The organism is Streptomyces sp. NPDC006435 (assembly GCF_040612315.1).
Taxonomy (GTDB): Bacteria; Actinomycetota; Actinomycetes; order Streptomycetales; family Streptomycetaceae; genus Streptomyces.
Window position 1 is genome coordinate 275795 of record NZ_JBEXPY010000002.1, and the last position, 113049, is coordinate 388843.

Annotated in this window: 105 protein-coding genes and 1 riboswitch (2 of these 106 only partly in view); of the genes, 60 read left to right on the top strand and 45 right to left on the bottom strand. The window is 72.3% G+C overall.

Features of this window, described 5'->3' with window-relative positions:
* A protein-coding gene (locus ABZZ04_RS03500) for a molecular chaperone Hsp90 (RefSeq protein WP_356930657.1) crosses the window boundary here: on the bottom strand, nt 1–2832 show its 5' portion. It extends 414 nt beyond the left edge of the window; only the first 2832 of its 3246 coding nucleotides appear in the window; it begins with the start codon at nt 2830–2832; its stop codon lies beyond the left edge, outside the window.
* A 370-nt stretch (nt 2833–3202) separates the two neighbouring features.
* Nucleotides 3203–4138 (bottom strand): DUF3027 domain-containing protein, encoded by a 936-nt coding sequence (locus tag ABZZ04_RS03505; protein WP_356930513.1) that lies wholly within the window; start codon nt 4136–4138, stop codon nt 3203–3205.
* Between the two features lie 550 nt (nt 4139–4688).
* On the opposite strand from ABZZ04_RS03505, the gene ABZZ04_RS03510 reads away from it, so the two are divergent.
* The 4 genes from ABZZ04_RS03510 to ABZZ04_RS03525 all read left to right on the top strand — a co-directional run bounded on the left by ABZZ04_RS03510 (nt 4689) and on the right by ABZZ04_RS03525 (nt 8281).
* Nucleotides 4689–6143 carry an MFS transporter gene (locus tag ABZZ04_RS03510; RefSeq protein ID WP_356930514.1) on the top strand — a complete coding sequence of 485 codons (1455 nt, stop codon included), beginning with the start codon at nt 4689–4691 and terminating at the stop codon, nt 6141–6143.
* A gap of 27 nt (nt 6144–6170) precedes the next feature.
* Nucleotides 6171–6650 carry a DUF2771 domain-containing protein gene (locus ABZZ04_RS03515; RefSeq protein ID WP_356930515.1) on the top strand — a complete coding sequence of 160 codons (480 nt, stop codon included), beginning with the start codon at nt 6171–6173 and terminating at the stop codon, nt 6648–6650.
* An 85-nt stretch (nt 6651–6735) separates the two neighbouring features.
* Entirely contained in the window at nt 6736–7440 is a 705-nt protein-coding gene (locus ABZZ04_RS03520; RefSeq protein WP_356930516.1) for a futalosine hydrolase, read from the top strand.
* On the top strand, nt 7421–8281 hold the full coding sequence (locus ABZZ04_RS03525) for a 1,4-dihydroxy-6-naphthoate synthase (protein ID WP_356930517.1): 861 nt from the start codon (nt 7421–7423) through the stop codon (nt 8279–8281). Before ABZZ04_RS03520 ends, ABZZ04_RS03525 begins: the two co-directional genes overlap by 20 nt.
* A 97-nt stretch (nt 8282–8378) precedes the next feature.
* Here ABZZ04_RS03525 and ABZZ04_RS03530 read toward each other — a convergent pair whose 3' ends face one another.
* Nucleotides 8379–8762: a cold-shock protein gene (locus tag ABZZ04_RS03530; protein ID WP_093540351.1), complete on the bottom strand. Its 384-nt coding sequence runs from the start codon at nt 8760–8762 to the stop codon at nt 8379–8381.
* 209 nt (nt 8763–8971) lie between these two features.
* On the opposite strand from ABZZ04_RS03530, the gene ABZZ04_RS03535 reads away from it, so the two are divergent.
* The 8 genes from ABZZ04_RS03535 (at nt 8972) to ABZZ04_RS03570 (ending at nt 16406) form a co-directional block, all read left to right on the top strand.
* Nucleotides 8972–9196, top strand: a complete 225-nt coding sequence (locus ABZZ04_RS03535) for a hypothetical protein (protein ID WP_148837230.1) — start codon at nt 8972–8974, stop codon at nt 9194–9196.
* Between the two features lie 238 nt (nt 9197–9434).
* Nucleotides 9435–9833, top strand: a complete 399-nt coding sequence (locus tag ABZZ04_RS03540; RefSeq protein WP_356930518.1) for a DUF6507 family protein — start codon at nt 9435–9437, stop codon at nt 9831–9833.
* A gap of 5 nt (nt 9834–9838) precedes the next feature.
* Nucleotides 9839–12160, top strand: a complete 2322-nt coding sequence (locus ABZZ04_RS03545) for a hypothetical protein (RefSeq protein WP_356930519.1) — start codon at nt 9839–9841, stop codon at nt 12158–12160.
* 9 nt (nt 12161–12169) lie between these two features.
* Nucleotides 12170–12814, top strand: a complete 645-nt coding sequence (locus tag ABZZ04_RS03550) for a hypothetical protein (protein ID WP_356930520.1) — start codon at nt 12170–12172, stop codon at nt 12812–12814.
* A 46-nt stretch (nt 12815–12860) separates the two neighbouring features.
* Nucleotides 12861–14264, top strand: a complete 1404-nt coding sequence (locus ABZZ04_RS03555) for a DUF6177 family protein (protein WP_356930521.1) — start codon at nt 12861–12863, stop codon at nt 14262–14264.
* Between the two features lie 183 nt (nt 14265–14447).
* Nucleotides 14448–15305 carry a helix-turn-helix transcriptional regulator gene (locus ABZZ04_RS03560; RefSeq protein WP_356930522.1) on the top strand — a complete coding sequence of 286 codons (858 nt, stop codon included), beginning with the start codon at nt 14448–14450 and terminating at the stop codon, nt 15303–15305.
* A complete protein-coding gene (locus tag ABZZ04_RS03565) occupies nt 15302–15487 on the top strand; it encodes a DUF397 domain-containing protein (protein ID WP_356930523.1) in 186 nt (61 codons plus the stop codon). Before ABZZ04_RS03560 ends, ABZZ04_RS03565 begins: the two co-directional genes overlap by 4 nt.
* Before the next feature lie 31 nt (nt 15488–15518).
* Entirely contained in the window at nt 15519–16406 is an 888-nt protein-coding gene (locus ABZZ04_RS03570; protein WP_356930524.1) for an alpha/beta hydrolase, read from the top strand.
* Nucleotides 16407–16472: 66 nt separating this feature from the next.
* Here the strand turns inward: ABZZ04_RS03570 and ABZZ04_RS03575 are convergent, their stop codons facing one another.
* Nucleotides 16473–17102, bottom strand: a complete 630-nt coding sequence (locus ABZZ04_RS03575) for an HAD family hydrolase (RefSeq protein WP_356930525.1) — start codon at nt 17100–17102, stop codon at nt 16473–16475.
* 165 nt (nt 17103–17267) lie between these two features.
* Between ABZZ04_RS03575 and ABZZ04_RS03580 the strand changes: the two genes are divergently transcribed.
* Genes ABZZ04_RS03580 through ABZZ04_RS03595 form a run of 4 tightly spaced genes read left to right on the top strand, consistent with a single transcriptional unit; the run spans nt 17268 to nt 21323 of the window.
* Nucleotides 17268–18278, top strand: a complete 1011-nt coding sequence (locus ABZZ04_RS03580; RefSeq protein ID WP_356930526.1) for an iron ABC transporter permease — start codon at nt 17268–17270, stop codon at nt 18276–18278.
* On the top strand, nt 18275–19399 hold the full coding sequence (locus tag ABZZ04_RS03585) for an iron ABC transporter permease (RefSeq protein ID WP_356930527.1): 1125 nt from the start codon (nt 18275–18277) through the stop codon (nt 19397–19399). The genes ABZZ04_RS03580 and ABZZ04_RS03585 overlap by 4 nt, the downstream gene beginning before the upstream one ends.
* On the top strand, nt 19396–20295 hold the full coding sequence (locus tag ABZZ04_RS03590; protein WP_356930528.1) for an ABC transporter ATP-binding protein: 900 nt from the start codon (nt 19396–19398) through the stop codon (nt 20293–20295). Before ABZZ04_RS03585 ends, ABZZ04_RS03590 begins: the two co-directional genes overlap by 4 nt.
* 50 nt (nt 20296–20345) lie before the next feature.
* On the top strand, nt 20346–21323 hold the full coding sequence (locus ABZZ04_RS03595; protein WP_356930529.1) for an iron-siderophore ABC transporter substrate-binding protein: 978 nt from the start codon (nt 20346–20348) through the stop codon (nt 21321–21323).
* A 107-nt stretch (nt 21324–21430) separates the two neighbouring features.
* Here the strand turns inward: ABZZ04_RS03595 and ABZZ04_RS03600 are convergent, their stop codons facing one another.
* The gene (locus tag ABZZ04_RS03600) at nt 21431–22705 is read right to left on the bottom strand and encodes a hypothetical protein (protein ID WP_356930530.1); all 1275 of its coding nucleotides are present in this window, start codon (nt 22703–22705) and stop codon (nt 21431–21433) included.
* Nucleotides 22706–22899: 194 nt separating this feature from the next.
* On the opposite strand from ABZZ04_RS03600, the gene ABZZ04_RS03605 reads away from it, so the two are divergent.
* Nucleotides 22900–25419, top strand: coding sequence for a helicase C-terminal domain-containing protein (locus ABZZ04_RS03605; RefSeq protein ID WP_356930531.1), 2520 nt, complete (start codon nt 22900–22902; stop codon nt 25417–25419).
* Between the two features lie 206 nt (nt 25420–25625).
* Complete coding sequence (locus tag ABZZ04_RS03610; RefSeq protein WP_356930532.1) at nt 25626–27269, top strand: DNA repair helicase XPB; 1644 nt, start codon at nt 25626–25628, stop codon at nt 27267–27269.
* 116 nt (nt 27270–27385) lie between these two features.
* On the opposite strand, the gene ABZZ04_RS03615 is transcribed toward ABZZ04_RS03610, so the two are convergent.
* The 4 genes from ABZZ04_RS03615 to ABZZ04_RS03630 all read right to left on the bottom strand — a co-directional run bounded on the left by ABZZ04_RS03615 (nt 27386) and on the right by ABZZ04_RS03630 (nt 30834).
* Nucleotides 27386–27865 carry a hypothetical protein gene (locus ABZZ04_RS03615; RefSeq protein ID WP_356930533.1) on the bottom strand — a complete coding sequence of 160 codons (480 nt, stop codon included), beginning with the start codon at nt 27863–27865 and terminating at the stop codon, nt 27386–27388.
* A gap of 169 nt (nt 27866–28034) precedes the next feature.
* Nucleotides 28035–28226 (bottom strand): hypothetical protein, encoded by a 192-nt coding sequence (locus tag ABZZ04_RS03620; protein WP_148837226.1) that lies wholly within the window; start codon nt 28224–28226, stop codon nt 28035–28037.
* Between the two features lie 322 nt (nt 28227–28548).
* A complete protein-coding gene (locus ABZZ04_RS03625; RefSeq protein ID WP_356930658.1) occupies nt 28549–29508 on the bottom strand; it encodes a pyridoxal-phosphate dependent enzyme in 960 nt (319 codons plus the stop codon).
* A 126-nt stretch (nt 29509–29634) separates the two neighbouring features.
* Nucleotides 29635–30834, bottom strand: coding sequence for a serine hydrolase domain-containing protein (locus ABZZ04_RS03630; protein WP_356930534.1), 1200 nt, complete (start codon nt 30832–30834; stop codon nt 29635–29637).
* A 557-nt stretch (nt 30835–31391) separates the two neighbouring features.
* Between ABZZ04_RS03630 and ABZZ04_RS03635 the strand changes: the two genes are divergently transcribed.
* Entirely contained in the window at nt 31392–33542 is a 2151-nt protein-coding gene (locus ABZZ04_RS03635; protein WP_356930535.1) for a UvrD-helicase domain-containing protein, read from the top strand.
* Between the two features lie 133 nt (nt 33543–33675).
* Here the strand turns inward: ABZZ04_RS03635 and ABZZ04_RS03640 are convergent, their stop codons facing one another.
* Nucleotides 33676–34365 carry a copper homeostasis protein CutC gene (locus ABZZ04_RS03640; protein ID WP_356930536.1) on the bottom strand — a complete coding sequence of 230 codons (690 nt, stop codon included), beginning with the start codon at nt 34363–34365 and terminating at the stop codon, nt 33676–33678.
* A 338-nt stretch (nt 34366–34703) separates the two neighbouring features.
* Between ABZZ04_RS03640 and ABZZ04_RS03645 the strand changes: the two genes are divergently transcribed.
* Entirely contained in the window at nt 34704–36917 is a 2214-nt protein-coding gene (locus ABZZ04_RS03645; protein ID WP_356930659.1) for a heavy metal translocating P-type ATPase, read from the top strand.
* A gap of 115 nt (nt 36918–37032) precedes the next feature.
* Complete coding sequence (locus ABZZ04_RS03650; RefSeq protein WP_356930537.1) at nt 37033–38130, top strand: hypothetical protein; 1098 nt, start codon at nt 37033–37035, stop codon at nt 38128–38130.
* Nucleotides 38131–38196: 66 nt separating this feature from the next.
* Here ABZZ04_RS03650 and ABZZ04_RS03655 read toward each other — a convergent pair whose 3' ends face one another.
* From ABZZ04_RS03655 to ABZZ04_RS03665, 3 genes are all read right to left on the bottom strand, one after another.
* On the bottom strand, nt 38197–39042 hold the full coding sequence (locus ABZZ04_RS03655; RefSeq protein WP_356930660.1) for a biotin-dependent carboxyltransferase family protein: 846 nt from the start codon (nt 39040–39042) through the stop codon (nt 38197–38199).
* A gap of 95 nt (nt 39043–39137) precedes the next feature.
* The gene (locus ABZZ04_RS03660) at nt 39138–39806 is read right to left on the bottom strand and encodes a carboxyltransferase domain-containing protein (protein WP_356930661.1); all 669 of its coding nucleotides are present in this window, start codon (nt 39804–39806) and stop codon (nt 39138–39140) included.
* 86 nt (nt 39807–39892) lie between these two features.
* On the bottom strand, nt 39893–40642 hold the full coding sequence (locus tag ABZZ04_RS03665; protein ID WP_356930662.1) for a 5-oxoprolinase subunit PxpA: 750 nt from the start codon (nt 40640–40642) through the stop codon (nt 39893–39895).
* Between the two features lie 218 nt (nt 40643–40860).
* Here ABZZ04_RS03665 and ABZZ04_RS03670 point away from each other — a divergent pair, with 218 nt between their 5' ends.
* Together ABZZ04_RS03670 and ABZZ04_RS03675 are read left to right on the top strand one after the other, a co-directional pair.
* Complete coding sequence (locus ABZZ04_RS03670) at nt 40861–41544, top strand: hypothetical protein (protein WP_356930538.1); 684 nt, start codon at nt 40861–40863, stop codon at nt 41542–41544.
* Between the two features lie 131 nt (nt 41545–41675).
* Entirely contained in the window at nt 41676–42911 is a 1236-nt protein-coding gene (locus ABZZ04_RS03675; protein WP_356930663.1) for a Cmx/CmrA family chloramphenicol efflux MFS transporter, read from the top strand.
* 34 nt (nt 42912–42945) lie between these two features.
* Here ABZZ04_RS03675 and ABZZ04_RS03680 read toward each other — a convergent pair whose 3' ends face one another.
* Together ABZZ04_RS03680 and ABZZ04_RS03685 are read right to left on the bottom strand one after the other, a co-directional pair.
* Nucleotides 42946–43221: a DUF4031 domain-containing protein gene (locus tag ABZZ04_RS03680; RefSeq protein ID WP_356930539.1), complete on the bottom strand. Its 276-nt coding sequence runs from the start codon at nt 43219–43221 to the stop codon at nt 42946–42948.
* Nucleotides 43218–43586 (bottom strand): hypothetical protein, encoded by a 369-nt coding sequence (locus ABZZ04_RS03685; protein WP_356930540.1) that lies wholly within the window; start codon nt 43584–43586, stop codon nt 43218–43220. Before ABZZ04_RS03685 ends, ABZZ04_RS03680 begins: the two co-directional genes overlap by 4 nt.
* A gap of 219 nt (nt 43587–43805) precedes the next feature.
* Between ABZZ04_RS03685 and ABZZ04_RS03690 the strand changes: the two genes are divergently transcribed.
* The 3 genes from ABZZ04_RS03690 (at nt 43806) to ABZZ04_RS03700 (ending at nt 47459) form a co-directional block, all read left to right on the top strand.
* Nucleotides 43806–44723: a MurR/RpiR family transcriptional regulator gene (locus ABZZ04_RS03690; protein ID WP_356930541.1), complete on the top strand. Its 918-nt coding sequence runs from the start codon at nt 43806–43808 to the stop codon at nt 44721–44723.
* A gap of 167 nt (nt 44724–44890) precedes the next feature.
* Nucleotides 44891–45856 carry an N-acetylmuramic acid 6-phosphate etherase gene (murQ, locus tag ABZZ04_RS03695; protein ID WP_356930542.1) on the top strand — a complete coding sequence of 322 codons (966 nt, stop codon included), beginning with the start codon at nt 44891–44893 and terminating at the stop codon, nt 45854–45856.
* Between the two features lie 49 nt (nt 45857–45905).
* Entirely contained in the window at nt 45906–47459 is a 1554-nt protein-coding gene (locus ABZZ04_RS03700) for a PTS transporter subunit EIIC (protein WP_356930543.1), read from the top strand.
* Between the two features lie 88 nt (nt 47460–47547).
* Here ABZZ04_RS03700 and ABZZ04_RS03705 read toward each other — a convergent pair whose 3' ends face one another.
* Genes ABZZ04_RS03705 through ABZZ04_RS03715 form a run of 3 tightly spaced genes read right to left on the bottom strand, consistent with a single transcriptional unit; the run spans nt 47548 to nt 48144 of the window.
* Nucleotides 47548–47676, bottom strand: a complete 129-nt coding sequence (locus ABZZ04_RS03705) for a hypothetical protein (protein ID WP_356930544.1) — start codon at nt 47674–47676, stop codon at nt 47548–47550.
* Nucleotides 47673–47906 carry a hypothetical protein gene (locus tag ABZZ04_RS03710; RefSeq protein WP_356930545.1) on the bottom strand — a complete coding sequence of 78 codons (234 nt, stop codon included), beginning with the start codon at nt 47904–47906 and terminating at the stop codon, nt 47673–47675. The genes ABZZ04_RS03705 and ABZZ04_RS03710 overlap by 4 nt, the downstream gene beginning before the upstream one ends.
* Nucleotides 47896–48144 (bottom strand): hypothetical protein, encoded by a 249-nt coding sequence (locus ABZZ04_RS03715; RefSeq protein WP_356930546.1) that lies wholly within the window; start codon nt 48142–48144, stop codon nt 47896–47898. Before ABZZ04_RS03715 ends, ABZZ04_RS03710 begins: the two co-directional genes overlap by 11 nt.
* Nucleotides 48145–48489: 345 nt before the next feature.
* Here ABZZ04_RS03715 and ABZZ04_RS03720 point away from each other — a divergent pair, with 345 nt between their 5' ends.
* A complete protein-coding gene (locus ABZZ04_RS03720; RefSeq protein ID WP_356930547.1) occupies nt 48490–50100 on the top strand; it encodes an adenosine deaminase in 1611 nt (536 codons plus the stop codon).
* Nucleotides 50101–50194: 94 nt separating this feature from the next.
* Here the strand turns inward: ABZZ04_RS03720 and ABZZ04_RS03725 are convergent, their stop codons facing one another.
* Complete coding sequence (locus ABZZ04_RS03725; protein ID WP_356930548.1) at nt 50195–50803, bottom strand: TetR family transcriptional regulator; 609 nt, start codon at nt 50801–50803, stop codon at nt 50195–50197.
* Between the two features lie 173 nt (nt 50804–50976).
* Between ABZZ04_RS03725 and ABZZ04_RS03730 the strand changes: the two genes are divergently transcribed.
* From ABZZ04_RS03730 to ABZZ04_RS03750, 5 genes are all read left to right on the top strand, one after another.
* On the top strand, nt 50977–52167 hold the full coding sequence (locus ABZZ04_RS03730; RefSeq protein WP_356930549.1) for a cytochrome P450: 1191 nt from the start codon (nt 50977–50979) through the stop codon (nt 52165–52167).
* A 5-nt stretch (nt 52168–52172) separates the two neighbouring features.
* A complete protein-coding gene (locus ABZZ04_RS03735; RefSeq protein WP_356930550.1) occupies nt 52173–52391 on the top strand; it encodes a ferredoxin in 219 nt (72 codons plus the stop codon).
* Between the two features lie 198 nt (nt 52392–52589).
* Nucleotides 52590–52919, top strand: a complete 330-nt coding sequence (locus ABZZ04_RS03740) for a hypothetical protein (protein ID WP_356930551.1) — start codon at nt 52590–52592, stop codon at nt 52917–52919.
* 147 nt (nt 52920–53066) lie between these two features.
* A complete protein-coding gene (locus ABZZ04_RS03745) occupies nt 53067–54308 on the top strand; it encodes a hypothetical protein (protein WP_356930552.1) in 1242 nt (413 codons plus the stop codon).
* A gap of 80 nt (nt 54309–54388) precedes the next feature.
* Nucleotides 54389–54766 carry a nuclear transport factor 2 family protein gene (locus tag ABZZ04_RS03750; RefSeq protein WP_356930553.1) on the top strand — a complete coding sequence of 126 codons (378 nt, stop codon included), beginning with the start codon at nt 54389–54391 and terminating at the stop codon, nt 54764–54766.
* A 234-nt stretch (nt 54767–55000) separates the two neighbouring features.
* Here the strand turns inward: ABZZ04_RS03750 and groL are convergent, their stop codons facing one another.
* The 4 genes from groL to thrC form a co-directional block, all read right to left on the bottom strand.
* Complete coding sequence (groL, locus tag ABZZ04_RS03755; RefSeq protein WP_072487928.1) at nt 55001–56623, bottom strand: chaperonin GroEL; 1623 nt, start codon at nt 56621–56623, stop codon at nt 55001–55003.
* A gap of 381 nt (nt 56624–57004) precedes the next feature.
* Entirely contained in the window at nt 57005–57211 is a 207-nt protein-coding gene (locus ABZZ04_RS03760) for a cold-shock protein (protein ID WP_003967346.1), read from the bottom strand.
* Nucleotides 57212–57656: 445 nt separating this feature from the next.
* Nucleotides 57657–57935, bottom strand: coding sequence for a ubiquitin-like small modifier protein 1 (locus ABZZ04_RS03765; protein ID WP_356930554.1), 279 nt, complete (start codon nt 57933–57935; stop codon nt 57657–57659).
* A gap of 31 nt (nt 57936–57966) precedes the next feature.
* A complete protein-coding gene (gene thrC, locus ABZZ04_RS03770) occupies nt 57967–59259 on the bottom strand; it encodes a threonine synthase (RefSeq protein WP_356930555.1) in 1293 nt (430 codons plus the stop codon).
* 18 nt (nt 59260–59277) lie between these two features.
* Nucleotides 59278–59405: riboswitch (SAM riboswitch) on the bottom strand.
* Between the two features lie 154 nt (nt 59406–59559).
* On the opposite strand from thrC, the gene ABZZ04_RS03775 reads away from it, so the two are divergent.
* Both ABZZ04_RS03775 and ABZZ04_RS03780 read left to right on the top strand, forming a co-directional pair.
* A complete protein-coding gene (locus tag ABZZ04_RS03775) occupies nt 59560–60522 on the top strand; it encodes a glucosyl-3-phosphoglycerate synthase (RefSeq protein ID WP_356930556.1) in 963 nt (320 codons plus the stop codon).
* Nucleotides 60523–60576: 54 nt separating this feature from the next.
* Nucleotides 60577–61992: a trehalose-6-phosphate synthase gene (locus ABZZ04_RS03780; protein WP_356930557.1), complete on the top strand. Its 1416-nt coding sequence runs from the start codon at nt 60577–60579 to the stop codon at nt 61990–61992.
* 225 nt (nt 61993–62217) lie between these two features.
* On the opposite strand, the gene ABZZ04_RS03785 is transcribed toward ABZZ04_RS03780, so the two are convergent.
* The 4 genes from ABZZ04_RS03785 to ABZZ04_RS03800 form a co-directional block, all read right to left on the bottom strand.
* Nucleotides 62218–64959 (bottom strand): AAA family ATPase, encoded by a 2742-nt coding sequence (locus ABZZ04_RS03785; protein ID WP_356930558.1) that lies wholly within the window; start codon nt 64957–64959, stop codon nt 62218–62220.
* 476 nt (nt 64960–65435) lie between these two features.
* Nucleotides 65436–66326, bottom strand: coding sequence for a trehalose-phosphatase (gene otsB / locus ABZZ04_RS03790; RefSeq protein WP_356930559.1), 891 nt, complete (start codon nt 66324–66326; stop codon nt 65436–65438).
* A gap of 276 nt (nt 66327–66602) precedes the next feature.
* Nucleotides 66603–66860 carry a DUF3263 domain-containing protein gene (locus ABZZ04_RS03795; protein ID WP_356930560.1) on the bottom strand — a complete coding sequence of 86 codons (258 nt, stop codon included), beginning with the start codon at nt 66858–66860 and terminating at the stop codon, nt 66603–66605.
* Nucleotides 66861–66940: 80 nt separating this feature from the next.
* Nucleotides 66941–68236, bottom strand: a complete 1296-nt coding sequence (locus ABZZ04_RS03800; RefSeq protein ID WP_356930561.1) for an extracellular solute-binding protein — start codon at nt 68234–68236, stop codon at nt 66941–66943.
* A 268-nt stretch (nt 68237–68504) separates the two neighbouring features.
* On the opposite strand from ABZZ04_RS03800, the gene ABZZ04_RS03805 reads away from it, so the two are divergent.
* From ABZZ04_RS03805 to ABZZ04_RS03825, 5 genes are all read left to right on the top strand, one after another.
* A complete protein-coding gene (locus ABZZ04_RS03805; RefSeq protein WP_356930562.1) occupies nt 68505–69413 on the top strand; it encodes a sugar isomerase in 909 nt (302 codons plus the stop codon).
* 218 nt (nt 69414–69631) lie between these two features.
* Nucleotides 69632–70564, top strand: coding sequence for an ROK family protein (locus ABZZ04_RS03810; RefSeq protein ID WP_356930563.1), 933 nt, complete (start codon nt 69632–69634; stop codon nt 70562–70564).
* Complete coding sequence (gene nagA, locus ABZZ04_RS03815; RefSeq protein WP_356930564.1) at nt 70564–71718, top strand: N-acetylglucosamine-6-phosphate deacetylase; 1155 nt, start codon at nt 70564–70566, stop codon at nt 71716–71718. Before ABZZ04_RS03810 ends, nagA begins: the two co-directional genes overlap by 1 nt.
* A 230-nt stretch (nt 71719–71948) precedes the next feature.
* Nucleotides 71949–72941, top strand: a complete 993-nt coding sequence (locus ABZZ04_RS03820) for a 1-phosphofructokinase family hexose kinase (RefSeq protein ID WP_356930565.1) — start codon at nt 71949–71951, stop codon at nt 72939–72941.
* A 65-nt stretch (nt 72942–73006) separates the two neighbouring features.
* A complete protein-coding gene (locus tag ABZZ04_RS03825) occupies nt 73007–73858 on the top strand; it encodes a class II fructose-bisphosphate aldolase (protein WP_356930566.1) in 852 nt (283 codons plus the stop codon).
* Nucleotides 73859–73929: 71 nt separating this feature from the next.
* Here ABZZ04_RS03825 and ABZZ04_RS03830 read toward each other — a convergent pair whose 3' ends face one another.
* Nucleotides 73930–74898 (bottom strand): carbohydrate-binding protein, encoded by a 969-nt coding sequence (locus ABZZ04_RS03830; RefSeq protein WP_356930567.1) that lies wholly within the window; start codon nt 74896–74898, stop codon nt 73930–73932.
* Nucleotides 74899–75050: 152 nt separating this feature from the next.
* Nucleotides 75051–76694: a diguanylate cyclase CdgB gene (gene cdgB / locus ABZZ04_RS03835; protein ID WP_356930568.1), complete on the bottom strand. Its 1644-nt coding sequence runs from the start codon at nt 76692–76694 to the stop codon at nt 75051–75053.
* A gap of 414 nt (nt 76695–77108) precedes the next feature.
* Here cdgB and ABZZ04_RS03840 point away from each other — a divergent pair, with 414 nt between their 5' ends.
* Nucleotides 77109–77615 (top strand): flavin reductase family protein, encoded by a 507-nt coding sequence (locus ABZZ04_RS03840; protein WP_356930569.1) that lies wholly within the window; start codon nt 77109–77111, stop codon nt 77613–77615.
* Nucleotides 77616–77722: 107 nt separating this feature from the next.
* Here ABZZ04_RS03840 and arfB read toward each other — a convergent pair whose 3' ends face one another.
* Nucleotides 77723–78157: an alternative ribosome rescue aminoacyl-tRNA hydrolase ArfB gene (gene arfB, locus ABZZ04_RS03845; protein ID WP_148837206.1), complete on the bottom strand. Its 435-nt coding sequence runs from the start codon at nt 78155–78157 to the stop codon at nt 77723–77725.
* Nucleotides 78158–78475: 318 nt separating this feature from the next.
* Here arfB and ABZZ04_RS03850 point away from each other — a divergent pair, with 318 nt between their 5' ends.
* On the top strand, nt 78476–79051 hold the full coding sequence (locus ABZZ04_RS03850; RefSeq protein ID WP_356930570.1) for a TerD family protein: 576 nt from the start codon (nt 78476–78478) through the stop codon (nt 79049–79051).
* Nucleotides 79052–79615: 564 nt separating this feature from the next.
* Entirely contained in the window at nt 79616–81196 is a 1581-nt protein-coding gene (locus ABZZ04_RS03855; RefSeq protein ID WP_356930571.1) for a M4 family metallopeptidase, read from the top strand.
* A 52-nt stretch (nt 81197–81248) separates the two neighbouring features.
* Here the strand turns inward: ABZZ04_RS03855 and ABZZ04_RS03860 are convergent, their stop codons facing one another.
* The 4 genes from ABZZ04_RS03860 to ABZZ04_RS03875 all read right to left on the bottom strand — a co-directional run bounded on the left by ABZZ04_RS03860 (nt 81249) and on the right by ABZZ04_RS03875 (nt 85292).
* Nucleotides 81249–82616, bottom strand: a complete 1368-nt coding sequence (locus ABZZ04_RS03860) for a M1 family metallopeptidase (protein ID WP_356930664.1) — start codon at nt 82614–82616, stop codon at nt 81249–81251.
* 122 nt (nt 82617–82738) lie between these two features.
* Nucleotides 82739–83908, bottom strand: a complete 1170-nt coding sequence (locus ABZZ04_RS03865) for a YncE family protein (RefSeq protein ID WP_356930665.1) — start codon at nt 83906–83908, stop codon at nt 82739–82741.
* A gap of 119 nt (nt 83909–84027) precedes the next feature.
* The gene (locus ABZZ04_RS03870; protein WP_356930572.1) at nt 84028–84624 is read right to left on the bottom strand and encodes an ankyrin repeat domain-containing protein; all 597 of its coding nucleotides are present in this window, start codon (nt 84622–84624) and stop codon (nt 84028–84030) included.
* 113 nt (nt 84625–84737) lie between these two features.
* Entirely contained in the window at nt 84738–85292 is a 555-nt protein-coding gene (locus ABZZ04_RS03875; protein ID WP_356930573.1) for a heme-binding protein, read from the bottom strand.
* A gap of 177 nt (nt 85293–85469) precedes the next feature.
* On the opposite strand from ABZZ04_RS03875, the gene ABZZ04_RS03880 reads away from it, so the two are divergent.
* The 3 genes from ABZZ04_RS03880 to ABZZ04_RS03890 all read left to right on the top strand — a co-directional run bounded on the left by ABZZ04_RS03880 (nt 85470) and on the right by ABZZ04_RS03890 (nt 88132).
* On the top strand, nt 85470–86906 hold the full coding sequence (locus ABZZ04_RS03880; RefSeq protein ID WP_356930574.1) for a sensor histidine kinase: 1437 nt from the start codon (nt 85470–85472) through the stop codon (nt 86904–86906).
* Nucleotides 86903–87532: a response regulator transcription factor gene (locus tag ABZZ04_RS03885; protein WP_356930575.1), complete on the top strand. Its 630-nt coding sequence runs from the start codon at nt 86903–86905 to the stop codon at nt 87530–87532. The genes ABZZ04_RS03880 and ABZZ04_RS03885 overlap by 4 nt, the downstream gene beginning before the upstream one ends.
* Nucleotides 87533–87634: 102 nt before the next feature.
* On the top strand, nt 87635–88132 hold the full coding sequence (locus ABZZ04_RS03890) for a hypothetical protein (protein ID WP_356930576.1): 498 nt from the start codon (nt 87635–87637) through the stop codon (nt 88130–88132).
* A gap of 59 nt (nt 88133–88191) precedes the next feature.
* Here ABZZ04_RS03890 and ABZZ04_RS03895 read toward each other — a convergent pair whose 3' ends face one another.
* The gene (locus ABZZ04_RS03895; RefSeq protein ID WP_356930577.1) at nt 88192–88869 is read right to left on the bottom strand and encodes a pentapeptide repeat-containing protein; all 678 of its coding nucleotides are present in this window, start codon (nt 88867–88869) and stop codon (nt 88192–88194) included.
* A gap of 115 nt (nt 88870–88984) precedes the next feature.
* Here ABZZ04_RS03895 and ABZZ04_RS03900 point away from each other — a divergent pair, with 115 nt between their 5' ends.
* Nucleotides 88985–90199 carry an NAD(P)-binding protein gene (locus ABZZ04_RS03900; RefSeq protein ID WP_356930578.1) on the top strand — a complete coding sequence of 405 codons (1215 nt, stop codon included), beginning with the start codon at nt 88985–88987 and terminating at the stop codon, nt 90197–90199.
* 45 nt (nt 90200–90244) lie between these two features.
* Here the strand turns inward: ABZZ04_RS03900 and ABZZ04_RS03905 are convergent, their stop codons facing one another.
* Nucleotides 90245–90718, bottom strand: a complete 474-nt coding sequence (locus tag ABZZ04_RS03905; RefSeq protein ID WP_356930579.1) for a GNAT family N-acetyltransferase — start codon at nt 90716–90718, stop codon at nt 90245–90247.
* A 206-nt stretch (nt 90719–90924) separates the two neighbouring features.
* Between ABZZ04_RS03905 and ABZZ04_RS03910 the strand changes: the two genes are divergently transcribed.
* Nucleotides 90925–91620, top strand: coding sequence for a rhomboid-like protein (locus ABZZ04_RS03910; RefSeq protein ID WP_356930580.1), 696 nt, complete (start codon nt 90925–90927; stop codon nt 91618–91620).
* Nucleotides 91621–91699: 79 nt separating this feature from the next.
* Complete coding sequence (locus tag ABZZ04_RS03915) at nt 91700–93100, top strand: FAD-dependent oxidoreductase (RefSeq protein ID WP_356930581.1); 1401 nt, start codon at nt 91700–91702, stop codon at nt 93098–93100.
* A 79-nt stretch (nt 93101–93179) separates the two neighbouring features.
* On the opposite strand, the gene ABZZ04_RS03920 is transcribed toward ABZZ04_RS03915, so the two are convergent.
* Nucleotides 93180–95840, bottom strand: coding sequence for a hypothetical protein (locus tag ABZZ04_RS03920; RefSeq protein WP_356930582.1), 2661 nt, complete (start codon nt 95838–95840; stop codon nt 93180–93182).
* Between the two features lie 346 nt (nt 95841–96186).
* On the opposite strand from ABZZ04_RS03920, the gene ABZZ04_RS03925 reads away from it, so the two are divergent.
* A complete protein-coding gene (locus ABZZ04_RS03925; RefSeq protein ID WP_356930583.1) occupies nt 96187–97875 on the top strand; it encodes a 5-guanidino-2-oxopentanoate decarboxylase in 1689 nt (562 codons plus the stop codon).
* Nucleotides 97872–99113, top strand: a complete 1242-nt coding sequence (locus tag ABZZ04_RS03930) for a Glu/Leu/Phe/Val dehydrogenase dimerization domain-containing protein (RefSeq protein ID WP_356930584.1) — start codon at nt 97872–97874, stop codon at nt 99111–99113. The genes ABZZ04_RS03925 and ABZZ04_RS03930 overlap by 4 nt, the downstream gene beginning before the upstream one ends.
* A 271-nt stretch (nt 99114–99384) precedes the next feature.
* Here ABZZ04_RS03930 and ABZZ04_RS03935 read toward each other — a convergent pair whose 3' ends face one another.
* On the bottom strand, nt 99385–99765 hold the full coding sequence (locus tag ABZZ04_RS03935; protein WP_356930585.1) for a hypothetical protein: 381 nt from the start codon (nt 99763–99765) through the stop codon (nt 99385–99387).
* A gap of 167 nt (nt 99766–99932) precedes the next feature.
* Between ABZZ04_RS03935 and ABZZ04_RS03940 the strand changes: the two genes are divergently transcribed.
* A complete protein-coding gene (locus ABZZ04_RS03940) occupies nt 99933–100937 on the top strand; it encodes a winged helix-turn-helix domain-containing protein (RefSeq protein ID WP_356930586.1) in 1005 nt (334 codons plus the stop codon).
* Between the two features lie 59 nt (nt 100938–100996).
* Here ABZZ04_RS03940 and ABZZ04_RS03945 read toward each other — a convergent pair whose 3' ends face one another.
* The 5 genes from ABZZ04_RS03945 to trpD all read right to left on the bottom strand — a co-directional run bounded on the left by ABZZ04_RS03945 (nt 100997) and on the right by trpD (nt 105729).
* Nucleotides 100997–101782, bottom strand: coding sequence for a MerR family transcriptional regulator (locus ABZZ04_RS03945; RefSeq protein ID WP_356930587.1), 786 nt, complete (start codon nt 101780–101782; stop codon nt 100997–100999).
* Nucleotides 101783–102025: 243 nt separating this feature from the next.
* The gene (locus ABZZ04_RS03950) at nt 102026–103201 is read right to left on the bottom strand and encodes a serine hydrolase domain-containing protein (RefSeq protein WP_356930588.1); all 1176 of its coding nucleotides are present in this window, start codon (nt 103199–103201) and stop codon (nt 102026–102028) included.
* Between the two features lie 129 nt (nt 103202–103330).
* The gene (locus ABZZ04_RS03955; protein ID WP_356930589.1) at nt 103331–103924 is read right to left on the bottom strand and encodes a hypothetical protein; all 594 of its coding nucleotides are present in this window, start codon (nt 103922–103924) and stop codon (nt 103331–103333) included.
* Nucleotides 103921–104295 carry a PadR family transcriptional regulator gene (locus tag ABZZ04_RS03960; RefSeq protein WP_356930590.1) on the bottom strand — a complete coding sequence of 125 codons (375 nt, stop codon included), beginning with the start codon at nt 104293–104295 and terminating at the stop codon, nt 103921–103923. Before ABZZ04_RS03960 ends, ABZZ04_RS03955 begins: the two co-directional genes overlap by 4 nt.
* 363 nt (nt 104296–104658) lie before the next feature.
* Nucleotides 104659–105729 carry an anthranilate phosphoribosyltransferase gene (gene trpD / locus ABZZ04_RS03965; protein WP_356930591.1) on the bottom strand — a complete coding sequence of 357 codons (1071 nt, stop codon included), beginning with the start codon at nt 105727–105729 and terminating at the stop codon, nt 104659–104661.
* 537 nt (nt 105730–106266) lie between these two features.
* Here trpD and ABZZ04_RS03970 point away from each other — a divergent pair.
* The 3 genes from ABZZ04_RS03970 to ABZZ04_RS03980 all read left to right on the top strand — a co-directional run bounded on the left by ABZZ04_RS03970 (nt 106267) and on the right by ABZZ04_RS03980 (nt 108540).
* Complete coding sequence (locus tag ABZZ04_RS03970; RefSeq protein WP_356930592.1) at nt 106267–107316, top strand: HNH endonuclease; 1050 nt, start codon at nt 106267–106269, stop codon at nt 107314–107316.
* Between the two features lie 188 nt (nt 107317–107504).
* Nucleotides 107505–107966, top strand: coding sequence for a GntR family transcriptional regulator (locus tag ABZZ04_RS03975; protein WP_356930593.1), 462 nt, complete (start codon nt 107505–107507; stop codon nt 107964–107966).
* Nucleotide 107967: 1 nt separating this feature from the next.
* Entirely contained in the window at nt 107968–108540 is a 573-nt protein-coding gene (locus ABZZ04_RS03980) for an HD domain-containing protein (protein ID WP_356930594.1), read from the top strand.
* Here the strand turns inward: ABZZ04_RS03980 and ABZZ04_RS03985 are convergent.
* Nucleotides 108528–109001, bottom strand: a complete 474-nt coding sequence (locus tag ABZZ04_RS03985) for an NUDIX domain-containing protein (protein WP_356930595.1) — start codon at nt 108999–109001, stop codon at nt 108528–108530. The two genes, ABZZ04_RS03980 and ABZZ04_RS03985, sit on opposite strands and share 13 nt — an antisense overlap.
* 2 nt (nt 109002–109003) lie before the next feature.
* Nucleotides 109004–109762, bottom strand: coding sequence for a helix-turn-helix transcriptional regulator (locus ABZZ04_RS03990; protein ID WP_356930596.1), 759 nt, complete (start codon nt 109760–109762; stop codon nt 109004–109006).
* 771 nt (nt 109763–110533) lie between these two features.
* On the opposite strand from ABZZ04_RS03990, the gene ABZZ04_RS03995 reads away from it, so the two are divergent.
* The 6 genes from ABZZ04_RS03995 to ABZZ04_RS04020 form a co-directional block, all read left to right on the top strand.
* Nucleotides 110534–110776 (top strand): hypothetical protein, encoded by a 243-nt coding sequence (locus ABZZ04_RS03995; RefSeq protein ID WP_356930597.1) that lies wholly within the window; start codon nt 110534–110536, stop codon nt 110774–110776.
* A gap of 181 nt (nt 110777–110957) precedes the next feature.
* Nucleotides 110958–111266 (top strand): hypothetical protein, encoded by a 309-nt coding sequence (locus tag ABZZ04_RS04000; protein ID WP_356930598.1) that lies wholly within the window; start codon nt 110958–110960, stop codon nt 111264–111266.
* Nucleotides 111263–111595 carry a hypothetical protein gene (locus ABZZ04_RS04005; protein ID WP_356930599.1) on the top strand — a complete coding sequence of 111 codons (333 nt, stop codon included), beginning with the start codon at nt 111263–111265 and terminating at the stop codon, nt 111593–111595. The genes ABZZ04_RS04000 and ABZZ04_RS04005 overlap by 4 nt, the downstream gene beginning before the upstream one ends.
* Nucleotides 111595–111867, top strand: coding sequence for a DUF6303 family protein (locus ABZZ04_RS04010; protein WP_356930600.1), 273 nt, complete (start codon nt 111595–111597; stop codon nt 111865–111867). Before ABZZ04_RS04005 ends, ABZZ04_RS04010 begins: the two co-directional genes overlap by 1 nt.
* Nucleotides 111864–112718, top strand: a complete 855-nt coding sequence (locus tag ABZZ04_RS04015) for a hypothetical protein (protein ID WP_356930601.1) — start codon at nt 111864–111866, stop codon at nt 112716–112718. Before ABZZ04_RS04010 ends, ABZZ04_RS04015 begins: the two co-directional genes overlap by 4 nt.
* A protein-coding gene (locus ABZZ04_RS04020; RefSeq protein WP_356930602.1) for an RRQRL motif-containing zinc-binding protein crosses the window boundary here: on the top strand, nt 112718–113049 show its 5' portion. 31 nt of this gene lie beyond the right edge of the window; only the first 332 of its 363 coding nucleotides appear in the window; the start codon lies at nt 112718–112720; the stop codon falls past the right edge of the window. Before ABZZ04_RS04015 ends, ABZZ04_RS04020 begins: the two co-directional genes overlap by 1 nt.

Genomic DNA, 113049 nt, shown 5'->3' on the forward strand with positions numbered 1-113049 from the left:
CACGGCGTCCGCCGCGTCCACGACCCGCGCCTCGCCGTCCACCACGGCCCGCAACTCGTCGGGCAGCGTGACCTGTTCGGGGTCGAGGTCGGCCAGGGCCGTGTACAGGGAGTGCAGTTGTACGGGGTCGACCGGGCGCTCCTCGTCCGCGAGCCGACCCAGGAGTTCGGCGGCGCCGCCCGGTTCGTCGAGCAGCGCGGCCACGGACGTCCGCACCCCGAGGGCGCGCAGCACCTGGGCGTCGTCGAAGCCGGTCGCGTCGGCGGAGTCGTACAGCCCGGCCAGCCGCGGGTCGCCGCCCGCGGCGCGCAGCCCTGCGGGGCGCCGGCCGTCGAGCACCGGGTGGTCGCGCAGCCACCAGGCGGTGTACGGGCGCACGGACCGGGTGGTGCCGTCGGGGAGCAGCACCCGCACCGGCTGGGTCAGGGCGTCCCGCAGCGGCGGCCGGGCGAGCATGGCGAGCGCCTGCGGCCAGGCGTCGTCGTCGACGAGGTCGAGGTCGCGGACGGCTACGAGCTCGGTGGCGACCGGCGGTACGGGGGTGTCGGGCAGCTGGTCGAGGACGTCCTCGCACCACACGTCGACGGCGTCGAGCAGACCGGCGTCGTCGGGTTCGGCGAAGTCGCCTTCGCGCGGCTCCAGTTCGTCCGGGTCCAGGACGACGTCGGTGGCCCGTACGAGGGCGAACGTGGCCAGCACGCCGCAGGCGGTGAGCGGCTGCTCGCCCCAGCGGCCGGCCAGCTCCCGGTCGACCAGGGCCAGTTCGCCCTCCCGCATGACGGACGCGAAGGGACTGTCCGGCAGCACGAGTTCCCCGGCCGGGGCCGGTTCGCCGTCCTCGTCGGGCAGGGCGAGCGCGCCGAGCCAGGGCTCGTCGCCGGGGGCCAGTTCGGCTTCCCGCACGAGGGTGAGGACGGTCTCGGCGAGTTCGTCGACGTCCAGCGCGTCCTCGTCCCAGATCTCGCCCGCGTCCAGCGATCCGGCGACGGCGGCCCGCACCTGCGGGGTCGTCAGCACGGCGCGCGGGGTGGCGGGCAGGGCGCCCAGCTTCTCCAGCAGCGGGTGGGCGGCGTCCGGGTGGGCGACCTTCAGCCCGAGCCGGGCGAGGCGTTCCAGGACCGGGCCGGTGAGCGCGTCGGGGAGCGGGAGGAGGACCTGGCGGGGTCCGATCGTGGTGCGGGGCACGGGTACGGGACCGGCCTGTGCCGCCCCGTCGGCCCCGTCCGTCGTGGGCGCCTCGTCCGCCCCGGGGGTTCCGGCGAGCGGTACGGGCAGGCCGGAGAGGCGGTCCGGGTCGACGCCGGACAGGCTGTCGTAGAGCCGCCGCCACCAGCGGGGTTCGCGCTCCAGGCCGGCCAGCCGGTCGATCGCCTCGGTCAGCGGGACCCGGGCGACGGAGAGCGTGCGCAGTTCGCTGCGGCGCTCCAGCCCGGCGGGCAGCAGACACGGCAGGACCTCGGCGAGCACCCGTACGGTCTCGGCGCCGGCCCCTTCCAGCACCTCGGCCTCGATGGGCCGCAGCGCGGCGGTGGCCGCGGGGTCGTCGACGCCGTCCGCCCGCTCCTCCCAGCCGTCCCAGCGGCCCGCGTCGGCGGTGGTGTCGCGCGGGACGGCGGGGGCCAGGAACGCGACACGCGGCAGCCGTTCCAGGATCGCACCGCGCAGGGCGCCGTCCAGTTCGCCCCTGCCGAGCGGTCCCGGTACGAGGTCGATGGTGTCGACGGAGACCGGCTGCCAGCCCGCGAGCAGCTCGGTGTACGCGTCGGCGGCGCGCTGCACCAGGAAGTCGGTGAGCGGCCCCGGCGCGAAGTGGCGGCGGCTGGTGTCGAGCGGCAGCGACGCGATGAACAGCGCGGGGATGCCGAGGGGTTCGTCGGTGGGGGTCGGCGCGTGGACGACGGGGGCGGTGCGGGGGCGGGCCGGGGCGCCCTCCGCGTCCACCGGGACCGCCCAGGTCACCGACCAGTGCGGGCGCAGCCGTTCCTCGCGGGGCCGGTCGGCGAGGAGTTCCGGTTCGACGGCGCCGTGGTGGGTGACGGTGCGCCAGCGGGTCGTGCCGTGCGCGGAGTCCTCGACGTGGACGTACGGGCCGTGCTGCGAGCGGCGCAGCGTGCGTACGGCGTCCGGGGTCTCGATCACGATCTCATCGAGGCCGCGCAGGGTGAGGAGCAGCGCGTCGTCGGCCGCGTCGAGCAGCCTGACGACGAGGTCCTCGGCGCCGCCGTCGCGCAGCGGGAGGACCACGACGGTGTCGTAGCCGTCGGGTGCGGTGCCCTCGGCGGGCAGTGGGAGCCGCAGCAGGGGTACGTGGCCGTCGCGGCGGCGGAGTTCGTCGCCGAGGCCGGGGCTGGCGACGGCCGTGCGCGCGGCGAGGTCGCGGGCCTCGGCGAGGGACCAGCGGACGCCGCCGTGCCGGCCGATCACGGCGGGCTCGTCGCTCACCGCGAGCACGGCGGCGAAACCGACGCCGAACCTGCCGACGGCCCCCTCGTGGCCCTCGCGCTTGGCGGAGGCGCGCAGGGTGGAGAGGGACTCCACGCCGGTGGCGTCGAGCGGGGCGCCGGTGTTGGCGGCGGCGAGGAGCGCGGGGTTGTCCACGGTCGCCGGGTGCAGGGTGAGGCGGAGCCGGCCGGGGACCCGGGCGCGGGCGGCGGCGTCGGCGGCGTTCTGGGCCAGCTCGACGACGAGGCGGTCGCGGTAGCCGCCGAGCGCGAGGTCCTCCTCGGCGTTGGCGTCCTCGCGGAACCTGGCGGGGCCGGCGCCCCAGGCGTCGAGCACCCCGCGGCGCAGCCGTGCGGTCCCGAACGGATCGGCCCCTTCGGTCGCATTCATGCTCACGCTCTGACTCCGCTCTTTCCGGTTGTGCGTTGCCCGTGCCGCCAAGTGTGCGCCCGAAGGTACCGGGTCCTCTCGTCGGGCGGGGGCGCCGGACAGCGCACAGGCCGGTTCGGGTCCATGGCGGCGAACCGCCGGGCGGGCGGCACGATCGGGCCCGGCCGGCATCCGGGGACGGAACCGACTCCCCGGGCGGGCCCGATGCCCCTGGCGCCACGGCGGCCCCGGGGAGCCCCGGCCGCCCGGCATCACGCCCGTTATCGCTCCCGGACCCGTCCGGGCATCCGGGGACGGAACCGGTCCGCGGGAGCACCCCGCAGCCGCGGAGAACCACCCCTGCGGGAACCCCGTCGCCCCCGGCCACCGCCTAAGAGTGGCCGAGGTCCTCCGTCGGCGCGTCCGCCTCGGCCGGGACCGAGCCGGAGTCGGGGGCGGGCCGCAGCGGGTACTCGTCCACCTGCATCGTGTCCAGCGCGTGCGGCGCCGGCTTCGGCGGCTTCGGCATCACCGCCGCCTCCGAGTGCCCGCCGCAGCCGTACGACAGCGACACCACGTGCCCGTCCGCCGGACCGAACTCGTTGGCGCACACCCCGAACGCCTGCTTCAGCGAACCGGCGAGCGGCACCAGGAACGCGCAGGTCATGCACGAGGCGGGGGCCGCCTGCGCCATCGGCGTCTTCGCCCCGAACGCCTCGTCCCAGCGGTCGGCCGCCGTGTGCAGCCCGTACCGGGACAGCACCCGCGCCCGCCGCATGCCGAGCTCCTCGGCGACCGCGGCGATCGAACCCCGGCCCGTCGTCGTGGGGCGCGTCGTCAGTTCCGCGTCCTCCGCGTCGACGAGGTCGGCCATCTCGTGCGACATCTCGGAGACCGCGGAGTTCGGCGGCGGCTCCTCCTCGCCGGTGTAGCCGGGCTCCAGGCGGATGTCGTCCGCCTCGGTGGGCAGCAGGTCGCCGGGCCCCATGTCGCCGGGGCGCAGCCGCTCGCTCCACGGCACCCACTCCGGGGCGAGCAGCGCGTCGCTGCCGGGCAGCAGCACCGTTTCGTCGAGGGTGACCTTCTTCGCGCGGGAGGCGCGGGCGACGGTCACCGCCCAGCGCCAGCCCCGGTAGCCGGGTTCCTTGCACTCGAAGAAGTGCGTGACGACCCGGTCCCCCTCGGAGATCACGCCCGCATGCTCGCCGACTACCCCCGGCGCGGCCGCCTCCTCGGCCGCCGCGCGGGCGAGGTCGACCGCCTCGGCGCACAGACGGTCGGGTGCGGGGGTACGGGCCGTACGGCTTCGCGTCGTCGCAGCACTCACAGGTCTCGCTTCTCTCCTACGCCAGTCTCACGAGCGCGCCTGCACATCCATCGGTCCGGCCATGACGGATGCGGGCGGAGCGGACCTGGGGGCCGCGTCGACGTCCACACCCGTTGCTGCCTGCCTCGGGCGCACCTTCTGCCATCCATTCTGCGGGATCGCCGAGAGGCGCGCGGCCGAGGTCAACCGCCGGTGGCGCGCTACGCACGCTACCCCCTCTCTCGCCCCCCGCCCACCTGCCCGTCCCAAACAAGGCCGTATCCGGTGCCGTGTCCGATGCCGCGCTCCGTGCCGCGTCCGGTTGCCGGGCCCGGTGCCGCACCCCTGTCGCGCCACGGCCCGCACCCCCGTGCACGGCCCGTGCACGGGCCGTTCCGGAGAGGCTCGGGGGTGGTTCCGGGGTGACTCCGGGGGCTCGTGATCCGCCGGTGGCCCCGGTTCGCGCCGGGCGCGCCCGACCGGCGCGAACCGCTGGCCCGACAGGGCGGAGTGCGCCGCGCCCCGCGCCGATGCCGGTTCGCCGCCACCGCGGCTGGGGCACTATGACGGGGTGGCTGCCGCCAGGTCGCACGAGGGGCCGGGCCCGCTCCGCAGGGCGGGCCGGGCGATCGGTCATGCCCTCCACGCACCGTTCACCGGCACCGCGAGGGGCATCCGGAGGGCGACGCACGCCCACGGCGCGGGCGAGTCCGGGCTAGGCAAGCTCATCGAACTGCACGCGGTGAACGGCGCGGGCGACGTGATGATCACGGTCGCGCTCGCCTCCACGGTGTTCTTCGCGGTGCCGACGGACGAGGCCCGCGGCCGGGTCGCCCTCTACCTCGCCATCACCATGGCGCCCTTCGCGCTCCTCGCCCCCGTGATCGGCCCGCTCCTGGACCGGCTGCCGCACGGCCGCCGCGCCGCGATGGCGGCCTCGATGCTGGCCCGCGCGGTGCTCGCGCTCACCATGTCGGGCGCGGTCGCCACCGGCGGCCTGGAGCTGTACCCGGCCGCGCTGGGCGTACTGGTCTGCTCGAAGGCGTACGGGGTGGTGCGCAGCGCCGTCGTGCCGCGCCTGCTGCCGCCGCGCTTCTCCCTCGTGAAGGCCAACTCCCGGGTCACCCTGGCCGGGCTCCTGGCCACCGGCGCCGCCGCCCCGGTCGGGGCGGCGCTCCAGATGGCCGGGCCCGGCTGGCCGCTGTACGGGGCGTGCGCGGTCTTCCTCGGCGGGACGGTCCTCGCCTTCACGCTGCCGCACGAGGTCGACTCCGCGAAGGGCGAGCGGAGGGCCCGGCTGGTGCCGCCGCACGGGGTGGCGGTCTCCCCGAGCACCCCGGGCCGTACGGGACGGAACGGCGGGAGGAGGACCGCCCGGAAGCGCCCCCGGTGGGCACGGCGCGAGGAACGGAACGACGGGGAGCGGCGGCCGGGGCTGCGGTCCGTGGGGCCGTCCGTGCTGAACGGCCTCCAGGCCAACGCCGCGCACCGCGCGCTCTCCGGCTTCCTGATCTTCTTCCTGGCGTTCCTGCTGCGCGAGCACCCGCTCGCCGGGCAGAGCGCCGCCGTCTCGCTCGGCATCGCGGGCGTGGCGGCCGGTGCCGGCAACGCCCTGGGCACCGCGGTCGGCTCCTGGCTGCGCAGCCGCGGCCCCGAGGTGATCGTGGTGGCGATGCTGGCCCTGGCCCTGGGCGTCACGGTGCTCGCCGCGCTGTTCTTCGGCACGGTCATGGTCGCCGTGCTCAGCGCCACCGCGGGCTTCACCCTGGCCCTGTCGAAGCTGTCGCTGGACGCGATGATCCAGCGCGACGTCCCCGAGGAGGTGCGCGCCTCCGCGTTCGCCCGGTCCGAGACCGCGCTCCAGATGGCCTGGGTGGTCGGCGGCGGCATCGGCATCTCCCTCCCCCTCAACGGCGTACTGGGCATGTCGGTCGCCGCGGGCATCCTCGCCCTCGGCGCCGCCACGTCCGTACGGGGCCTGCTGAGCACCGCGCGACGCGGCTCGCCGCACCCCCGCGTGGCGTGAGCCGGGGCGACCGATAGCCTTCGGCTCATGACCGTTGCGTTCTTCTCCGGTAAGGGCCGTCGAATCGGCGTCGCTCTTGGTGCCGTTTCCGCGGGACTCCTCGTCCTCTCCGCCTGCGACAAGCCGACGCCGCTCGCGACCGTAACGGTCGGCAGCAACTCGGTGAGCTCCGAGGCCTCCTGCTACAACGACGGCGAGGCCCTCAAGACCGCCGACATCAAGGGCTGCCTCAACAAGAAGGCGGAGAAGTCCGTCGAGGTGGCGATGGACGACAAGGTCCGCTTCGGCGTCGACCCCGAGATCGCCGAGAACGGCTGGACCCTGTTCATCAACGGCCAGCAGGCCGAGCAGGAGCCGTACAAGAAGACCTACCGGTCGATCCCGGGCAGCGCCTTCTTCTCCAGTCAGACCGGCGAGACCACGAACAAGACGCAGATCAGCATCGTGGAGACCAAGGGCAAGAAGCTCACGGGCATCTGGCACTTCGAGCTGAAGAAGACCTCCTGACCCCGGGCCGTGCCCGGCACGGCCCGCCCTCCCGCCTTCCCTCCGCTCACCCCGTAAACCCCTCCTGACCTCGGAGGACTCCTTCGTGCACGTGCTCGTCGTGACCGCTGTCCCGGCAGAACGGGACGCGGTCACGCGCGCGTTCGAGGGCCGGTCCGGGACATCGGTGTTCCACGTCCGGGGCGCGGAGATCCATCGCGCGGGCCCCTTCGACGTCCTCGCGGGCGGCGTGGGACCGGCCGCCGCCGCGGCCTCGACCGCCTTCGGCCTGACCTCGGACCGCTACGACCTGGTGATCTCGGCCGGCATCGGCGGCGGGTTCGCCGGGGTCGCACCGGTCGGCTCCCTCGTCGTGGCCGGCCGCATCGTCGTGGCGGACCTGGGCGCCGAGACCCCGGAGGGCTTCGTGCCCGTCACCGGGCTCGGCTTCGGTCAGGTCCTGCACATCCCGCCCCGGTCACTGGTACGGGCCGCGGCCGCCGCCACCGGCGCGGCCACCGGCACGGTCCTCACCGTCTCCACCGTGACCGGCAGCGCCGAACGCGCCGCCGCCCTGCTCGCCGCGCATCCGGGGGCCGCCGCCGAGGCCATGGAGGGCTTCGGGGTCGCGGAGGCCGCCGACCTCGCCGGCGTGCCCGTCCTGGAGATCAGGGCCGTCTCGAACGCCGTCGGCCCGCGCGACCGCGACGCCTGGCGCATCGGCGACGCGCTGACCGCGCTCACCGACGCGTTCGGGAAGCTCGCACCCGTACTGGAAGGTTGGATCCACCATGACCGAAACGACTCCTGACCCGCTGCGGATCGCCTTCTCGCCCTGCCCCAACGACACCTTCGTCTTCGACGCCTGGGCGCACGGCAGGATCCCCGGCGCGCCCGCCCTCGACGTCACCTTCGCGGACATCGACATCACCAACGGGATGGCCGAGCGCGGCGAGCTCGACGTCCTCAAGGTCTCGTACGCGGTGCTGCCCTGGGTGCTCGACGAGTACGCGCTGCTGCCATGCGGCGGGGCGCTGGGACGGGGCTGCGGCCCGCTCGTCCTCACCCGGGAGGACGCGGACGGCGACCTGACGGGGAAGACCGTCGCCGTACCGAGCGAGCGCTCCACCGCGTACCTGCTGTTCCGGCTCTGGGCCGCGGAGAAGGTGCCGGGCGGTGTCGGCGAGGTCGTCGTGATGCCGTTCGACGAGATCATGCCCGCGGTGCGCGACGGGAAGGTGGACGCCGGTCTCGTCATCCACGAGGCCCGCTTCACGTACCGCGACTACGGGCTGCACAACCTCGCGGACATGGGCAGGCACTGGGAGGACACGACCGGTCTGCCGATCCCGCTCGGCGCGATCATCGCCAGGCGGTCGCTGGGCGCCGCCACCCTGAAGCTGCTCGCCGACTCGGTGCGCGCCTCGGTACGGGCGGCCTGGGACGACCCGGAGACGTCCCGGCCCTATGTGCTGGAGCACGCCCAGGAGATGGACCCGGCCGTGGCGGACCAGCACATCGGGCTGTACGTCAACGAGTTCACGGCCGACCTCGGCGAGGACGGCTACGCGGCGATCCGCGGCCTGCTGACCCGCGCGGCGGCCGAGGGACTGGTACCGCCCCTCGGCCCGGACGCGCTGTCGTTCGTCTGAACCCGGGCTCCGGGTACCGGCACCGGCCGCCGTTCAGACATCGAACTGGTCAGACATCGAACTGATCGGACGCCGAACTGGTCAGGCGTCGAGCCGGTCAGACGTCGAGCTGGTCGGCGACGGCACGCAGCAGGCCGCCGATCTTCTTGCCCGCCGCCTTGTCGGGGTAGCGGCCGCGCTCCAGCATCGGCGTGATGTTCTCCAGCAGGGTGGTCAGGTCCTGCACGATGGACGCGAGCTCGTCCGGCTTGCGGCGCTGCGCGGCCGCGACGGACGGGGTCGGGTCCAGGACCGCCACCGAGAGCGCCTGATCCCCCCGCTGGCCCGCGACGACTCCGAATTCGACGCGCTGGCCCGGCTTGAGGGCATCGACACCGTCGGGCAGCACGGAGGAGTGCACGAAGACGTCGCCGCCGTCGTCGCGGGAGAGGAAGCCGAAGCCCTTCTCGCTGTTGAACCACTTGACCTTGCCAGTCGGCAAAGCACGCACCCCATCTCAACCCGTGTGCCGGAACAAGCCTCAGCAGGTCAGGCCATCCAGTGGTGCTGCTCCCCTGCTGGCAGCAGCCTCCACAGGAGGAGTACCCCTAGTCAAGCCTGGTCATCCGGACTGCTGTCCGGAAACGGCGCCTGCTTCGCGCGCCGGTGGCCCCGGGGTGGTTCGCCGCCCCCGGGAACTACCCTGGCGGGGTGAGTACTACACCTTCTGGCGCGGGCGACCGGCTGGTCCGGATCGGCGCGATCGTCTTCTTCATCGGCGCGCTGTCCACACTGGTCACGGTGGCCCCCCTGTTCCTCGGCACCCGCCCCCTGCCGTCCATCGCCTGGTCGCTGTGCATGCTGATGGGCGTCGGCTTCCTGATCGCCGCCGCGGGCGTGATCCGGTCGGCCCGGGCGGGCTCCGCGAAGCAATAGCACGAAACGCGACACCCCTTTCCCGACCGCAAACACCATTGCCACCCCCACCCCCACAAATCCCGCCACCCCACCCGGCCAAATAACGCCACACATCCGATCCGGCACGCATCCGACTCGAAATGCGTTGCAACTGCGACGACCTCCTTGATACAGATGGAGGTCCTGCGACCGGCGACGTACGCGCCGCCGGTCGCAGTCGACGAGACGTATCGGCCGGGGGACGCAGGGGGATGGCGTGACGGGGTGGGACATCAGGCCCAGCGGGGTGCAGTCCGTTCTGTCGTTGGTGGGACTTGCCGCCGAGGACCTGAGCAAGGGCGTCAAGGGCTACGGCGAGAGCGTGGAGGACGCCGCGCTGTGGGCGGGGACGATCAGCGGCCCGTACTGCGGTGAGGCACCGTCGGGGCCGGTGGGGGCCTCGGTGGTGAACTTCATCGGCGACACCCAGAAGCAGATCAGGTTCATGGCCGCCCGCACGAAGAAGTCGATGGATGGCACGGTCGAGGCCACCACCGAGTACATCGAGGGCGATCTGGCCATGGCCGCCCGGGCCCAGCACGAGGCGTCGAAGGCCCCGACCCCTGCCGAGATCAGAGCCGTCGGGGAGAAACCCGGCCGCCGGGGCGGGGAGTAGCGGACGTGATCGAGCCGGGTGGAATACCGCAGTACACGGGTGACTTCGGCCAGTTAGAGAAGGCCGTGTCCGGTCTGCGCACGCACGCCACGGGCATCCGGAGCGGCGGGAAGGACGTCCATTCCCGCTTCCAGGCGACGGCCGCGTACTACAAGGCCCCGGAGGCGGAGCAGTTGTTCTCGTCGACCCGGCCGGTCATGGACACGGCCGACGAGTTCGCCGGGGACATCGAATCGCTGGCCGATGCCCTGGACACGTTCATCTTCGAGGCCAAGCCGCACGCCGACCGCCTCAAGCAGCTGAAACTGGACGCGATCGACTTCGTCGACAGCGTCCGGGGCGACGACGACTGGACCGAGGACAAGGACAAGACCGACACGCACCAGGCGCTGATGGACGGCGTGGCGGCGGCCCGCGAGGGCTTCCAGACGGCCGAACGCGACGCCGCCAACAAGATCGACGCGATCAGCCCGGCCGCGTGCCGCCCCCGGTGGGTCGTGGACGACGGCACCCACGGGCTCGGCATGTACGGCCAGAGCGCCGACTCGCTCAAGGGCACGAAGGACCTGCCGTGGGGCAGCCCCGAAGGGCGCACCTACGAGCGCTGGAGCCTGGGCTGGTGGGGAAACGGGATCAAGAGCTGGGCGTGGGAAGGCATCGCCAAGGACAGCATCTGGGGCGGCATCGACGGCCTGGGCACCTTGCTGGGCTACCACGGCGAACAGGCCCGTGACCAGGCCTGGGACGGCCTGCGACGCACCGCCGTCGGCGGCTACGCCTACGGCATGGACCTGTTCGGGCAGGACGAGCACCTCTCCGACTGGCAGCGCGACAGCAAGGCGTACGCGAAGGAGTTCGGCAAGCAGTTCATCGCCTACGACACGTGGGAGGAGGACCCGGCCCGCGCCCATGCCACGGTCTCCTTCAACCTGCTCACCCTTGCCGCCGGCCCTTTCGCCGCCGCGTCCAGGCTCGGCAAGGGCGGCACGTTCGCGAGGGCGGCCGGCAGCATGGCGAAGATCGGCGACGCCCTCGACCCGCTCTCCGGCACCTTCAAGGCCGCCAAGGCCCTCTCCGACCTGCCCAAGGTCTCCCAGGTCCTGGCCAACGTCAGCGACCACCTCCAACTGCCGAAGTCCCGCCTCCCCGACAGCGCCCTCGACCTCGACCACCGCTACCGGATCGACAGGGACGGCAACTTCATCCCCCTGGACCGCAACGGCAACCCTCACCTCGAACCGGCCAGGCGCGAGCCTTCCGCCACCGATCGGCAAACCGACGCCCGTCCGCCCGGCGACCGCGAACCGGTGGAGGTAGGAGGCCGCGCTCCGGGAGCAACCGCCCACGCCAGCGACGGGTTGCCGCCGCGCAGCGGCCATGACGCAAGCGGCAGAAGTGGTGCGGGCGACGGACCGCACGGGCCGCGAGGCGAGGCGGAAACTTCCCGAGGCGGCGACGGAGGCCGCATCGACGCTGGAGATCACGGCTCCAGGAGCCATGATTCCGGGGATGACTTGCCAGGCAGAGGTTCAGAGCCTGGCGACACCACAGCGGGTCCGTCCCACAGCGACACGCCGGGTACCGATGCCGACATTCCGTCCGGAGACAGAACCGCGCTGCCCGACGACGCCGGCACGCCCCATGTACCCGGCGTCGATCCCGCCCGGTACAGCACAAGAGCGAACGACTTCGCACAGGCGCGCACAGGTCCCATAAGGGAAGACCAAGAGGCCGGGGTTCTCAGCGAACTCAGTCGGGCGAAGATGCAAGCCGACGATCGAGAGAAAGTAATCCTTGCACTGCGCAAGGACCCATACGGAGCCGGCACGGCTGAACTCATCAACCGGGGAAATCTGCGCGAATCAGAAGGATTTAAAAAAATTCTTTCCATGTGCAAGAAAGGCCCCTCCAGGAGCGACCCGAACGGCAGCATGATCCCCGCCGCTTATGCAGCACTAACACATGCAACCGAACTCCAGAACCGAGGGTTCACTCGCGTAGGATTCGAGTTCGGGGAAAGCACAGATCCTTGGGATGTCGATGTCTTCACTCGCCACACCGACGGCTCCATGGATTTCGGTTATCAGTTCAAGAACCTAGAAAACTACAATGGGATCAAAAAATACGCCGAGTCGGCAGCGAACCAGCTCAACTATCCGATGAGCCAGCGAGTGGTCGTCTTCGATGTGCATCAGCCCATGAGGGGCCTCACTCCGAAAGTTTTTGATGCAGTGGAGCGCGCCGCACGCAAGACTGGCGTAACTTTCCTTATTCGCCTCGACGATGCGGCGATCACAGTGCCGCCTGGCCGCCCCGTCTTTCCGTAAGGAGTTCAGATGTCCACCCTGATGCGCGCCCCGCGTCACTGTGGTTCTTGGTTTTGGGATCTCGATGAGGTCATGACTCCAGGGCTTGATTCGGCACTGAGCGTGGCTATGCGAATGATCGACACCCTGAAGGGTTTCGATCTATTTTCTCCCGTAGCACTCGAGTATAAATGGTATGTGCTGGACTCAGGCCCGACCGGAGTTGAAAGCCGCCTGACCATCGCTGGCCCGCCGGGTGGGCCGAACCTTTCCGAGAGGGTATCGGGAAGCCGGCCTGCAGCATTCCCGAGCGCCGAGCCGGGCACTCTTCACCTCGTTGGATCCGGGGCATGGTCGGACGCCGAGGGGAATCTTCGCCGGGAGGCTCGGCTGATTGACATTTCAGTAACTCCCGATCCCACAAATTTGATTGCCGAACTTTCCGTCCACCACGACATCTGGAGCTGGTTCGACTTCTCCGGCCAGCCTCATCCCGAGGTGTACAACCGGAACGCGCCGCGGCTGGCGGAGGCCCTGCGGGAGATCACCTCTGTTCTTGGTGTGGAGCCCGAGCCGGGTGAGCCGACGTACTTCGGACACGCCGTCGGCTACGGCGTGTCCACCGGGGACCCGGACGAGAACGGTCTGGGGCTCGATGTGACCGACCACCTCTGACCGGCCGAGAAGACGGATCCCCCGACACAACTCACGGAGCGACCGCATGACCCAGGACGTCATAGCCCTCACCCCGCAGATGCCGGACACCAGGACACTGCTGGCCGGGCTGCACGCCGGCGGGCCGGATCTGCGGGTGGGGGAGGCGGGCAGTGGGTCCGTCGTTCAGTTGTGCACGGCCGGCGGGCAGGCGTTGGTGTCGGTGGAGGCGCCGCGGTACGTCCAGGTGCCGGGCGAGGTGGCACGGTTGCTCGGGCCGGATGTGGACGCCGAGTCGCCCGTGTGGTGGACCGAGGCGCGGGCGGCCAGCACGGTGGAGGGGGCCGGACGGCTGGCCGGGTCCTTCGCCGGGCGGCTGAACGCCGTGCACGGGGGCACCGTCTGGCCGCGCGAGGCCGGACACACCGATGTCGTGACCGGTCTCGCCGACGCCGTCGTGGAGGCGACTCCCATGGGCGTCGACCTGCTCACCGACGAGGCCGCCGTCGTCGTCCAGGGCCGCCCCGTGATCGCCGCCACGACATGGCTGACCGACGTCGTGCGCAACGCGGCCCGCACCGGGCGCGAGTTGCAGATCGTCACCCCGCCCGGCACCCGGCTCACCTTCCCTGCCCGCACCCTGCTGGACGGGCTGCCCTCCCGCTGGGTCGTGCACGACCCCGAGTGCGGCTACTACGACGGGCTCTCCGGCACCGTGCTGTGCTGGGACCAGGGGCGGTTCATCCCTGTCCCCGGGGACGGCCCCCGCCTCGCGGACGCCTTCCGGCCCCGCCCCGAAGCGGAAGGGGAACGGCAGTTGCTGCTCTCCATCCGTACGGTCCATCCCGCCGACGAACACCTCCTCCTGGGCGGCGCCCTGGAGCAGGCCTGGCGCACCCTCACCGGAGCCCCGCCCGCCGGGTGGTCCACCGCCGAACCCGTCAACGTGCCTTGGTCGCCCCGCCAGCTCACCGACCTGGCCCGCACCCGCGCCCAACGGTCCCTGCCCACCTGGACCGTCGCCGTCAGCGCCCCCGACCGCCCCGCGATCGCCACCACGCGCACGGTCCGCACCGGGGCCGGCGTCGAGGAGCACATCACGCTGGTCGTCGGACACGGTGCCGATGCCGCTGCGGACGCCCTCGCCGAGCTGGCCGAGGCCCTGTCCGTCCGGCACAACCTCGCCACCATGATCGGCCAACTGCGCACCGCACGCGCCGACCTGACCACCCCCGCCCACCACGAACCGCCCCCGGTCCCCCTCACCTTCACCCTCGGCCCCGACGCCGTCGCCGAACTCGGCAAGGACCACGGAGCCTTCACGCCCGCCCGGCTCGGCCCGGCCACCCGGCCCGCCCTGCACCACACCCTCGGCGACGGCACCGACCCCGCCGCCGCCTGGCAGCGCCTGCGGCAGATCAACGACCACGTGAGCGGCAGCACCCGGCAGCAGGGGCAACGGGGAACATAAGGACCGGCGGCCCCGAACCCGGCACCCATTAGGGCGATTTCGGCGTTCGGGCGACCCGGCTTGCCCAACGGCTCGTAACCTGGCCGGTGATGACACCATGACTCCACGTAGCCGTGCGGGCTCGCCCGGCGGTTGTACGGGCGTCGGCCGTGACCGGGCGGGCAGAGGGCGGTGCGGGGGCAGATGATGAACGAGGAACGGCCGGAGCGGCCGGAGGAGTCGGACGGAACGGCGCACCTTTTCAGGGCGTTGGGCAAACAGATCAAGGTGCTGCGCGAGCGCACGGGCATGAGCCAGCGGGAGCTGGGCATCGCGACGCACTGCGGGGAGGACCTGATCTCCGCGATGGAACGGGGCGTACGGACGCCTCAGCCCGACTTCCTGATCCGGGCCGACCCGGTCCTGGGAGCGGAAGGGGTGTTGCGGGCCACGGCCGACGAGGCCCGGGAAGCCCTGGCGAGGGCTCGGACCCGGCATCCGGGCTGGTTCCGCGGCTTCGCCCAGATGGAGTCGGGCGCGGTGGCGCTGCACTACTACAGCAACCAGGCGATCCCCGGTCTGCTCCAGACCGAGGACTACGCGCGCGCCCTGTTCGCCCAGCGGCGCCCGCTGCTGGACGAGGAGACCATCGAGAAGCGGGTCGCCGACCGGCTCGACCGCCAGAAGATCTTCGAGCGCTGGCCGCCCCCGACCATGACCTACGTGCTGGAGGAGGTCGTTCTGCAACGTCCGATCGGCGGGCGCGCCGCCCACCGCAAGCAGTTGTCGCGGCTGCTGGAGATCGGACGGCTGCGTGCCGTCTCGCTCCAGGTCATGCCTACGGACACCGAGGAACACCCCAGTCTGGACACGTCGTTCACCATGCTCACTCCCAAGGGGCACTCGGAAGTGGCGTATACGGAGACGTACGGGCACCCGCGCCTGATCACGGACCCGAACGAGGTTCGGGTCTTCAGCGAGCGGCATGGGAACATCCGGTCGCAGGCTCTCACCAACCGGGAGTCCCTGACGCTGATCGAGAAGATGCGGGGAGAGCAATGAGCACCGAGCGACTGCACTGGTTCAAGAGCAGCTACAGCAGTGGTGAGGGGGGCGAGTGCGTCGAGGTCGCGGCCTGCCCCACCGCCGTCCACGTACGCGACTCCAAGAACGCCCCGGGGCCGCACTTCGACGTCGCTCCCGGCGCCTGGGCGGCCTTCGTCTCGTACGCACGGCAGGGCTGACCCCAGCACTGGGTGCTGGGAGAATGCGGGCATGCCGATCGTCGAAGTCTCGCCCGGAATGTCCATCGCGTACGAGACCTTCGGTGACCCCGCCGACCCGCCCGTCCTGCTCGTGTCGGGTTTCGGGGCCCAGCTGATCGCCTGGCACGAGGACTTCTGCCGGGCGCTCGCCGGGCGCGGCCGTCACGTGATCCGGTACGACAACCGCGACTGCGGGCTGTCCACCAAGTTCGACGACCATCCCGTCGACACGGGCCGGCTCATCGCCGCCGTGGAGTCGGGAGACGTTCCGGCCGCGCTCGCGATGGTGCCCTACACGCTCCAGGACATGGCCGACGACGGGCTCGGCCTGCTCACCGCGCTCGGGATCGAGCGGGCCCATGTGGTCGGGTCCTCGATGGGCGGGGTGCTCGCGCAGCTGATGGCCATCGCCCGGCCGGACCGGGTGCTGACCCTGACGTCGATGATGTCCACGACCGGCGAACCCGAGTACGGCCGGTCCAGCCCCGAGGCCCAGGCGGTGGTCTCCGGGCCGAAGCCGTCGGACCGCGAGGGGTACGTCGCGGCGGCGGAGCGGGACCTGGTCTGGGCCTCCAAACGCTACGGAGACCCCGCGGCCCTCCGCGAGCTGGCCGCCCGGAGCTACGACCGCGCGTACTGCCCGGCCGGGGCGGGGCGTCAGCTCGGGGCGATGATCCTCAGCGGCTCACGCGCGTCCGCGCTCCGGGAGCTCCGGGTGCCGACCCTGGTGATCCACGGCCTGGACGACACGTTGATCGCCCCCAGCGGCGGGGAACGCACCGCAGCCCTCGTACCCGGGGCGGAGCTCCTGCTGGTCCCCGACATGGGACACGACCGCCCCCGCGCACTCTGGCCCGCGCTCAACGACGCCATCGAGGCCCACACCGGCCGCGTGTGAGCGGCTCCCGGTCGTCCTGTCCCGCGTCGGCGGGACGGGACGACCAGTCCCGCTCCCGCCCGCGGGTCACGCCTTGTACGTCTCCAGCCACGCCGGGAACTCCGTCAGGGACGACAGGACGACGTCCGCTCCCGCCCCGCGCAGTTCGTCCGCGTCGCACGGGCCCGTGGTGACCGCGACCGACAGGGCTCCGGCCGTGCGGGCGCCGCGCACGTCGCCGGTGTGGTCGCCCACGTAGACGTCGGCCGCGTGCTCGCGCAGCGCGTGGCCCTTGGCCTCCGCCCACAGACCGCCGATGACCGCGTCGGGTTCGATGCCGAGGTGCTTCATGTGGAGTTCCGCGCTCGGCTGGTGCTTGGCCGTGACGACGATCGTCCGGCCGCCCCGTGCGCGTATCGCCTCGATCGACTCCCGGGCCCCCGGCAGGGCGAGGCTCGGGGTGATGGCGTGCGCGGGGTAGATCTCCCGGTAGCGGTCGGCGGTGGCGGCCACCACGTCGGCCGGGAACCAGTTCCGCAGTTCCTCGTCGACCGGCGGGCCGAGCCTGCTCACCACCAGGTCCGCGTCGATCGGCGTCCCCGTCTCGGCGGAGAGCGCACGGTAGGCGGCCCTGATTCCGGGCCGGGTGTCGATGAGCGTCATGTCGAGGTCGAAGCCGACCGTCAGGGGGAAGGAGTGCGAAGGCATGGCACCCATTGTCGCGGGACGCGTACGCATACGGGGCCGACAGGGGCGGGGACAGGGGCCGGTGCCCGGTTCGGGGGCGGGCGTCACATCCGTCCCGGTAGGGGGCTGTGGCTCGAAATCGGCGGTGCTTAGACTTAGCCAAGCCTAACTTTGCTTCGCTCTCGATTGGGTCCGATGTCAGCCGCCGCACCACGCCGCTCCAGACGCGCACTCGCGACGGCGGCGGCCGTCGCGGTGCTGCTGGTGGCGATACTCCTCAGCCTCGCCGTGGGGGCCCGTTCCATACCCCCGTCCGAGGTGTTCGACGCCCTGCTGAACGGCGGGCACTCCGACAATGCCGAAGTAGTCCGGAACCTGCGCGTGCCGCGCACCCTGATCGGGCTGATGGTCGGCGCCGCACTGGCCCTCGCGGGCACGGTGCTCCAGGGCATCACCCGCAACCCCATCGCCGACCCCGGCATCCTCGGCATCAGCCAGGGCGCCTCGGTGGGCGTGGTGCTGGCCATCGCGTACGCCGGTGTCCACACCCTGACCGGATACGTGTGGTTCGGGTTCGTGGGGGCGGCGATCGCCTCCGTCGCGGTGTACGCCATCGCGTCGAGCGGACGCGGGGGCGCCACCCCCGTGAAGCTCGCCCTGGGCGGGGCCGCGATCAACGCGCTGCTGGTCTCGGTGACCTCGGCGGTGCTGACGACCAAGGCGTCCGCGCTGGACGAGTTCCGCTTCTGGCAGGTCGGCTCGCTCGGCGGGCGCGAGGCCGACGTCGTCCAGCAGATCTGGCCGTTCATGCTGCTCGGGACGGTCCTCGTGCTGTCCGTGGCACGCGGGCTCGACGCGCTGGCGCTCGGCGAGGACCTCGCGAAGGGCCTGGGGCAGAAGGTCGCCACGGTACGGATCGTCGGCGGCATCGGGGCCACGGTGCTGACCGGTGCCGGTGTCGCGGCGGCCGGGCCGATCGCGTTCATCGGGCTCGCCGTCCCGCACATCGCCCGCGCGGTCGTCGGCTCCGACCACCGCTGGGTGCTGCCGATGGCCGCGCTGATCGGGCCCGTGATGCTGCTCGTCTCCGATGTCGTCGGCCGCGTCCTGTTCCCGCCGAGCGAGGTCCCGGCGGGCGTGATGACGGCCCTGATCGGCGTTCCGTTCCTGGTCGCCCTGGTACGTCGGAAGGCGGTGCCCGCATGAGCGCCGGGACGAAGGCGGCCGGGACCGTGCGGACGACGAAGGGAACGGAAGCGGCGGTGCGGGTGCGGCCCGCCGGGTACGGGGTCGTACGGATCGGGGCGCGGGGCCGGTTCCTGCTGCACCGCCGGGCGGCCCTCGTGGCCGTCGCCCTGGCCGTCCTGCTGGCCGCGGTCTGTGTCGCGTACCTCTGCGTCGGCGAGAGCTTCGTGGCGCCCGGCGAGGTCGTGAAGGTGATCCTGGGGCAGCCGTCCCCGGACGAGCTGGTCGTCGGCACGCTGCGGCTGCCGCGGATGGTCACGGGGCTGCTGGTCGGCCTGGCGTTCGGGATCGCCGGCGCGCTGATCCAGACCGTCGCCCGCAACCCCCTCGCGAGCCCCGACATCATCGGCATCAGCCAGGGCGCGAGCGCGCTCACGGTCGGCGCGATGACCTTCGGCATCACCTCGTACACCGTCCTGCCGTACCTGTCCGTCGTCGGCGGGGTGGCCGCGGCGGCGCTCGTGTACGTCTTCGCCTGGCGCGGCGGCCTGCACGCGGCCCGTTTCGTCCTCATCGGCATCGGCTTCGCGATCGCGCTGCGGTCGGTCACCACCCTGTTCCTGACGAAGGGCGACTACCTGGTCGCCCAGCAGGCCAAGATCTGGATGACCGGCTCGCTCAACGGCCGCGGCTGGGACCAGGCCGCACCGCTCGCCTGGACGCTGCTGCTCCTGCTGCCCGCCGTGCTGTGGGCCGCCCGCGCGCAGCGCACCGTCTCGCTGGACGACGACACCGCGACCGCGCTCGGGGTACGGCTCGGGCAGGTGCGGCTCGGGCTCGTCGCCATCGGTGTGGTCCTGGCGTCCGTGGCGACCGGCACGGCCGGGCCGGTCGACTTCGTGGCGCTGCTCGCCCCGCAGATCGCCCGCCGGATGACCCGCACCGCGCAGATCCCGCTGCTGTGCTCGGCCCTGCTCGGCGCGGTGATCGTGGTGTTCGCGGACCTGCTCGCGCGCAAGCTCTTCTCGCCCACCGAACTGCCGGTGGGCGTCCTGACGGCGGCGGTCGGCGCCCCGTACCTGATCTGGCTGATCGTCCGCGGACGGGGCGGTGGCCGCGGCCGCAATGGAGGCACCGCATGAGTTCGACCCGTACGTCCGACGCCCTGTCCGGAGCCGTGTCCGGCGCGACCGGCCGGCTCGCCGCGCGGGGGCTGACGCTCTCGTACGAGGACCGCACCGTCGTCCACGAGCTGGACCTCACCGTGCCGGACGGGCAGGTCACCGTCATCGTCGGCCCGAACGCCTGCGGCAAGTCGACCACCCTGCGCGCGCTGGGCCGGCTGCTCAAGCCGCGCGGCGGGTCGGTGCTCCTCGACGGCACCGAGCTGTCGAAGATCCCCACCCGGAAGATCGCCCAGTCGATCGGGCTGCTGCCGCAGACCCCGGTGGCGCCGGAGGCGATCACCGTCTCCGACCTCGTCGCCCGCGGCCGGCAGCCGCACCAGCACTGGTGGCAGCAGTGGTCGGACGAGGACGAGCGGGCGGTGACGGACGCGATGGAGCGCACGGACATCTCCGCGCTCGGCGACCGGTCGGTGGACGAGCTGTCCGGCGGGCAGCGCCAGCGGGTCTGGATCGCGATGGCGCTCGCCCAGGAGACCGATCTGCTGCTGCTCGACGAGCCGACCACGTACCTCGACATCGCGCACCAGGTGGAGGTTCTGGACCTGGTGCGCCGGCTCACCGCCCCGGCGGCGGACGGCACCCGCGGCCGGACCGTCGTCACCGTGCTCCACGACCTCAACCAGGCCGCCCGTTACGCGGACCACCTGGTCGCCATGAAGGCGGGCCGGATCGTCGCCGAGGGCCGCCCGGGGGACATCGTCACGGCCGACCTCGTGCACGAGGTCTTCGGCCTGGACGCGGTGATCGTCCCGGACCCGGTGACGGGTTCGCCGCTGGTGGTGCCGGGGGCTCCCTGGCAGGCCGAGCCGGCTCCGGCACCGACTTCGATGTCGAAATCGAAGTCGACGTGATGAACCCGCGCATCCGTGACCGGCATTCCGAACCCGACGAAAGGCAGCCCATGTCCCTCACCGTCCGCCGCCGCGGCCTCGTCCTCGGCGCCCTCACCCTGACCGGCGCCCTCACGCTCGGTGCCTGCGGTTCCTCGGACTCCGGCGACGGCTCCGGCTCCGGTTCCGGAGCGGCCGAGAAGCACACCGTCAAGACGGCGATGGGCGACGTCGAGGTGCCCGTGGCCCCGAAGCGCGTCGTGGTCCTCGACACCGGCGAGCTGGACTCCGCGCTCAGCCTCGGCGTGCAGCCCGTCGGCGGGACGCACTCGGCGACGGAGGACAGCTTCCCGTCCTACCTGCCCGAGAGCCGGACGAAGGACATCAAGGAGGTCGGCGAGATCGCCAACCCCAACCTGGAGACCGTCGCCTCGCTGAAGCCGGACCTGATCCTCACCAGCAAGGTCCGTGACGGCGACCGCTACGAGCAGCTCAGCAAGATCGCCCCCACCGTGATGACGGAGTCCACCGGAACGGCCTGGAAGGAGAACTTCCAGCTGCACGCGGAGGCGCTCGGCAAGCAGGCCGAGGCCAAGAAGGTCCTCGCCGAGTACGACGCCCACGTCGCGAAGGTGACCGAGGCGATCGGCGGGAAGGAGAAGGCGGCAAGGACGGAGGTCAACTTCGTCCGCTTCGTCGAGGGCGCCGACATCCGCATCTACGGCAAGCAGAACTACATCGGCTCGATCCTCGCCGACCTGGGCCTGGGCCGCCCTGCGATCACCGACAAGGCCAAGGACGGCTTCTCGTACGACGTGTCCCCCGAGAAGATCGACCTCGCGGACGCGGACGTCATCTTCACGTCCACCTACGGCGACCCGGGCAAGGCGGGGACGACCAGGACGATGAACAGCGGCCTGTGGAAGGGGCTGACGGCGTCCGAGAACGGCAAGGTCTTCAAGGTCGACGACCGCCTGTGGATCGCGGGCATCGGCTACACGGCCGCGGGCAAGATCCTCGACGAGCTCCAGGCCGATCTGACGAAGTAGGCGGAGTCAGAAACCGCAGGCGGAGTCAGGGGCCGCAGGCGGAGTCAGAAACCGCAGGCGGAGTCGGAGGGAGGGGCGGCCGGGGACGGTTCGCCCCTCCCTCCCCCTTACTCCACTCGCCTCCGCGCCCGCCACACCAGGAACGCCGCCGAGGCCAGCGCGGCCGTGCGGACCACCACCGGCCACACCCCGCCCAGCGCGTCCCCCAGCCCGCCCTGCGGGACGGGTTCGCCCCAGCGGCCCTCGGTACGGCCCCAGAGCCAGATGACCGCGCCCGCCAGGACCACGCCCGGCAGCCCCATCGCGGCCCACTTCGCCTCCGCGCGGGACAGGGTGCGCGAGCTGTACGCGATCAGCCAGCCGCCCGCCAGGGCCAGCCAGTTGCCCAGGGCGGCGCCGACGACCAGCAGCACGGCGGCGAGCAGCAGCAGGGGGTGGGAGAAGCCGCGGCCGCGCGCGCCTTCCTCGCGGGGGGCGTCACGGGTCCGGCGGCGGAGCCCGGGGAGGCGGCGGCGCTTCGGGGGTGCCTCGTCCGCGTCGGGCGCCTCGTCCCCGTCCGGTGCCCCGTCGTCGTCCGGCGCGTCGTCCGCGCCCGCGCGCGGAGCCCGCACCGCGTCCCCCGGCGAGGGCGGCCTCAGCATGGCCGGGATCTCGACCCCGCCGACGAACCCCGGCACGTCGACGCCGTCGCCGAACGGTCTCGACTCGATCTGCCACCAGTCGGGCTCGCTCCCGGACGGCCCCAGCTCGTCCGTACCGGCCCGGTGCGGCGGCGAGGGCGCCGGCCCGGCCGCCGTGCCGGGGGCGTCGGAGTCGGCGGCGGAGGCGGCTGCGGCGTCGGGCTCCTCCGCCCGGGACCGCGGCACGCCCCTGCCGGAACCGGCCTTCCGGAGCACGTCCTTGAGCGACGTACGCGGGTTGGACGACGTACGCGGGTCGGGGGATGCGCCCGGGTCGGGGGACGTACGGGGGTCGGGGGACGTACGGGGGTCGGGGGACGTACGGGGGTCGGGGGACGTGCGCGGGCGGGGCACGGCGGGTCCTGTCCCCGCCTCCCCCGCCGGTTCCTCGTCCCGCCCCTCGTCCGCCATGTCCGCAGGTGCGCTCCTCGGCGTGCGCGTCGGCCGTTCCGGGGGTTCGACCGTCCCGTCCGTCGACGCGGCCGCCGCGGCGACCAGTTCGTCCGGGGTGCCGAGCTTCCCGATGATGCGGCGGACCGCCGCCGGGGAGTCCGCGGACTGTCTTCCGCGCTGCCGGTCGATCTCGCCCCGGAGCTCGGACACGAGCCTCATCCGGGCGCCCGAGGACAGCTGTTGCTGCTGGGCCAGGTCCCCGACCCGGCTCAGGTAGTCGTAGACCAGCTGGTCGCTCTCGATCCCCACGCGTCGGTTCCCCTCTGCCGCCCTGCACCGAAGGTAGCGCCCCGGCCCCGCCCCGTACGACCGCCGTGGTGCCTGACGGGACCTCTGCCGGGGCGGGGGCGGTGCCGGACGGCTGTCCGTCCCGGAGCGGACGGGCGACCTTCCCGGGGCGGATGGGGGCTGCCCCGGGGCGGATGGGGGCTAACGTGGGGCGGATGGGGATGACCACACCACCGCGGACGCTCGCCGAAGCCCTCCGCGCCCGGGACGACGAGTCGTTGGCCGGGCTGCTGCGTGCCCGTCCCGATCTCCTCAACCCCGTGCCGGGCGACATCACCCAGCTCGCGACGAGAGCCGGCACCCGCGCCTCCGTCGTACGCGCGCTGGAACACCTCGACAAGTTCGCCCTGCAGACCGCCGAGGCCCTCGCGGTGGCACCCGACCCCGCCCCGTACGAGACGCTGCTCGGCCTGCTCACCGGCGACGACACCGGCAACGACACCGGTGACGGCCGCGACGGTACCGGCGGTACCAGCGGTACCGGTGAGAACGACGGCGCGGTGATCACGGACGCGCTGCCCGGTGCCCTGGCCACCCTGCGCGAGCAGGCCCTCGTCTGGGGGGAGGACGACCGGCTGCGCCTGGTGCGCACCGCGCGCGAACTCCTCGCCCCGTCCCCGCAGCACCCCTCCCCCACCGGCCTCGGGCCGACCGTCGCCGAGGCGACCTCGGGGATGTCCCCCGGCCGCATCCAGGAGATCCTGGCCGCCGCCGGGCTGCCCGCCACCCATGACCCGGTCTCCGCCGTGGCGTCCCTGGCCGGGCTGTTCACCGACCGGACCCGGATGGCCGAGCTGCTGGACACCGCCCCCGCCGAGGCCCTGTCCGTACTGGACCGGCTGGTGTGGGGGCCGCCGTACGGGGAGATCACCCCGAACCCCACCCCGCCCGTGCGGTGGCTGCGCGACCGGGGGCTGCTGCTGCCCGTGTCGACCCGCACCGTGGTGCTGCCCCGCGAGGCCGCCCTGCACCTGCGGGCCGGCCGCGCCCACCGCGTACCGGAACCGCGGCCACCGGCCGTGGAGGCGGTCGCCCGGCGCGATCCACAGGCTGTGGACAGTGCCGCGGCGGGCCAGGCGTTCCTGGCGGTGAGCACCGTCGAGGAGCTGTTGAAGAACTGGAACGGCGGCGGCCCCCCGATACTGCGCGCCGGCGGGCTCAGCGTCCGGGACCTGAAGCGGACGGCCGTCGCCCTGGAGGTTCCCGAGCCGGTCGCCGCGTTCTGGGCCGAGACCGCCTACGCGGCCGGGCTGCTGGCCTCCGACGGGGAGGCCGACGAGCGGTACGCCCCGACACCCGCATACGACGAATGGGCCGAACTCCCCGCCCAGGAACGGTGGGTGGCCCTCGCCACCGCCTGGCTCGCCGCCACCCGCACCCCCGGGCTGGTCGGCGGCCAGGACGCCAAGGGCCGGGCCCTGTCCGCGCTCGGCCCCGAGCTCGACCGCTCCGCCGCCCCCGAGGTGCGCCACCGGGTCCTCGCGCTCCTCGCCGCACTCGAACCGGGCACCGCCCCCGACCCGGAGACCGTGCTCGCCCGGCTCCGCTGGGAGCGCCCCCTGCGCGGCGCCGCGTCCGCCGCCCCGGGAGGGCCGTCGGAAGGGACCTCGGACCTGCGGTCGCGCATCGCGCTGTGGACGCTCAACGAGTCCGAACTCCTCGGCATCACCGGCCGCGGGGCGCTCGCCGCGCACACCCGCGCCCTGCTCGGCTCCGGGCCCGCCGAGGCCGCCGCGCTGCTCGCGCCCCTGATCCCGGAACCGCTGGACCACGTCCTGCTCCAGGCCGACCTCACCGCCGTCGCCCCCGGCCCGCTGGAACGCCCCCTGGCCGACATGCTCTCCGCCCTCGCGGACATCGAGTCGAAGGGCGGCGCGACGGTCTACCGGTTCACCCCCGGGTCCGTGCGCCGCGCCCTGGACGCCGGGCAGTCGGCGGCCGACCTGCACGCGTTCCTCGCCGCCCACAGCCGCACACCGGTCCCGCAGCCGCTCAGCTACCTCATCGACGACGTCGCCCGCCGCCACGGCCACCTGCGGATCGGCGCCGCCTCCTCGTACGTGCGCTGCGACGACGAGGCCGTGCTGAACGAGATCCTCGCCGACCGGCGTTCGGCCACCCTGCGCCTGCGCCGTCTCGCGCCGACGGCCCTGGCCGCCCAGGTCGACCCCGCGTCCCTGCTCGACGGGCTGCGCGAGATGGGCTACGCCCCGGCCGCCGAGTCCGCCGACGGCGACGTCCTGATCACCCGCGCGGGCGCCCGCCGCACCCCGCCCCGCACACCCCCCGTCCCCGTCCCCGAGGGCCCGCCGGTGCCGGACGGCACGCTGCTCGGCGCGGCGGTCCGGGCGATCCGCGCCGGGGACACCGCCGCCACGGTGGCCCGCAAGGACACCTCCGGAACCTCCGACGCCCCCGCCGCCCCGTCCGGCTCGCTGCCCCGCACGACCTCCGCCGAGACCCTCGCCACCGTCCAGGCCGCGGCCATGACCGGCTCGGCGCTCTGGATCGGCTACGTCAACGCGGACGGCGCGGCCAGCCAGCGCGTCATCGCCCCGGTCCGGGTCGAGGGCGGCTTCGTCACGGCGTACGACCACACGGCGGACGAGATCCGCACGTACCCCCTGCACCGGATCACCGGGGTCGCCGAGCTCGCCGACGACGCCACGGCCTGATCGACGGTCCGGGCACCGACCCGGGCACCCGGACCGGTCGGCGGCCGTCGCGCCCCTCGACGGCGGGCCGGACCGGCGGTCCCGCCCGGCGATCCCGTGCGCGACGACACACGCGCCATGTCCCCTTCATGCGGCACACTGGACGTTTGGCCGTTGCCGGTCGTTCCGGCTGTTCCCGGCCGTCCCCGCAGCAGAAAGGGCCGCGCGTGACCGGACCTCTCATCGTCCAGAGCGACAAGACACTGCTTCTCGAAGTCGATCACGACCAGGCCGATGCCTGCCGCCGTGCCATCGCGCCCTTCGCCGAACTGGAGCGCGCGCCCGAGCACATCCACACCTACCGGCTGACCCCGCTCGGGCTGTGGAACGCGCGGGCCGCCGGGCACGACGCCGAGCAGGTGGTCGACGCGCTCGTGCAGTACTCGCGGTACCCCGTTCCGCACGCGCTGCTCGTCGACATCGCCGAGACGATGGCCAGGTACGGCCGCCTCACGCTCTCCAAGCATCCGGTGCACGGCCTGGTGCTGACCTCCACCGACCGGCCCGTGCTGGAGGAGGTACTGCGCTCGAAGAAGGTGCAGCCGCTGGTCGGGGCGCGGATCGACGCGGACACCGTGGCCGTGCACCCGTCCGAGCGCGGGCAGATCAAGCAGACCCTGCTGAAGCTGGGCTGGCCCGCCGAGGACCTCGCCGGTTACGTGGACGGCGAGGCGCACCGCATCGACCTGGTCGAGGACGGCTGGACGCTGCGCCCGTACCAGAAGCAGGCCGTCGAGGGGTTCTGGCACGGCGGTTCGGGTGTGGTCGTGCTGCCCTGCGGCGCGGGCAAGACGCTGGTCGGGGCCGGTGCGATGGACCGGGCCAAGGCGACCACGCTGATCCTGGTGACCAACACCGTCTCGGCCCGGCAGTGGAAGCACGAGCTGGTGAAGCGGACCTCGCTGACCGAGGACGAGATCGGCGAGTACAGCGGCACCCGCAAGGAGATCCGGCCGGTCACCATCGCCACGTACCAGGTGCTGACGACCCGCCGGAAGGGCGTCTACCCGCACCTGGAGCTGTTCGACTCGCGGGACTGGGGGCTGGTGATCTACGACGAGGTGCACCTGCTGCCCGCGCCCGTCTTCAAGTTCACCGCCGACCTCCAGGCCCGGCGGCGCCTCGGCCTCACCGCGACCCTGGTGCGCGAGGACGGCCGGGAGTCGGACGTCTTCTCCCTGATCGGGCCCAAGCGGTTCGACGCCCCGTGGAAGGAGATCGAGGCGCAGGGCTACATCGCGCCGGCCGACTGCGTCGAGGTGCGGGTCAATCTGACGGACTCGGAGCGCCTCGCGTACGCGACCGCCGAGGCCGAGGAGAAGTACCGGTTCTGTGCGACGACCGCGACGAAGCGGAAGGTGACGGAGGCCCTGGTGCGCAGGCACCGCGGCGAACAGACCCTGGTGATCGGGCAGTACATCGACCAGCTCGACGAGCTGGGCGAGCACCTGGACGCCCCGGTGATCAAGGGCGAGACGAGCAACGCCCAGCGCGAGAAGCTCTTCGACGCGTTCCGGTCGGGCGAGATCAGCGTGCTGGTGGTGTCGAAGGTCGCGAACTTCTCCATCGACCTGCCGGAGGCCACCGTCGCCATCCAGGTGTCGGGGACGTTCGGCTCCCGCCAGGAGGAGGCGCAGCGGCTCGGCCGGGTACTGCGGCCGAAGGCCGACGGGCACGAGGCGCGGTTCTACTCGGTGGTCGCCCGCGACACGATCGACCAGGACTTCGCGGCACACCGCCAGCGGTTCCTGGCCGAGCAGGGATACGCGTACCGGATCGTCGACGCGGACGAGCTGCTGTCCGGGAGCTGAGGCGGTGACCGGCCCACGGGTGCAGGGGCGGGTGCGGGCGCGGGTGCGGTGTCACGGGGCGCCCGCCCCCGTACGGGAGAACGGCCCGCGTACGGGAAACGGTCCGTGTGCGCCGGTCAGCCGCCGAAGGCGAGCAGGGGCAGCAGGTCCGCCACGATCACCGCGTGCGGCAGCAGCGCGAAGGCCACGGCCCGCCGTCGCGCCGTGGTCCAGCGCGAGCGCCACGGCAGCGCCCATGCGACGACCAGGCCCAGGAGCGTCACATACGGAATCGCGCAGATGGCGCCCCACATGACGTTCCGGGCGGCTCCGGCGCCCCAGGACCAGGTCTCGTGCGCGTCGCCGTCGCTGCCGGAGCCCATGACGACGTGGAAGGAGACGGCCAGGACCGCGTAGGAGAGGATCGCCACGCCCACGGTGGCGATGAGGGGAGCGATCCAGCCGTCGAGGCGAACGGGGTCCGCAGGGGCGGGGTCCGCGGGTTCGGGGTTCGCGAGGTCAGGGGCCGCGGGGGCAGGATTCGCGAGGGCGGTCGGGGCTTCTTCGGGTGATGCGTTGTCGGCCGGTGCTTCTTCGGGCGGCGTGGGATTCGTCATGGCGGGCTCAGTCGCCGAGCGCCACGAGCGGGGCCGGGCCGTCCGTCATGACGCGGACGCAGTTGTTCCCCACGACTCGGGTGCAGCGGTTCTCCATGCCTCCCATCCCATCGCGGGGTGGGGTCGGACCGCTTCCGGTCCGATACTCATATCGGAGAGTCGCGTGTACTCAGCGGGAGCGGCGGCGTATGCCCGCCTCCTCGGCGTACTCGCCGAGCACGACCACGCCGAACGCGGCGCGGACGAAGACCTTGACGGCACGCACCGCGTCGCCGACACGGTGGGTGCGGTGGTGACCGGTGGCCGCGGTCGCGCCGTGCGCGGGGCCGGTCCTGCGGGGGTTCAGGCTGACGGTGCTCATGTGTTCCATGGTCCTGCGCCGGGCCCCCGAAGGCATCGGCCCGCGGATTGAACCGGCGCACGACCTGCGTAGACCTCCGGTCGCATGCCGTCCCCTACGGGATGGACCCACAGGTGGACGGCCGGGTGGACCTGCAGATCGAACGGGGTGCCGGGGAACGCCGGAAAGTCCCGGGAATGCCGGGAAACACCGGGCCCGCCGGCAGTCGGGGAGACGTCAGGGGCACTCAGGGAGGGATCAGGGGTGGCCGGAAAATGACCGGGGAGGCCGGGGCAGCGCGGTCGCCCCGCACGGTCGGCCCCGCACGGTCGGCCCCGTGCGGTCAGCGCAGTCCGAAGCGCTCGGCCCAGGCGGCCATGTCGGCGGTCGTCGCGTTGCCGCCGCAGACCACCAGACCCAGCACGGCGTCCTCACCGACGCGCTCCAGCACCCGGCGCGCCGCGGGCAGCAGACATCCGGCGGCCGGCTCGGCCCAGACCTTCGCGTGGTCGGCCAGATCGAGGGTGCCCCGCACGGCCTCCGCGTCGCTCACCGTGAGCACGTCGGTGACCAGCGCCGAGACGTGCTCATAGGTGAGCCGTGAGGCGCTGGGCGCGCTCAGTGTCGAGACGATCGAGGACAGTTCGACCGGCACCGGCCCGCCGGAGGCCAGGGCCTCCGACATCGCCCGCGCGCCCTCGGTCTCCACGCCCCAGACCCGTACACCGGGACGGCGCGCGTGCAGCGCGGCGGCGACCCCGGAGATCAGTCCCCCGCCGCCGATGCTGACGAGCACGTCGGTCAGTTCCCCGGCGTCCTCCGCGAACTCCAGGCCGACGGTGCCCTGGGCGGCGATGACGACGGGGTCGTCGAAGGGGTGGACCGGGGTGAGCCCCTTGGCCCGGAACTCCTCCACGAGGGCGAACGCGCCGTCCATGGTGTCGGCGAGGACGACGTTCGCCCCGGCGGCCTCGGCGACGGCCACGGCGCGGCCCGGGGCGGACCGCGGCATGACGACGGTCGCCCCGATGCCCAGCGCGCCTGCCATGACGGCGGTCGCGATGCCGTGGTTGCCGCCGCTCACCGCCACGACGCCGGCGGCGCGCTCGGCCTCGCCGAGCGCGAGCAGTTTCGCCGTCGCGCCGCGTGCCTTGAAGGAGCCGGTGCGCTGGAGGAGTTCCAGTTTCACGGTGACCCGCGCGTCCAGGAAGGCGGAGAGCCCGGGGCTCGGCACCGTCGGGGTCCGTACGACATGCCCCGCGATCCGCTCGGCCGCGGCTTCCACCTCTGCGACAGTGATCAGCACCTTCGCTCCCCCATCACCCGATCCGGGCCGCGACGACCGGGGACCATGTCGTCCTCGGCGGAGGGACGGCGCCCGCACGGCACCGGCTCCACCCACGACGGGACCGATCGGGCGGCGGTTCGATCACCCTACGCCGCGCGTCCCGGCCGGCAGGGCCCCGCGGGACACCCGCCGGGCGTCGGCGGGCGGACGACGGTCCGCCGAAAGGCTCTGACGCCCCGGGGACGAAAGGTCCTGACGCCCCGGGTCGGCGAGGGCCGCCGTGATCACCGCCTCGACGCGGGTGCGCTGCTCGCCGGGGGTGGGCCGGGGACCGGGGCGCAGGGCGTAGACCGTTCTGCGGTGCTGCTCGACGCTTGCGAAGATTCCGCTGGTCCAGCCACCGTTGGTGCCGGTCTTGCCCCAGACCCTGGTCCCGGTCAGCTCGACACCCATCAGTCCGCCGGCGCTGAAGCAGGGTGTCGCCGGGGGACAGCTGGTGTTCTCCGGGCCGCTGCGGACCGCGGGTATCTCGAAAAGGTGCTTCTGCTGGGCCGGGGGCAGGATCCGCCCGCCGAGCAGGGCGCGCAGGAAGGCGTCGAGGTCCGCGGCGGTGGACGTCAGTCCGCCCTCGGCCCAGGACCAGGCGATGGCCGGGTCCGTGGAGAGAGCGGTGTGCCGCAGGGCCAGCGGCCGCAGAACGCGCCGGTCGAGCTCCCGGACGAAGGGGTGTCCCGTGAGCCGCTCCACGAGCAGCCCGGCGACGAAGCTGTTCAGTCCGTTGTACTGCTGGACCTTTCCGGGGTCCGGGACACGGCCGGGATGCTCGGCGGCGTCCGCCTCGAAGGAGGCGGCGACCACGCCTCGCGGGTCGAGCGGCACCTGCGCCGGACGGGGCAGGTCGCTGGTGTGGTCCAGCAGCCGGCGCACCGTCACCCCGGAGTAGGCGGCGGGGATCAGGCCGGGGAGGCGGGGGCGGACCGGATCGTCGATGCCGATCCGCCCCTCGGCGACCAGCCGGAGCACCACCGCATCGGTGAAGATCTTGGTCACGCTGCCGACCGGGAACCGGGCACCGGCCTCCACCGGCCCGGCCGTACCGGTGTACGGGGTGCGCAGACCCCGTCCGGCCACCCGCACCAGGGCCGCGTCCGTCACCGGGTCGGGCAGGGCGGTCAGCAGCTTCTCCACGGCGGCCGGGCCGCCGCGGGACGGCTCGGAGGCGACGGCGCTCCCCCGGGACGCGGCCGAGGCCGCCGGAGCGACGGCCGGGCCGGTGCAGAGCACGGCCAGCACCGCACCGGCGACGGCGAGGCGACGAGGGGTGAGGGATCGGGTGGGCACGGGGCGGCTCCCGGAAGGAAGGACGGACGGTGTCGACGCGACATTCGCGTCACACCAACTCTCTTTCCGAGCGGGGTCGTTGGCCGTCAGTGATCACCCCGGGGCAACCCGGGGAACACCCTGCTCCCCGTCTCGGGGTGGACCCGGTGGACCCGGTGGCTCCGTCGGCCCCTGCCCGTTCCCCGCTCCATGCCCTGTCCCTCCGCCCCGCGGCCCCTCCGAACTCTCTTCGTCCTCGCCCGGGGAAGCGGCGGCGGGATCGACGGCCGCGGGGAAGAGTGCCGCCCCGGGCGATACGCGTTGGCCCGAACCCGGCCCGGTGGATACAATCGCCGGTCTGCCCGCCTCCCGCACCGTGGTACCGGCGGCCCGTGAGGGGCCGTGCCGGCAGCCGGGGGAGCGCCGCCGACCGGACGGAAACCGGCCGGCAGCCGTGCGCACACCCGCTGTGCGCACCCGTGATCGATTCCCGAGCGGACCGCATCACACCGTTCCCGAGCGCTGCCCGGGGCGGGGTGCGGTCCGCCGTCCTGCGTCGAAAAGCCGGAGGCAACACCGTGCCCGCGCACGAACTCGAAAGCGACACCACCGACCCCCTGGCTCGCGAACGCGCCCATCTCGCCGCGTCCCGCTCCGCGCTGCGCGCCATGCGCGAGGACGCCCAGGCCCTCGACATCCGCGACGTCACCGCGAACTGGGTCAACGCGGCCGTCCTTCAGGCCCAGATCGACGAGCGCATCAAGTCGCTCGCCGACCTCTCCCACACCCCGCTCTTCTTCGGACGCCTGGACTATCTGCACCGGGTCGGGGGCGACCTGGCCGAGGGGGCGTCGGAAGGGGCGGCGCGCAGCGCCTCGGACAAGGGCGGTGGTGGGCGACGGGAGGGCCAGTTCTACATCGGGCGGCGCCACGTCCACGACGCCGACGGCGACCCGATGGTCATCGACTGGCGCGCGCCGGTCTCGCAGCCGTTCTACCGGGCCTCCCGGAAGGATCCGCAGGACGTCGGGCAGCGCCGCCGCTTCGGCTACACCGGCGGCGAGCTGACCGCGTACGAGGACGAGCACCTCACCGACCCCTCGGAGGCCGAGCAGACCAGCAAGCTCCTCCAGGCGGAGATCGAGCGTCCGCGTGTCGGCCCGATGCGGGACATCGTCGCGACGATCCAGCCCGAGCAGGACGAGATCGTCCGCAGCGGGCTCGGCGGGACGGTGTGCGTGCAGGGCGGTCCCGGTACCGGGAAGACGGCCGTCGGCCTGCACCGGGTCGCGTACCTGCTGTACGCGCACCGCGAGCGGCTGGCCCGCACCGGCACGCTGGTCATCGGGCCGAACCGGTCGTTCCTGCACTACATCGAGCAGGTGCTGCCCGCGCTCGGCGAGCTGGAGGTGAAGCAGGCGACCGTCGACGACCTGGTGGCGACGGCGGGCGTCGAGGTGCGCGGCACGGACCCGGCGGACGCCGCCGTCGTCAAGGGTGACGCCAGGATGGCCGAGGTGCTGCGGCGGGCGGTCCGTTCGCACGTGACGCCGCCGACGGAGCCGGTCGTGGTCGTGCGCGGATCGCGGCGCTGGCGGATCCCGGCGTACGAGCTGGAGGAGATCGTGAACGAGCTCCTGGCCCGCGACATGCGCTACGGGGCCGCCCACGAGGCGCTTCCGCAGCGCATCGCGCACGCCGTCCTGGTCCGGATGGAGGAGGCGGGCGAGGCCCCCGACGACCGGGTGCAGAACGCGGTGGCCCGCAACCCCGCGGTGAAGGCGGCCGTGAAGGCGATCTGGCCGGTCGTCGACCCCGCCAAGCTGGTGCTGCGGCTGCTGTCGGACGCGGAGTTCCTGGCCGCCCACGCGGAGGGGCTGCTCGACGAGGACGAGCAGAAGACGATCCTGTGGGCGCTGCCTGGATCTGGTAAAAGGGCCGCCCGGAGCGTGAAGTCCGCGAAGTGGTCGGCGGCGGACGCGGTGCTGATCGACGAGGCGGGCGACCTGGTGGCGCGCACGCACTCGCTCGGCCACGTCGTGCTCGACGAGGCGCAGGACCTGTCCCCCATGCAGTACCGGGCGGTGGGCCGGCGCTGCACGACCGGCTCGGCGACGGTGCTCGGCGACCTCGCGCAGGGCACCACGCCGTGGTCGACGGAGAGCTGGGCGCAGGCGCTGCACCACCTCGGCAAGCCGGACGCGGTGGTGGAGGAGCTGACGGCGGGCTTCCGCGTGCCGCGCGAGGTGATCGCGTACGCGTCGCGGCTGCTGCCGATGATCTCGCCGGGCCTGGCGGCGGTGGAGTCGGTGCGCGAGTCGCCGGGTTCGCTGGAGGTGCGGCGGGTGGCCGATCCGGCGGAGCTGGACGCGGCGGTGCTCGCGGAGTGCGAGGTGTCGCTGACCCGGGAGGGGTCGATCGGCCTGATCGCGGCCGACGCCCGGATCCCGGTGCTGGCCGAGGCCCTGACCGCGGCGGGGCACGCGTACCTCTCCCCGGGCGAGGAGACGAGCGCCGAGTCCCGGCTGACGCTGGTGCCGGCCTCGCTCGCGAAGGGCCTGGAGTACGACTACGTGGTGCTGGACGAGCCGTCCGCGGTGGTGGACGGGGAGCCGGACGAGCGCACGGGGCTGCGCCGGCTGTACGTGGCGCTGACGCGTGCGGTGTCGGGGCTGACGGTGGTGCACTCGGCGGAGCTGCCGGACCAGCTGGCGACGCCGGGGGTCTGAGGGGTGCGGGGCGGCGGGGGCCGGAGGTACGGAGGCCGAGGGCCTCAAGCCTCCCGGCCCCGACCCCGGCCCTGGTCCCGGCCCTGGTTCCACCCCTGGCCCGCCCGTACCGCCGTTCCCACAGCCCACCCCGTTACGCGTCCAGCACCGTGCGCCACTCCCGTACCGCCGCCGCGTCCACCGGGCCGGACCAGCCGTGCGGGCGGGCCGCGCCGCCGATGTGCACGGCGTCGATGCCCGCGGCCAGCAGCTCCGGCAGGTGCTCCAGGCGCAGGCCGCCGCCCACCAGGATCTGCGGCTCGTACCCGGCCTCGCCCTGGCGGGCCGCCTCGACCAGCAGGGTCGGGATGCCGTCGTCGACGCCCTTCGCCGAACCGGCGGTGAGGTAGGTGTCCAGGCCGGGCAGGTCGGCCAGCTGCTTGCGCAGGGCGTCCCGGTCGGCGGCCCGGTCGATCGCCCGGTGGAAGGTCCACCGGCAGCCGTCCAGTTCCGCGACCAGGCGCTCGACGGCGACCAGGTCCGGGTTCCCCTCCTCGTCGAGGAAGCCGAACACGAACTCCTCGGCGCCCGCCTCCCGCAGCTCGCGGGCCCTGGCCACCAGCTCCTCGATGTCACCGGCCGCGAAGCCGTCCGCCAGCCTGAGCATCACCCGCAGCGGAATGTCCACCGCCGCCCGGATCTCCGCGAAGGTCGCACGGGACGGGGTCAGGCCGTCCGCCGCCATGTCGGTGACCAGCTCCAGCCGGTCCGCACCACCCGACTGGGCCGCGACCGCGTCCTCCGCGTCGAGAGCGATCACCTCCAGGACTGCACGGTTGCTCATGGGATCCCAATCCTCCAGGAAGCGGCAATAGGTCTAGTCCAATGACCAGCCTACGGGCCGGTACATCGACTGCGCAGCTCAACGCCACGCGAAGATACGTGAGGTCAGACGCACATCGGGCGGTCAGACGCGCACACTCCGGGCCCCGGCGGCATTTCCACCCTTGCAATTCATAGGGGTGGGGGGTATACATGAGTCAGCAATGCATACCCCCTAGGGGTATCAAGGTCTCCGCCAGGGAGGACATCGTGTCCGCGCACACCGCCACACCCGGCTCCGATATCGGCACCGGGGCAACCACCGGCACCACCGCAGAGGTCGAGCTCGCGATCGGCGGCATGACGTGCGCCTCCTGCGCGGCCCGCATCGAGAAGAAGCTCAACCGGATGGACGGTGTCGAGGCCACCGTCAATTACGCCACCGAGAAGGCGAAGGTCAGCTACCGGGGTGAGGACATCTCCGTACAGGACCTGATCGCCACCGTCGAGAAGACCGGTTACACCGCGCACGAGCCCGCGCCGCCGGCCCGCGCCGGGGGCGACGCCCCGGGGGCCGTCACCGAGGACGACGGGGCCGAGGAGCTGCGTCCGCTGCGGCAGCGGCTGCTCACCGCCGTCGCGCTCGCCGTGCCGGTGATCGCGATGTCGATGATCCCGGCGCTCCAGTTCGACTACTGGCAGTGGCTCTCGCTGACCCTGACGGCCCCGGTCGTCACGTACGCCGCGTGGCCGTTCCACAAGGCCGCGTTCACCAACGCCCGGCACGGCGCGGCGACGATGGACACGCTGATCTCGGTCGGCACCACGGCCGCGTTCCTCTGGTCGCTGTGGGCGCTGTTCTTCGGCACCGCGGGCATGGTCGGCATGACGCACCCCTTCGAGCTGACCATCGGCCGGAGCGACGGCGCGGGCAACATCTACCTGGAGGCCGCCGCCGGCGTCACCGCCTTCATCCTGGCCGGCCGCTACTTCGAGGCCCGCTCCAAGCGGAAGGCGGGCGCGGCCCTCAAGGCGCTGCTCGAACTCGGCGCCAAGGAGGTCACCGTGGTGCGCGGTGGCCACGAGGTGACCGTGCCGACGGCCGAACTCCAGGTCGGCGACCGGTTCCTGGTCCGTCCCGGCGAGAAGATCGCCACCGACGGCACCGTCGTCGAGGGCGCCTCGGCCGTGGACGCGTCGATGCTGACCGGTGAGTCCGTGCCCGTCGAGGTCGGCGTCGGGGACTCCGTCACCGGGGCGACCCTCAACGCGGGCGGCCGGCTCGTCGTCGAGGCCACCCGGGTCGGTGCCGACACCCAGCTGGCCCGGATGGCGAAGCTCGTCGAGGACGCCCAGAACGGCAAGGCCGCCGCCCAGCGCCTCGCCGACCGGATCTCCGCCGTCTTCGTCCCCGTCGTCATCGCGCTCGCACTCGGCACGCTCGGCTTCTGGCTCGGCAACGGTTCGGGTCTGACCGCCGCGTTCACCGCGGCCGTGGCCGTACTGATCATCGCCTGCCCCTGCGCCCTGGGCCTGGCCACCCCCACCGCCCTCATGGTCGGCACCGGACGCGGCGCCCAGCTCGGCATCCTCATCAAGGGCCCCGAGGTCCTGGAGACCACCCGCCGCGTCGACACCATCGTCCTCGACAAGACCGGCACCGTCACCACCGGCCGCATGACCCTCCTCACCGTCCACACCGCCGACGACACCACCGAGAACGACGTCCTGCGCCTCGCCGGCGCCCTGGAACACGCCTCCGAACACCCCATCGCCCAGGCCGTCGCCGCCGGAGCCGCCGAACGCACCGGCACCCTGCCCACCCCCGAGGACTTCACCAACATCGCCGGACTCGGCGTCCAAGGCATCGTCGAGGGCCACGCCGTCCTCGTCGGCCGCGAACAACTCCTCGCCGAGTGGGAGATCCACCTGCCGGTGGAGCTGGCCCGCCGGAAGGCCGAGGCGGAGGCCGCGGGCCGGACGGCCATCGCGGTCGCCTGGGACGGCGAGGCGCGTGCGGTCCTGGAGGTGGCCGACGCGGTGAAGGACACCAGCGCGGAGGCCATCGCCCGGCTGCGGGCCCTCGGGCTCACCCCGATCCTGCTCACCGGTGACAACCGCGCGGTGGCCGAGGCGGTCGCGGCCGAGGTCGGCATCGACGAGGTGTACGCGGAGGTCATGCCGGAGGACAAGGTCGACGTCGTCAAGCGCCTCCAGGCCGAGGGCCGTTCGGTCGCCATGGTCGGCGACGGGGTCAACGACGCGGCCGCGCTCGCCCAGGCCGACCTGGGTCTGGCGATGGGCACCGGCACGGACGCCGCGATCGAGGCCGGCGACCTGACGCTGGTGCGCGGGGACCTGCGGGCCGCCGCGGACGCCATCCGGCTGTCGCGGAAGACCCTGGGAACCATCCGGACGAACCTGTTCTGGGCCTTCGCCTACAACGTGGCCGCCCTGCCGCTCGCCGCGGCCGGACTGCTCAACCCGATGATCGCGGGGGCCGCGATGGCCTTCTCCTCGGTCTTCGTGGTCGGCAACTCGCTGCGGCTGAGGGGGTTCCGGGCCGCGTCGTAACCAGCCGCAGGAACCGCACCGACCGCACCACCGCACCGACCCGACGCGATCTGCCGGGGGCCAACGGGCCTCCCGGCAGATCGCGTTGTCAGTGGCGGTGTCTAAGGTCTTGGGCATGACGAGCTGGATGCACGGTTCCTTTCCCGGCCACGAGGTGAACATCGTCTTCTCCCGCGGCCTGTCGTCCGACGCGCTCACCGCCGGGCTGCGCGGGCTGCGGCGCGAACCGCTCGCCCACGGCGAGGCGAACGGGTGGGCCTGGGCGGTGCACGACATGCTCAACGACGAGATCGACGACTACGAGGGCGTCGACTACCGGCAGGTCTGCCCGCAGGGCACGGAGCTCGTGGTCTTCGTGACCGAGCCGTGCAGCGCGAAGGCGCACGGGCCCGCCTTCGACCACTACCGCGACGGCCGTCTGGTCCTCGGCTTCAGCTTCGAGGACATCAGGCAGCGGGTCGGCGAGAATCCCGACCACCTGTCCGTCGAGCTGCTCGCCGCCGGGCTCATAGGCCCCGGCTCGGACTGCGGGGCCGCGGACGCGGACGACGACCACGACTGCTTCGACCACCACTACGACGACGAGGACCGGCTCGTACGGGCGATCGCCGGCGCCTTCGGTCTCCCCTCGCCCCCGCTCGCCCGGGAGGTGGTGCGGGAGACGGGCGTTCCGATCGCCCCCGGCACCTTCGTCACCTACGCCAAGGGCCTGGACCTGCCCACGCTGACCGCCGTCCTCGCCGAGGCGGGGTACCCCGCCCGTACAGGGGGCGAATCGGCCGGCTGGTCCTGGGCGACGCACGACGCGGCCGACCTGCCGGGGCGGGGAACGGCCGTGGCGGACCTGGCGCGCGACATCACCGGGTTCCGCTACGAGGAACGCTTCGGCGGACCCGGCCGGGTGGAGACGGTGTTCCTGGCCACCACGCCCGCGTGCGAGTGCCCGCACGGGCAGAACTACATGATCCCGCACTGCCCCGACCACCCCTTCCAGTTCCAGCACTGCCGGGGCGGGTTCGAGCAGTCGTACTTCAACGTCGGCCGGCGCCGCGAGTCACGGCGCAGCGGCGACCTGCTGCTGCGGGAACTGCTGGACGCGGGGATAGTCGGCCGGCACACCCCGGCGTACGACGCCGACCCCGACTTCAACGCCGACGGCGCCGTGACGATGCGGATCGTCATGGACCACTTCGGGCTGCCCGCCCCGACGTGACGGCTGCGGCCAAAAGGGCCGCGCACCGCACGAACGCACCGGGCAGACCGACTATCTGACGACGGATCACCTCCCGCCGGGCACGAACCGCACCCGGGTCCCGGGCACGGCCTGCGCCGCGCCCGCGAGCGCGGCCCCGTCCACGACGCCGACGACCGGGTAACCGCCGGTCGTCGGATGGTCGTTGAGGAACACCACCGGGCGCCCGTCCGGCGGTACCTGGACGGCGCCGAGCACCATCCCCTCGCTGGGCAGTTCGCCCGCGCGGGCCCGCTCCAGGGCCGGGCCCTCCGTGCGCAGCCCGATCCGGTTGCTGTGCGGCGAGACCCGGTACACGGCCGTGGTGAGCGTGCGCAGCGCGTCGTCGGTGAACCAGGTGTGGCGGGGGCCGAGGGACAGCGGCAGGACCAGTTCGGCGGGCGCGGCCGGCCAGGGCACGGCGTCGGCGCCCCGGGAGCCCGCCGGGGCCCGGCCCAGCGGGAGCACGTCGCCGTCGCGCAGGGGGGCCGGGCCCAGCCCGGAGAGCAGGTCGGCCGACCTGCTGCCCAGCACGGGTTCCGGCAACAGGCCGCCGCCGAACGCCAGATAGCCGCGCAGGCCCTGCGCGGCGGGGCCCGCTTCGAGCACCGCGCCCGCCGGTACGCGCACGGGCGCACCCCAGGCCGCGGGCCGCCCGTCGACCGTGACCCGGCAGGGCGCCCCGCCGACGACGACGAGCACGGGCCGGTCCGGGCGGACCGCGCAGCCGTCGACGGTCGTCTCCAGCAGGGCCGCGTCCGGCCCGTTCCCGGCGAGCCGGTTGGCGAGGCGGGCGGCGGGGGCGTCCAGGGCGCCCGAACGCGGCACCCCGAGATGCGCCCAGCCGGCGCGGCCGGTGTCCTGAACGGTGGTCAGGGCCCCGGCCCGGACCACCCGGACGGTGCCGACGGGCCCGCCCCGGTCCGGTCCGGCGGCGTCCGCACGTCCCGGTACCGCGGGTCGGCCCCGGTCCGGCCCCGCGGCCCCGGTCACGGCCGTGCCTCCGTCGCGACGAAACGCACCCGGGCCCCGGGGCTCAGCAGCGCGGCCGGTTCCCGGGCCGGGTCCCACAGCGCGCCCGGCCCGTGCATCCGCCCGACGATCTGCCAGCCGCCGGGCGAGGGACGCGGGTACACCCCGGTGTACGCCCCCGCGAGGGCCAGCGCACCGGCCGGGACCCGGGTGCGCGGGGTGGCGCGGCGCGGCACGTGCAACCGTTCGGGAAGGCCCGTGAGGTAGCCGAAGCCGGGGGCGAACCCGCAGAACGCCACCCGGAATTCGGTCCCCGCGTGGATGCGGGGCACATCGGCGACGGCGACGCCCCAGGCCGCCGCGACGTCCGCGAGGTCCGGTCCGTCGTAGACGACGGGTATCTCGACGACCGCGCCGGTGCCGCGGCGCGGCGGGGGCGTCCGCCAGGAGAGGAGTTCCCGGACGAGCCGCGCGCGGCCGTCCGGGGTGCGGTCGGCGATGCCGTCGAGGAGAACGGTGCGGGCGCCGGGCACGACCTCGCGCACGGCGGGCAGTTCACCGAGCGCACGGCACCGCAGCAGCTCGGCGTGGAACGCCTCGGCGTGCTCGCCGGACGACAGCTCGACGAGCAGCGCCCCGGGCCCGGCGGGAAGGACCTCGACACCCGGGACGGCGTCCGTGCACATGCCGGGGTCCGCACACGTGCCGCCGTCCGTGCCCGTGCCCGTGCCGGTGTCCGTGCCGCCGTCCATGCCCGTGCCGGTGTCCGCGTTCACGCGAACGCCCGCACGGCCACGCCCGCCGCCTCCAGCGCCGCCCTGACCCGGCGCGCCAGCGCCGCCGCGCCCGGGGTGTCGCCGTGCACGCACAACGAGCGCGCCGCGACCGGTATCCGGCTGCCGTCCGTCCCGACGACGCCCCCGTCCACCGCCATGCCGACGCTGCGCCGTACGACCTCGTCCCCGTCGTGCACCACCGCGCCGGGCTCGCCGCGCGGGACCAGCGTTCCCCGGGGCGTGTACGCGCGGTCGGCGAAGGCCTCCTCGACGGCGGTGAGGCCCGCGTCCCGGGCGCGGTCGAGCAGGCGCGACCCCGGGAGCCCGAGCACCGCCAGGTCGCCGCCGGCCAGCCGGACGCCCTCGATCACGGCCGCGGCCTGGTCGTCGTCCCACACTGCGCGGTTGTAGAGGGCGCCGTGCGGTTTGACGTACGAGACCCTGGACCCGGCCGCCTCGGCGAACACCCGCAGGGCGCCGATCTGGTAGGCGACCTCCGCGGTCAGTTCGGCGGGCGGCACGTCCATCGAGCGGCGCCCGAACCCGGCCAGGTCCCGGTACGCGACCTGGGCGCCGATCCGTACTCCCCCGGCCGCCGCCCGGTCGCAGACCCGCCGCATCACGGAGGCGTCGCCCGCGTGGAACCCGCAGGCCACATTGGCGCTGGTGACGCAGTCGAGCAACGCGTCGTCGTCGGTGAGGGTCCAGTGCCCGAACCCCTCGCCGAGATCCGCGTTGAGATCCATCGGAGCCCTCGCCGGGGCCACCGGGGCCGTCGGCGCCACCGGGACCGGGACCGGAGCCGGGGCCGTCCGGTTCGCCGGGTTCGTCAGATCCGTCACGGGCGCACGCTAGCGACTGCCCCACGGTCCGACAAGACCCGGCCCGGGGAGTGGGACGCCCGCACGCCCCGGGGGTCGGATCGCCGCCTGGCGGCCCGGTGTTCGCCGATAGGGTCGGCCGCATGAGCGACAGTGCGCGTACAGGCGATGCCCACGGGGCCGACGGCGTCGACGGCTCCCTCCGGGAGCGCTGGCGGGAGGTGCTCGTCCGCGCCCGGGGCGGGGCCGCGGCGCCCGATCCCGCGCCGTACGCCGACAACCTGCTGGCGCGCTGGGCCGAGCCGCAGCGGCGGTACCACACCACCGCGCACCTGGCCGCGGTGCTCGACCACGTCGACACCCTCGCCGGGCACGCGGCCGACCCGGACGCCGTACGCCTCGCCGCCTGGTTCCACGACGCGGTGTACCGGCCCGACCGGTCCGAGAACGAGGAGCGCAGCGCGGCGCTCGCCGAACGCGCGCTCCCGGAGGCCGGGGTGCCCGACGGGGTGACGGCCGAGGTGGCCCGCCTCGTACGACTCACCGTCACCCACGATCCGGCCCCCGGCGACACCGACGGCGAGGTGTTGTGCGACGCGGACCTGGCGATCCTGGCGGCGGACCCGCAGCACTACGCGGCGTACACGGCGCAGGTCCGCGAGGAGTACGGCTTCGTGCCCGACGACGCGTTCCGGGAGGGCCGGGCGACGGTGCTGCGCCAGCTGCTCGGGCTGCCCCGGCTGTTCCGCACCCCGTACGGGGCGGACCGGTGGGAGCAGCGGGCCCGGCGGAACCTGCTGACCGAGCTGGAGCTGCTCGACCACTGACGGACGCGCACCGCCGACACGCGCCGCCGGCGGGAAACAATGCCGCAACGTTGCCGATACGTCGGGAATGCGGCGGCATGTGATCGCTGTTGGCAGCTGTCATGCCCGACTCTGCCGTCATCCGCTCCCGCATGCCTCTCGCCGTGTACGTCCTGGGGCTCTCGGTCTTCGCCCTGGGGACCAGTGAATTCATGCTCTCCGGACTGCTGCCGCCCATCGCCGACGACATGGACGTGTCGATACCCCGCGCCGGACTCCTCATATCCGCCTTCGCGATCGGCATGGTGATCGGCGCCCCGCTGCTCGCCGTGGCCACGCTCCGGCTGCCGCGCCGCACCACTCTGATCACCCTGATCTCCGTCTTCGGCCTCGGCCAGGTCGCGGGCGCGCTCGCCCCGACGTACGAGGTGCTCTTCGTGTCCCGGGTGGTGAGCGCGTTCGCCTGTGCCGGGTTCTGGGCGGTGGGGGCGGCGGTCGCCATCGCGATGGTGCCGGTGAACGCGCGGGCCCGCGCCATGGCCGTGATGATCGGCGGACTGTCGATCGCCAACGTGCTGGGGGTGCCCCTGGGGGCGTTCCTCGGCGAGAACTTCGGCTGGCGGTCGGCGTTCTGGGCCGTGGGTGCGGCGTCCGCCGTGGCCCTGGTCGGGGTGGCGACCCTGATCCCTCGCATTCCGCTGCCGGAGCGGCGCCCCCGGATCAAGCAGGAGCTGGGCATCTACCGCGACCGGCAGGTGTGGCTGTCGATCGTGGTCACGGCACTCGCCGCGGGCGGTGTCTTCTGCGCGTTCAGCTACCTGGCCCCGCTGCTGACCGATGTCGCCGGGCTGGACTCGGGCTGGGTGCCGACGGTGCTGGCACTGTTCGGGATCGGGGCGCTGGTCGGTACGACGATCGGCGGCCGGGTCGCGGACGCGCACCTCTTCGGGGTGCTGATGAGCGGTGTCGCGGCCTCGACGATCCTCCTGGTCGCACTGGCGCTGTTCGCCTCGTACCAGGTCGCCGCGGTCGGGCTCGCGTTCCTGCTGGGCCTGTCGTCGTTCTACACGGCCCCGGCGCTGAACGCCCGGATGTTCAACGTCGCGGGTGCCGCACCGACGCTGGCCGGTGCGACGGCCACCGCCGCGTTCAACCTGGGCAACACGGGCGGCCCCTGGCTGGGCGGTGCGGTGATCGACGCGGACTTCGGTTTCGCGGCGACCGCGTGGGCCGGTGCGGCGATGACGGTGGTGGCGCTGGCGGCCGTGGTGCTCTCACTGCGGCTGCAGGGCGGCGGCAGGTCGCGCCGGGTGGCCGGGGCGCCCGCCGCGGCGTCGTCGGACACGCCGGTGGAGGCGTGCGCGGACGCGAAGCCCTCGACCGCCTGACAGCACGTCGGCCGCCCCCGCCCCCGGACCGCCATCAGGCCCCGGGGGCGGGGCGTCCCTTGGGGCGTCGCAGCCCCGCCTCCGTGATCCGGCGGACGAGTTCCTTCGGGCCGATCTCCTTCGCCCCGGCCCGTACCGCGTCCGTGTACCGCTCCTCCGGTATGTCGTAGTGGTCCCGCTCGAACGCGCGCGGCGGGCAGCCGATGGATGCCGCGAAGGCGTGCAGCTCGTCGAAGGACACGTCGCTGACCAGGTGCGACCACAGCCGCCCGTGCCCCGGCCACTGAGGCGGATCGATGTAGACCGTCACCGGCGAAGTATCCCGTCGAGCGAGCCGACCGGCGCCACGGCCACGGCCGCCTTGGTGCACACCCAGTGCGGGTCCGGGCCCAGTTCCGGTTCGACGTCGAGGGCGTGCGGGTCGCCCGCGTCGCAGACCGGACAGAGCGGCCACCGCCCGTACCGTTCGAGCAGCGCGTCCTGCACGTCCTGGGCGACGAGCCCCACCACGAACGCGGCCCCGTCGGGCCACTGTTCGACCCACCAGCGGCGGTGGGTCACCGCGTCCTCGACCAACGAGACGATCCCGGCCTCGGCGACGTCACCTGCGGCGAGATCGGCCATGACCAGTGCACGGGCCGTGTGCAACGCCTGTTCCAAGGGGTTCATCTCCATGGCCCCATTGTCGCTCCGCCCGCGAGAAGGCCCCACGCGCCCGCCCCCGCCGTTTCCGCGCTGTCCGAAGCCCACTCCCGGAAGTCCCTCCGGAAGCCCTCCGGCAGTCCCCCTGGAAGTCCCCCGGAACTCCGCAGGAACTACGCCGGAACGGCGCCGCCGGGACGCAGGCTCAAAAGGGGGGTTGACGGGCAACCCGGTTGAAAATATCTTTCAAATGTGACCAACGACTTGAAGGAAAGTTTCAGCGCCGACTCCCCGCCCGCCCCGGCGGCCCTCGCGGCCAAGGTGCGCACGCTCGCGCCGTCCATGACCCGCTCCATGCAGCGCGTCGCCGAGGCCGTCGCCGGTGACCCCGCGGGCTGCGCCGCCCTCACGGTCACCGGTCTCGCCGAACTCACCGGCACCAGCGAGGCGACCGTGGTCCGCACGGCCCGTCTCCTCGGCTACCCCGGCTACCGCGACCTGCGGCTGGCCCTCGCCGGGCTCGCCGCGCACCAGCAGTCGGGGCGCGCCCCTTCCGTCACCGCGGACATAGCGGTGGACGACCCGATCGCCGACGTGGTCGCCAAGCTGGCCTACGACGAGCAGCAGACCCTCGCCGACACGGCCGCCGGGCTCGACACCGTCCAGCTCGGTGCCGCCGTGGCCGCCGCCGCCACCGCCCGGCGGATCGACATCTACGGTGTCGGCGCCTCCTCCCTCGTCGGCCAGGACCTCGCGCAGAAGCTGGCCCGCATCGGGCTGATCGCGCACTCCCACACGGACCCGCACCTGGCGGTGACCAACGCCGTGCAGCTCCGCTCCGGCGACGTGGCCATCGCGATCACGCACTCCGGCTCCACCGTCGACGTCATAGAGCCGCTGCGGGTCGCCTTCGACCGCGGTGCGACGACGGTCGCGATCACCGGTCGCCCCGACGGCCCGGTCACGCAGTACGCCGACCACGTACTGACCACGTCCACCGCCCGGGAGAGCGAGCTGCGCCCCGCCGCCATGTCGAGCCGCACGAGCCAACTCCTCGTCGTCGACTGCCTGTTCATAGGCGTGGCGCAGCGTACCTACGAGACGGCCGCACCGGCCCTCTCCGCCTCCTACGAGGCACTGGCCCACCGCCACACGCCCCGTCCCCGCTGACCCGTACCCCGTCCCCCGTACCGCGCACCCCCGTCCCCCGCTCCCCGCCCCCGTCCCCGACCTCTCCGAACCCCCGCACTCGCACCCCGAACGCGGACCCGTTCGCCCCGAACCCCCCATCCGCGGAACCGTACGAGCCCGAGACCGAAAAGGCAGAGTCACCCTCCATGACCTCCATCGCCGACCTCACCCCCGCCGGCCCCGACGACCACGGGGACCTGCGCGCCCAGCTCGAAACGCTCACCACCGAGGCGTTCCGGCCCGAGCTCGCCGAGATCGACCGTCTGAGCACCCTTGAGACAGCCCGCATCATGAACGGCGAGGACCGGTCCGTACCGGACGCCGTCGGCGCCCGGCTGCCCGAGATAGCGGCCGCGATCGACGGCATCGCGGAGCGCATGGCGCGCGGCGGGCGCCTGATCTACGCGGGCGCGGGCACGGCGGGCCGGCTCGGCGTGCTGGACGCCAGCGAGTGCCCGCCCACCTTCAACACCGACCCGTCCCAGGTCGTCGGCCTGATCGCGGGCGGCCCGACCGCCATGGTCACGGCCGTCGAGGGCGCCGAGGACAGCAAGGAGCTGGCCGCCGCCGACCTCGACGCCCTGGACCTCACCGCCGACGACACCGTGGTCGGCATCTCCGCCTCCGGCCGCACGCCGTACGCGATCGGCGCCGTCGAACACGCCCGCCGCAAGGGCGCCCTGACGCTCGGGCTGTCCTGCAACGCGAACTCCGCGCTGGGGGCGGCGGCCGAGCACGGCATCGAGGTCGTCGTCGGCCCGGAGCTGCTCACCGGCTCCACCCGGCTCAAGGCGGGCACGGCCCAGAAGCTCGTCCTCAACATGATCTCGACGATCACGATGATCCGGCTCGGCAAGACGTACGGGAACCTGATGGTCGACGTCCGCGCCTCCAACGAGAAGCTGCGCGCCCGGTCCCGCCGGATCGTCTCGCTGGCCACCGGGGCGTCCGACGAGGAGATCGAGGCCGCGCTCGCCGCGACCGACGGCGAGGTGAAGAACGCCATCCTCACCATCCTCGGCCAGGTCGACGGCCCCACCGCCGCCGCACTGCTGGACTCCTCCCACGGCCACCTCCGTACCGCCCTGGCCGCCGCTCCCCGCACCACCTGACCCACCGGCTCCACCCCGCACCTCCCCCCACAGCAAGGCACCACGCACCATGGCACCACAGGACAAGAACCGCGCCATCGCCGCCGCGATCCTCCCGCTCGTCGGCGGCGCCGCGAACGTCAGCTCCATCGCCCACTGCATGACCCGGCTCCGGCTGGGCCTGCACGACCGCTCGCTCGTCGACGACGAGGCCCTGAAGGCGGTACCCGCCGTCATGGGGGTGGTCGAGGACGACACGTACCAGATCGTCCTCGGCCCGGGCACCGTCGCCCGGGTCACTCCGGAGTTCGAGCAGTTGGTGGCGGAGGCCGGGGCGTCCGGCCCCGGCCCCGCCGCCCCGGCCGACGCCCCTCCCCCCTCCGCTCCCTCCGCCTCGGCGGAGGAACTGGCCGCCCAGGGCGCCGCGATGAAGGCGGCGCGGAAGGCGAAGAACGCCACCCCGTTCAAGCTGTTCCTGCGCAGGATCGCGAACATCTTCGTCCCGCTGATCCCGGCGCTCATCGGCTGCGGCATCATCGCCGGCCTCAACGGCCTGCTGGTGAACCTGGGTTGGCTGACCTCCATCACCCCCGCCCTCGCCGCGATGGCGTCCGGGTTCATGGCGCTGATCGCCGTGTTCGTCGGCTTCAACACGGCGAAGGAGTTCGGCGGGACGCCGATCCTGGGCGGTGCGGTCGCCGCGATCATCGTGTTCCCGGGCGTCGCCAACATCGAGGCGTTCGGCCAGAAGCTCTCCCCCGGCCAGGGCGGTGTGCTCGGCGCGCTCGGCGCGGCGGTGCTCGCGGTGCACGTGGAGAAGTGGTGCCGCCGCCGGGTTCCCGAGGCGCTGGACGTACTGGTCACCCCGACGCTCACGGTCCTGGTCTCCGGCCTGGTGACGATCTTCGGCCTGATGTACGTGGCCGGTGAGATCTCCACCGCCATCGGCACGTTCGCCGACTGGCTGCTCTCCAACGGCGGCGCGGGCGCGGGCTTCGTGCTCGGCGGACTCTTCCTGCCCCTGGTGATGCTGGGCCTGCACCAGGCGCTCATCCCGATCCACACCACCCTGATCGAGCAGCAGGGCTACACCGTCCTGCTCCCGATCCTCGCCATGGCGGGCGCCGGCCAGGTCGGCGCGGCGGTCGCGGTCTACTTCCGTCTCCCCCGCAACGAGTCGATCCGCCGCACCATCAGGTCCGCCCTGCCCGCGGGTCTGCTGGGTGTGGGCGAGCCCCTGATCTACGGCGTCAGCCTCCCGCTCGGCCGCCCGTTCGTCACGGCGTGCGTGGGCGGCGCGTTCGGCGGCGGCTTCGTCGGGCTGTTCAACCAGCTCGGCGACAAGGTCGGCTCCACCGCCATCGGCCCGTCCGGCTGGGCCCTGTTCCCCCTCCTCGACGGCAACCACGGCCTCGGCACCACGGTCGCGATCTACGCGGGCGGCCTGCTGGTCGGCTACCTCGCCGGGTTCCTCGCCACGTACTTCTTCGGCTTCGGCAAGGACCTGCCGGCGGAGTTCGACGTCTCCCGGGAACCGGCCGCCTCCCCCGTCACGGCGACGGGCTCCCCCACGTCCCCGACCACCGACCCCGACACCCCGACGAAGGCACCGGCCGGGGTCTGACCCCCGGCGCACAAACGCACATGGATGAGGGGTGGTACCGGGCCGACCGGGTACCACCCCTCATCCGCGCACGCACACGCACACCCCTTCAGGCCGGGAACCCCTCCGTGGGGATCGTCGTGCCGAACGGCTCCGGCGACGCGTCCACCGGATCGCCGGCCTCCGGGGCGGCACCGTCGACGGGCCCCGAGGACATGACCACCGGATCCACCGTCATGGCAGCCTCCCCTCCCGGTTGACCTCCCTCACACGGGCCCGCAGCACCTCGCCCAGCGGCGCCGCGCGCACCGAGTCCGGCGGGCAGTCCCACTCGGGCCCGCCACCCGGCGCCCGTAACTGCACGTACGAACCGACGCGCCCCATCACGCGCCCCACCCGGCCGTCCCGGGTGTCCACCGCGAACGATCCCGGCTCCGGCGCACACCCCTCGGTCCCCTCACCGTTCATGGCCGGCCGTCCCCTGCGCCTCCAGCACCACGCTCAACCGCAGCGCCGTGTCGAGGTTGCACCGGCCCAGGTCCACCAACGGCGCCCCCGGCTCGGTCCCCGCGCACGTCACCGGGTCGACCCGCAGCGAGGGCAACGTGATCCCGACCCCCGAGAAACCCTCCTTCAGCCGCGTCACCGCGTCCTCCGCCACCCGCACTCTGCTCTCCGCCGTCCTGCGCCGTTCGATCGTCGTCATGATCCATTCCTTTCCACGCTGAGTAACGGAAATGCACACCCAGAGTGTTCAACGCGGCGCCGGCCCGGAAGAGGCGCAGATCCAACAACCGCACGTATGTCACAGGGAGTTGTCATGCCCGGGGCCCAACCGGGCCCGACGGGGCCCTCGGTGCCGGACGACGGGGCCGGACGACGGGGCCGGACCGCGGGCCGCCGATGACGCGGCTCGTGCGGATCCCGGCTCTAGCAGCCATAGGGCGGCCGGTTGCTCCGCTTGATCACTGCCCACTCGATCGAGTGGACGTTCTCGCCCATATATGTGGTTCGGGCATGAAACCCCTTTGTCGAACGCGATCATTCGGCCGTGATTCCAACACTCCGGACGGCACACCGTCCCAAGTCACTGCTCCCGGCCGGGCTCGCCGCACTCGCCACGCTCTCCCTGCTCCCGGCGCTCCCGGCCGCCGCCGCCCCGGCGAAGGACCCCGCTCCGCGGCCCGCCGCGCAGGCCGCGCACCGCCCGGTGACCCCGGCCGAGCGCAGGACCTCCGCGTACCTGGACTCGCTCCGGAACAGGCCGGAGCGGCAGAAGGAGTTCTTCGCCGCCCTGCCCAAGGGGGGCGACCTGCACAACCACCTGTCGGGCGCCGTCGCGACGGAGTACCTGATCGACCTCGCGGCCGAGCAGGGGCTGTGCATCGACGCGACGATGACGGCCGTCGCGCCGCCGTGCGGACCCGGCAAGCGGCCCGCCTCGGACGCGCAGACCGATGCCGCGTTCCGGCAACAAGTCATCCGGGCCTGGTCCATGCAGGACTTCCCGCCGGGCGAGTCCGGGCACGACCACTTCTTCAACACGTTCGACAAGTTCGGCATGGCGACCTGGTACACCCGCGGCAAGATGCTCGCGAACGTGGCCGACACCGTCGTCAAGAACAACCAGTTCTACCTGGAGACGCTGGTCACGCCCGCGTCGGACAGCTCGAAGGCGCTGTCCGAGCAGGTGGGCTACGACCCCGACCTGGCGGCCTTCCACCGCAAGCTCGTGGCCGACGGAAAGCTCGACCGCGTGGTGGACGAGGCGATCAAGGAGGCCGACGACACCGACGCGCAGTTCCGGGAGACCTCGCACTGCGACACCCCCCGCCCCGCCCCGGGCTGCCGCCTGCCCGTCAAGTGGATCTCCCAGGTGTCCCGGGGCAGCACCCCGGCCCGGGTGTTCACGCAGATGGCGGTCGGCATGCGGCTGGCCGAGCGCGACCCGCGTTTCGTCGCGGTCAACCTCGTCCAGCCCGAGGACTGGCAGAGCTCGCTGGACAACTACAGCCTCCAGATGCGGATGCTGAAGTACCTGCGCGGCCAGTACCCGGACTCACACCTCACCCTGCACGCCGGTGAGCTGGCGCCGGGCCTCGTCAAGCCGGAGGACCTGACCTTCCACATCCGGGAGGCCGTCCTCGTCGCCGGGGCCGAACGCATCGGGCACGGCGTGGACCTGGTCCACGAGGACGACTGGCGGCAGCTCGCGCGGACGATGGCACGGCGCGACGTCGCGGTCGAGGTGCCGTTCTCCAGCAACAAGCAGATCCTCGGCATCGCGGGCGACGACCACCCGTTCAACGCCTACCGCAGCTACGGCGTCCCGGTGGTCCTGGCCACCGACGACCCGGGGGTCTCGCGGATCGACATCAGCCACGAGTACCGGTACGCGTCCCGGACGTACGACCTGGGCTACACCGAGCTGAAGGACCTGGCCCGCGCCTCCCTGGAGCACGCGTTCAACGACGGCCGCAGCCTGTGGACCGCCGACCGCGCCCGGTCCGACTACCGCCCGGTCCCCGTCTGCCAGGGCAGCCGCCCCGGCGACAACCGGCCGGGCCCGCGCTGCGCCCGCTACCTCGCCGAGAACCCGAAGGCGGCGGCCGAGTGGCGCCAGGAGGCGGCCTTCGCCGTCTTCGAGCGCAACCACCGCTGAGCGGGGCGCAACCCACCGGAGTCACGGGGCGGCACGGCACCAGCCGGGCCGCCCCTTCCCGTTCCTCCGACCGCCCGACCCGCCCGGCCGCTCGTCACGCCGTACCGTCCCCGCCCTCGGATGCGGGCGCGGACCAGAGGTGGTCGAGCGTGCCGAGCACGAGCCGGCAGACGTCGTCCGGATCGGCACCGGCGAGCGGCTCGCGGGCGACGACCGTCCGCATCAGGCCGATGCCGAGCAGCCAGGCCATGGCGAGGTCCGCGCGCAGGGCGCCGTCCTCGGTGCCGGACAGCCCGGCCAGGGCGTTCTGGTACTCCTCGCCCAGCTCCCGCAGCGTTCCGGCCGCCTCGTCGCCCCGGCCCACGGAACGCAGGTAGACCTCCAGGGAACGGTCCTCCGTACCGCCCGCGCTGCGGGTCAGCATCGAGCGCAGGGCCGTCTCGAAGAGCTCCTCGGGCGGGGTCGCGCGCAGCTGTTCGAGACCTCCCTGCGCGACGACCTCCGTGAGCAAACCCTGTTTCGAGCCGAAGTAACGGAAGAGCAGGGCCTGGTTCACCCCGGCGCGCTCGGCGATGCTCCGTACCGTCGCCGCTTCGTAGCCCCGCTCCGCGAACAGGTCGCGGGCGGCTTCCAGCAGCCGCTGCCGGGTGGCCGCGGAGTCCCGGCGGCGCTCTCCGGACGACGGTGCGGGGGCGGGCTTCATGGCGGATTTCCTCTCGAACGGTCCGTCAGGATAACGGCCGTAAAGCGTCGTTGACTGCCCGGAAGGATCGCTTCTACGTTTGTAAGCAGTTGCTTACATGGCTGTTCGCGGGACTGCCCGCACGGCTGTCCGCACGGCTGCTTTCACGGTTGTTCACCCACGGGAGGCCCACAGTGACCACAGCAGATGTCGCACCCCTCGCCTACCCCTTCAACACCGCCGAAGGACTCCGGCTCGCCGAGGAGTACGAGCGCGTACGCGACCGGCCGGGACTGTTACGGGTCCAGATGCCGTACGGCGAACCGGCCTGGCTCGTCACCCGCTACGCCGACGCCCGGCTCGTCCTCGGCGACCAGCGCTTCAGCCGGGCCCTCGCCGCCTCGCACGACGAGCCCCGACAGTCCGAGGGGCAGCGCGACGGCGGGATCCTCGGCATGGACCCGCCGGACCACACCCGGCTGCGTTCCCTGGTCGCCAAGGCGTTCACGGTCCGGCAGGTCGAGAAGCTGCGCCCCCAGGTGCGGGAGCTGACCGCGAGCCTCCTCGACGACATGGAGGCGGCCGGGCAGCCGGCGGACCTGGTGGACCTGTTCGCGCTGCCGCTGCCGGTGGCCGTGATCTGCCGGATGCTGGGCGTGCCCACCGAGGACCGGCCGCTCTTCCGCAAGTGGAGCGACGACGCGCTGTCGACGAGTTCCCTCACGGCCGAGGAGTTCGAGGCCAGCCGCGAGGAACTGCGCGCCTACATGGCCGGGTTGATCGAGCAGCACCGCCGCGAGCCGCAGGACGACCTGATGACGGCCCTGATCGAGGCCCGCGACGGCGGCGACCGGCTCTCCGAGCTCGAACTCGTCGACCTGTGCGTCGGCATCCTCGTGGCGGGTCACGAGACCACCGCCTCCCAGATCCCCAACTTCGTCCTCACCCTGCTCGACCACCCGGAGCAGCTGGCCCGGCTCAGGGCCGAACCCGGGCTCGTCCCGAACGCGGTGGAGGAGCTGCTGCGCTTCGTGCCGCTGGGCAGCGGTGCCGGCCAGCCCCGTTACGCCACCGAGGACATCGAGGTCGGCGGGACGCTCGTCCGCGCCGGGAGCCCCGTCCTGGTCGCCGTCGGCGCGGCCAACCGCGACGCGCTGCGGTTCACGGCCCCGGGCGTGCTCGACATCGCCCGCGAGGGCAACCAGCACCTCGGCTTCGGCCACGGCGTCCACCACTGCCTGGGCGCCCCGCTGGCCCGGCTGGAACTCCAGGAGGCGCTGTCCGCGCTCATCACCCGCTTCCCCGGCCTGCACGTGGCCGCCGACGTGACGTGGAAGTCCGAGATGCTGGTGCGCGGGCCGCGCGTCATGCCCGTCGGGTGGTGACCGCGATGAGCTGGAACGTACGCGTCGACCGGGAGCTGTGCCAGGGGTCGGGCATGTGCGCGGGGACCGTCCCCGAGGTGTTCGCCCTGGACGACGAGCGCGCGCGGGCGCGGACCGACGGGATCGAGCCGGACGAACGGGTCCTGGACGCCTCCGACATCTGCCCGGCCCTGGCGATCACCGTGCACGAGGGCGACACCGTCATCGGCCCCCGCCGCGACTGAGCCGCCACCGGACGTGCCGGAACGGAACGGACCACCCCGCCCCCCTTCCGGCACGTCCGCCGCACCAGCCAATACCTCCACAGATCACCCCAAGCCAAGAATTAGCCGATATCGCACAATCCGTGCTTCCATGACGGCACCAAACGATCGCTTGCGGCTGCCGGAAGGCCCGCACGTTCCTTCCGGCATGGAGCACGATTGATTGCCATAGCGGCGGCCCTCGCGGAGATCGCGCTGATCCTGACGCACCGCAAGCGCACACCGTCCGCCCCCGCCAGGGCCGTGGAATGGCCCCACCTGGCCGCCGGGCTGGGAGCGTGCGCGGCGGGATGGCTCGTCATCGGCCGGCCCGGCATCACCTGGGGCGACCTGTCCCTGGCGCTCATGTTCGGGGTGATCCTCGCCTCCGAGGCCGGGCACGCGGCCCGGAGCCTTTCCGGACGGCCCGGGGCGGGCTGGGCGATGGTCTGCGTCGGCGGGGCGGCCTCGGCGACCTGGCTGCTGCCCGGCCCGCTGCCCTTCGTCTGACACCCCGCCCCCGGCGACGCCTCACTCCCCCTGGCTCAAACCGGCTCCCACCTGGGGGTGGTTTGAACCGCTTCCCCGACCGGATCGCCGCACTCCGTGCTCCGCTTTGCACGTGTTGTGACGAACCAGCCCAAAGGGGAACCACTCATGCCCGAACCGTCCCACGAGCAGATCGCCTCGGGGCTCCAGAACAGGCCCCCCATCGCCCTGGTCCCCGGCCCCCGCATCGACGCCGAACCGCACAGCTCGCTCCCCCTGCGGCCCAGTGCCGTGTGGGATCTGCCGGGCGGTTCCGCCCGGGTCTACCTCGGCGAGGGCAACAAGGCACTCGTACGGCCCGTGATCGTCGCCGACGGCTTCGGCACGGGCCCCAGCGAGCTGGTGTCCGCCTGGGAGACCATGGAGTTCGGCGACTATCCGCTCATCAGCGAGCTGCGCCGCCGCAGCCGGGACGTCGTCCTCCTCGGCTTCCGCGAACGCGGCGCGTCGATTCCGGACAACTCCGCGACCGCGCAGGCCGCGATCCTGCGCACCGCCGCGGAACAGCAGGGCCGCACCCCGCTGGCCGTCGGCGGTTTCGGCACGGGCGGTCTGGTCACCCGGCACGCACTGGCCTCGATGGAGAGCCGGGACGTCGAGCACCGGACGGGGCTGTACTTCTCGTACGACAGCCCGCACCGCGGCGCCTGGATCCCGCTCGCGCTCCAGGCGTTCGCGCACTACATCAAGGGCCTCGACAGCCGGTTCTCCGACCAGATCAACAGCCCGGCCGCCCGTCAGCTGCTGTGGCGGCACATCGGGGAGTGGGACGGCGCACCGGAGCGGAGCGCGGAGCGCACCGCGTTCCTCGCCGAGATGCGGGCGATCGGCGAATGGCCGCGCAGACCGCGGCTGATCGGGGTCGCCAACGGGGCGGCCGACGGCATCGGCACCGATGTGCGCGCGGGCGAACTGGCCCTGGAGGGCAGGGGATCGTCGATCGCGGGCACCAGGCTCTACACCCAGTCCCCCGGCGACGGCGAACTCGCCGCGAGCCTGCGGGTGGTGACGGAGCGGACCCACGAGGTCCGTACGGCGGGACTGCCGTCCATCGACGGCGCGCCCGGCGGCTCGCTGGAGGGGTTCGGCATCCTCGCCGACGGGCTCAACGCGCTCGCCGCCCCGCTCGGCCTCAAGACCGACGTGCGCATCCGCTCGCACTGCTTCGTGCCGTCCGTCAGCGCGGTGGACATCGGCGACCTGGACACGGACGAGGAGCTGTACACGGACATCTCCCGGCTCCCGTACGAGACCAGCGGGCTGGACGAGTTCAGGCTCGCCTCCCGCAACGAGGGCCACGCCCTGGTCACGGAGGAGCTCTCCACCTGGCTGCTCGACCGGCTCCCGTAGCGGGCGGGCGGGATGGTTCACCGTGACCGGAAGGCGGCTCGTGGGACGAGTGCACGCGAAACGGCTGGTATTACTGGGGCATGCATGAAGAGACCGCACGCTCCGCGATCGACATGTTCATCTCCGCGTTCAACGCCTCGGACGACAGCTATGTGACCTCCCTGCTCTCCCAGGCCCTGACCTCGGACGTGGTCTTCTGGGGACCGTTGGGTCGCAGCGAAGGAATCGCGGAGGTCGAGCGGTTCGTGCTGGACATCCGGCGTCACCCGGCGGGGACCGGCACGATGGTGCGCTGCTCAGCGGTGGACATGCCTGACGAATGGGCCCGGTACCAGTGGGTCTTCACCACGCCCGATGGAGGCCCCCGCCTGGCGGGAACGGACGTCGTCCATCTGCGACGGAGTCTCATCGACCAGATCATCGTCTTCGCGGGGGAGATCGAGCCGTCCGCCTCCTGAGCCGGCGGACCGGACGAGTTCAGGCTCGCCTCCTGCGAAGAGGGCCACGCCCTGGTCACGGAGGAGCTCTCCACCTGGCTGCTCGACCGGCTCCCGCAGCGGGCGGACGGCTCTTCGAGCGGGCGGGCGCCGCGGGCAAAAGCACCGGGAGACCGGGAACGGCGTAGGCCCCCGGACCAGATGGTCCGGGGGCCTACGCGGCACAGCTGTGCGGGAACTGCCGATCCGTCAGGATCAGAAGTCCATGTCACCGCCCGGCATGCCGCCCGGGGCGGCCGCGGCGGCCTTCTCCGGCTTGTCGGCGATGACGGCCTCGGTGGTGAGGAACAGCGCGGCGATGGACGCGGCGTTCTGCAGGGCGGAGCGCGTGACCTTCGCCGGGTCGAGGATGCCCTCGGCGATCATGTCGACGTACTCGCCGGTCGCGGCGTTCAGACCGTGGCCGACGGCCAGGTTGCGCACCTTCTCGACGACGACGCCGCCCTCGAGACCACCGTTGACGGCGATCTGCTTCAGCGGGGCCTCCAGGGCCAGCTTCACGGCGTTGGCGCCGGTCGCCTCGTCACCCGAGAGCTCCAGCTTCTCGAAGACGGCCGAGGCCTGGAGCAGAGCCACGCCACCACCGGCGACGATGCCCTCCTCGACGGCGGCCTTGGCGTTGCGCACCGCGTCCTCGATGCGGTGCTTGCGCTCCTTGAGCTCGACCTCGGTCGCGGCACCGGCCTTGATGACGGCCACGCCGCCGGCCAGCTTCGCGAGGCGCTCCTGGAGCTTCTCGCGGTCGTAGTCCGAGTCGCTGTTCTCGATCTCGGCGCGGATCTGGTTGACGCGGCCCTGGACCTGGTCGCTGTCACCGGCACCGTCGACGATCGTCGTCTCGTCCTTGGTGATGACGACCTTGCGGGCGCGGCCGAGCAGGTCGAGACCGGCGTTCTCCAGCTTGAGGCCGACCTCCTCGGAGATGACGGTGCCACCGGTGAGGATGGCGATGTCGCCGAGCATGGCCTTGCGGCGGTCACCGAAGCCCGGGGCCTTGACGGCGACGGACTTGAAGGTGCCACGGATCTTGTTGACGACCAGGGTCGACAGGGCCTCGCCCTCGACGTCCTCGGCGATGATCAGCAGCGGCTTGCCGGACTGCATGACCTTCTCCAGCAGCGGAAGGAGGTCCTTCACGTTGCTGACCTTGGAGTTCACGATCAGGATGTACGGGTCGTCGAGGGACGACTCCATGCGCTCCATGTCGGTGGCGAAGTACGCCGAGATGTAGCCCTTGTCGAAGCGCATGCCCTCGGTGAGCTCAAGCTCCAGACCGAAGGTCTGGGACTCCTCGACGGTGATGACGCCTTCCTTGCCGACCTTGTCCATGGCCTCGGCGATGAGCTCGCCGATCTGGGTGTCGGCGGCGGAGATGGAGGCCGTGGAAGCGATCTGCTCCTTGGTCTCGACATCCTTCGCCTGCTCCAGGAGGGCGGCGGAGACGGCCTCGACGGCCTTCTCGATACCCCGCTTGAGGGCCATCGGGTTGGCACCCGCGGCGACGTTGCGCAGACCCTCGCGGACGAGCGCCTGGGCCAGAACGGTGGCGGTGGTCGTACCGTCGCCGGCGACGTCGTCCGTCTTCTTGGCGACCTCCTTGACCAGCTCCGCACCGATCTTCTCGTACGGGTCCTCCAGCTCGATCTCCTTGGCGATGGAAACACCATCGTTGGTGATCGTGGGGGCGCCCCACTTCTTCTCAAGGACGACGTTGCGACCCTTGGGGCCAAGGGTGACCTTGACGGCGTCGGCGAGCTGGTTCATGCCGCGCTCGAGACCGCGCCGGGCCTCCTCGTCGAACGCGATGATCTTGGCCATGTGAAGTGGTCCTCCCGGACAGGGGTGGATTTCTCCGGACCGGGAGGCGCCCGCGACGGACGGCCTGCGTGACCGGTGGTTCCTTGCCCCGCCGGCCTGCGGGCCTCACCGGCCCGATCCAAGTTCTGTCACTCTCACCTGGAGAGTGCTAACGCCAATAATTAGCACTCGCCCCTGGAGAGTGCAAGCGCCTTCGGAGAAGGCTCGACGAGGGGTGGCGGTCGGGTGACGGGAGGGCGCAAGCGCCCCTCTCCGGTCGCGGACGACGTCAGCCACCCCGGGACGGCGCCGGGGCGGCACGCCGGAACGCGCGGAGGTCCGTACCCCTGGGGGGTACGGACCTCCGTGCGTGAGTGGTGTCGTTGGCCGACCGCGCCGTACTCAGCCGACGGCGAGCTTGACCATGTCCGCCTGGGGCCCCTTCTGGCCCTGCGAGATCTCGAACTCAACTCGCTGACCCTCTTCGAGGGTGCGGTACCCGTCCATCTGGATCGCGCTGTAGTGGACGAAAACATCCGCACCACCGTCGACCGCGATGAAGCCGTACCCCTTCTCCGCGTTGAACCACTTGACGGTGCCCTGAGCCATGCCTAACTCCCCTATTACTGGCCCTTGCGCGGGGCCGCACTTCGCGGTCCCGGGTCAGAACCCACCCTCCGACAGGAGAGGGTGCGTGCGCCGGAACGCGTCGACCGCGGCTGAATGTATCTGCCCAACTGCCCTCTGCAACAGGTCAATCGGACGAGAATTCTCGACAGCGCCGAACGCCCGAATATGCGGAATTCATGAGATTCCAGGGCAAGTCGGGCCAGACAAAGGTGACTTATGGCGCAAGGAGTTCGAGCACTTTGGCTGCATCTTGTCGCGACGCGGCGCATTCTCATATGCGGGCGGTACGGGCAGCTGGGGGGACTTCCCACACTCTACCGCGCTCAACCATGCAGAATTGCCCCCTCCGTTTCAAACCCGGAGAGGTTTGAAACCGGAGAGGGCAATTCCGTTCGGGTGATTCGGCGTGCGGCCCGACGAGCCGTCAGCAGCCGCCCGCGACGGCCGGGATGATCGAGATGCCGGCGCCGTCCGGCGTGGCCGTCTCCAGACCGCTCTCGAAGCGCACGTCGTCGTCGTTGACGTAGACGTTCACGAAGCGGCGCAGCTTGCCCTGGTCGTCCAGGACGCGGGCGGCGATGCCCGGGTGGTCCTTCTCCAGGGACTCGATGACCTGGGAGAGGGTCGCGCCCTCCGCCGGGACCTCGGCCCGGCCGCCCGTGTAGGTGCGGAGAATGGTGGGGATGCGGACGTTCACGCTCATGATCGGGTGCCCTTCCTGAAGTCTCGGGTGGTCAGCTGGTGGCGAGGCCCGCGGCGCGGAACGCGTCCAGGCTGGGGCGGATCGTCGCGGTCGCCTGCGAGGTGGCGGCCACCGCGTCGAGGGTCTTGAGGCCGTCGCCCGTGTTGAGGACGACGGTGGTCAGCGTCGGGTCGATGACACCGGCCTCGATGAGCTTCTTCGTCACGCCGACCGTCACCCCGCCCGCCGTCTCCGCGAAGATCCCCTCGGTGCGGGCCAGCAGCTTGATGGCGTCGACCACCTGCTCGTCGTCCACGTCCTCCACCGCGCCACCGGTGCGACGGGCGATGTCCAGGACGTACGGGCCGTCGGCCGGGTTGCCGATGGCGAGGGACTTGGCGATGGTGTTCGGCTTCTGCGGCCGCACGACGTCGTGACCGGCCTTGAAGGCGGCGGAGACCGGGGAGCAGCCCTCGGCCTGGGCGCCGAAGATCTTGTACGGCTTGTCCTCGACCAGGCCCAGCTTGATCAGCTCGCGCAACCCCTTGTCGATCTTCGTGAGCTGGGAGCCGGACGCGATCGGGATGACGATCTGGTCGGGCAGCCGCCAGCCGAGCTGCTCGCAGATCTCGTACGCCAGGGTCTTGGAGCCCTCGCCGTAGTACGGGCGGAGGTTGACGTTGACGAAGCCCCAGCCCTCGCCGAGCGGGTCGCCGATGAGCTCCGAGCAGAAGCGGTTGACGTCGTCGTAGTTGCCCTCGATGCCGACCAGCTCACCGCCGTACACCGCGGCCATGACGACCTTGCCCTGCTCCAGGTCGTGCGGGATGAACACGCAGGAGCGGAAGCCCGCGCGGGCGGCGGCGGCGCCCACCGCACCGGCGAGGTTGCCGGTGGAGGAGCAGGACAGGGTGGTGAAGCCGAAGGCGCGGGCGGCCTCGACGGCGATCGCGACGACCCGGTCCTTGAAGGAGTGCGTCGGGTTGCCGGAGTCGTCCTTGACGTACAGGCCGCCGGTGACGCCCAGCTCGCGGGCGAGGTTGTCGGCCTTGACCAGCTTGGTGAAGCCGGGGTTGATGTTGGGCTTGTCCGCGACGTCCGCGGGGACCGGCAGCAGCGGCGCGTAGCGCCAGATGTTGTTCGGGCCCGCCTCGATGCGCTTCCTCAGCTCGTCGGGGGAACCGCTCGGCAGGTCGTACGCCACTTCGAGCGGCCCGAAACAGGAGGCGCAGGCGAAGATGGGGCCGAGGTCGAAGCGCTCGCCGCACTCGCGGCAGGAAAGCGCCGCGGCGGGGCCGAGGTCGACGGAGGATTCGGTGTTCGCTGCAACAGTCTGCACAGCCATGATGGCGGAGGCCCTTTCTCCTCATCTTCCTTGTGACGCACTTCGCCACAAGACGGAATTGGCACCTTCCCCACCGTGTCCTCGCGGCCGGCAGGAGGGTTGCCGGGACTTCAACGGGCCGTTCCCTCAGTCCCTCTGGATGAGCTCTTTGGCACCGGATCTTCGATCCGGGCGTTTATTGGCAGATGGACCCCGACATGCGACGGTCATCCGCGTTGTTCAAGACTGTAACCGAAGCACCAGGCTGTCGAGACAGCAGTCCGAACCGCGAGATGGATCACATAACAGGGAGTATCGACCGTGCTGGAAGAGGTCGAACGCTGGCTGGCCGGGCGTTCCTGGTCGGCCGCCGACCGTCCGTTGGAGCGTCTGCTGGCCGCCAAGGCCGCGGACCCGCGCCGCGGGAGCGTGAGCGTGGTGCTGCCCGCGCTCGACGAGGAGGCGACGGTCGGCGACATCGTCACGACGATCCGGCGCGAGCTGATGGAGAAGGTCCATCTGGTGGACGAGCTCGTGGTGATCGACTCCGGTTCCACGGACGCCACCTCCCGGGTGGCCCGGGAGGCCGGCGCCCGGGTGGTGCACCGCGACTCGATACTCCCCCGGATACCCGCCGTGCCCGGCAAGGGCGAGGTGCTGTGGCGGTCCCTCCTGGTCACCGGCGGCGACATCGTCTGCTTCGTCGACGCCGACCTGAAGGACTTCTCGGCCGACTTCGTCTCCGGCATCGTCGGCCCGCTGCTGACCGACCCGGACGTGCAGTTCGTGAAGGCGATGTACGACCGCCCCTTCGGGGACGGCACCGGCGGGGCGGCGGCCCAGGGCGGCCGGGTGACCGAGCTGGTGGCCCGCCCGCTGCTGAATCTGCACTGGCCGCAGCTGGCCGGTTTCGTCCAGCCGCTGGGCGGCGAGTACGCCGTGCGCCGCTCCCTGCTCGAACAGCTGCCGTTCCCCGTCGGCTACGGGGTGGAGCTGGGGCTGCTGGTCGACGCGCTGCACACGGTGGGGCTGGACGCGCTGGCCCAGGTGGACGTGGGAGTGCGCAGGCACCGGCACCAGGACGGGCAGGCGCTGGGCCGGATGGCGGCAGCGATCTACCGGACCGCTCAACTGCGCCTGTCACGGGGCCACTTGGTGCGCCCCGCGCTCACCCAGTTCGAGCGGGGCCCGGACGGCTTCGTGCCGCGCACCCACGCCGTGGACACCGAGGAGCGGCCCCCGATGCGCGAGATCGAGGAGTACGTTTCGCGCCGCGCGGCCTGAACCGGCCCGACTTCGCACGTTTGGGCGGTTCGTGATCGGGCTAGATTCCGCAACATGGCCTCCGACCACGAAGCCCAGTCCCCTGCCCGTTCTCCTGCCCGGCCCTCCGCCCAGGTTCTCGTCGCCTCCAACCGCGGCCCGGTGTCGTACACCCTGGAAACGGACGGGTCGCTCGACGCGAGACGGGGCGGCGGGGGCCTGGTCTCCGGGCTGAGCGCCGTCGAGGACAAGCTGTGGGTGTGCGCCGCGCTCGGCGACGGGGACCGGGAGGCGGTCCGGCGCGGGGTCGGCGAGCCGGGCGTGCGGATGCTCGACATCGACGCGGACGTCCACGCGGACGCGTACAACGGCATCGCGAACTCGGTGCTCTGGTTCGTCCACCACATGCTGTACCAGACGCCGCTGGAGCCGGTCTTCGACGCGGGGTTCCGGCAGCAGTGGGCCTCGTTCGAGACCTACAACCGGGCCTTCGCCGAGGCGCTCGCCGAGGAGGCCGGGCCGGGCGCGGCGGTGCTGGTGCAGGACTACCACCTGGCGCTGGTGCCCGGCATGCTCCGCACGCTCCGCCCCGACCTGCGGATCGGGCACTTCTCGCACACCCCGTGGGCGCCCGTCGACTACTTCCGGCTGCTGCCCGACGACATCGCCGAGCAGTTGCTGCGCGGCATCCTGGGCGCGGACCGGGCCGCCTTCCTGACCCGGCGCTGGGCCGACGCGTTCGTCGACTGCTGCACCCGGATCGTGGGCGGCACCGGCCGGACCGAGGTCGGGGTGCACGGCCTCGGCGCGGACGCGGACTTCCTGCGTCGCCGCGCGCACGAGGCGGACGTGGACGAGCGGATGGCGGCACTGCGCGAGCAGGCCGGCCCCGGCCGGAGGACGATCGTACGGGTGGACCGGACGGAGCTCTCCAAGAACATCGTGCGCGGCCTGCTCGCCTACCGGGCGCTCCTCGACGACCGCCCCGAGTGGCGCGAGCGGGTGGTCCACGTGGCGTTCGCGTACCCCTCCCGGCAGGACCTCGCGGTGTACCGGGACTACACGGACGAGGTACGGCGGGTCGCCGACGAGATCAACACCGCGTACGGCACGGCGGGCTGGACTCCGGTGGTGCTGCACGTCAAGGACGACTTCGCCCGCTCGCTCGCCGCGTACCGGCTGGCCGACGTGGCACTCGTCAACCCGATCCGCGACGGCATGAACCTGGTCGCCAAGGAGATCCCGGTGGTCTCCGACCACGGCTGCGCGCTGGTGCTGTCGCGGGAGGCGGGGGCGTACGAGGAACTGGGCGGCGACGCGGTGGTGGTGAACCCGTACGACGTCTCCGCGACGGCGGCGGCGCTGCACGAGGCGCTGACGATGGCGGAGGACGAGCGGGCCGCGCGCACGGAACGGCTGGCCGCGGCGGCGGTCGCGCTGCCGCCGCAGCAGTGGTTCCTGGACCAGTTGGACGCGTTGCGGCGGGGCTGAGGGCCGGTACCGCAGGGCCGCCCCGGTCGGGCGGTCCTCGGCCATGTGGCCCCGGTCGTGCGGCGGCCCCGGGCGGTCCTCGGTCGTGCGGCCCCGGGCGGCTCAGATGTGTTCGGCCAGGGCCGCCAGGAAACCGACGACCGCGGCCGGGCCAATGCTCGGACGAGAACATCCTGACACCGGATGGGGACGACTGCAGCGGTCCCACCCATGTAGTCCCAAATCTCAGCCCCGCACTACTCGGGCCCGCCCCCTGGTCCGGAAACCGAGGGCGTGCCGGTAGATCTCCGGAAGACGGTATCGTCCATCGTTGTCCCTGGCCAAGGCTCCAGCCTCCTCCAGCTGCACGATGCCATTAGCATCGAGGCCCACGGCTTCCGCCTCGAAGGGCATCACCACCTCATCAGCCCTGGAGCCGACGGACCGCAGCAGATTCCCAAGGCTCGGGTTCTCCTGTTGCAATTCCTTCAGCTTCTCAGCACTGCAACGCACCAGAGCCATGCGCAGTGCGGACGGACTGAGCAACCGGTCCGGCCAGTCCTCATCGTTCATGGACAGCTCTGCTGCGTCTCGGAGAAAGCGAACGACGTCACGGGCCTGTACTTGCTCGTTGAAGTCGGCCAGGGCAGCAGGAACCCACCGTTCGGTCCATGCCTCCCGTGAGTTGTCCCGGCCGAGCTTCGCACCCCAAACTGGAATCAGGGCTTGGACCACGGCGTCAGGCGCCATCAGGGCCAATTCCTCTTCTGGCTGGTGTACCGCTCCGGCCGTGGTCGCCACCCAAAGAGCAAGACGCAATGCTTCGTGCGCGTCCCAGCGCAGTTCATAGGGGTCGTACCGATCAAGGAACTGACCAACGTTCTGACGCAGCGAGTACCGGACCAGATCTTTGCGGGCAAAGATCACCAGCCCGAGTCGCCGACTGCGCATCATACGGAACCAGTCCGGAACATCCGTGAACAAGGTACGCAGTGCCATGCGCTTGGCCTGCGCATCGGATTCAAGGTCCTGGAAGAAGTCCTCCAGCCCGTCAAACACGAAGAGGACAGGCTTTGAGAGGTTGCGATGCAGTAGCACTTCCTCCGCGTTCGCTTCCAGCGCACCGGGTCCATCGGCTGCCACAGCCATACATTGCAGCCAGGTCGAACGCCAGAATCGCTGATCCTCACGGCGTTCGCTGTCCAGCGCGTCCTGGAGAAGCGAGCGGATGTCGTCCGGACGTGCACCCTGCCCCCCGGCCGAACGGTCCCGTAGTGCCTGCGGGCCTTCGGACGAGGCGCCGGAACCGTACTGGTCCATGTTTCCAGGGTCAAGGACTGGCACTACTGGCGCGTCGGCCTGTACCGATTCCTGTGCGTGCTCGGCGAAGGCAGCCCATCGGGCCGCCGCACACAGTCGTGCGTAGGTAAAGGTCTTTCCCGCACCCTTCGCTCCAACGACGACCGTAACCGGCAGGCTCGTACGGTGGTCGCCCACCAACCTGCGAAGAGGCTCCGTTGACAAGAACCCGAGGCCGCTGTCAAGACCGCTTCGTTCCGCGAAGACCAGGGAACGTGCTCTTTTATGAAGTGCCCCCCTGCGCTCTTCCAAACTGCCTTCGCTCTCTGAAAGGGGCCCACCGTCCAGAGGGGGCACCGGAAGTTCCGGAACCAGCTTCCCCACCAGTTCACTCACACCGCATCGCCGTACGACATCGATCACGTCGTCCCAGCTCCGGGGCAGTGCGAGCAGCTCTTCACGGAACGGGCTGAGTAGCGGCTCCGCCCGGACTAGTGAGTCGACATCACCAGTATCGAGTCCATCGGCGTCACCGCTTTCCAGGCCTTGCGACTGTTCCTGATACCTGGCGGTGAAGCATTCCAGCGACGCCGCCAGGCGTGCCTTGGCTTGCTCGGCCTCCGCTGTGTGCGCATCAAGTCGGTACTGGGTCACGACGGCTGCCGGGGCCGGATCCGTCCCCTCCAGAGAAGGAGCCTTGTTCCCGAGCTGGCAGATGAGTTGCTCTGTCCCTTCCAGAGACTGGCTGCTCAGTGTCGTAACGAATACGCGCTGTATCCGCGGGTCCAGCAATACAGGTGCGGACAGCTCAGAGGCACCAGCACGCAGGTCGACGAGAACGGTATCCAGGCCCGCCTCTGCAGCAAGTTCCGCCAGCGACTCGGTCAGAAAGTACGCGGGACGGTCCTTCGTGATCAGGTGAGCGGGCTCGATACGAGGCGGCCCCAGCCGAAGTCTCCTGCTGGCCGGCAGGACGACCAGGGACCCTCCCTCGCGATGACGTGCCACCTCCTGATTCGCCAGGTACGGGGCAGCAATGGCGATCGCCTCCTGCTGGCCGCCTCGCGGCGTACCGTGCAGCAGCGCCAACACATCCTCGTAGGCAATATCGCATGCTCCGCCTTGCGCCTGGTACATCCAGGTAATGCCGGGAGCTTCCAGATCCCCGTCCACAAGCAGTACCCGGCGCCCGCGCCTGGCCAGTTCGTCGGCCAACGCAACCGCGTGAACAGTGCGCCCTGCTCCTCCCTTGAACGAGTGAAAGGCCAGCATCTGCACGTCGGAAACAAACGAGTTCTGCGTGGGTCGCTCCATGAAGTCGGCGAGCTCCGCAGTGATGCGCCGTTCCATCAGGCGTGGGTCACGACGGCTGCGCACGTACTCCGTGTCAGGAAGCAACGTCACCGGCAGTCCGGTTGCTTCCACCTCGGCCGGGCGATCCAACGCAAGGACCAGCCCCCCCGGGTTGCCGAGGGATGAACCCGTTCCGAAGACGTCATCCAGCCATCGGCGGACGTCTGGCTCCCCCGTACCGGACCGGACCGTCAGCTCCAGACCGTCCCACCAAGCGTCGGCCTCCATCAGCCAGTCCGGCCACCGTCCCTCAGCCGCCTCGGCCGACAGACGTTCATCGACATCTACCCAAGTGAACAGATTAACTGCCTCGACAGCCCGGTAGGTTTCCGCCATCGTCACTCTGCTCCCGTCCTGGACCCTGCGATCAGTGTGCGCAGCGCCTGCAATGCCCGCGCTTCATCATCCGGATTCAAGTCCGCGCCGTAACGCCATGCCTGGTGAAGGCTCGGCGGATCGACGGGGGCAGGCTGTACCGCCCCCTGCGTGGCACCGCTTCGGGCGGTCTTTCGCCGACAGGGGGTCAGCCCGGTCTGTGTCGGTGCGGACAGCCGTAGTTCCTTCGCCAACGCGCGCAGATCGTGATTACGCAGGTACCCGGGGAGCTGTGATGTGTCCCGGCTCCCGTTCATAGCCAGAATCTCGGCTTTGAGCCCGCATTCCGCACTGTAGAAGAGCATCAGGCCAGCAGTCTGCGGGTCTCCTTCGTCCTGGGCCGACTTGGCTCTACGCTCCAGCCTGTCCCGGCTCCTTCGTAGCTGTCTCACCCCAACATCCACCATGCCCAGGAATCCTACCGACCTAGTAATCGCTCAGATGTGTTCGGCCAGGGCCGCCAGGAAACCGACGACCGCGGCGGGTCCGGCCAGGCGCAGGTCGGCCCGGTCCGCCAGTTCCGGCACCTCCGCGCCGCCGCTGCACACCAGGAGCCCCGGGATGCCGTCGGGGCCGGCGGTGCGGAGCTTCTCCACCGCGGCGTACGCCGCGAGGTCGCCGAGGTCGTCGCCCGCGTACAGCACGGACTCGGCGTCCGTCTCCCGTACGTACCGGGCGAGCGCGACGCCCTTGTCCACGCCCGGCGGGCGCAGCTCCAGGACGAGTTTGCCGGGTTCCACGACGAGTCCGTGCCGGGCGGCCAGCTCGCCCAGGGGGGCGCGCAGGGCGTCGAACGCGGCCTGCGGGTCGGAGGCGCGGCGGGTGTGGACGGCGATCGCCTGTCCCTTCTCCTCGGTCCAGGTGCCGTGCCAGGAGCCGGCCCGGTCCAGCACGCCGGGGAGTTCGGCGCGGACCGCGGCGAGGCCGGGGTGCGGGGCCGGGGCGTGGACGGTGCCGGTGACGGCGTCCCAGCGTTCGGCGCCGTAGTGGCCGAGGACGACGAGGTGGTCGAGGCCGGGAACCCCGGCGAAGCCGCCGTGCCGGACCGCGACCCCGGCCGGGCGGCCGGTGATCACGGCGACGGAGGCCACCTTCGGGGCGAGCGCGGCCAGTGCGGGGACGGCTCCGGGGTGGGCGCGGGCCTGTTCCGGGTCGGGAACGATGTCGGCGAGGGTGCCGTCGAAGTCGAGTGCGACGACGGCGCGGTCGGGGCGCGCGAGGATCGCGGCGAGAGCCTCCCGGCCCGGTGCGGTGGTGGGGTTCGGGAGCTCGGACGGGGTCCCGCTCGGCGCGGATGCGGGTGCGCGTTCTTCCGGGTTGCTGCCCATGGGGCGAGCCTATAAGAGGGCCTGGCAGTAGGTAGCGCGGGTGAAGGAGCGGGGCTGAGGTGCGTGCATCGCAAGGCGGAGGATTGAGGCAGATGGGGTCTCCCCTGCTCGAGCGGAGCCGAGAGCTCGGGGAAGGAGCCATGGTGATTGACGACAACGCCGCGAGGTGCGTGCCTCAGCCCCGCGACGCCGCGGGACCTACTGCCGGGCCCTCTGAGCCGGGGCGCGGGGGCGAACCTGTTGCGACGTTTCGGGGCGTTGCCCTCGGGGTGTGTTTCAGCGGCGGTCCCGGCGGGCGTCGCGCACCCGGCGCAGGCGGTTCACCGTCACCGGGTCCTCCGCCAGGGCGCGGCGGTCGTCGAGGAGCGCGTTCAGCAGTTGGTAGTAGCGCGTGGGCGAGATGCCGAGCTGCTCACGGATGGCCCGCTCCTTCGCGCCGGGCCCCGCCCACGACTGCCGTTCGACGGCGAGCACGGCGCGGTCCCTGTCGGAGAGTCCGTCCGGGTCGTCGGGGCCGTGCGTGGGGGCGGTCATATCAGCCAACATAACGCCCGTCCGGCGGACCGCCACCTGCCGAGGGCGGGCCCCGGAGGGCCTGCCCGCCGGGTGACGCCCTACTTCGCGCGCTCCGCCGCGGCCGAATCGCGCGCGATCCGTCCCAGCACGTTCTCGGGGCTGCCGCCCGGTTCGACCGCCCTGCCGATGTTCTCCTTGATCGACTCGCTGGTCCGGGCCCAGGAGGTCTTGCCGTACGGGTAGAACTCCGATTCCGGCAGCGCGGCCAGGAACTTCCACAGCGGCTTGTACGCGGGGTCGGACTCCATGGCCGCCGAGGCGCTGTCGGTGGTCGGGAGCAGGTCGTACTCGTCGGCGAAGTCGATGACGTTCTCGTCGGTGAACAGGTAGTCGAAGAACTTGCCCAGCTCCGCGCGGTGGCCGTTCTGCTTGAAGCCCATGATCCAGTCGGCCACGCCCAGCGAGCCCCTGGCGGGGCCGTCGGCGCCGGGCATCGGCACCATGCCGACGGGGACGCCCTTGCGCTCGGCCTCCTGCATCAGCGTCGGATGGCCGTTCAGCATGCCGACCTCGCCGTCGGTGAACGCGGCGAACGCCTTCGCCCGGTCGAGCTTCTCGGGGGCGACGGGGCCGACGAGGCCCCGGCCGACCAGCTTCGCCTTCAGCCATTCGAGGGTCTCGACGTTCTCGGCCGAGTCGATGTCGTACGAGCCGCTGTCGTCGAGGTAGCCGCCCTTCCCGCCGAGCAGCCACATCATGGTCTCGGCCTGGGCCTCCTCCTGGCCGAGCGGCAGGGCGAACGGGTAGGTCACCCCGCGCTGCCCGAGCACCGCCGCGTCGGCGCGGATGTCCTCCCAGGTCCGCGGGGCGTCGAGGCCCGCCTGTGCGAAGAGCTTCTTGTTGTAGAAGAGCAGCCGGGTGCTGGCGACGAACGGCAGCCCGTACTGGGTGCGGTCCACGCTGCCCGCCTCGGCCAGGCGCGGCAGGAAGTTGGCCTGGGCCCGGATGGAGAGCATCTCGTCGGCCCGGTAGAGCCTGCCCGCCCTGGCGTAGTCGGCGTACGAGGCGATCTGGGCGATGTCGGGGGCCCGCCCCTTCTTCACCAGCTCGGCGACCTCGCGGTCGATGCCCTTCCAGGGGCGGATGCTGACGTCGACCCTGATGCCGGGGTGGGTCGCCTCGAAGCCCTTCACGATCCCGTTCCAGTACTTCTCGGAACTGTTGGCCGGGCCGGTGCCGTAGTCGGCCGCGACGAGCTTGAGGGTGACGTCCCCCGAGCCGCTGCCGCTGCCGCCCCCGCCCCCGCAGCCCGCCAGTGTCGCCGTCATGCCCAGCGCGGTCACGACCGCGGTCAGTATCCGGTAGCGCAACCGCACAGCCCAGACCGTCCTCATCCATAAGCGTCGTCCGCGTCGGCCACGCCGTCGTGGGGTCCCTGAATGAGCTGCGATCCTGCCCCAGGAGTTCACCGAAGGTCTACACCAAAGTCGGTATCGCTTTCGCAACGCACCGGACAGGTGTGCCGGGCACCCCTGCGGGGCATTGCTCTCGAACTGGGCCTACTGCTAAGTAGGTTCGGGCCCGTCCCCGTTCCGGACGCCGTGCCGCCCCGCACCGCCCCGCCCGCACCGTCACGATCCACGCCGCAAGGAGCCGTTCCGCATGTCGCGTACCGCATCAGAAATCGCCACCCAGCCCGACTGCTGGCGGCGCGCCGCCGAGGCGGGGGCGGCGTTCGACGGGCTGCCGCGGCCGGGCGAGCGCGTCGCGGTCACCGGCTGCGGCACCTCCTGGTTCATGGCCATCGCCTATGCGGCGCTGCGCGAGGCGGCCGGGCAGGGCGAGACGGACGCGTACCCCTCCTCGGAGTTCCCGGTCGGGCGGCCGTACGACCGGGTGGTGGCGATCACCCGCTCCGGTACGACGACCGAGGTGCTGGAGCTGCTGGGCGAACTGCGCGGCAGGGTCGCCACGGTCGCGCTGACCGCCGATCCGGGCACCCCGGTCATGGACGCCGCCGACGCGGTGGCCGTACTGGACTGGGCGGACGAGGATTCAGTGGTCCAGACCCGGTTCGCCACCACCGCGCTGGCCTTCCTGCGGGCCGGCCTGGAGGCGTCGGGCCCGCTTCCGGCCGGGGTGAAGACGGTGGCCGCCGCCGCGGTGGACGCGGAACTGGCGGTGACCGAGCCGCTGGACGAGGCGGTCGTCTCGGCCGAGCAGTGGACGTTCCTGGGGCGCGGCTGGACGTACGGGCTGGCGCAGGAGGCCGGGCTGAAGATGCGCGAGGCGGCCGGCGCCTGGACCGAGTCGTACCCGGCGATGGAGTACCGCCACGGCCCGATCTCGATCACCGGACCGCACCGGGTGGCCTGGGTGTTCGGCCGGCTGCCGGAGGGGCTCGCCGGTGACGTGGCCCGGGTGGGCGGCACGCTGGTCGCGCACCCCTCGGCCGACCCGATGGCGGACCTGATCAGGGCCCAGCGGCTGGCGGTGGAGCTGGCGGAGTCGAAGGGCTACGACCCGGACCGCCCGCGCAACCTCACGCGCAGCGTGATCCTTTCGTCCTGACCCGTCACGGGGCGCCCGGACCGTACCGGGACGTACTCACACGTACCGGCGCGCACCGGAGCGTACCGACGTGCACCGGGGCGTCCCGACACGTCCTGACGCGTCCCCGGGCGCCGCCCCAAGAGGTCGCAATGGTGTGGTCGTGATTTTGTATGGACGCGCAACAAACCGGGATAGTGGACTAGACCTTTTTGGTTCCTCGGGCGAAACTGTTTCCCGTGAAACACGTCATCGCCCTCGATGTGGGCGGCACCGGAATGAAGGCCGCACTGGTCGGGGCCGACGGCACCCTGCTGCACGAGGCGCGGCGGGCGACGGACAGGAAGCGCGGCGCCGACGCCGTCGTGGAGTCGATCCTCTCCTTCGCCGCGGACCTGCGGGCGTACGGCGAGGAGCACTTCGGCGGGAGCGCCGTCGCGGCCGGGGTCGCCGTGCCCGGCATCGTCGACGCCGACAACGGGATCGCGGTCTACGCCGCGAACCTGGGCTGGCGCGACGTGCCCATGCGGCAGTTGCTCGGCGAGCGGCTCGGCGGTCTGCCCGTCGCGCTCGGCCACGACGTGCGCACCGGCGGACTCGCCGAGGGCCGGATCGGCGCGGGCAAGGACGCCGACCGCTTCCTCTTCGTACCGCTGGGCACCGGCATCGCCGGGGCCATCGGCATCGCGGGCACGATCGAGGCGGGCGCGCACGGGTACGCGGGCGAGATCGGGCACATCGTGGTCCGGCCGGACGGGCCGGACTGCGGCTGCGGACAGCGCGGCTGCCTGGAGACCCTGGCCTCCGCCGCCGCCGTCAGCCGTGCCTGGGCCGCCGCGTCCGGCGATCCGGAGGCGGACGCGGCGGACTGCGCGAAGGCCGTCGAGTCCGGCGACCCCGCGGCCGAGGCGGTCTGGCGCAACGCGGTCGACGCACTCGCCGCCGGGCTGGTCACCGCGCTGACGCTGCTCGACCCGAGCACGCTCATCATCGGTGGCGGCCTCGCCGAGGCCGGGGAAACCTTGTTCACACCACTCCGTGCGGCCGTCGAGGAACGGGTCACGTTCCAGAAGCTGCCCCACATCGTCCCGGCGGCCCTCGGGGACACCGCCGGATGCCTGGGCGCAGGGCTGCTCGCCTGGGATCTTCTCTCCACGGAGGTATCCGCCTGATGGCCGGACGCGCAGACAGCACGGTTCTCGCAGGTGCCCGGGTGGTGCTTCCCACCGGGACCGTCGAGGACGGCCGGGTGATCGTCGAAGGCACCCGGATCGCGGGCAGCGCGGCACCGGACGCCCACACCCTCGACCTGAGCGGCCACTGGGTGGTCCCCGGCTTCGTCGACATGCACAACCACGGCGGTGGCGGCGCGTCCTTCACCTCCGGCACCGTGGACGAGGTCCTCACCGGCATCCGCACCCACCGCGAGCACGGCACCACCACCCTGGTCGCCTCCACGGTCACCGGCGAGATGGACTTCCTCGCCCACCGGGCCGGCGTCCTGTCCGAGCTGGTCGAGCAGGGCGACCTGGCCGGCATCCACTTCGAGGGGCCGTTCATCTCGCCGTGCCGCAAGGGCGCGCACAGCGAGGCCCTGCTGCGCCACCCGGACCCGGCCGAGGTCCGCAAGCTGATGGACGCGGCCCGCGGCACCGCGAGGATGTTCACCCTCGCCACCGAACTCCCGGGCGGCATCGACTCGGTGCGGCTGCTCTCCGAGCACGGCGTGATCGCGGCCATCGGCCACACCGACGCCACGTACGAGCAGACCGTCGAGGCGATCGACGCGGGCGCCACTGTCGCCACGCACCTGTTCAACGCCATGCCGCCGCTCGCCCACCGCGACCCCGGCCCGATCGCCGCCCTCCTGGAGGACGAACGGGTCACCGTCGAGCTGATCAACGACGGCACGCACCTGCACCCCGCCGCCCTGGAGCTGGCCTACCACCACGCGGGCGCGCACCGCGTCGCGCTGATCACCGACGCGATGGACGCGGCCGGCTTCGGCGACGGCCGGTACCAGCTCGGCCCGCTCGCGGTCGAGGTCAAGGACGGCGTCGCGCGGCTGGTCGAGGGCAACTCGATCGCGGGCTCCACGCTCACCCTGGACACCGCGTTCCACCGGGCCGTGACCATCGACCGGATCCCGGTCGGCGACGTCGTGGAGTCCATCTCGGCCAACCCGGCACGGCTGCTCGGCGTGTACGACCGGGTCGGCTCGCTGGAGCCGGGCAAGGACGCCGACCTGGTGGTCCTGGACGCGGACTTCGCGCTCAAGGGCGTCATGCGCAGGGGCGAGTGGATCGTCGAGCCCGCACTCGGCTGACGCCCGGCCGACCCGCCCGGCCGGTCCGCCCACCGGTCCCGGGGCACGTGACGGACCGGTTCGGAGGGGTACGTACGGACGGGCCGGAGGGGTACGTAACGAAGAGACGGCGGTTGGTCCGGGGGTCTGGGCCGACCGTCACCTCTTTGGCATGATCGCCTGAGAAACAGCCAGTAAGCGCATACCGTCCACGGTTTCGCGCTCGGACAGGGATCGGGGGAGCGGCCGCGGTGATCCTGACGGTCACGCTGAATACGGCACTCGACCTGACGTACGACGTCCCCAAGCTCGTCCCGCACACCAGTCACCGCGTCGGCGACATCTCCGAGCGCCCCGGGGGCAAGGGGCTCAACGTGGCCCGGGTGCTGTCCGCCCTCGGCCACGAGACCACGGTCACCGGCTTCGCCGGGGGCTCCACCGGGGCCGTACTGCGCGAACTGCTGGCCGGGACGTCGCCGGACGGGTCCGCCCCGACCGGCACCCCGGCCCCGGGGACCGCCCCGGCCCCCTCCCCCGCGCCGATCACCGACGCCCTCGTCACCATCGCCGGGAACACCCGTCGCACGATCGCCGTCGTCGACCGGGCCACCGGCGACACCACCCAGCTCAACGAACCCGGCCCGCTCGTCACCGCCGACGAGTGGACCGCCTTCCTCGGCCGGTACGAGGAGCTCCTCGCCGGGGCCGACGCCGTCGCGCTCTGCGGCAGCCTGCCGCCCGGCATCCACGTCGGCGCCTACGCCGAACTGGTCCGCCCGGCCCGCGCCGCCGGTGTCCCCGTGCTCCTGGACACCAGCGGCGAACCGCTGCGCCGCGGCATCGCCGCCCGCCCCGACCTGATCAAGCCGAACGCCGACGAGCTGGCCCAGCTCACCGGCTCGCGCGATCCGCTGCGCGCCACCCGCGACGCCCGCCGCCGGGGCGCGCACGGGGTCATCGCCTCGCTGGGCCCGGACGGCGTGCTGGCGGTCACCCCCGACGGGATCTGGCAGGCGAGGCCGCCCGCCAAGGTCCTGGGCAACCCGACCGGCGCGGGCGACTCCGCGGTGGCCGGGCTGCTGTCCGGCCTCGTCGAGGGGCTGGGCTGGCCGGACCGGCTGCGGCGGGCGGTGGCACTGTCGACGGCGACCGTGCTCGCCCCGACGGCCGGTGATTTCGACCGCGCGGCGTACGAGGAGCTGCTGCCGCGCGTCGTCATCGAGGAACACGCACCGGCGGCCTGACAGGGCCGCGCCCGTCCCGGACCCGCCGCCCGAGCGGGGGTCCGAAGAAGCACCAAGAGGTCAGCATGCCGCTCGTCAGCACCGGTGAACTCGTCTCCGCCGCCCAGGCCCGGGGACACGGGATCGCCGCCTTCAACGTCATCACGCTGGAGCACGCCGAGGCCATCGCGGCCGGCGCGGAACGCGCCGGGGCGCCCGCCGTCCTGCAGATCTCCGAGAACGCCGTGAAGTTCCACGGCGGACGGCTCTCCGCCATAGCCGCCGCGGCCGCCGCCGTCGCCCGCGCCTGTGACGCCCCGCTCGCGCTCCACCTCGACCACGTCGAGTCCGTGGACCTGCTGCACCGGGCGCACGACGAGGGCTTCGGCTCCGTCATGTTCGACGCGTCCAAGCTGTCGTACGAGGAGAACGTGCGGGCCACGGCCGCCGCGGTGGCCTGGGGCCACGAGCGCGGCATCTGGATCGAGGCCGAGCTCGGCAAGGTCGGCGGCAAGGAGGGCGAGGCCCCGCTCGACGCCCACGCCCCCGGCGTCCGGACCGACCCTGACGAGGCCGCCGCGTACGTCCGCGACACCGGTGTGGACGCGCTGGCCGTCGCGGTCGGCTCCTCGCACGCCATGACCGAGCGCACCGCCGCCCTGGACCACGGGCTGATCGGCCGGCTGCGCGACGCGGTCCCGGTCCCGCTGGTGCTGCACGGCTCCAGCGGCGTCCCGGACGAGGAGATCCGCCGGGCCGTCGCCTCCTCCGGCATGGTCAAGATCAACGTGGGCACGGCCCTGAACACCGCGTTCACCGGCGCGGTCCGCGCGTACCTGGCCGAGAACACCACCGGCGTCGACCCACGCAAGTACATCGCCCCGGGCCGCGAGGCGATGGCCGCGACGGTGGCGAATTTTCTGGCGCTGATGGGCTGAGCCCCCGTACGGAAACGGTCCGGCCCCCACACCCGCGAAGGCGTGGGGGCCGGACCGTTTCCGCATGCGGTTCAGCGCTTCACGTGACCGGCCTTCAGCGACAGCTGGTCCAGGTTGGCGTCGCACTGGTCGCCCTCGTTGCAGGAGATCATCAGGGTGTTCGGGCCCTTGGTGAGGTTGACGTACGCGAACGTCGTCGTCCACCCCTTCTCCAGGTCGCCCTCGGGGGCGTTGGCGAAGTTCTTCATCCTGATGCCGCGCGGGGCCTCGGCGTTGACCGTGAGGGACGTCTGGGCGTCCTTGCCCGGCACCCCGTAGGTCACGAACAGCGTGTACGGACCGGCCTTCGGGACATCGACCAGCCAGGTCGCCGACCGGCCCACCTCGTTGAGGTTGATGTACTGCCCGTTGGCGCTCTCGGCGCCCTTGACGGTGTTGTCCAGCTGGGCCGTGCCGCCGAGCTTCAGCGTCGCCGCGTCCTGCTTCGGCAGCTCGACCGGCGCCTCGGAGCTGGCGGACTGCTTCGGCTTCGGGGACTCCTCGACCTCCGCGCCGGGACCGGCGGAGGAGGTCGCCTCGTCCTTCTTCTTGTCCTTGCCGTCGCCGCTGATCAGCGCGGCGCCGATGCCGATGAGCACGACCAGGACCACCGCGACCGCACCGATCAGCAGGCCCTTGGTGTTCGGACCGCCCTTGCCGGAGGGGCCGCCGGCACGGCCGTGGCCGCCCTGCTGCACGGCGGTGGCGGCACCGGGATAGGTCTCCGGTGCGGCGTACTGCGCGTTCGGCCGGCCGTACGCCTGCTGCGGGCCGTACCCCGCCTGCTGCGGGACCTGCTGCTGGCCGTACTGGCGCTCGCCGACGGTGCGCACCTGGTTGTACGAGGTACGGGGCACGCCCGGCTGCTGGGCCGCCGGGCCCGGGTAGCCGTAGCCGCCCTGGCGTGGCGGCTGGGCACCCGCCGCCTGTCCGTCCTCGTACAGGTAGCCGAACGGATCGTCGTCCTCGGGCGTGTTTGCGCCGTTGTTCCCGGCCGTCATCCCTGGGTCACTCCTCACCATCTCGCCAGCCGTCGCCGAATGCTGCCAGCCGTGGCCGACCGGCCGAGCCTACCCCGAACGGACCACACCAAGAATTGTCGCCGCAGGTCCCTGAAGCACTCCGGAGCGCGGGGACCACGCGGTCGTGAACGTCAGCCGGCCCTGCGGTGAACCTTCGCCCGGGACCGCTTCTCGACGTACATCCGCTGGTCGGCGGAGCGCAGCACCTCTTCCGCCGTCATCCCGCAGGCGGCCCAGCCGATGCCGAAACTGGCGCCGACGCGCACCGCCCGGCCGTCGACCCGGATGGGCGGAATGATGGCGTTGCGCAGGCGTACGGCCAGATCCGCGGCGTCCGCGGCGCCGAGGCCGTCGGCGAGGACCACGAACTCGTCGCCCCCGAGCCGGGCGACGGTGTCCCCGTCGCGGACACAGGTGGTCAACCGCCGGGCGACCTCGATCAGCACCGCGTCACCGGTGTGGTGGCCGAAGCGGTCGTTGATCGACTTGAAGCCGTCCAGGTCGCAGAAGAGGACCGCGAGCCCCTTCGTGCCGTCGTCCTTGCCCTCCTCGGGCGCGACGGCGTGCACGTGGTGGTCGTACGGGCCGCCGGGCGCCGTGTCCACCTCGTAGCCGTGCGCCCGCGACTCCGGGTCGTCGAAGTCGCCGTAGGCCGCGTCCAGCGCCCCGACCGGGGAGGTGGTGGCCGCGTGCGGGCGGTCGCAGAGCCGGGCGCTCAGCCGGGAGCGCAGCTCGGCGCTGTTGGGCAGGCCGGTGAGCGCGTCGTGCGAGGCACGGTGCGCGAGGTGCAGCTCGTGCCGCTTGCGCTCCTCTATGTCCTCGACGTGGGTGAGCAGGAAGCGGGGACCGTCCGCGGTGTCGGCGACGACGGAGTTGCGCAGCGAGACCCAGATGTAGGAGCCGTCGCGCCGGCCGAGCCGCAACTCGGTCCGGCCGCCCTCGGCGGAGGTGCGCAGCAGGGTGCCGATGTCCTCGGGGTGGACGAGGTCGGCGAAGGAGTAGCGGCGCAGGACGGAGGCGGGGCGGCCGAGCAGCCGGCACAGGGCGTCGTTGGTGCGCAGCAGCCGGCCGTGCTGGTCGCCGCCCAGCTCGGCGATGGCCATGCCGCTGGGGGCGTACTCGAACGCCTGCCGGAAGGACTCCTCGCTGGCCCGCAGCGCCTGCTGCTCCCGCTCCAGCCGGACCAGCGCCCGCTGCATGTTTGCTCTCAGCTTGGCGTTGCTGATCGCAATGGCCGACTGCGACGCGTACATCTGGAGGGCCTCGCGGCCCCAGGCGCCGGGGCGGCGGCCGTTGCGGGGGCGGTCCACGGAGATGACGCCGAGGAGATCGAACCTGCCGCCGGACGCGTACATCGGGGCGTAGAGGCGGTCCTGGGGATGCCACTCGTCCTCGAAGCGGGGGTCGGGCCCGTCGGTGTGCCACTGCGGCACGTCGTCGTCGAGGAGGACCCAGCCGTCGGTGTGCGGTATGAACCGCAGCTCGTCCCACGCCTGGCCCATCGCCAGCCTGCGCTCCCAGGAGGCACGGGAACCGACCCGGCCGGTGATCAGGGCCTCCGCGGCACTGTTGCCGGCGAAGGCGGCGACGACGAGGTCACCGTCGGGGCGGACCATGTTCACGCAGGCCAGCTCGTAACCGAGGCCGCCGACGATTCCGTCGGCCACGGTCTGCAGCGTGTCGGCCAGGCTCCGCGCCGTGTTGAGATCGGCGACGGCCTGGTGCAGCTGCCGCATCGTCGCAAGACGGACATACGGCTCCGACTCGGCCTCCATTGCTCGCACTCCCCGAGACCTCGACAGCACTCCAGGTTTCATATCGACGTACTTACTGCAGTGTCACCACAACTGAATCACAGTGAGCTGTGCCGTCGGTACACAGGGTCAACTAATATTGCACTCTGTGACTCAAGTCACAACAGATCGTAAAGGGGCGCGAGTGCCCCCGGGGCCGTTCCGTCCTTTTCTTGAACGCAAATCCGGGCGTTGCAGCGCCCGCACCCGTCGCCGTGCCCGCCCCGCGTCCGGGCGCCGCCGGCCCGGACCGGCCGTCCGGCGGGGCCGGGGTCCTAGGACCCGGCTGGTCCCCTGGCCCGATGTGGCACGGCGCGGCGCGAGGCTAGCGTTCCGGATGTGTTGCAGACAAAGCCCCCCGCCCCGCGCCCCTCGTCCGTCCCCCATGCTGAGGGGGTGAGCAACGATGAGTTCCGGGCCGCGCTCTCCCGGCTGGCGGCCGGAGTGGTGCTGGTCACCGCCCAGGAACCGCCGCTGGACGAGCACGGACGCGGCGAGGACGTCGGCATGACGGCGACCGCCTTCATGTCGGTGTCGCTGGACCCGCCGCTGGTGATGGTCAGCCTGCGCAACGACTCCCGGATGGACGACCTGCTGTCGGAGCAGCCGCTGTGGGCGGTCTCCGTGCTCGCCGAGGACCAGCGGCAGGTGGCCGGCCGGTTCTCGATGAAGGGCCGGATCAGCGACCGGCTGCTGTTCCAGGACCTCCCCGGCACGCGGGGGGAGTTCACCGGCGCACCGCTGATCGGCGGCGCGCTGGCCACGCTGGAGTGCCGCACCGAGCAGCGGGTGACGGCGGGCGACCACACGCTGGTCATCGGCCGGGTGCTGAGCACGGGCCTGCCGCGCGAGGGCGGACAGCCGCTGATGTACTTCCGGGGAAACTACCGGCAGCTGGGCTGAGCGGGACCGCCGGGCGCCGCGAGCTCACGGGCGCGGGGTGTTGCAGGCCCGGGGTGCCGCAGGGCACCGATGGGGCGTGTGTGATGTGTGGGGACGTGGGGGCGTCGTCACCAGTCGCGGCCGGAGCGGCCGCGCTTCGTCTCGCCGCGCTGCTTCTTCTCCCGCAGCCGCCGTTCGTTGATCCCCCGCGGGATCCTGGTCTTGCGGCGCGGCCTGGGGGGCGGCGCCGTCGCCTCGGCCAGCAGCGAGGCGAGCCGGACGAGGGCCGTCTCGCGGTTGCGCCACTGGGAGCGGTGCTCGGAGGCCCGTACGGCGATCACCCCGCCCACGAGCCGGCTCTCCAGGCGCTGGAGGGCCCGCTCCTTCCACACCTCGGGGAGCGCCTCGGTCGCCGCGAGGTCGAAGCGGAGCTCCACCTGGGAGTCACTGGTGTTGACGTGCTGCCCGCCGGGCCCGGAGGACCGCGAGAAACGCCACATGAGCTCGGCCTCCGGCAGGGAGACCGAACCGCGGATGACATAGGGCCCGGACATGACACCCATGTTCCCCGGCCCGCGGGGTGTCCGTCACCTTCTTTTGCCGCGCTTCCCTCACGCCGCCCCCGGCTCATGCGGCCTTCGGCTCATGCAGCCCTCGGCTCATGCAGCCCTCGGCCACGCCTCCTTCACGCACGCCGCACCGGTCGCCGGCCGGCGTCGGGCCGCCGGACGTCACCGCCGGGCCGCCGGGGTCCGACCGGGGGACTTCGGTAAAGAAAGCAAAGGGAGCAGGAACCTCACGGTCCCCCGCCCGCGTTATGACCTGTGACGGTAGCTTCGTGATGACATGAAGCCCGCACTCGACGATGAAAGGGACTTCCCATGGCTGTAAGCCTGTCCAAGGGCGGCAACGTCTCCCTCACCAAGGAGGCCCCGGGCCTGACCGCCGTCACGGTCGGCCTCGGCTGGGACGTCCGCACCACCACCGGCACCGACTTCGACCTCGACGCCTCGGCGATCGCGGTCAACCCGGCGGGCAAGGTCGTCTCCGACGGCCACTTCGTCTTCTTCAACAACAAGTCGACGCCGGACCAGACCATCGTCCACACCGGTGACAACGTCACGGGCCAGGGCGAGGGCGACGACGAGCAGATCAACGTCAACCTGGCGGGCCTGCCGGCCGACGTCGACAAGATCGTCTTCCCGGTCTCCATCTACGACGCCGAGACCCGCAGCCAGAACTTCGGCCAGGTGCGCAACGCGTTCATCCGCATCATCAACCAGGCCGGCGGCGCCGAGATCGCCCGTTACGACCTGAGCGAGGACGCCGCCACCGAGACCGCCATGGTCTTCGGCGAGCTGTACCGCAACGGTGCGGAGTGGAAGTTCCGCGCCGTCGGCCAGGGCTACGCCTCGGGCCTGCGCGGCATCGCCCAGGACTTCGGCGTCAACATCTGAGCCGACCTCCGGCACGGGATTCCCCGCACGGGATTCCCGACGCCCGGCGTCCGACGCGGATGACCGTCCGACACAGGATGACCGTCCGACACGGATGATCGCCCCATAGGGGTGATCGGATCCCCGGGCACGGAACGGAAAAACCCCCGGCTGTCACGGCCGGGGGTTTTTCGTGCCCGCGAACCGGGCCGCCGACTTTCCCGGGCACTTCCTTTCCCGGACCCCTTTTCCTCCCGCCGCTTCCCCACCCGCTTTCTGCGGCCCCCTCCTTTCCGCCGCTTTTCTTCGCACGGGCCCCACGACCTTCGCACCGGCCCCACGAGCGGAGCCTTCGACTCCCTCGTCCCAGGTCGTCGGCAGTTCCGCCGAACCCGGCACGCCCGTAACGCCCCACGATGTCCGCCGTGTCCAACTCCCCTGCCGGATAACGAACACAGGCGTATTCCATTCGGACAAGAGGTGGTCAAAAAAATGTGAGGCATTTGTTAGCACACCGTCAATCTCGGTCTTTCGGTGGCACGCTCTCCGCTCGTAACCCCCCACGGAACGAGCAACGGAGAACGCATGACCCCCCACATGAACACCCGTCGCGCCGCTGCCCTGGCCGCCGTGGCCGCGATGGTCGTCGTCGGCGTCCAGACCGGTGCGGCCAACGCCTCGCCGGACAACGGAACTGACGGCCCCTCCGCCACTCGCAGCGTCGTCCCCTTCGGCGCGAACAAGGCATCGCAGCGCACCGCCGCCATCAAGTCCGCCCAGTCCGAATCCTCTTCGGCCGCCGAGTCCCTCGGTCTCGGCGGCAAGGAGAAGCTGATCGTCCGTGACGTGATCAAGGACGCCGACGGCACCGTCCACACCCGCTACGAGCGCACCTACGCCGGCCTGCCGGTGCTCGGCGGCGACCTCATCACCCACACCGCCGCCGGCGGGAAGCTCAAGGGCGTCACCAAGGCCACCGAGGCGCGGATAGCCGTGCCGTCCACGACGGCGAAGATCAAGACCGCGGCCGCCGCGCGCAAGGTGATCTGGGCGAGCGGCGGCAAGCCCGTCCTCGCCCTCGAAACGGTGAAGAAGGGCGTGCAGAAGGACGGCACGCCGAGCAGGATGCACATCATCACCGACGCGAACACCGGCAAGGAGCTCCGGAGGTTCGAGGCGATCGAGACCGGTGTCGGCCACAGCCAGTACAGCGGCGACGTCGACCTGACGACCACCGGGAGCGGCTCCGGCTTCGAGCTGACCGACGGCGAGCGCGGCGGCCACAAGACGTACGACCTGAACCAGGGCGAGAGCGGCACCGGCGACCTCGTCACGGACGACGACGACACCTGGGGCGACGGCACCGGCGGCGACCGCCAGACCGCCGCCGTGGACGCCGCCTACGGCGCCGCGCAGACCTGGGACTTCTACAAGTCGGCGTTCGGCCGCGAGGGCATCGCCGGTGACGGCAAGGCCGCGTACTCGCGGGTCCACTACGGCGACGCGTACGTCAACGCGTTCTGGGACGACAGCTGCTTCTGCATGACGTACGGCGACGGCGCCGACAACAAGAGCGCGCTGACCGCCATCGACGTCGCGGGCCACGAGATGAGCCACGGCCTGACCTCGTCCACCGCCAACCTCGACTACTTCGGCGAGTCCGGCGGCCTGAACGAGGCGACCAGCGACATCCTCGGCACCTCGGTGGAGTTCGCCGCCGACAACAGCACGGACGTCGGCGACTACCTCATCGGCGAGAAGATCGACATCAACGGCGACGGCACCCCGCTGCGCTACATGGACGAGCCGAGCAAGGACGGCGGCTCGGCCGACTACTGGGACAGCAACGTCGGCGACCTCGACGTGCACTACTCCTCCGGTGTCGCCAACCACTTCTTCTACCTGCTGTCCGAGGGCAGCGGCGCGAAGACCATCAACGGGGTCGACTACGACTCCCCGACCTCCGACGGCTCGACCGTCACCGGCATCGGCCGGGACAAGGCCGTCCAGATCTGGTACAAGGCCCTCGCCGAGTACATGACGTCCTCCACCGACTACGCGGGCGCCCGTGAGGCGACCGAGAAGGCGGCGACCGACCTGTACGGGGCGGACAGCGAGGAGCTCTCCGCCGTCCAGGCCGCCTGGAGCGGCGTCAACGTGAAGTAACCCGACCGCGGGGCAGGGAAAGCGGAGAAGCACCAGAACACGCGGGAGCCGGTCAGTCCTTCGGGGCGGGCCGGCTCCTGCCGTACAGCCAGGTGTCCCACAGCTCCGTCAGGTCCCGGCCCGTCGTCCGTTCCGCGTACGCGGTGAAGTCGGCGGTCGAGGCGTTGCCGTGCCGGTGGGCCCTCGTCCAGCCCCGCAGGAGCGCGAAGAAGCGTTCGTCGTCGGCCATCGTGCGCCGGAGCTCATGGACGACCATCGCCCCGCGCCCGTACACCGGGGCCTGCGAGATGTCCTTCGCGCTCGGCGGATCGGCGGGCGGGAAGGCCCAGTTGGCGTCGTCCTCGAAGGCCTCGTCGAACGAGTCCTGGACCGGGACGCCCTCCTTGTCGGCCGCCCACAGCCACTCCGCGTAGGTCGCGAAGCCCTCGTTGAGCCACATGTCCCGCCAGCTCTCCGGCGTGACGGAGTCCCCGAACCACTGGTGGGCCATCTCGTGGACCAGCAGCCCGGCGTCCGGCGGGCCGGGGAAGAACGGCCGGTCCTGGGTCTCCAGCGCGTAACCGGCGTCCCCGGGGCGGTCGACGATCGCGCCCGTGGCGGTGAAGGGGTAGGGGCCGAACCGTTCCGCCTCCCACTTCACGACCTCGGGGATCCGGGCGAGGATCCGCTCGCTCTCCTTCGCGACGGTCGTGTCGGCGGCGGTGAACACCTCGATGCCGTCCGCGGTCCTCGACGTCCGGGTGGTGTAGCGGCCGACGGCGACCGTGGCGAGGTAGCTCGCCATCGGTTCGGGGGTGCGCCAGCGGTACGTGGTGGTGGCGCCCGAGGTGCGGCGGGAGACCGGTTCGCCGTTGGAGACGGCCGTCAGTCCCCCGGGGACCGTGACGGCGATGTCGTACGTCGCCTTGTCGCTCGGGTGGTTGTTGCCGGGGAACCAGGTCATCGAGCCGGTCGGTTCGCCGAGCGCGACCGATCCGTCGGCGGTCCGCAGCCAGCCCTCCTGCGAGCCGTCGGGGTCGGTGAGGGTGCGCGGCGAACCGGAGTAGCGGACGACCGTGCGGAAGGTGCCGCCCTCGCGCAGCCGGTCCTCGACCTCGGCGGCGGGGCGCAGCGTCAGCTCGTGGCCCGTCCGGTTGACGGCGGCCGGGCGGCCCTCGACGGTCGCGGAGTCCACGGTGAGTCCGGCGAGGTCGAGGTCGAAGGCGCTGAGGTCCTGGGTCGCGCGGGCGGTGATCGTGGCGGTGCCGCGCAGCCGGTGGGCGGCCGGGTCGACGTCGAGCACGAGGTCGTAGTGCGTGACGTCGTAGCCGCCGTTGCCGAGCTTCGGGAAGTACGGATCGCGCAGGCCGGACGCGCCGGGCGTGCCCCGGACACCGCCGGTGTCGCCGGTGCAGGCGGCGGACGCCGCCAGTACCAGCAGGGCTGCGGCGGCGGCTCGGGCCGTACGGTGCACGGGCGTTCGCTGGTCCACACCGGCGATCCTAGGACGTTTCCGGCGAATGCCGCCCTCCGGACCCGGCAGGGCCGACGGGTCCGGAGGGGTCAGAGGACCGCGATCCCGAGCGGGCGGGCCGTCGCCGGGACCTCGTACGGCCGTCGTCCGCCCGTGAGGTCGACGACGGTGATGCCGTTGCCGTACCCCTCGCGGGTGAAGCCCTGGGTGACGTACGCCGTGCGGCCGTCCCCGGACACCGCCACGTCCTCGTGCGGGCCGTCCAGCGGCACGACGCGTTCGGAGCCGTCGGGGGCGCGGACGGTCAGGGACGGGCCCCGGTCCTCGGAGAGGATCGGGCCGGTGCCGACGACGAGGAGGGTGCCGTCGGGGGCGAGCGTCGCCCCGTGCTGGTGGGTGTCGGCCGTCATCCGCTCGACGGTGGACTTCCCGGTGCGCGGGTCGAGGACGACGAGCCGTTCCCCCTCGAAGGGCAGCAGCAGTCTGCCGTCGGCGGGGCGGACGACGGCGTAGTGCGGCTTCAGCCAGGAGCCGAGGCCGCCCTCGGTGCCGTACGGGGCGACCTCGAAACGCCGCGTCTCGCGCGTGTCCGTGTCCACCGCCGTGACGTCGAAGGAGTCGTGGCCGGTGGCGTACACCTCGCTGCCGTCCGGCGAGACGTCCACGTCGAAGGGGCGGCGGCCCACCGGCACCGTGGCGGTGATCTTCCAGGTCGCGGTGTCGACGATCTCCAGCACGCCGTTGCGGCCGGGCACGTTGACGCCGACGTAGACGTGCCGGCCGTCGGGGGCGAGGGCGATGCCCATGCCGCCGCCCCGGTACTCGCCGGTGGTGGCGGGGCCGGTCTCCGTCCGGTACGGGATGCGGGTGAGGCGGGTACGGGTCGTGGTGTCCACGACGGCGACGCCCTCGGCGGTCGCCACCCAGGCCAGCCCGTCGTCGCCGACGACGAGGCCGTAGGGCGCGGTGCCGACCCGGACGGAGCCGAGCCGGTGCCGGTCGCGGCCCGGCCGCGGGTCGACGAACGTCACGGTGTCGCCGCCGAAGTCGGCGACCAGGAGCGTGCCGCGCGGGGTCGCCGCGGACGTGGACGGTGCCGGCCGCGGGGAGTCCGGCGCCCGGGACCCGGCGGGCGCGGAGGCCGACGGACCGGTCCCGGCGGCCGGGCCGTCCGCCGCCCCGGCCCGGGTATCGGTCGCGCAGCCCGCGAGCACGGCGGCCGCGGCGAGCGCCACCACCGCGCGGCGCGCGTGCGCCATGCGGCGCGCGTTCACCGGGCGTCCCGTGTCCTTCGCACGGCGCGCGTTCACCGGGCGTTCCACGTGCACCGGGTGTCCCGTCCGCCCCGTACGGCGCGTTTCCACCGCGCGGCGCGCGTTCACCGGGCGTCCCGCAGCCGGGCGGCGATCTCCGTGAAGCCGCGGCGTTCCGCGTGCTCCAGCGCGGTCACCCCGTCACCGTCCGGAAGGCCGACGTCCGCACCGGCCGCCAGCAGGAGCTCGACGATCTCCTGGTGCGCCCGGCCGCCGTCGCCGAGGATCACGGCCTCCAGCAGGGCCGTCCAGCCGAGCCGGTTCACATGGTCGACGTCGATGTCCGTGACCCGGAGCAGTTCCCGCACGTAGGGCGCGTGGCCGCGCTCGCTCGCCGGGATGAGCGCGATGCCGCCGAACCGGTTGCGCAGCTTCAGGTCGGGGCCGGCCGGCAGGAGGGTGCGCAGCATCGGGACGCTGCCGGTGACCCCGGTCGCCAGCCAGGGGCTCTCCTCGCGCAGGTCCTGCGCGTCGGGGTCCGCGCCCGCCGTCACGAGCAGCCGGGCGGCCTCGACGTGGTCCCCGTGGACGGCGAGGAGCAGCGGGGTGCGCAGTTCCTCGTCGCGGCAGTCGACGCGGGCGCCGCCCTCGATCGCGGTCCGCACTCCGTCGGTGTCGCCGGTGCGCGCGGCGTCGAGCAGTTGTCGGTCGAGGGCGTTCATGTCGTGGCTCCTGTGAATCGGTCCGCCCGGCCGCCCGTTCGGCTCCGCCCCGCCGCTGCTGCGACGGGGCGGGACGGCCGGGCGGCCGGGTGGCTCGTCTGCCGTACCGGTCGTTACTTGGCGAGGGCCGCGGCGCCGGCCCGGGCGAACTTCTCGTCCAGGTCGCCGGACGGGGCGCCGGCGACGCCGATGCCCGCGATCGGGGCGCCCTTCGCGGTGACGGGGGCGCCGCCGGCGAGGAAGAGGGTGCCGGGGATGTCCTTCAGCGTCGGGGCGTTCTGCAGGCGCTTGACCAGCTCGGAGGTCGGGGCGTTCCAGGAGACGGCGGTGTACGCCTTCTTCACGGCCGACTCGTAGGACTGCGGGCCGGCGCCGTCGCCGCGCAGGGTGACGACGGTGTTGCCGTTGCGGTCGACGACGGCGACCGAGACCCGCTGGTTCTCCTTCTCCGCCGCGTCCAGCGTCGCCTGCGCGGCCTTCGTCGCCGCCTCGATCGTCAGGTGGGTGCTCTGCATGAGGTTGCCGTCCGTGGCGTCGGCCGCGACGGCGGCGGGCGCGGCGGCCGGGGTGGAGGCGCTGGCGGACACGGCGCCGAACGTACCGGCACCGAGGGCGGCGACGAGGGCGGCACCGGTCAGGACACGGGTGCGGACGGACAGCTTCTTCACGGTGACTCCTACGGCTACGGCTGCGACAGCGGCGGACGAGCCCGTTCGGCTCTGACATCCATGCTCCGGCCGCCCACGGCCCCGTACCGTCGATGGACCGGCTCGATGCCGGGCGCGGGACGGCCGACGGTCCCATCAGCCGATCGGTTGATGCGAAGCCACCCGTCCGGGGTGATCGTGGAGGTATCACGACTGGGGAGCGAGAGGTACGAGGTGGAGCACCGACCCCGATCGGCACCCGGCACGGGCCGGATGCCCGACGCCCCGGCCGCACGGGGCGCGGCCACCGACCGGCCCCTGCCCGCGGACCACGACGGCCGCTCCCCCCTGACCGACCGGCTGCTGTCCGCGGGCCGCGACCGGCGCGCCCCCGCCGACCGGACGCCCGATCCGGACGCCCGGTGGCTCACGCTCCTGATGCACGCCGCGTTCTTCCTGCTGCTCGGCGCCTCGCTCACCCGCTTCCTGCTGCGGCACCCCGGCGAGGCCCGCACCCCGTGGATCATCGCGCTCTCCGTCGCCCTGGCCGCGCTGTACGTGCTCGGACCCGTGCTCGGCTCGCGTCCGACGCCGCGCTCCCTGGTGTGGCTGGGGGTGCTGGTCGCCGTGTGGATGGTGCTGGTGGTCCTCGCGCCGAGCTTCGCGTGGTGCGCGGTGCCGCTCTTCTACACCGGGCTGCGCATCCTCCCGCCGCGCGCCGCGCTCGCCCTCGTCTGCCTGCTCACCCTGTTCGTCGTCGCCGCGCAACTGCGGCTGGCCAAGGGCTTCGACCCGAACCTGGTGCTCGCCCCGCCCGCCGTGGCGGCCATCGCGACGGCGGTCTTCGTCCACATGCAGCGGCAGGCCGCGCGCCAGCGCGAACTGTCCGAGCAGCAGCGCGAACTGATCACCGACCTGCTGCGCACCCGCCGCGAACTGGCCGCCACCGAACGCCGCGAGGGAACCCTCGCGGAACGCCAGCGGCTCTCCATGGAGATCCACGACACCCTCGCGCAGGGCCTGTCCAGCCAGCAGATGCTGCTCCAGGCCGCCGACCGCACCTGGGACACCGACCCGGCGACCGCCCGCCGCCACGTCCGTACGGCCACCACCATCGCGGAGAGCAACCTCGCCGAGGCCCGCCGCTTCGTCCACGACCTGGCCCCGGCCGACCTCGCGGAGGGCGGCGGCCTGGAGGCGGCCCTGCACGCCCTGGCCACCCGTGAGACGGCGCAGTCGCAGGGGCGGCTCACCGTCCACTGCCACGTGGAGGGCGAGGGCCACGCCCCGCTGCCCGACCGGGTGCAGTCCGCGCTCCTGCGCATCGCCCAGGGCGCGCTGGCCAACGTGAAGGAGCACGCGCACGCGACGGAGGCGGCGCTGACCCTGACCCACCTCGACGACCGGGTCGTCCTGGACATCACCGACGACGGGCAGGGCTTCGTGCCGCCCGAGCACCCCGGCCCCGCCAGGGGCGTGCGCGGTCACGGGCTGCCCGCGATCCGGGCCCGGCTGCACCAGCTCGGCGGCACGCTGACGATCGAGTCGGCGCCGGGCGAGGGTACGGTGCTGTCCGCCGCCGTGCCGCTCACCCCCGCCACCGCCCCACCGACCGCCCCGGAGGACCTCGCATGACCGCGACGCCGCCCGTACGCATCCTGCTCTGCGACGACCACGTCGTCGTACGCGCCGGTCTGCTCGCCCTCCTCGGCAGCGAACCGGACATCGAGGTCGTCGGCGAGGCAGGCAGCGGCGAGGAGGCCGTCGCCCTGGCCGCCAAGCTCACCCCGGACGTCGTCCTGATGGACCTTCAGCTCGGCGAGGGCATCGACGGCGTCGAGGCGACCCGCCGCATCGCCGCCACCGGCGTCCACGTGCTGGTCCTCACCACGTACGACACGGACGCCGACATCACCCGCGCCATCGAGGCGGGCGCCACCGGCTACCTGCTGAAGGCCGAGCGCCCGGAGGAGCTCTTCGCCGCGATCCGCTCGGCCGCCCAGGGCCGCACGACGCTCTCCCCGCCGGTGGCCAGCCGGGTCATGGCCCGGATGCGCAAGCCCCTGCCCACCCTCACCGACCGGGAGCTCGACATCCTGGCCCAGCTCTCCCACGGCCTGGGCAACCGCGACATCGCCCGCGCCCTGTTCATCAGCGAGGCCACGGTCAAGACCCACCTGGGCCGGATCTACGACAAGCTCGGCGTCGACACCCGCGCGGGCGCCGTCGCCGTGGCGAAGGAACAGCGCCTGCTGCCGTGACCCCGGGCCCGGAGACGGCTTCCGGGAGGGGCGGCCGGTCGGGCGACCGGCCCGCCCGGCCGACCGGCTCCCGCGGAGCCGGGGGCATGACACCATCGAGGCGTGCTCGACATCGGCTACTCCCTCTCCCGGCGCTTCCCCGACCCGCCGCAGACCGACTACCGCCGCGCGGACGTCCACGCGCTGCGGCACGACCTGTTCTCCGGGGACGTCTACCTCGCGGACACCAAGGAGGACCGCGAGGTCTCCACGGCCTGGGGATGGGTGCCGGTGCTCGACTTCGCGTGGGCGCTGTGCGACATCGTCGAGCAGATCGACCGGGATCCGCGCGGCAACCGCTCGCACCGGCAGCAGTTCGCCGAGCTGGACTTCACCGAGTCGTCCGACCGGATGCTCTTCGAGCGCCGTTTCGGCTGGGTGGACATCGAGGCCGACTGGATGCCCGGCGACGAACCCCCGCTCACCTTCAGCCACTCGCTGCTGCGCCGCGAGGCCCGCGACTTCCTGCACGATCTGATCGCCGACCTCTCCGACATGCACGAGGGGCTCGCCGACAACCCCGTGATCTGGGACCTCCAGGCCCGCTTCCCCCGCGTCTGACCCCGCGGGGCCCGCACTCGTGCCCCGTACCCGTGCGGGCCCCGCCCCGTCCGTGGTCGCTACGCCTCCACCCGCACCCCGATCTGTGCCGCGAACGCGGGTGCCAGCTCCATCAGTTGTACCGGGCTGATCACCGCGCCCGACAGCCGCTCCACCCCGCGTGCGATGTCCAGCTCCGCGACCGCCCGCAGGTCCACCGCGTCCATCCGCACGGAGCTGAAGTCGACCCGCCTCAGCACGCAGTCGCGGAACTCCACCCGCGTCAGCTGCGCGTCCCCGAAGTCCGGCTCGGAGAGCACGCAGCCCTCGAACACCACGTCCTTGAGCCGCGCCTTCCGCAGATTCAGGTAGTCGATCTTCCCACCGCGCACGAGCACCCGCTCCAGCACCGCGCCGTGCAACTGCACCCCGCCCAGCCGCGCGTCCACCACCTCCACGTCACGCAGCGACGCCCCCGCGAGGTCGGTGCCCACGCCCCGTACGCCCGTCAGCACCGAGTCGATGAACCGGGCCCTGCCCAGCTCCGTGCGGTCCAGCACGCAGCCGTCCAGCGCGCAGTCCATGAACCGGGCCCCGGGGCCCGAGCCGTCCGCGAGGTCCGTCCCGTCGAACCGCACCCCGTCGTAGTCGCCGTCCGGCTCCAGTCCCGCGCCGTCGTACGGGACGAGCGGCGGCAGCCGCACCTCCGGCCGCCGCGCCGTCGCGATGGTGTCCGTCTTCCTGCTGCTGCGTGCCATCCCCCCATCGTGACCCACGCCACTGACAACGCCCCTCCCCGATGTCACGAACCGCGCCCCGCGAACCGTCCAGTGGTCGGCAGCACGCTCCAGCGAAGGAGAAGGAGACCGGGAGATGCAGCGCATCCACATCATCGGCGGCGGCCTCGCCGGATTCACCGCGGCGATCACCGCCGCCGAGTCCGGCGTCCGGGTGACCCTCCACGAGGCCCACCACACCCCCGGCGGACGGGCCAGGACCGCCGAGGGCACGTACCTCACCAACGAGGGGCCGCACGCCCTGTACTCCCGCGGGCCGCACTGGGCCTGGCTCGACCGGCGGGGGCTCCTCGGCTCCGTCGTCACCGTGCCGCCCCTCGAAGGCACCAGGCTCCGTTTCCGCCTCGGGGGCACCCTGCGCCGCGTCCCGCCGCTCGCCCTCCTCCGGCTCGCCCGCCGGGGCGCGAAGCACGCCCCCGTCGACGTCGACTTCCGCACCTGGGCCACCGGGCAGGTCGGCGAGGAGGCCGCCCGCGCGGCCTCGCACTACGCCGCCGTGGCGCTCTACCACCACGACCCCGGCGCGCTCTCCGCCGCGTTCGTCCAGGAGCGGCTGCACCGCGCCGCCGCGCTGCCGCCCGAGGCCCGCTACCCCGTGGGCGGCTGGGCCCAGGTGATCGACCGGATGGCGGCCCGCGCCTGGAACCTCGGCGTCCGGGTCGAGACGGCGTCCCGGGTCGACGCCGCCGGCCTCGCCGACCTGAGCCGGCAGGGTCCGGTGGTCGTCGCCACCTCCCTCGACTCGGCCCGCGTCCTGCTCGGTGACCCCTCGCTGGTCTGGGACAGCGGCAGGACCGCCCTGGTCGACCTGGCCCTGCGCACCCGGCGCGGCGACGCGTTCGCCGTGTCCGACCTGGACGCCCCCGGCTGGATCGAGCGCTTCAGCGCCCAGGACCGCACCCTCGCACCCGCCGGGCAGCAGCTCCTCCAGGGGCAGTTCCCCCTCGCCCCGGACGAGCCCCGGTCCGTGGGCATCGCCCGCGCCGAGGAGGTCCTCGACCTCGGCTTCCCCGGCTGGCGGGAGCGCGTCCAGTGGCGGAGCGAGGCCACCTCGTCCGGCCGCACCGGCGCGGTCGACCGGCCCGGCACCACCTGGCGCGACCGGCCCGCCATCGACCGCGGCGACGGCGTCTACCTCGCGGGCGACCAGGTCGCGGCGCCCGGCCTGCTCAGCGAGGTGTCGTTCAACAGCGGCATGGAGGCGGCCCTGCTCGCCACCGGGGCGACGGAGATCCACCGCCCCCGCACCGGCCGCACCCGTCGCACCGACCGCACCGCAACGGCTGGGTGACCCGGACCCCGGGGCGGCCCCTCGGAGGGGGCGGGCCGCCCCGGCTCACCGCCCGCCGAGTCCGGCCAGCGCCCCGTCCGTCAGCCGGTACACCGTCCACTCGTCCTGCGGCCGGGCGCCCAGCGACTCGTAGAACGCGATGGACGGGGCGTTCCAGTCCAGGACCGACCACTCCAGGCGCTGGTAGCCGCGCTCCACGCAGATCCGGGCCAGCTCCGTCAGCAGCGCCTTCCCGTGCCCGCCGCCGCGCCGCTCCGGGCGTACGTACAGGTCCTCCAGGTAGATGCCGTGCACCCCGCGCCAGGTGGAGAAGTTCAGGAACCACAGCGCGAAACCGACCGCCTCGCCGTCGTCGGCCTCGGCGATGTGCGCGTACGCGGCGGGCCGCTCGCCGAACAGCGCCTCGTGCAGCTGTTCCTCGGTGGCCCTCGCCTCGTCCAGGGCCTTCTCGTATTCGGCCAGCTCACGGACCATGGCGTGGATGACGGGGACGTCGGCGGGGGTGGCGGTACGAATCATGGGGGCAGGGTAAACGGGAACGTCCGTTCCGGTCCGCCCCGTCCCGAGGGCCGGACCGGGCGCCCGCTCCCCGGACCGGGTGGCGATCCCGGATACCCACTCCCCGAACCGGGCCGGATGGCGCTCCCCGGACCGGACCGGGTGGCGGTCGGAGCGGCCGGGATGTCGCTCACGCGGACGATCACGGAGCCGTGCGTCAATCGGTCATGACTCCGCGCAGCCCCGCCCCGCCCGCCCGGCGCCGCACCACCGCCGGATCATGGCTCCGTACCGTCGGCCCGTGGCTCCGCGTCATCGGCTCGTGGATCCGCAGCGCACCCGGCACCTACCTCTGGCTGGCCGCGCTCTTCGTCACCACCGTCATCGTCCACCGGATGTCGCCGGACTTCGAGGAGGACTTCCTGCGCGAGCGCTCGACCAACCTCGACGGGCTCTCCCAGGACCCCGTGCGCGTCCTGATCGCCAGCGCCTTCTGGATCGACGGCGGACGCTGGCTGCCCTGTGCCGCCCTGTACACCGTCTTCCACGCCCCCGCCGAACGCCGGCTCGGCACCCCGCGCTGGCTCGCCGTCGTCGTCCTGTCCCACGTCCTCGCCACCCTCGTCAGCGAGGGCGTCCTGGCCTGGGCGATCCGGCACGGGCACGTGCCGCAGTCCGCCACCGGCACCCTCGACATCGGGGTCAGCTACGCGCTCGCGGGCGTCGTCGGCGTCATCACGTACCTCGTTCCGCCGCTCTGGCGCCGCGTGTACCTCTTCTCCGTCCTCGTCGTCTACGGCATCCCCCTCGTCACCGGCCACGGCTTCACCGACGTCGGCCACTTCACCGCCGTGCTCGTCGGCCTCGCCTGCCGACCACTGGTACCGCCCCGGACCGGGACGGAAGCCCCCTCGGCGCAGTAACGTCCCGCCCGGAGAGCACACACCCTTCACGCCGCGGCGTCACACCGGACGGCGTCACACCGGACAAACCAGGGGCAACATGAGCACCGTCAGCACCGTCAACGGCGGCATATCGTTCTGGTACGCGGACCAGGGCACTCCCCCCGCCCGGGAGCCCCTGCCCGGCGACACCACCGCCGACGTCTGCATCGTCGGCGGCGGGTACACCGGGCTGTGGACCGCCTACTACCTCAAGAAGGCCGTCCCCTTCCTCAACATCACCGTCCTGGAGGCCAGGTTCTGCGGATACGGCGCCTCCGGACGCAACGGCGGCTGGCTCTACAACGGCATCGCGGGCCGCGACCGCTATGCGAAGCTCCACGGCCACGACGCCGCCGTCCGCCTCCAGCAGGCGATGAACGAGACCGTCGACGAGGTCGTGCGGGTGGCCGCCGAGGAGAACATCGACGCCGACATCCACCGCGGCGGCGTCCTCGAAGTCGCCTACACGCCCGCCCAGTTGGCCCGGCTCAAGGACTTCCACTCCGTGGAGATCGCCTTCGGCGAGACGGACCGCGTGCTGCGCGGCGCCCGCGAGACCTGCGAACGCGTCAACGTCACCGGGGCCGTCGGCTCCACCTGGACCCCGCACGGCGCCCGGCTGCACCCGGTCAAGCTCGTCAAGGGCCTCGCCGCGACCGTCGAGGCGCTCGGCGTGACCATCCACGAGTCGACGCCCGTCACCGAGATCAAACCGAAGCACGCGCACACCCCGTACGGCACCGTCCGCGCCCCGTACGTCCTGCGCTGCACCGAGGGCTTCACCGCGAACCTCAAGGGCCAGCGGCGCACCTGGCTCCCCATGAACTCCTCGATGATCGTCACCGAGCCGCTGCCGCAGTCCGTCTGGGACACCATCGGCTGGGACGGCCGCGAGACCCTCGGCGACATGGCGCACGCCTACATGTACGCCCAGCGCACCGCGGACGACCGGATCGCGCTCGGCGGCCGGGGCGTCCCGTACCGCTTCGGCTCGGCCACCGACAACGACGGCCGCACCCGGCCCGCGACCGTCGAGGCCCTGCGCGAGATCCTCGTCCGGTTCTTCCCCACCACCGCGGGCGCCCGCATCGACCACGCCTGGTCGGGCGTGCTCGGCGTCCCCCGCGACTGGTGCGCCACCGTCACCCTCGACCGCTCCACCGGCCTCGGCTGGGCGGGCGGGTACGTCGGCTCCGGCGTCGCCACCACCAATCTCGCCGCCCGCACCCTGCGCGACCTGATCCAGCAGGACTCCGGCCAGAGCGGCCCCACCGAACTGACCGAACTGCCCTGGGTCGGCCACAAGGTCCGCCGCTGGGAGCCGGAGCCCTTCCGCTGGATCGGCGTCCACGGCATGTACGCCGCCTACCGCGCCGCCGACCGCCGCGAACTCACCTCGCCGCGGGCCGGCACGGACCCGGTCGCGAAGGTCGCGGACCGGCTGGCCGGACGGCACTGACCGCAACGACGGACGGGCCCCCGCCACCGGGTGGTGGCGGGGGCCCGCGGTCCGTTCGGACGGCCCGGTGCGGGGCGGGTCACTTCACGTGGCAGAGGTCCTTGCCGTGGCACGGCTTCGGCTCGGGCCTGGGATCGGGCTTGGGCTCGGGCTTGCAGTGCTCGCCGCCCTCACCGCCCTTGTCGTGCTTGCCGGGCTTGCCGGGCTTGCTCGGCTTACCGGGCTTACCGGGTTTGTCTGGTTTGTCGGGGCACGGCTCGGGCTTGCAGTGCTTGCCCTCGCACGGCTTCTTCCCGACGGTGACGCGGGCCCGGTCCTCGTTCGACCGGACCTTCCCGTTCTCGGCCGTGGCCACCGCGAGGTTGGTCACCTCGCCGCGTTCGGCGTCGGCGGCCGTGATCGTGTAGGTGCCGGTGCAGGTGGTGGAGGCTCCCGGGGCCAGCGTCGTCGCCCGGCAGTCCACACGCGGCACGAGGTCGTCGGTGACGGAGATCCCCGTCAGCTCCTGGGAACCGGTGTTGGTGACGGTGTACGTGTACGTCACCTCGTCGCCGACCCGGTAACTGCGCGAGTCGTCCACCGACTTCGCCAGGTGCAGCCCCGGCTCGGTCTCGGTCCGCAGGGTGACCTCGTCGGGTTCCGACACCACCTCGGTGGAGCCGGACCGCCCGTGCGCGGCGGCCACGTTGATGACCGTTCCCCGCTCGGCGTCCGCCTCGGTGACGGTGTAGGTGCCGGTGCAGGTGGTGGAGGCCCCCGGGGCCAGCGCCATGGCCTCGCACCTCACGCCCGGCACGAGGTCGTCGGTGACCCCGATGCCGGTCAGTGTCGCGTTGCCGGTGTTGGTGACGGTGTAGGTGTACGCGACCTTGTCGCCGGGCCGGTACACGCGGCTGTCGTCGGCCGACTTCTCCAGCCGCAGCCCCAGTTCGGAGGCGACCAGCACGGTCGCGTCGTCGGGCTTCGACTTCACGTCCTCGCCTCCGGACCGCCCGTGCGCGGTGGCGACGTTGGTGACCGATCCCCGCTCGGCGTCGGCGGCCGTGATCGTGTAGGTGCCGGTGCAGGTGGTGCTGTCACCGGCCTGCCCGGCCGGGGCGAGCGTGTACGACCGGCATCCCACTCCCGTCGTCACCCGGTTGTCGACGATCGAGAGGTCCGTCAGTTCCTCGGGGCCGGTGTTGGTGACGGTGTAGGTGTACGTCACCTCCTCGCCGACCTCGTACACGCGGGTGTCGTCGGCCGACTTCTCCAGCCGGACCCCGGGCCCGGCCCGGGTCTCCAGGGTGACGTCGTCGGGCGGTGAGTCGATCGGGTCGTCCCCGGACCGCCCGTGCGCGGTGGCGACGTTGGTGATCGAACCGGCCTCGCCGTCCTCCTGAGTGACGGTGTAACTGCCGGTGCAGGTCATCGTCTCGCCCACGGCGAGCGTGTCCTTCGGGCAGTCCACGCCCGTCGTCACCCGGTTGTCGGTCACGTTCACGCCCGTCAGCGGGACGTTGCCGCTGTTGGTCACCACGTACTCGTAGGGCACCTCGGTGCCCGGCGTCACCGGGGTCGGCAGCGGCGGGTCCGCGGGGATCTGCTTGACCAGGTTCAACCGGGGCAGTTCGGCGGCCGGGTGGACGCTGAGGTTGCGGATGAGGTGGACGTCGGTGAACAGCCCGGTCGAGGCGGCGAAGCCGAACTTGTAGGTCGAGGGCACCGGTTGGGGCGCCGGGGTGGACAGCACCTGCTGCGTCCCGTTGCCGTCGTGGAAGTCGATCGAGACCGTGATCACCGGGTTCGGTGCCGGGGAGACCTCGACGGTCACCGTGCGACGCGAGGGCTCCAGCAGCGCCTCGGCCTCCTGCGGCGTGGCGTCCGCCGGGATCGAGGTGGTCGGCCCCTGCAACTGCCCCGGCAGTGTGGAGGGCCAGGGGCCGGTCGTCGAGAAGTTGCTGGTCGTCGCGGAGAGGAAGCAGTAGCCCTCGGTGCCGTCGCCCGGTCCGCGCAGCGTCACCATGTTCGCGCCGGGCGCCGGGACGTGGAAGGACGTACCGGCCGGGGAGCGGGTGGCGCAGCCGTTGCCGCGGTGTTCCCAGTCGCCGAAGTAGTTGCCGAGGACGTCCAGGCCGACGCCCACGTAACCGTGGTCGACGCCGGGCAGGAAGGTCTCGTTCGGGTCGTCGTCCGGGAGTTTCTGGGCGTAGCCGAGGCTGCCGCCGAAGGCCCCGGGCGCGGTCAGCGACGCGGCGCCGTCGATGAGGAAGAACGAGATGCCGTCGGCCGGAGGGTTGGTCGTCCCCCCGTACTGCCACTGGTCGAAGGTCGTGACCAGCCCCTGGTTCGCCGGGAGCGCGTGGTTGTAGAGCACCGCGGCGGACTGGTCGTTGGACGCGTCGGTCAGCCGGAGGTAGCCGTGCGGCGCGGCGTTGTTCGGCGGGACGGGCCCGGTCGCACCGGCCGGACAGCCGGTGAGCGGGTGGGTGCCGGGGCCGGGCGCCGGGGCCTGGGGCGCACCGGTCAGGCAGGCCGGCCCGAACGCCTCGAACTCCGCGATGGCGTCGGCCCCGGTGAACGTCTCGTCCACCAGCGGTACGCCCGCGGGCTGCGCGGCGGCCGTCTGGGCCGGCAGCCCCAGACCGGTGGCCACCAGCGCCAGCACTCCCAGCCCGCCCGCGGCCAACCGCCCCAGCCGACCCTGCCCACGCCCTCGTACCCGACTCCTGGTCGGCGCACCGAAATGTCTCAGCCTCATGCCGGGCAAGGTAGGGATCCGACCCGGCCGCCGGACGTGACACACACCGTGATCGCCGCCCGCCCACCGTCCGGCGTACGCATCGGAATGACGGCCGGTACGACGGATGGGCCGAACGGCCCGACCGCACCCGCACCGCGCCGTCCGTCCTCTCCTCCCTCTCCTCCCGCCCTCTCCTCCTGCCCTCTCCCGGCGGTTCTCCCGGTGGCTCACCGGCGCCCCGCCCTGCCGGACCGGTGGCGCGACCCCGCCCCGACAACTGAACAAAGGTTCAGTACCCGCGCGCATTGACAGGGGCCGACCGCACTCCGAATACTGACTACTCATTCAGTAAGGAGTCCGTGCAGTGCCTGGAGAAACCCCGTCCGGACCGCCCCCGGCCACCCCCGCCCGGCCCCCGCGCGACGACCTCACCGGCGGGGAGGCCCTGGTGCGGGCGCTCGCCGCGCACGGCGTGACCCGGGCGTTCGGCATCCCCGGCACCCACAACCTGGAGATCTACCGACACCTGGCCGCCCACCGCATCGACCACGTCAACCCCCGCCACGAACAGGGCGCGGGCTACGCCGCCGACGCCTGGGCCCGGGTCAGCGGCCGGCCCGGCGTGGCGATCACCACCACCGGCCCGGCCCTGCTGAACATCGCGGCCGCCGTCGGCCAGGCGTACTCCGACAGCGTCCCGCTGCTCGTCGTCTCGCCCGGCATGCCGCTGCGCCACCCCCGGCAGTCGACCGGCCTGCTGCACGAGACGCACGGCCGGGCCGAGGTGCTGCGGGACGTCGCGGCCGTCAGCCACCGGGTGTCCTCGGTCGAGGAGATCGGGGCGGCCGTCGCCCGCGCCTTCACCCTCTTCCGCACCCGGCGCCCCCGGCCCGTGCACATCGAGATACCGCTGGACCTGCTCACCGCCGTGGAACCGGCCGGACCGGTACGGACCGCCCCACCCCTCTCCCCCGCGGCGGCGGACCCGGACGCGCTCGCGGCGGCGGCCGGGGCGCTGCGGTCGGCCGTCCGGCCCGGGATCGTGCTCGGCGGCGGGGCGCGCGGGGCCGCCGCCGAGTGCCTGCGGCTGGCCGTGGAACTGGACGCGCCCGTGGTGACCTCGGCCAACGGCAAGGGGATCGTCGCGGAGACCCATCCGCTGTCGCTCGGCGTCTCCCTGCACAGCCCGGCCGTGCGGCACTGGCTGGCGGAGTGCGACGTGGTGCTCGCCGTCGGCACCGAACTCGCCGAGTCCGACCTGTGGGAGCCGCTGCCCGAACTCGGCGGCACCCTCGTCCGGGCCGACATCGATCCGGCGCAGATGTACGCGGGACCGCCCGCCGACATCCCCCTGGTCGGCGACGCCCGCCACACCCTGCGCGCCCTCCTCGCCGCCCTGCCCGGGGCCGACCCCGCGCACCCCGGAGCGCACCAGTCCGTCGAAGCGTCCCGGACCGTCGCCGCACACCGGGCCGTCGCCGCGCTGCGGGGCGCGCGGAACGCCGAGTCCCGCGGCCGGGACGCGCATCTGCTGCCGTACCTGGCGGCGATCGGATCGGTGCTCCCCGCGAACGCGGTGCTCACCTCCGACAGTGCCCAGTGCTGCTACTACGGTGCGCTCCCGCACCTGCCGATCACCCCCGAGGGCCGCTATCTGCACCCGACGGGCTTCGGCACGCTCGGCTACGCGCTGCCCGCCGCCATCGGTGCCAAGGCCGCCGACCCCACCCGCCCGGTCGTCGCGCTGAGCGGCGACGGGGGCCTCCAGTTCTCCGTGCAGGAACTGGCCACCGCCGTGGAGTCGGGGTACCCGCTGCCCGTCGTGGTCTTCGACAACGGCGGCTACGGCGAGATCCGCGACGAGATGGTGTCCCGCGGCGACCGCCCCACCGCGGTCGACCTGCCGCGGGTCGACCTGCCCGCCCTGGCCCGCGCCTACGGCGGCCACGGCACACGCGCCGACTCGCCCGAGGCGCTCGCCGCGGCCCTGCGCCGGGCCCTGGACACCCCGGGCCCCACCCTCATCACCGTCCCCCAGGAGCTCCCGCGATGACCACGTCCCCGACCACGACCACGCCCCCGGCCGCCCCGCCGTCCTCCCCCGCCGCCCCGCTGGTCTCCCTCACCTGGACCGACGAGGAGACCGGCCACCGGGGGCACCTGGTCATCGACCGGCTGGTGCGCGGCGTCTCCAGCGGCGGCCTGCGGATGCGCGCCGGCTGCACGCTGGAGGAGGTCACCGGCCTGGCCCGGGGCATGACGATGAAGGAGGTGCTGCACTACGACCCGCGAAACCGCTACATCCCGCTGGGCGGCGCCAAGGGCGGCATCGACTGCGACCCGCGCGACCCCGCCGCCTACGGCGTCCTCGTCCGCTACCTGCGCGCCGTGCGCCCCTACGTCGAGCAGTTCTGGACCACCGGCGAGGACCTCGGGCTGACCCAGGACCTCGTGGACCGGGCCGCCGCCGAGGCCGGGCTGGACTCCTCCATCCAGGCCGTGTACCCGCTGCTCGACGACGAGGAGGCCGCCCGGCGGCGCCTCGCCGACGCCTTCGCCATCGACGTGGACGGCATCGGCCTGGACGAGCTGGTGGGCGGCTGCGGCGTCGCCGAATCGGTGCTCACCGCGCTGGACCGGGCCGGTGTCGCCCACCGGGGCACCCGCGTCGCGGTGCAGGGCTTCGGCACGATGGGCGGAGCCACCGCCCGCTTCCTGGACCGGGCCGGGCTGCGCGTCGTCGCCGTCGCCGACGTCAAGGGCACCGTCGCCAACCCCGCCGGGCTGGACGTCGAGGCGCTGCTCGCCGCCCGCGACGGCCACGGCTCGGTGGACCGTACGGCGCTCCGCCCCGAGGACCGCGAGCTGCCGGCCGACGCCTGGCTGACGACCGGGGCCGAGGTGCTGGTACCGGCCGCCGTCTCGTACGCCATCGACGCCACCAACCAGGCCCGGATCACCGCCCGTTGGATCGTCGAGGCCGCCAACATGCCGGTGCTCCCGGAGGCGGAGGCGCTGCTCGCCGCCCGCGGCATCACCGTCCTGCCGGACGTCGTCGTCAACTCCGGTACCAACGCCTGGTGGTGGTGGACGCTCTTCGGGGACATCGGCGCCGACGCCGACGAGGCGTTCGCCCACACCCGCCGGTCGATGCGCACCCTGGTCGATCTGGTGCTGACCCGCGCCGAGGCCGAGAACCGCACCCCCCGGGCCGCCGCGCACGCCCTCGCCGCCGACCGGCTCCCGGTCGTCGCGGAACGCTTCGGATCGTTCCGCCGGCCGTCCCGCTGACCATTCGGCCGACCGTTCCGCCGCATTTCTGAATTCTTTTCCCGCCGGGCTCCCACCGAACTCACACCGGGCTCCCACCGGGCCCCACCGAGTTTCCGCCGGTTTCCCACCCCGGCGCACACGCGGGCGCACACTCCGAAGAAAAGCGCCGCGCCCATGCCGGATTTCCGCGCCCCGGAACAGAAGAACTCGAAAAGCCTTGCGGGGAATCGGCTTTCGATTCCCCGCAAGGCCCGGACGCCCCGAACAGTCCGAACAGTCCGCGCGGCCCTTACTTGACGAGCCGGATGGAGTTGTACGGGGTGTAGTCGTAGTCGGCGTACGTGTTGGCCTTCTGGTACCCGCCGCAGTTGTTGCCGGCCGCGTCGTAGCAGTTGCGGGCGGTGGCGCCGCCGGTCTGGTGGTTGTAGATCCGCTTGATGCCGTACTGGTTGTAGATCTTGTGGGCGCCGTAGGAGTAGAAGATGTAGGTGGGCTTGTCGTTGGCCCAGCTGCCGTTCGGGTAGAGGCAGACGGCCCCGGACGGGCAGCCGTGGATCGTGGCCGCCGCCCCCGCCGCGGCGGCGCTCCCGCCGAGCGTCAGCACCGAACCGGCGGCGAACACGGCGGCGGCCGCGACGGTCCTGGTGATCGCGTTCCGGACCTTGCGCATATGCGATTCCCCCTTTTTCCGATGCCGCGGCCCCCGTTCAAGAACCGCGGATCCCCTGTTTCGGCCGCTCATTGTCGAGCTCCCCACATAATGGAAGCGAAGGCCGCCGGGGGGCGAACAGTTTGCAGCACGGGGAAAACAGTTCGGAGCACCGATCGGGGGGACCGATGGAACTGCGCATCCACTTCACCGCGGACGACCTGGCACGGACCACGGTGGCCACCCGGCCGGACGACATGTGGGAATTGGTCAACAGCCTCCACATCCTCCAGTCCCCGAGACCGCCGTCGGAGTACGGGCCGTGGCTGCGCCACGTCCGGGCCCGGTTCACCGAACGGGACCTCAGATCCCTCGTCCGGTACGTGACCGCTCTCGTCCCGTACCGGGGGGCCTTCCCCGATTTCCTCACCCCGCCGGGCGCGGACGGTTTCGATGCCTCGCTCGACCTCGTCCGCGCCACCCCGGCCGCCCGGCTCCGCGCCGAACTCGCCGTCCACTTCGGGCACCGCACCCCGCCCCCGTGGGCCCGCCTGCTCGCCGACGGCGACCGCCACGCCCGGCAGGAACTCCAGGACGCCCTCACCACGTACCACCGCGAACTGCTCGCGCCCCAACTCCCCCTGATCGGCGAGGCGTTCCACCTCGAACGCGCACAGCACAGCCGGGACATCCTGGCAGGCGGCGTCGAGCAGCTCCTGCACACCCTGCCGCCGTCGATCCGCTGGCGTTCCCCGACCCTGGTCACCGACTACCCGCGCGACCGCGACCTGCACCTGCGCGGCCGGGGCATCACACTGATCCCCTCGTTCTTCTGCACGAAGTGCCCGGTGACACTCATCGATCCGGGCCTTCCCCCCGTACTCGTCTACCCCGTCACCGGCCGCCCCCTGCCGGACACGGAACCCGACGGCCTGACCGACCTGCTGGGGCGGACCCGCGCCCTGGTCCTCCAGGCGCTGACCCCGCCCTGCTCGACCGGCGAACTGGCCGTCCGCACCGGCGTGTCCATCGGCACCGCGAGCAAGCACGCCTCGGTTCTGCGCCGGGCGGGACTCGTCACCAGCACCCGCAGGGGCTGCATGGTGCTGCACGCCCTGACCCCTCTCGGCCACGCCCTGGCCGACCCCCGCCGCACGCTCCCCGCCCCCGACGGGGACCACGACTCCCCCTGACCGCCCACCCCTTGACCGCAAGCCGCCGTCGACAGCCACGGAGCCGAGACACGGCGCGGTCAGCGGGGGTTCGTCCCGGGTACACGGACACCGGCGGCACGGAGCCCGGCCTCGACGAGCGCGACCAGCCGGACCGTGGCCGGTGCCTCGTCCCCGCCGTGGCGGGCGACCATCTCGTACCGGGTCGCGGCCTCGGTACGGGCCTGCAGACCGGTCACGATCTTGAGCTGCTCGGGGCTGGCCAGGTAGTGGTCGGCCAGGGCGGTGGCGAGCTCGTCGATACGGGGGTCGTCGGGCTCCCAGGTAGCGGATTCGGCGGCGCGTTTGCTCAGGGCGACGAACCGGGCGTCCCGCAAGGCGTGTTCGACATGGCCGAGGTGTTCGTCGAAGCCCTCCGGGACCAGGGCCCTGGCGAGCACCAGCCCCTCCCGGGCGGCCGCCACCTCGTCCTCGGTGAAGCCGAGGCCGGACATCCGCTCCAGCAACGCCACGGCACGGTCGGGCAGCAGCGCACGGTTGCCGTCGGCGAGCCGGTGCAGCGTGTCGCGCCGGGCGGTCAACTCCTCTATCTTCTCGGTGAGCTGCCGCTCCACGTCGACGAGTGCGGCGGCGAAGTGCGCGGCGTCGGCGTCGACCAGGGGCCCGGTCTCGGCCAGCGGGACCCCGGCGGCGGCCAGGGTGCGGACCTGCACCAGCCGCAGCAGGTCGGCCGACCCGTACCGCCGGTAGCCGGAGCCGTCGCGTTCGGGCTCCTGCACCAGACCGAGCTTGTGGTAGTGCCGCACCGTCTTCACCGTGACGCCGGCGAACGCCGCCGCCTGCCCGATCGTGACACCGTTGTTCATCCGCCGAAGCCTGCCTCGCGCTCGGGCCCGGCCGCCGATGCGCACACCGGGGCCGAGCAGGGGAACGGGCCGCGCCGGGTCCGACGCGACTCCGGTCCGCTTACTACCCGATGCCCGGCCGGAAGGGAACGCCCCTTCGGACGTGCCCGGGGGCGTGCCCCGGTTCGCGTCTCGGTTCGTGCCCCGGTTCGCGTCTCGGTTCGTGCCCCGGTTCGTATCCCGGGGCCCACGAGGCACCGGGGTTCAGCCCTCGGACCGGGCCGGGCCGGTCTCCTTGCCGCAGAACACCTCGTCGACGAGCCGCTGCGTCGCCTGCTGGAACGGCACGGCCAGGGACAGCGCGGCGTCGTCCACGTAGTTCAGCGTGGCGGTCATGGTCGTGCCGCCGTCGGGCGTGCTGTACATCAGCGCCGCATGGCCCGCGGCGCCGCCGTTGTGGTTGATGACGATGCCACCGTCGCCCGTGTCCTGCACGAACACCCCCAGGCCGTAGCCCATGCCGGGGATGGGCGTCGGGCGCGGCGTGCACATCTCGGCCAGCAGCCCGGCCGGCAGGAGCCTGCCGCCCACCAGCGCGGAGACGAACGTGCCCAGGTCCCGGGAGGTCGAGATCATGTCGCCGCCGCTGGAGATCCAGGAGGGGTTCAGCTCGGTGACGTCGACCGTCTTCTCCTCGCCCGCGTCCTCGTACCGGTAGTAGGCGTGGGCGTGCGGCTCGGCGATCTCCGTCTGCGTGGTGGGCACCACGGTGCCCGACAGGCCGAGCGGCTCCAGGATCAGCCGCTGCGCCTCCTCGGTGATCGAGCGGCCGGTGACCTGCTCGATCAGCAGCCGGGCCAGCACGTAGTTGGTGTTGGAGTAGCTCCAGTCCGTACCCGGCTCGAACCGCGCCGGCTTGGACAGCGCGAGGCGCGCCAGTTCCTCCGGCGGGTAGGTCCTGAAGCGGTTGTCCGCCCATTCCTTGCCCGCGGTGGTGGCCGGGATGCCCGGCGCCACCGTCCCGTCCTCGTAGTACTCCCCGGTGAAGTTGAAGATCCCGCTGGTGTGCTGCAACAGCATCCGCACCGTGATCCGCAGGTCCAGCCCGAACCCGGGCAGGTGGTCGGCCACCGGGTCGTCCAGTCCGATCCTGCCCTCGGCCACCAGTTGCAGCACCAGGGTCGCGACGAAGGTCTTGGTGCTGCTGCCGATCCGGACATGCCCGTCCACCGGCGGCTTCTCGGTCCCGCCCAGCCGGCTCGATCCGGCTCTGCCGACCCACTCGCCCCGCTCGTCGCGCACCCGCAGCGTGATGCCGGTGATGCCGGATTCGACGATCTCCTCCAGGAGCTTCCGGAGTTCCGGGCGCTCCTGCCCGGCAGCGGCAGCGGCAGCGGCGTCGAACGCGTTCTCGTCCTGGTCGGAAAGGTTGATGGACATGGTGTGTGCTCCCTCGGGTCCGTCGTGCTCCGGATCGACGGACCGTCGCGGCCTGCCGATGCGACGAGCCTCCACCCTGACCCGAGGTCAACCTCAACTGTGATCCGGACCACACCGGACTTCGGCGCCTCAGACGCGCCGGACCTTCCAGAGCCACGCCGCCGCGGCGCTCATCAGGGCGAGCATCACCAGGTTGGGCAGGAAGGCCGGAGGGCCTTCCGTCACGCCGTTGGACAGGTTCCAGGTCGCGATGACGACGCTCGGCAGGACGGCGGTGAGCAGTACGCCGGTGGTCTTCTGGACAGCGGTCCAGTGCACCGAGGTGCACAGGAGCACCGCGCCGACGATGCGGAACAGTCCGCCGAACAGCGGGCCGGGCTGCTCGGAGAGGACCATCACGAAGGGCAGCGAGAGGACGATCATCAGGAGCGGGACCAGCGGGTGCACCTTGCCCCGCCGGGGGGCGGGTGCGGCATTGCCCGGGGCCGGCGCCCCGGTCGCAGCGGCCCCCGCCTCGGCCAGCGCCGTCGCCGCGATCGCGCGGGGGTCCCCCAGCTCCGTCAGGATCTCGCCGAGCTCGGCCTCGGGCCGCTCGGCGCGCGTCACCTCGATGTGCTCGGCGAGGTCGGCGAGGAGCTCCTGACGACGGTCGGCGGGAAGTGCGGACGCCTCGCGCTCGACGGCGGAGAGGTAGTCGCGTACGGGGTCGGCAGAAGTCTTCATGCGAGGTCTCCGGTGAGAGGTTGCGAAGTGGTCAGGAAGGCATCGACGGCGTTGCGGAAATCGGGCCAGACGCGAGTGAACTCGTCGAGCGCGGCCCGGCCGCTGTCGGTGAGCGCGTAGTAACGACGGGGCGGCCCGGAGGCGGACTCCTGCCAGCTGGTGGTGACCAGGTCGTCGCGGCGGAGCCGGGAGAGCAGCGGGTAGACCGTGCCCTGACTGGTGGCCAGGGCCCCGGATTCCTCCAGCGACTGGAGGAGCTCCACGCCATAGCGGGGACGGTCCCGCATCAGGGCGAGTACGCAGTACTCCAGGACCCCCTTGCGCAGCTGGGCGGCTGCGCGGGCCTGCTTGGTCGAATCACCTGGTTCCATGCGATGCAAGATACCTGGTCGAGCAAGCAGATGGAAAGGGGGGTCCGCTCACCCGTCCCCCGGCACCCCCACGCGCCACGCGTCCGCCACGTCCGCCGCGCCCGCCGCGTCCGCAGAACGCAAAGAACCCCGGCTCGGACAACGTCCGGGCCGGGGTTCGCGCTGAGCCCCTGTCGGATTCGAACCGACGACCTGCGCGTCACAAGACCGCGAGTGTTCGTGATGTGCGGTGCCCGGCCGTGCGGCCGTCAACGTTCCGCCCGACCGGAGCATGCGCGGCCGGACGGCACGGCGGTGGACTGCGGTCGGTGCTCGGTCGCGCCGGGTTCCGCTGCCGCACGACGGGGCGAGGCGGTGAGGGCGTCAGCGGGGTTCCGCCGCCATCGCGGTCGTGAGTTCGACCCATTGCTCCAGCAGGGCGGCGGCGGTGCCGGTGTCCACTGCGGCGCGGGCTCGGTCCAGGCCGTCGGCGAAGGCGTCCTCGAACACGGTGTCGCCGTCGATGCGGCTGTGGGCGACCAGGGCGCCGGCGGCGTTGGCGAGGACCGCGTCGCGGGCCGCGCCGGGGGCCCCGGAGAGCATGGTGTGCACGGCTGCCGCGTTGTGGGCGGCGTCGCCGCCGCGCAGCGCTTCCGGGGCGGGGCGGGCCAGTCCGAAGCGGAGGGTGTCGAACGACGCGTGGTCCACACCGCCCGTCGCGGTGGTGGTCCATACGTCCGTGGGGGCGGCGGTGGTGATCTCGTCGAGTCCGTCGTGCCCGCGGACCACCAGGGCGCTCGCGCCGCGTTCGGCGAGCACGGAGGCGAGCACGGGGGCCAACTGGGGGTTCGAGCAGCCGACCAGTGCGGCACGGGGGCGGGCCGGGTTGGTCAGCGGGGCGAGGTAGTTGATCGCGGTGGGCACGCCCAGGGTGCGCCGGACCGGGGAGGCGTGCTTGAGGCCCTTGTGGAAGGCCGGGGCGAAGGTGAAGGCGATTCCGAGGTCGGTGAGGCACCGGGCGACCTGGGCGGGTTCCAGATACAGGGGGACGCCGAGCGCCTCCAGCACGTCGGCGGAGCCGCTCCTGCTGGAGACGGACCGCCCGCCGTTCTTGACGACGGGGGCTCCGGCGGCGGCCGTGACGATGGCGGCCATGGTGGAGATGTTCACGGTGTGCGCGCCGTCGCCGCCGGTACCGACGATGTCGACGACGACGTCCGTGCTGTCGACGGGCAGGGGGACGACCCGGTCCATCAGGGCGTCGAGCAGGCCGGAGATCTCGGCAGCGGTCTCGCCCTTGGCCCGCAGCGCGACGAGGAACCCGGCGAATGCCACGGGTTCGTGGTCGTCGTTCATGACCTCGCCCATGGCCCATCGGGTGTCGTCCGAGGTCAGGTTCTCGCCGCGCAGGAGCGCGGCGAGGAGCTGTGGCCAGGTACGGGCGGGTGCGGACAAGGTGTTCTCCTCGGTACGACCCGCGGGCACTCGCCTCGCCGGGCCGGTCTGTGTCGGGATTTCGACCCTAGCGACGCGCAGACGCTCGTACCGGCAGTTCGCCGGGATGGGGCGCCGTGGACGCGGTGACCATGAACCGTGCCGCCGCGCGGGATTTCGCGCGGCGCGCGGCCCGCTCCCGCCGTCGCCGTCGCGTCCGCTGAACGGAAGAACCCCAGCTCAGATCACATCTGGGCCGGGGTTCCCGTTGAGCCCCCTGTCGGATTCGAACCGACGACCTACGCATTACAAGTTGTCGGATCTTGGTCTGCGAGCGTCCGGGGGCGTCCGCGGGACGCACGTTCCCGCAGTTCAGCAGGCAAGGCAGACAGCCCCGTACCGTCCCGGACATCTGCGGATCGACCCACGAATGAGACTGCAACTGAGACTGGCGCCAACTGCCTCCTTGGCGGCGTGGACCTCCCCACCGTCGTGCCCGCCCGGCGCAGTCGGTGCAAGGCCAAGTGCGGTGTCATACCCGCCCCGTAGGCTCAGCTCATGGAAAAAGGGGCCATCTCGCGCGACGACATCCTGAAGACCTTGCAGGAGTACGACGACCTGGGAGCGGAGTCGTTCCTTAGCCTGTACGGCTTTAAGCCAGCCCGAAAGTTCCTCATCCTGCACGACGGCAAAGAGTACGACTCGAAGGCGGTCGCGGGGGTAGCCCACAAACATTCCCACGGGAGGGCGCTGACGTGGAAAGAGCTCAGCGGCGGCGTGGGTCATGCAGTCGACTGGCTCAAGCGCGAAGGTTTCCAGGTCGGAGCCTCGCGGAGCCCCAAGTGGACCCGTGACGAGCTGATCCTCGCGTGCGATGTCGTGGCCCAGAACAACTGGCGAGGGCTTTCCTCCTCGGACCCGCGGATCGGAGAGCTGTCCAACCTCCTGCAACTCCTCGCCGCGTACCCGCCGGAGCAGCGTGCGACCGAGTACCGCAACCGCAACGGGGCGGCACTCAAGACACTCAACATCGCCAGCTTCCACCCTGAATACCAGGGCAAGCCCACCAACGGCGGACAGCTGGACCGTGAGGTGCTGCAAGACTTCCTGGACCGCCCGGCAGAGATGGCACGGGCGGCTGAGCTGCTTCGCGAGGGATTGCAATCTGGTGAACTCCAGCCGGTGCCAGACCTCGAAGACGAGGACTTGGACGACGACGTCAGCGCGCCCGAGGGACGTGTCCTTTACCGTCGCCACCGCACCCGTGAACGCAACAAGGGACTGCGCAAGAAGAAGATCGCGTCAGTTCTCAAGCGGGGAGGCACCCTGTCCTGCGAGGCGTGCGGATTCGACTTCGCCAAGGTCTACGGCGAGCGAGGCGAGGGCTACATCGAGTGTCACCACGTAGTGCCGCTCCACGAGGCTGGAGAAGGCACCACGAAACTGGCGGACCTCGCACTGATCTGCTCGAACTGCCACCGCATGATCCATCGCAGCGCACCATGGCCCACGCCGGCCGAACTACGTCTGCTGGTGCTGGAGCAGACCAGTGGCGGGGAAGCGTGCCTGCCTGGACCGCGCTTGGTGACAAAGGCTGCTGACGCATGACGGCTTTCAAGACCGATCAGCGCGCAGCGACCATCCGGCCCTGACCTGCGCTTTTCTCAGCTGTGGAGCGCCACGCGCGGCTCCTGGCCCACACATGGCCCACAAGGGCCCGATTCTGCTCTCTGGAGCCCTGAAGGAGGATGAACCCACGCGATGCTGGATCGCGACAGAAGCGGAGAGGAGACGGGGTGCCACAGCAGGCCAGTCCTCGGGGAACATTTCTGAAAGTCGCCGAGGCGGTGAAGGCGCAGATCGACGCCGACCCGGCGATGACGGAGCTGCCGACGCTCGCCGAGCTGATGGCGGCGCACAACGTCTCACGCGGGGTCGCGCTCCGGGCGTTCAAGGTGCTCAAGGAGGAGGGGTGGGCCGAGCAAGTTCGAGGTAGCCGATGGCGCGTGGTGCGGAAGGGTGAGCAACGCGACCGCCGACCGCTGGCCGAGCGGATCGCAGACGTCTTCCACACGAACAAGCTGAAGGTAGGAGACGAGTTCCCCAGTACGTCGGCACTGGCCGACCAATTCGGGGCCTCGCGGCCAACGGTCGCAAAGGCCCTGGACAAGCTGGGAGCCGACGGGCTGCTCTCAGAAAGCCGGCAGGGCAAGCAGCGGACTGTATTGGCCCTCCCGGGCCGAGAGGAGCGTTCCTAGCGTGACCGTCACGACACTGACCGAGTGGGCCTACCCCCTTGCCGAGTCCCTCCTTGCCGAGCCGCTGCCGCGGCGGTGGGCACACTCCCGGGGAGTGGCCGAACGGGCGCAGATCATCGCGCCCATCCTCGGCGAGGACGCGGATCTCCTGGAGGCGGCGGCCGTCCTGCACGACATCGGATACTCGCCGGACGTAGCAAAGACCGGATTCCACCCGCTGGACGGGGCTCGGTATCTGCGCGACGTCGCCCAGGCGAACGAGCGGGTCGTACGGCTGGTTGCACACCACTCGTGCGCCTGGATGGAAGCGGAAGCACGTGGGCTTCGAGAGGACCTGGAGGGCGAGTTCCCCAGGGACCTCCCGCACCTGGACGACGCCTTGTGCTTCTGCGACATGAACACCACCCCGGTCGGCACACCCACGAACCCGGTCGACCGCATCAACGAGATCGCCAGCCGGTACGGCGCGGACAGCCTGATCGGGACGTTCATCCGCCGCGCCGAGCCGGAAATCCTGGAGTGCACAGCACGAGTCCTCGAACGAGTTGCCGCCGCCAAGCGTCAGCCGATGTAGGGCGCGATACGCGACCGATCCATCGCGTGCTCGATGCGGAGCCGCATCGTGGGATGGACGTCGAATTCGACCAGGTCCGCCGGGGCGACCCAGCGGACCTGTGTCGTCTCGTCGCTCGTCCGCACCTCCCCGCCGATCGGTCGGGCCCTGAAGCAGATGGAGAACTGCTGGCGCACCTCTCCGTCGTCGTACGCCATCACGTGTCCGGGGTCGGTGTAGATCCCGGACACGTCGATTACCTCAGCATTGATGCCGGTCTCTTCCCAGACCTCACGGACCACCGTGTCGCTGATGGACTCACCCACGTCATGGCCGCCACCAGGCAGCGCCCACCGGCCGTTGTCGGAGCGCTGGATCATCAGGACACGCCCATGCCCGTCCTGGACGAACGCGACGACGGACGGCACCACGGAGTTGGCCGGCGGAGCGTCGGGGTCGTGAAGGTAGTCGATGCGTCCCATGGTCAGTCTCCAGTGAGGTCGTGATCTGTGACCTGTCGGGCACCGCCCCAGGTCTGTTCGATGCTATTCGCGTACGTGTCGAAGAGGCCGCCGCCCGGCAGTCGGCGCAGGTGGAAGACCGGGGCCATGTAGGCGCCGATGCCGTACACATGCGTATTCACCAACATCTCGTCGTCAGCGCGGAAGAGCGAGTTGTAGAGCGTCGCGTCATGCAGCCGGAACCCGATGTCGGGGTGACTGTCGAACAGCGGCTGGTAGTTGACCAGCGCGTTTCGAATTTTCCCGTCCATGACGCGGTGGCCTTCGTCGATGCCGCGCTGCTGTACGGCCGCGCACTCGGGATCTCCCAACAAGATGCGGACCTGAGCGTTGCCCTCGACTTTGGTCTTGATGATGGTGTGGAACACGGGGTCTTCAGACAGCCACAGGCCCGCGTACACGAGTACGTCCAGATGCTTCTCCGCCCTCGCGTACATCTCGCGCCATAGGTTCGCCGGAACCATGTGGCGGTGTGGGTAGACGGTCACTATCTCCGCCTTGCCGAGATCCGTGGCGGTCTCCACCGCGCGCGAGTCGTCCCAGAGGGTCGTCACGTCGACCCGGAGGAACGTGGCAGCGGCGTACTGGTGTCGGCGATACGGCACCTTCCCCTGCGTGATCCAGCGTTCCACTGTCTTCGGATTGACCTGGATGGCATCGGCCAGGTCCTGAATCGAGGCGCCACGCGCCAACAGGGCTGAGCGCAAACGCTCGTTGGACATCTCCACCCCCGAGGGACGTCTTGGGAGCTCTTGACGGTAGCCAGGTGTCCCCAAGCTGTCCATGAACGGGGTGAACAACGCCCATGACCTGGGGCGATTCTGATTGTGCGCCAGGAAGCCCCGGCGCGAAGCCAAGAAGTTCCATCGCTCCGCTTGACGAAATCCGGTGCGGTACCTGTAATAGAGGTACCGCACCGGTCGCAAGGCGGAGCGGAAGGAGAGGCCCTGTTCGGGCTGCTTCGAGGTGTACGACCGCAGAGCTCCCGGCGGGTCTCGTGAGGGCGAGATACCCCTTTGACCAGGGGATACCGCGCCTGTCGGGGAGGGTCTGGTCTTTGAGAACCGAACAGAGTGCGAATGATTCGACGGGGTGGAAGTCCCTGTCCCCGCGGACGACCGGGTGATGTCGTCGGCGGCCCCTTTCCGCGTGCTGGCTCTGGAGAACAGCCCTGGCGATCATCCCTCCATTCCTGGAGGTCAACGCCCTGGCTGCCACCTGGTACGCGCCGCCCTGCTGGCGTCAGAGCAGTGACGATGACGCACCGAGTCGCAGGCTCGGGACTGGTCGGTCGTGGTAACGGCCGACCGGCGAAGCCCTGCCCGGTTGCCTCCCCCGCCCGTCCGGCCCTCATCGCGGCTGTACGGGTGGGGCTGAGGGGAGCCGGTTCAGGGACCCGACTCCATTGCTGTGGACGTCAGCAAGGCGGGTCCGGTGTTGCAGCGCCGGACCCGCACCTCAGTCACCGCCGTCTGATCCCGAAGGAGATCCGCATGTCCCGCTTCAGCCGTGCCCGCCTCAACCGCGAGGCCGACTACTTCAGCGCGTCCGCCAAGCGCTCCGATGAGGCCGCTCTCGATGGCGACCGCGCCGCAGCCGACCTGACCAACAGCCCCCACACCCGGGCCGTGGCTGCCAAGTGCGCCCAGATCGCGAGGTCCAACGCCGCCGACTACCGGGACATTGCCGCAGCACTCCGCGACGGCGAGATCCCCGATTGCCTCGACCTCGACTGACCCCCACAGCCCCGGCATTCCGCCGCGAGGGCGCCGGATCAGATCCGGCCCGGGGCACTACGGCCACCCCTGGTGGCCGGACCGCTCACGTCGTCGGGCGGAACCACAACGGCCCGCGGCCCCGGTGTCCTACCACCGGGGCCGCATTTCGGGCCGTCCCACTGCGAGGAGAAAACGACCCATGAAGACCATCGTTGCTGGTCACGTGGCCGTTACGGCCACCGAGTTCGTCGAGCTGTCGCTCGGCATCGACCTGGAGCTGTTCACCGGCCCGGCCGTCGAGTCCGCCCAGGAGCGGGCGGCGCGGCTGGACGTCGCCTGCGAGGTTCTGGCGGAGCTGCACGAGTCCGACCCGGAGGCTGCCGCCTACGCCCAGTCGCTGCTGCGGACGCTGCCGCTGAAGTCCCGCCGCACGGGCGGCCGGCGCCCGCACCGTTCGGTCCGCCCCCTGGTGAAGGGCCTCACGGCCGGTTCGGCGGTGGCGGCATGAGCGCGCCGACGATGAGCGGTCTGTCCGCCGGGCTCGGCGTCGCGGTGTCGCTGGTGGAGCGGTTCCCCGACCTGCCGGTGCTCAGCGTGGCTGTCGCGGCGCACTGCCCCGACCGGGTGGACCTGACCGCCTACGACAGCCTGTCCGCGTTCGAGAAGTGGCGGTCCGCTCTGGGGATTGACCCCGCCCGGGTGTCCATGGACGCGGAGCGCGGGGTGGGCCCCCTGATGTGGTTGGAAGCCGAGACGGTCGTGGACGGTGTCACCGCCCGGCTGGTCGGCTTCGGGCAGGTCCCGGCGGACCGCTCCGGGAAGCCGGGGGCGGTGTGATGCTGCCGCAGGCGCGCATGGCCACGGGGGTCTACGGAACCTGGGAGCTGTACGTCCTCGTCTCCGCCGACGAGTGGGCCAAGTACGAGTTCCGCCGCCTCGTTCCGCTCCCGAGCCCGGAGGAGCGGGCGGAGGCGCTGGCCGGTCTCGGGTATGAGGCCGTGGACGGGGCCGAGTGGGAGTGGCGGGAGCTCTCCGCCCCGACCGGCCCCCGCCTCTTCGCCGCCATCCAGGTCCGTCCGACGGGTCCGGGCGACGGGGGTGCGGCATGAAGCGCGGTACTCCTGTTGCCCGGCAGATCGCGGCGTTGCAGTCGCTCCAGTCGGGTCTGACGCGGGTTCTGGTTGCGGTGGCGGTGGTCGCTTTGGCGTTCACCGCGACGAACGTGACCCTGTTCGCGATCGACCACCACATCAGCGTGTGGATCGCGTGGCTGCTGGACCCGATGGTCGCGGTCGCGCTCGGTGCGGTCCTGATCGTGGACGGCCGTCTGTCCGAGCACGGGGTCGAGCCGTCCGGCTGGGCCACGGCGCTGCGCTGGTTCGCCGGTCTGGCGACGTGGCTGATGAACTGCTGGGGCTCGCTCTGGCCCGCCGGCACCGGATTCGGGGTGCCCCGCCAGGTCGACCCGGCCGGTCTCGTCCTCCACTCCATCCCCCCGGTCCTCCTGATCGTTCTGGCAGAGGCGATCACGTTCTACCGGCGCGCGATCCTCGACCGGATCGCCGTCCTGCGCGATCAGGTGGACGCCATGGTGGAAGAGGTGGAAACCCTGCCCGTCCACCCCGCTTCCACCCCGGTGGCCACCCTGCCTGCCGCCGCAGTCCCGGCCGGTCCGGCGGTACCGGAACCGGAGCGGTCGCCGCTGGTCATCTGCGGTGGACACCAGGTGTTTCCCCTGACCGTTCCCCCCGCTTCCACCCGGGACGGGGAACCGGCCCCCGAGGCGGAGAAACTGACCGCCGACGAGGCGATGAACGTGATCCGGGCGTGCTGGGGGAACGGGGAGACGATCACCGATGCTGCGGTGAAATCCACCCGGTCCACCTCCTACGTCCACAAGGTCTACAAGCGCCTCTCCGAGACCCCGCCGCCCCCCGCTCTCACCCCGGCGGTGGCCTGATGGGCACCCTTCCCGTCTACCGATGGCGCCTCGCACCCGAGGGCCTGGCGACCCGCCGTCAGCTCCGCGCGATGGGGCTGCGGCCCGGCGGTCAGGACGTCGCCGCCCAGCTCGAACGCCCCCGGCGCCGCCGGGGCCCGCTGGTGGCCTACCTCTACCGCATCGACCGGGCCCGTCCGGTGCGTCCGATGACCCCGGCCCGCAGGGCGGCGCTCGCCGCGGCGATGACCGCCCGGCGCACGTGCCCGGTCTGCCGGCAGGACCGCGGGTACTGCATCCCCCGCTCGCTCGGGTCCTGCGTGCCCTGCCACGACAACCCCACCGTCGCTCA

Bases quoted from the DNA above. Each gene is read 5' to 3' on its own strand.
- ABZZ04_RS03715 (WP_356930546.1), bottom strand. From the start codon at position 48,144: ATGACGACGATCGAACGGCGCAGGACGGCGGAGAGCAGAGTGCGGGTG.
- ABZZ04_RS03580 (WP_356930526.1), top strand. From the start codon at position 17,268: ATGTCAGCCGCCGCACCACGCCGCTCCAGACGCGCACTCGCGACGGCG.
- ABZZ04_RS03685 (WP_356930540.1), bottom strand. From the start codon at position 43,586: ATGGAGATGAACCCCTTGGAACAGGCGTTGCACACGGCCCGTGCACTG.
- ABZZ04_RS03550 (WP_356930520.1), top strand. From the start codon at position 12,170: ATGTCCACCCTGATGCGCGCCCCGCGTCACTGTGGTTCTTGGTTTTGG.
- ABZZ04_RS03665 (WP_356930662.1), bottom strand. From the start codon at position 40,642: ATGGATCTCAACGCGGATCTCGGCGAGGGGTTCGGGCACTGGACCCTC.
- ABZZ04_RS03570 (WP_356930524.1), top strand. From the start codon at position 15,519: ATGCCGATCGTCGAAGTCTCGCCCGGAATGTCCATCGCGTACGAGACC.
- ABZZ04_RS03560 (WP_356930522.1), top strand. From the start codon at position 14,448: ATGATGAACGAGGAACGGCCGGAGCGGCCGGAGGAGTCGGACGGAACG.
- ABZZ04_RS03905 (WP_356930579.1), bottom strand. From the start codon at position 90,718: ATGATTCGTACCGCCACCCCCGCCGACGTCCCCGTCATCCACGCCATG.
- ABZZ04_RS03805 (WP_356930562.1), top strand. From the start codon at position 68,505: ATGTCGCGTACCGCATCAGAAATCGCCACCCAGCCCGACTGCTGGCGG.
- ABZZ04_RS03945 (WP_356930587.1), bottom strand. From the start codon at position 101,782: ATGAACAACGGTGTCACGATCGGGCAGGCGGCGGCGTTCGCCGGCGTC.
- otsB (WP_356930559.1), bottom strand. From the start codon at position 66,326: ATGGGCAGCAACCCGGAAGAACGCGCACCCGCATCCGCGCCGAGCGGG.
- ABZZ04_RS03555 (WP_356930521.1), top strand. From the start codon at position 12,861: ATGACCCAGGACGTCATAGCCCTCACCCCGCAGATGCCGGACACCAGG.
- ABZZ04_RS03760 (WP_003967346.1), bottom strand. From the start codon at position 57,211: ATGGCTCAGGGCACCGTCAAGTGGTTCAACGCGGAGAAGGGGTACGGC.
- ABZZ04_RS03950 (WP_356930588.1), bottom strand. From the start codon at position 103,201: ATGTCCATCAACCTTTCCGACCAGGACGAGAACGCGTTCGACGCCGCT.
- ABZZ04_RS03910 (WP_356930580.1), top strand. From the start codon at position 90,925: ATGACTCCGCGCAGCCCCGCCCCGCCCGCCCGGCGCCGCACCACCGCC.
- ABZZ04_RS03575 (WP_356930525.1), bottom strand. From the start codon at position 17,102: ATGGGTGCCATGCCTTCGCACTCCTTCCCCCTGACGGTCGGCTTCGAC.
- ABZZ04_RS03735 (WP_356930550.1), top strand. From the start codon at position 52,173: ATGAGCTGGAACGTACGCGTCGACCGGGAGCTGTGCCAGGGGTCGGGC.
- ABZZ04_RS03700 (WP_356930543.1), top strand. From the start codon at position 45,906: ATGGCACCACAGGACAAGAACCGCGCCATCGCCGCCGCGATCCTCCCG.
- ABZZ04_RS03830 (WP_356930567.1), bottom strand. From the start codon at position 74,898: ATGACGGCCGGGAACAACGGCGCAAACACGCCCGAGGACGACGATCCG.
- ABZZ04_RS03920 (WP_356930582.1), bottom strand. From the start codon at position 95,840: ATGAGGCTGAGACATTTCGGTGCGCCGACCAGGAGTCGGGTACGAGGG.
- ABZZ04_RS03985 (WP_356930595.1), bottom strand. From the start codon at position 109,001: ATGGGACGCATCGACTACCTTCACGACCCCGACGCTCCGCCGGCCAAC.
- ABZZ04_RS03675 (WP_356930663.1), top strand. From the start codon at position 41,676: ATGCCTCTCGCCGTGTACGTCCTGGGGCTCTCGGTCTTCGCCCTGGGG.
- nagA (WP_356930564.1), top strand. From the start codon at position 70,564: ATGGCCGGACGCGCAGACAGCACGGTTCTCGCAGGTGCCCGGGTGGTG.
- ABZZ04_RS03900 (WP_356930578.1), top strand. From the start codon at position 88,985: ATGCAGCGCATCCACATCATCGGCGGCGGCCTCGCCGGATTCACCGCG.
- ABZZ04_RS03785 (WP_356930558.1), bottom strand. From the start codon at position 64,959: ATGGCGGAAACCTACCGGGCTGTCGAGGCAGTTAATCTGTTCACTTGG.
- ABZZ04_RS03710 (WP_356930545.1), bottom strand. From the start codon at position 47,906: ATGAACGGTGAGGGGACCGAGGGGTGTGCGCCGGAGCCGGGATCGTTC.
- ABZZ04_RS03955 (WP_356930589.1), bottom strand. From the start codon at position 103,924: ATGAAGACTTCTGCCGACCCCGTACGCGACTACCTCTCCGCCGTCGAG.
- ABZZ04_RS04015 (WP_356930601.1), top strand. From the start codon at position 111,864: ATGAAGCGCGGTACTCCTGTTGCCCGGCAGATCGCGGCGTTGCAGTCG.
- ABZZ04_RS03870 (WP_356930572.1), bottom strand. From the start codon at position 84,624: ATGAACGCCCTCGACCGACAACTGCTCGACGCCGCGCGCACCGGCGAC.
- ABZZ04_RS03620 (WP_148837226.1), bottom strand. From the start codon at position 28,226: ATGAGCACCGTCAGCCTGAACCCCCGCAGGACCGGCCCCGCGCACGGC.
- ABZZ04_RS03660 (WP_356930661.1), bottom strand. From the start codon at position 39,806: ATGTGCACGGACGCCGTCCCGGGTGTCGAGGTCCTTCCCGCCGGGCCC.
- arfB (WP_148837206.1), bottom strand. From the start codon at position 78,157: ATGGGTGTCATGTCCGGGCCCTATGTCATCCGCGGTTCGGTCTCCCTG.
- ABZZ04_RS03705 (WP_356930544.1), bottom strand. From the start codon at position 47,676: ATGACGGTGGATCCGGTGGTCATGTCCTCGGGGCCCGTCGACGGTGCC.
- ABZZ04_RS03960 (WP_356930590.1), bottom strand. From the start codon at position 104,295: ATGGAACCAGGTGATTCGACCAAGCAGGCCCGCGCAGCCGCCCAGCTG.
- ABZZ04_RS03640 (WP_356930536.1), bottom strand. From the start codon at position 34,365: ATGAGCAACCGTGCAGTCCTGGAGGTGATCGCTCTCGACGCGGAGGAC.
- ABZZ04_RS03585 (WP_356930527.1), top strand. From the start codon at position 18,275: ATGAGCGCCGGGACGAAGGCGGCCGGGACCGTGCGGACGACGAAGGGA.
- ABZZ04_RS03825 (WP_356930566.1), top strand. From the start codon at position 73,007: ATGCCGCTCGTCAGCACCGGTGAACTCGTCTCCGCCGCCCAGGCCCGG.
- ABZZ04_RS03780 (WP_356930557.1), top strand. From the start codon at position 60,577: ATGGCCTCCGACCACGAAGCCCAGTCCCCTGCCCGTTCTCCTGCCCGG.
- ABZZ04_RS03725 (WP_356930548.1), bottom strand. From the start codon at position 50,803: ATGAAGCCCGCCCCCGCACCGTCGTCCGGAGAGCGCCGCCGGGACTCC.
- ABZZ04_RS03855 (WP_356930571.1), top strand. From the start codon at position 79,616: ATGACCCCCCACATGAACACCCGTCGCGCCGCTGCCCTGGCCGCCGTG.
- ABZZ04_RS03935 (WP_356930585.1), bottom strand. From the start codon at position 99,765: ATGCGCAAGGTCCGGAACGCGATCACCAGGACCGTCGCGGCCGCCGCC.
- ABZZ04_RS03930 (WP_356930584.1), top strand. From the start codon at position 97,872: ATGACCACGTCCCCGACCACGACCACGCCCCCGGCCGCCCCGCCGTCC.
- ABZZ04_RS03615 (WP_356930533.1), bottom strand. From the start codon at position 27,865: ATGACGAATCCCACGCCGCCCGAAGAAGCACCGGCCGACAACGCATCA.
- ABZZ04_RS03970 (WP_356930592.1), top strand. From the start codon at position 106,267: ATGGAAAAAGGGGCCATCTCGCGCGACGACATCCTGAAGACCTTGCAG.
- ABZZ04_RS03750 (WP_356930553.1), top strand. From the start codon at position 54,389: ATGCATGAAGAGACCGCACGCTCCGCGATCGACATGTTCATCTCCGCG.
- ABZZ04_RS03745 (WP_356930552.1), top strand. From the start codon at position 53,067: ATGCCCGAACCGTCCCACGAGCAGATCGCCTCGGGGCTCCAGAACAGG.
- ABZZ04_RS03605 (WP_356930531.1), top strand. From the start codon at position 22,900: ATGGGGATGACCACACCACCGCGGACGCTCGCCGAAGCCCTCCGCGCC.
- ABZZ04_RS03850 (WP_356930570.1), top strand. From the start codon at position 78,476: ATGGCTGTAAGCCTGTCCAAGGGCGGCAACGTCTCCCTCACCAAGGAG.
- ABZZ04_RS03995 (WP_356930597.1), top strand. From the start codon at position 110,534: ATGTCCCGCTTCAGCCGTGCCCGCCTCAACCGCGAGGCCGACTACTTC.
- ABZZ04_RS03895 (WP_356930577.1), bottom strand. From the start codon at position 88,869: ATGGCACGCAGCAGCAGGAAGACGGACACCATCGCGACGGCGCGGCGG.
- ABZZ04_RS03765 (WP_356930554.1), bottom strand. From the start codon at position 57,935: ATGAGCGTGAACGTCCGCATCCCCACCATTCTCCGCACCTACACGGGC.
- ABZZ04_RS03885 (WP_356930575.1), top strand. From the start codon at position 86,903: ATGACCGCGACGCCGCCCGTACGCATCCTGCTCTGCGACGACCACGTC.
- ABZZ04_RS04010 (WP_356930600.1), top strand. From the start codon at position 111,595: ATGCTGCCGCAGGCGCGCATGGCCACGGGGGTCTACGGAACCTGGGAG.
- ABZZ04_RS03670 (WP_356930538.1), top strand. From the start codon at position 40,861: ATGAGCGACAGTGCGCGTACAGGCGATGCCCACGGGGCCGACGGCGTC.
- ABZZ04_RS03800 (WP_356930561.1), bottom strand. From the start codon at position 68,236: ATGAGGACGGTCTGGGCTGTGCGGTTGCGCTACCGGATACTGACCGCG.
- murQ (WP_356930542.1), top strand. From the start codon at position 44,891: ATGACCTCCATCGCCGACCTCACCCCCGCCGGCCCCGACGACCACGGG.
- ABZZ04_RS03590 (WP_356930528.1), top strand. From the start codon at position 19,396: ATGAGTTCGACCCGTACGTCCGACGCCCTGTCCGGAGCCGTGTCCGGC.
- ABZZ04_RS03565 (WP_356930523.1), top strand. From the start codon at position 15,302: ATGAGCACCGAGCGACTGCACTGGTTCAAGAGCAGCTACAGCAGTGGT.
- ABZZ04_RS03595 (WP_356930529.1), top strand. From the start codon at position 20,346: ATGTCCCTCACCGTCCGCCGCCGCGGCCTCGTCCTCGGCGCCCTCACC.
- ABZZ04_RS03650 (WP_356930537.1), top strand. From the start codon at position 37,033: ATGACGAGCTGGATGCACGGTTCCTTTCCCGGCCACGAGGTGAACATC.
- ABZZ04_RS03525 (WP_356930517.1), top strand. From the start codon at position 7,421: ATGACCGAAACGACTCCTGACCCGCTGCGGATCGCCTTCTCGCCCTGC.
- cdgB (WP_356930568.1), bottom strand. From the start codon at position 76,694: ATGGAGGCCGAGTCGGAGCCGTATGTCCGTCTTGCGACGATGCGGCAG.
- ABZZ04_RS03990 (WP_356930596.1), bottom strand. From the start codon at position 109,762: ATGTCCAACGAGCGTTTGCGCTCAGCCCTGTTGGCGCGTGGCGCCTCG.
- ABZZ04_RS03795 (WP_356930560.1), bottom strand. From the start codon at position 66,860: ATGACCGCCCCCACGCACGGCCCCGACGACCCGGACGGACTCTCCGAC.
- ABZZ04_RS04000 (WP_356930598.1), top strand. From the start codon at position 110,958: ATGAAGACCATCGTTGCTGGTCACGTGGCCGTTACGGCCACCGAGTTC.
- ABZZ04_RS03865 (WP_356930665.1), bottom strand. From the start codon at position 83,908: ATGGCGCACGCGCGCCGCGCGGTGGTGGCGCTCGCCGCGGCCGCCGTG.
- thrC (WP_356930555.1), bottom strand. From the start codon at position 59,259: ATGGCTGTGCAGACTGTTGCAGCGAACACCGAATCCTCCGTCGACCTC.
- ABZZ04_RS03915 (WP_356930581.1), top strand. From the start codon at position 91,700: ATGAGCACCGTCAGCACCGTCAACGGCGGCATATCGTTCTGGTACGCG.
- ABZZ04_RS03645 (WP_356930659.1), top strand. From the start codon at position 34,704: ATGACGTGCGCCTCCTGCGCGGCCCGCATCGAGAAGAAGCTCAACCGG.
- ABZZ04_RS03940 (WP_356930586.1), top strand. From the start codon at position 99,933: ATGGAACTGCGCATCCACTTCACCGCGGACGACCTGGCACGGACCACG.
- ABZZ04_RS04005 (WP_356930599.1), top strand. From the start codon at position 111,263: ATGAGCGCGCCGACGATGAGCGGTCTGTCCGCCGGGCTCGGCGTCGCG.
- groL (WP_072487928.1), bottom strand. From the start codon at position 56,623: ATGGCCAAGATCATCGCGTTCGACGAGGAGGCCCGGCGCGGTCTCGAG.
- ABZZ04_RS03515 (WP_356930515.1), top strand. From the start codon at position 6,171: ATGACCGTTGCGTTCTTCTCCGGTAAGGGCCGTCGAATCGGCGTCGCT.